The sequence below is a fragment of the Longimicrobium sp. genome (genome assembly GCF_036399935.1).
Lineage (GTDB): Bacteria > Gemmatimonadota > Gemmatimonadetes > Longimicrobiales > Longimicrobiaceae > Longimicrobium.
On sequence record NZ_DASWMD010000060.1, the window covers coordinates 1 to 103433 of the forward strand.

Genomic DNA, 103433 nt, shown 5'->3' on the forward strand with positions numbered 1-103433 from the left:
GTGAGTGCGCCCAGGTTGATGAGATCGTTGATCCGGATTCCTTCTCCGAGGCGTACCGTTCCGGTTCGTGCCATGCGGCCTCCCACTAAGGGTTACAGCCGCAATCTAATGCCAGAGTAAACAAAGTGAACGGCATTCCGCCTTCGTGGACTGGCTTGCCCGCGTGCGCTGTTTGGGTGTCGGGCGCGGCCATGCTCGAGAGCTGATCGGGTGCCATCTCCCGCGTGCAGGTGAAGCCCCGAGCGGGACGCGACAGCGGCCCGAGTCGGGGCTTTCCGCTTTCCGAGCGGCGGGTTCACCCGCTCTTGGGGCCCTTGGTCTGCGTTATTGCTGCCCTCGCGCCCCCGAGGCCCCGAGTATGTGACCGCTGCCGCGCCCTGCCTGGGAGGCGGCCGCGGTTAGATCCTTCGCCCCGCGACGATCCGTTCGCGGGCCGGTTCGGTGCGCCTGGGGCTCAGGATGACAGGCTGTTGCGCATCAAGGACTTGGGTGCGCACCCCGGCCTGAAGTGTACCCCCTCGCCCACGCTGTTTGTGGGAGAGGGTGGACGAGCCTAAGCGAGGACGGGTGAGGGCCCCACGGCAGCCGAGGCCTCGGACCTTGCGCGACCGAGCCCCGCATGGGAACCGAAAACCCAAATCGTTGTACCGGATGATGTTGCGCCGCGGCCCGCACGTACGGCCGCGGCTTCTGTTTGGGGAGGCGATGATGACGACGACCAACAACGACTACCTGGTGCGCGCCACCGCGCTGAACGAGCGCGTGCGCGCCTTTGCGCTGAACGCCACCGGCGTGGTGAACGAGCTCCAGCGCCGCCACGACACCTATCCGGCCGTCACCGCCGCCCTCGGCCGCACGGCCATGGGCGCGCTGCTGCTTTCAGCATCGGCGCTCAAGGAAGAGGAGCACGCCCTGACCGTGGACGTGCGCGGCAACGGGCCGGTGCGCCGCATTTTGGTGACGGCCAACGGCCGTGGCGAGGTGCGCGGGTTCGTCGGCAACCCGCACGCGCACGCCGACCACCACGCCAGCGGCAAGCTGAACGTGGCGGGCGTGGTGGGTACCGACGGCTACGTGTCGGTAACGCGCGACCTGGGAATGCGCGAAACCTACCAGGGGATGGTGGAGCTGCTTTCCGGCGAGATCGGCGAAGACCTGGCGTACTACATGTACAAGAGCGAGCAGACGCCGTCGGCTGTGGGCATCGGGGTGTTCGTGAACCCCGACCTGACGGTGGACGCGGCGGGCGGATACATGGTGCAGCTGCTTCCCGGCCTTTCGGACGAGGAGATCGTGGAGATCGAGCAGCGCGCGGCGGCGCTTCCCCATCCCACCACCATGATCCGCGAGGGCACCACCCCCGAGCAGATCCTGGAGATGCTGTTTCCCGAGGGCTACACCTTCGGCGACCGCTATCCCATCTCGTTCAACTGCCCCTGCTCGCGGCAGCGGTTCGAGGGCGCCATCGTCAGCCTGGGCAGCGACGAGATCCAGCGCATCATCGACGAAGAAGACCAGCCCTACACCGAGGTGGTCTGCCACTTCTGCAACGAGGCGTACCACTTTTCGCCGCACGAGATGCAGGGGATCCTCGACCGATCCCGCGACTGATTCGCCGGCTCCGTCAAACGGCGGTTTCACGCAGAGGACGCAGAGAAAAGGGAGAGGACGCAGAGAACTGAACGTTGTTCTCTGCGTCCTCTCTTTTCATCTCTGCGCCCTCTGCGTGAAGCTCTTGTCGGAATTCTCCCCACACGATGGTCGGGGCCGCCATACTTCTGCCGATTGGAGAATCCGCAAAAGTATGGCCGGCGTTCGTCCGTGCGCTGACGGTCTGGGGATGGCTGCACTCGTAGCTTTCTCGGCGTTCACCCGCGGTGTGCGGGTCGCAAACCCGATCGAGAAAGCAAGCAGCCATGAGCGCCCAGAACATCACCGACAAGCCCGCCACCCCTTCGCGGCGCGATTTCCTGCGCGTGGCCTCGCTCGGCATCGCGGTGCCGGTGGCCACGGCGGCGCTGGCCGCGTGCAAGACCGAGGAGGCGCCCAAGGCCGCGGCCGCCGCCGCTCCCGCCGCGGGACCGCACGCCGACAGCAACCACAGCGGCGGCACCACCGCGGCCCATCCGCGCACCCCGGCCCAGATCCGCGCCGCCGCCGACGAGATGGACAAGCACCACGAGGCCGGCATCAAGTCGTTCCCGGCCAAGACCGAGGGCAAGGGCAACCAGGTCCTGCAGCCCCGCGTGGAGAACGGGGTGAAGGTGTTCGAGATCACCGCGAGCAAGCTGCAATGGGAGATCGAGCCCGGAAAGCGCGTGGAGGCCTTCGCCTACAACGGCCAGGTGCCCGGCCCGCAGATCCGCGTCACCGAAGGCGACAGGGTGCGCGTGGTGGTGAAGAACCAGCTGGAGCAGTCCACCGCCGTGCACTTCCACGGGGTGATTACGCCCAACGACCAGGACGGCGTGCCCTTCATCACGCAGCCGCCCATCAAGCCCGGCGACACGTACACGTACGAGTTCACCGCGAAGAACGCCGGCTCGCACATGTACCACTCGCACCACAACGCCGCCGAGCAGGTGGGCAAGGGGCTGCTGGGCGCCTTCCTCATCCTCCCCCGCCGGCCCCGCGCCATCGAGCGCGCCGACGTGGACTACGTGATGGTGATCAACGACGGCAGCCACGGCTACACGCTCAACGGCAAGAGCTTTCCCGCCACGGAGCCCATCGTCTGCAAGCTGGGCCAGCGGGTGCGCGTGCGCTTCATGAACGAGGGGATGATGATTCACCCCATGCACCTGCACGGCATGCACATGACGGTGATCGACAAGGACGGCTACCCGCAGCCGATGCCGTGGAAGTGCGACACGCTGAACGTGGCGCCCGGCGAGCGCTGGGACGTGATGATCGAGGCCGACAACCCCGGCGTGTGGGCATTCCACTGCCACATCCTCCCGCACGCCGAAACGCCCAACGGCATGTTCGGCATGGTGACGGCGCTGATCGTGGAAAAGTAGGAAACGAACCACCGTTTCACGCGGAGGACGCAGAGATGACAGAGAGGACGCAGAGGGCTCGGCCAGCCTCTGCGTCCTCTCCCTTTTCTCTGCGTCCTCTGCGTGATGCTCTTCCGCCAAGCTTCAGCCGCGAGGACGGATGCGCACGGTGACGTCGGCGCTGCGGATGATGGTTTCGCCGGTGCGCGGGTCGGTGCTCACGTTCACCGGCGCGCCGCGCACCTCCACCTGCGCGTCGCCCACGCTGCCCGAGTAGCGCAGGCGCCCGGCCTCGGACCCGCCGGCGCGGGGAGCGCGCCCCGCGTCGGGGCGCCGCAGGGCCGACATGGTGGCCTGGTGCGACTGGCCGCCGCGGGTGTACGTCCACCGTACCTGCTGGCCCGGCTGGATGGCCCCGAACCGCCGCCATCCCGCCTCGCTGGTCAGCGGCACGCCATCCACGTGCGTCAGCCGGTCGCCCCGGCGCATCCCGGCGCGCGCGGCCGGGGTGCCGGGCTCCACGCTCACCACGCTGGGCGTTTCGCGGAAGCGAAAGCTGCGCACGCCGTTGTTCTCGCTGGTCCCGCAGTTGTTGCACCGCATCCCGAACCCGAACCACCCGTCGGGCATGATCTCCGGCGGCGGCGGCGGCGCGGGAGGGGCGGGCGGAGCCGGCGGCGCGGGTGCGTGCGGAGCGTCGGGGGCACGCGGGGCGGCCGGCGCGTGCGGCGGCGGGCCCTCCCCCCGCACGGAGCCGGGACGCGGGGGCGCGGGAGGCCGGGGCGGCGCCCCGGGTGCACGAGGCGCGGGCGGAGCGTGGGCCGCGGGGGGCCGCGGCGGGGCAGGAGGACGGGGAGGCGTCGGCAGCCGCACGCACCGCTGGCCGGCGGTGATCGTCACGTCCTGCACCCGGCCGTCACGGCGAACCGAGAGCCTCACCCGCTCGCCGGGGTCGACCTCGGAAAAGCGTCGGCCGCCCTCGCTCGTCGTGATCAGGTGCCCATCCACGGCGACGAGCACGTCCCCCTCCCGCAGCCGTCCGCCGCCGGGCCCGTCCGCACTCACCCCGCTGATGCGCGGCTCCGAGCCGAAGTCCCAGGCGTCCCTGCCGTTCCGGTGCTCCTGGTTCATGGTGCCGGTGGTGATGCTGAGGTTGTCGAACCCCAGGTGCGTCCTGACGATCCCGCGCCCGTTGTCGCAGCGGCGCTCCTGTCCCTGTCCCGGTGCCGCGCTCAGCACCGCAGCCATCGCGGCCGCGGCCCATCCATATCTCATGCTCATGGGATCATCCCCGTGTGTCGTCGTTTGTCAGAACCAGACCACGCGCTGCTTGTCGCCCGCGGCGGCCTTCGTGGTGTCGGCCTTCTGGAACCCCGCCAGGACGGCGCTGGCCACCGGGTCGTCCGGGGCGATCCGCACCAGCTCGTCCGCCGCCGCGCGAAGCATCCGCACGGCCACCTCGCGCCCCTGTGCCGCGTGCGCGCCGCTGTCCCGGGTCGTCGCCAGCTTCGACAGCGCCTGCACGTACGCCGTCCCCGTCTGCTGCACCAGCATGGCCGTGTTGCGTGAATTCTCCGCCTGGACGGCGCTCACCACCTCGGCCGTGGCGCGCGTGCCCATCCACTGCCCCACGGCGATGCCGCTGGCGAACAGCGCCAGGCTGGCCGCTACCGCCCCGCCCAGCCAAGAGGCGGGAAGGCGGCGGATTCCCCGGCGCGGCGCCGCGGCCTCGATCACCCCGTGCTCGCGCAGGGCGCGCACGGTGCGCTCTTCCAGCAGCCGCCCCGGCTGGCGTTCGCGGGGCAGGTCCTGCAGCGCGCTCCGCAGCTCGGGCGGCAGTTCGTCGTCGTCGTGAAGGTCAGGCGTGCTCATGTCGTTCCTCGTGTACGGGCTCCAGCATGCGCCGGAGCGCCCTGCGTGCATGGGAGAGCTGGCTCTTGGAGGTGCCGGGCGCGATGCCCAGCCGCTCCGCGATCTCGTCGTGCGTAAAGCCCTCGACGTCGTGCAGCACCAGCACGGCCCGCTGTCCCGCGGGGAGCAGGGCAATCGCCCGCTCCAGGTCGATGCGGTCGCCGTCGCTGGCCGGCGGGCGGAAGGGCTCGGGCGTCCCCGGCTCCATCGGCAGCTCCCACCGCCCCTGCTTTCGCAACAGCCCGCGCGCCACGTTCAGCCCGATTCCCGTCAGCCAGGTGCCGAACGCCGCCTCCCAGCGGAAGGTGGGCAGCGCCTCGGTGGCGCGGATCCACGTTTCCTGCACCACGTCCTCGGCATCGTGCTCCGCGCCGCCCACGATGCGCAGCACGAACTGGAACAGCCGCGGCGTGTGGCGGCTGTACAGCTCGCGAAAGGCACGTTCGTCCCCCCGGAGGAGAAGCGCCTGTGCGAGCGCATGGTCGGGTACCGCGGGCGTTTCGGCTCTCATGCGATACTGAGTGGCGCGGCGGGCGGGATTGGTTGCATGAGGGGAAGTGCGGGAGTGCGGGAGTGCGGGAGTGCGGGAGTGCGTGAGTGCGTGAGTGCGTGAGTGGGCGGATGGCGATCAGGCGATGGAACCAGGTCTCCCCCTCCCCTGCGTAGCGGGGGAGGGGGGCCGGGGGGAGGAGGCTCCCGCGGCATGCACCGGCACCCTGTCGAACCCCGGCTGAAGTTCCCCCCTCTCCCGCGCCGTTTGCGTGGGAGGGGCCGGGGGAGGGGGAACCCCGGACGCGTCTCGGGCCTGGGTGCTCGCTACCGCGCCCGGGCTGAAAAGTGGCGCGGGCTATAGATCCTTCGGCGCGCAAAGAATGAGGTACGGGCCGGTCCAGTGCGCCTGCGCCTCAGGATGACACCGCGTTCCCGCCGTCACACTCCCCGCCCCATGCTCGTTCTCTGGCCGGCAAGGAAATCGAACGAACCACCCGCGCCCGAGGAGAGACCTCATGAATGTGCTTCGTCGTACCGCTGCCGCCCTTGCGTCAGTCGTGGCGCTTTCCGCGTGCTCCGGCAACCCCACGCTCGCGGACGAGGAGGCGCGGATGGAAAGGAGCCGGCAGGTGTGGAACGCGCAGGGCCTCGACGACTACCGGATGACCGTCAGGATCACTGGCGGGCTGCTCGGCGGCTCGGCTATCATCGAGGTTCGGGACGGCGTTCCCGTTTCCGTGCAGCCGGCGGAGGGCGGGCCGCAGCACCTTCCCATGTCCGCCTTCGCGCGCTACGACACGGTCGAGGAGCTGTTTGCCGTCCTGGAGCAGGCGTTCGACACCGGCGCCGACGACGTGGACGCGACCTACGACGCCACACTGGGCCTGCCGCTGACCGTCGCCATCGATCCCATGGAGAACGCCATCGACGAAGAGCACGGGTTTCTGGTCGAGGGCTTCACGAAGCTGTAGCAGGCCCAGCCTGGCGCGGCGGGCCAGCGTGTAGGCGACGTCGGTCTCGGCGGATTCCATGCACGCCACGATAGCGCGCCTCGGCTGACCGGGCCAGGGAATTCGTCGGCCTGCGCGCTCGCCGTGGCCCCTCCCCCGGCTGATGGGAAGGGTGCGCTTAGCTGTTCCCGGCCCATGCCCCTTGCGGCCCTCTCTCCCCGGCCCTCTCCCCCGCAAGCGGAGGAAAGGGAGAATTCGATCGCGCTCCGGCAGGTCCGGCGTGCGTGCAGGTGAAGCCCCGAGCGGGACGCGACCAGCGGCCCGAATCGGGGCTTTCCGCTGTTCCAGACGCGGGTTCACCCGCCCCTGGCACCTGGACTCGCAACTCGTTACCCGCCAACGCACAAACCGCGATCCGCCATCCGACAAAAGGCTTGTGCGGTGAACGGAGTGAACACTATCGTGCGTCCACTCCGTTCCGATCCACCGGGCGGCTCACCCTCAACCGGCTACGACGATGTCGACCGCGACTACCCTCATCGACGGCAACGCGCACCAGGGACAGCACTTTGAGGCCGTCGCGTACACGGCTGTCGGCTTCGGTGTGTCTCCCCGGGAGGGCACGACCGCGATCGAGCCCCCATCCGCGCGAGGGGAGGTGCCGGCACTTCGCGACTCGCTGTTCCTGGCGCTGGCGGAAAGCGACTCGATCGGCGTGGCCGTGTGCGACCGCGACTTCCGGTACCTGGTGTGGAACCGGTTCATGGAAGCGACGACGGGCCTCTCCGCCGCACAGGTGCTCGGCCGCAACGCGCTGGACGTGTATCCGGGGCTGCGCGAGGAGGGACTGGAGCGCGTCCTCCGCCGCGTGCTGGCGGGCGAGATGGTGTCGCTGCCGGATAGACGCTACACGGTGCCGGGGGTGCGGTCGGGGTGGATGTGGGCGCAGTACTGGCCGCACCGCGCGGCAGACGGCTCCGTCGTGGGCGTCATCGGCATCGTGCATCCCGTCTACGACCGCGCCATGCACGCCCGCGCACTCTCGCGGCTGCGGCTGGAAAGCGACCTCCGCCGGGCGCTGGACCGCGGCGGGCTGACCGTGCACTACCAGCCCATCGTATCGCTGAAGACGGGGCGGATCTGCGGGATGGAGGCGCTCGCGCGGTGGTGGCATGCCCAGCGGGGATGGGTGGCGCCGCACGAGTTCGTCGCCTCGGCCGAGGAAACGGGGATGATCGTGAGGCTGGGCGGACGCGTGCTGTCGGAGGCCTGCCGCCAGCTCCGCGCGTGGACGGACGCCCTGCCCGCCGCGGCGGAGCTGAGCATGAGCGTCAACCTCTCGGTCCGCCAGTTCGCCCAGCCGGACCTGGCGGAGCAGGTGAGGCGGGCGCTGGAGGAGAGCGGGATCCATCCCTCGCGCCTGCGGCTGGAGGTGACGGAGAGCGTGCTGATCGACAACGCCGAAGCCGCGGCGGCCACGCTGGCCGGCCTGCGGGCGCTGGGGGTGCGCGTGTGGATGGACGACTTCGGCACCGGGTACTCGTCGCTTTCCACCCTCCACCGCCTCCCCATCGACGGGGTGAAGGTGGACCGCTCCTTCGTGGCGGCGGTGGACGGGCGGGCCGCACGCGTGCTGGCGGCGGTGGTGGCCCTGGCGCAGGGGCTGGGCCTGGAGGTGGTGGCCGAGGGCGTGGAGCACGCCGGACAGCTGGGCGAAGTGCGCACCCTGGGCTGCGACGCCGCCCAGGGCTTCCTGTTTTCCCGCCCGCAGGACGCGGACGCCACACTCGCCCTCCTCGCGGCGGACCCGGCGTGGTGAGCCGGCCCCGGAAGGAGACCCTTTACAAAACCCAACGATAGGATTATCGTATGCCAGTGGTACTGCGCATGGACGGTTTCGTGTTCCGGGTGAACACCCACGACCATCCGCCGCCGCACGTTCACGTACGGGTCGCGGGTACGTGGGCGCGCATCGCGGTCGGCCCGCTGAGGGCCGAGCCGTACGTGATGCCCGGATGCACCATGCGCGACAAGGACGTGGCGGGCGCGCTCGAAATCGCGCGTACCTGCCAGGCTCACCTGCTTTCCGAGTGGAGGAACTACCATGGCGGCGATCACTGACCTGAACAGAAACGCGGTGTCCGGCGGGGCCGCGGGGGAAGGCGAGCCCCGCGCCGCGACCGCGTGGTACGACGAACCGGCGCGAGTGGTGATGGTGGAGATGAAGAACGGGTGCCGGTTCGGCTTTCCGCCGGCCCTGGTGCCCGGGCTCCAGGAAGGCACCCCCGCGCAATTGGCGGCGGTGGAGGTGTGGGAAGACGGCGAGGTGCTGCACTGGGAAGCGCTCGACGCCGACGCCGACCTGAACGGGCTGATGCTGCACGCCTTCAACGTCAAGGCGTGGGCGGCGCGGTACCTGGGCTCCGCCACGTCCGAGGCCAAGGCCCGGGCCGCGCGTGAAAACGGAAAAAAGGGCGGACGCCCGCGCGGGAAGGCCGCTCCGGGCTGAGGCGCCCGGGAGCGCGCACGCGGCGCGCAAGATGCAGGCGGGCACGGGCAAGCTGAACAGTCTTGGCCGGGACGCGGGGCCCCGGTATACTGGTTGTCGCCCCCCCGTTCATTTCCGCCGTGGCGCCCTCTCCCGGCGCGCACTCCGGGCCTGCTCTCGGACCCCGCGATGAACACCGCCCTGCCTCCGGGCCTTCACCTGCACGACGGGCTGCGCCGGCTTGCCGAGCTGCACCTGGGCTCGCTCGACGGCCTGGAGCCCGGCTGGCTGCGCTTTCTGGAAGCGGTGGACGCCGAGTTCCGCCGCGCCGAAGAGGCGCGCGGGCTGCTGGCGGGCAGCCCCGCCACCGAAGCGGGCGACCTGCTGGACCGCTACTACCGCCTGCAAAGCGACGTGGCCGCGCTGGACCGCGCCGCCGAGGCGCTGCGCGAAAGCGACCGCCAGTTCCGCGAGCTGGCCGAAACGGTCGCCGCCGCCACCTTCGTCTACCAGGGCACGCGCTTCCGCTACGTGAACGCCGCCGCCGAGGAGCTTACCGGCTACAGCCGGGCCGAGCTGCTGGCGATGACGTTCTGGGACATGGTGCACCCCGACTTCCGCGAGCTGGTGCGCGAGCGCGGGCTGGCACGCCAGCGCGGCGAGGCCGTTCCTCCGCGCTACGAGTTCAAGATCCTTCGCAAGGACGGCGGCGAGCGCTGGCTGGACTTTACGGCCGGCGTGGTGGAGTACGGCGGCGAGGCGGCGGCGCTGGGCACGGCGTTCGACATCACCGCGTACCGGGAGGCCGAGGCCGAGCTCCAGCGGCAGGCCCTGGTGTTCGACAGCCTGTACGACGCGGTGATGTTCACGGACATGAACGGCCGCCTCGCGGGATGGAACCGCGCGTCGGAGCGGGTCTACGGCTGGACGCGCGAGGAGGCGCTGGGGCGCGGGCCCGAGCTGTGGCTGGGCCCCGAGCGGGCCCAGGAGGTGGCCCAGGAGGTGTTCGACGCGCTGGACAGATTGGGACGCTGGCAGGGGCGCATCCCCTTCGTCCGCAAGGACGGCAGCGAGGGCGTATCGGAAACGCTGGTGATGCCGCTGCTGGACGCCACGGGGCGGCGGGTGGGGGCGGTGGGGGTGAACCGCGACGTCACCGACCGCGAACGCGCGCAGGAGGAGCTGCGGCGCAGCGAAGAGCGCTACCGGCTGATGGTGGCCGGGAGCGAGCAGGTGTTCTTCTATTCGCACGACCGCGCCGGCCGCTTCGAATACGTGTCGCCCTCCGTCGCCAGCGTGCTGGGCTACGCGCCCGAGGAGCTGGTGGGGCGCAGCTACCACGAGCTTCACCCCTCGCCCGAGTCCGACGCCCTGGTCGACGAGCAGACGGCGCAGACCGTGGCGTCGGGGGGCACGCCCAACACCTATCCCACTACGGCGAAGCACCGCGACGGGCACATGGTGGCGCTGGAGCTGGTGGAAACGGCCGTCACCCGCGGCAACCGGGTGGTGGGGGTGCACGGGTTCGCGCGCGACGTCACCCCCCGGCGCGCGGCCGAGCGCGCGCTGCGCGAGAGCGAGGGCCGCTACCGCTCGCTCTTCGAGCAGTCGCGCGACGCCATCTACATGACCACGGTGGACGGCAACTTCGTGGACATGAACCCGGCGTGCCTGGAGCTGTTCGCCTACACGCGCGAGCAGATGCTGCGCATGCGCGTGGGCGACCTGTACGCCAACCCGGCCGACCGCCAGCGCTTTCGCGACGAGATCACCCGCGCGGGGTACGTGCGCGACCACGAGGTGCGCCTGCGGCGCGCCGACGGCGAGGCCATCGACGCCCTCCTTTCCGCCTCGCTGCGCACCGCCCCCGACGGCACGGTGCTGGGCTACCAGGGCATCATCCACGACATCACCGAGCGCAAGCGGGCCGAGGAGCAGCTTTCCTACGGCGCCCTGCACGACGCGCTGACGGGCCTTCCCAACCGCCTGCTGTTCGTGGACCGCCTGGAGCACGCCGCCGAGCGGGTGCGCCGGGGCGACCACCTGTCGCTGGCCGTGCTGTTCCTGGACGTCGACCGCTTCAAGGTGGTCAACGACTCGCTGGGCCACGGCGTGGGCGACCAGCTGCTGCGCGAGGCGGCGGAGCGGCTGGAGCAGGCGCTGCGCCCGGGCGACACGCTGGCCCGCTTCGGCGGCGACGAGTTCACCGTGCTGCTGGAGGGCATCCAGGGCCCGCTCGAGGCCACGCACGTGGCCGAGAAGCTGCTTCACGCCGTCGCCGAGCCGTTCACGCTGGAGCGGCACGAGGTGTTCGCCACCGCCAGTGTGGGCATCTCGCTCTCCGCCACGGGGAACGAAAAGCCCGACGAGCTGCTGCGCGACGCAGACGCCGCGCTCAGCCGCGCCAAGATCCTGGGAAAGAACCGCTACGAGGTGTTCGACCGCGCCATGCACGCGCAGGCGCTGTCACGGCTGCGGCTGGAGTCGGACCTGCGCCGCGCGCTGGAGCGGGGGGAGCTTCGCCTGGCCTACCAGCCCATCGTGTCGCTGGCCAGCGGCGGGGTGGAGGGCTTCGAGGCGCTGCTGCGCTGGCGGCACGCCGAGCGGGGCGACATCACCCCCGCCGAGTTCATCCCCCTGGCGGAAGAGACGGGGCTGATCCTGCCCATCGGCCGCTGGGTGATCGAGGAGACCTGCGCCCAGATGAAGCGCTGGCGCGAGCAGCTGGGGCACGGGCGGGTGTCGATGTCGGTGAACCTGTCGCCCCTGCAGTTCGCCCAGCCCGACCTGGCCGACCACCTCGCCGCTACCCTGGCCGGCTGCGGCGTGGAGCCCGCCCGCTTCCGTCTGGAGATCACCGAGACGGTGCTGCTGGACCACGAGGCCAACGCCGTGCTCATGCTGGAGCGGCTGCGCGAGATGGGCGTGGTGCTGTGCATGGACGACTTCGGCACCGGATACTCGTCGCTGGGCTACCTTCACCGCTTTCCGCTGGACGTGGTGAAGATCGACCGCTCCTTCGTCCGGCGGATGGACCGCGACGGCCGCAGCGCGCAGCTGGTGCACGCCATCGTGAACCTGGCGCGCAACCTTCGCGTGGGGGTGGTGGCCGAGGGGGTGGAAACGCGCGAGCAGCTCGCGGCGCTGCGGGGGATGGCCTGCGACGAGGCGCAGGGGTTCCTGTTCGCCGAGCCCATGCCGGCGGAGAAGGCGGCGCTGATGATCTCCGCGAACCCGCACTGGTGAGCGGCTTGCGCCCCCGCGGCGGCGGGCCGAGCACCTGGAACATCTGTGTAAGTCGATGCACCGGGCGCGTTTAGAATTGTAACGATTTGGCACGGGCCATGCATTGCGCCCCCGCTGGCACAAACATGGGGGTGACATGGCACTGCGCAGCTTCACGGATTCCACCGGGCACGAGTGGCGCGTGTGGAACATCGTCCCGCAGTACGGGACGGGGTCGGACGACGATACGTTGACGCCAGGGCTGGAAGGCGGCTGGCTGTGTTTTGAGAACGACGGCGACAAGCGGCGGCTCTGCCCCATTCCCGACGACTGGGAGACGGCGGACCCCGGCCAGCTGGAGCGCTACTGTGGGCAGGCCAAGGCGGTGCAGCGGCGGAGCCTGGTCTGAGGGGAAAGTACCAAGTACCAAGTGCGAAGTACCAAGAACAACGAGGGCGACGGATCATGGTCCGTCGCCCTCGCCTGTCGTATGCCCTGCTACCTGGCACTCGGTACCTGGGTACTTGGTACTTCAGTAGTACGGGTTCGCGCCCGCGTCGTGGTCCGTGAGGTCCACGATGTCGCGCACCTCGGGGATCTCCTCCCGCACCATGCGCTCGATGCCCTGCCGCAGCGTCATGGCCGAGGCGGCGCAGCCCTGGCAGCCGCCCATCATGCGGACGTAGATCACGTCGTCGGCCACGTCCACCAGCTCCACTGAGCCCCCGTGCGAGGCGATGCGCGGGTTCACCTCGTCGTCGAACAGCCGCTGCACCTTTTCCGCGAGCGGGCCCGAGACGCCGGCGGACCCCGTGGCGCTGACCGGGGGGGCGGCGGGGCGCGAGGGACGGGGCGTCTCCACCCGGAACCCGCCCTGCTCGTCGGACCAGTCGATCGTGGCGCCGCTGAGCAGGTTGCTGGTGTCGAGGTTCAGAAAGACGCGGATGCCTTCGAGGTTGATGGCGATCTCCGTCTTCTGCTTGTCCTCCCGCTCCACCAGCGAAATGTCGTACTCGCGGTCTACCAGGCTGGCGCCTTCGCGCAGCGCGATGCGCAGCGCGGGGTCGCGCACCACCTCGGCCTGCACCAGGCCGTTGATCTTGTCGCGCGAGGTATCGGTCAGCTGAATCATCGTCGGGGCTCTGTCGTAACGTATCGTTCCTGATGCGGATACACTCACCCCGCCGCGCGGTTCGCACAAGCCCCAAAACGCAGAAGCGCCGCCCATTGGACGGCGCTCCATCGCACTCCCTCATCTCGTGCCCGGTCAGGGCTTTCCCCCGTTGCCCCGGCCGTTGCCGCGGCCCGGACGCTCGGTGGGGCCGGGAACGGAAGCGGGCGGGCCGCCGCTGCCGCGTCCCCGCCCGTTCGCGCCGTTGCCGCGGGACGGGTTCTGGCCGGGGGGCGCACTGCTGCGGGAGCGCTCGGCGGCAGCCTCGCCAGGGAGCCGGCGCAGCGCCTCGGGGCCGCGCTGCAGGGCGGTCTGCACCCGGGCCAGGGCGCGCTCGGAGCTTTCGCCCTGGCTGACGAGCTGCGTCAGCGCGGCGATGGCCATGGCGCGGCGGTCGGCGGGGGCAGCCGAGGCAAGCTGGCCTAGAACGCCGGGCTGCACCCCCGCCTCCAGCGCGTCTGCGCCCACCGACAGGTCGGCGGCGGTGATCGGTGACGTGCGGGGCGCGCCGGCCATGGCGTCGCGGGCGTTCGAGAGCGACGCCAGCCGGCGCTCCACCACGGCCGCGATGCGGTCCAGGGGCACGCCCTTGGCGCGGCCCTCGGCCACCTTGCTTTCCAGCAGCGACACGGGAATGCCCGCCGTCTGCGCCTGGCGCCGGGCGGCCTCGATCCGCTGCTCCGGGGGCTGCGCCTGCGCCGCGGCGGGAACGCCCGCCAGGGCCAGGAGCAGCACCACGATCCATCGTTGGTTCTTCATGTTTGCAGCCGATGTACCCTCATCCCGCCATTTCGAACCTGTAGACGACGCCACCCGGCCGCGCGTCACGGAACCACCACCACGGCCGAGCGTCCGCCGAATCCATCCTCCACCGATGGTACGCCGGGCGGCAGCATCATCTGCCCGTCCGCAAGACGGTAGGCGAAGTGGTGGGCGCCGGGCGCGGTCCGTACCCGCGCCACCCACCAGTCGCCCTCCGCCGCCATCGGCACCGGCTGCCAGCCGCTGAAGTCGCCGACGACGGATGGCGGCTCGGCGTGGTCCTTCCGCGGCAGCCGGAACACGGCTTCACCGGGAACGACGTCGGGGAGCAGCGGGGGCGGGCGCTGGCGCTGCCGGCCGAGGGCGCGCGAGACCTGCAGGTTCCAGGTGCGGCGCGGGGTGCTCCAGTAGAGCGGATCGAACGGCTCCTGGCGCACGGAGGCCTGCACGCTGGCGCCGGCCATCACCCGCACGCGCACCCCGGCCCCGTACGACGCGGCGGGGCGGGGATGGTCGCCCCCGAGCCATCCGCCGGCGTGGGCCCATGCACCGCCCCAGGCCCGCCGCAGCTCCGCGGTTCCGCCCGCGTACGGCCAGTCGCCGCCGTCGCCGCGAAGCAGCCGCGCGTCTCCGCCCAGCTCGATGCCTTCGGCCAGGGCGAACGCGAGCCGCGCGGCGGAGTCGTGGAAGCCCCGTGTGGTGCTGGAATCGCCCGTCACGTCCGTCGCGGCGGAAACCCCGGAGCTGAGCGAGGCGGACAGCGCGCCGCGCCGCCAGCCGAGCGTCGGCAGCAGCTCCGCCGTGCCCCCGGTTCCACCGGCGTTGGGGCCCGATGCACCGTACGCGTAGCCGTTCACGGAGGCGTTCAGGCCCAGGTCCACCCCCTGGACGGTGGAGAACGGGAGCCATCCGCCCAGTCCCCCGGCGCTCCACCTGGGTCCACTGCCCTGCACCGGCACGCCGGCCGACAGGTACAGCCACCGGCCGGTGCCCTGGTATCCCAGCCCCAGCGAGGCGGAGGTGGTGGCGACACGCGCGGCGACGGGATCGTGAAGGGCACGGCCCGCGGCGGCCTCGGCGCTCCAGCCCTGGGCCGCGGCGGGCGAGGCCAGGAGGAGCGCGGCGGAGCCCAGCGTCAGCCGCACGATCATGCCGAGCCCAGCGGAGGAAGCGAGATGCGGCTGTTGGTGCCGCCGAAGTCGTCGTCCACCTGCTGCGGGGCGTGGGGGTCCGGCACCCACTCGGTGCCGTCGACCACGAAGACGTAGTCGTGCACGCCGGGCTTCAGCGGCACCAGCGCGGTCCACACGCCGGCTTCGGATTCCTGCAGCGGAACGGTGGGCTGCCAGCCGGTGAAGGTGCCGGCGATGGCTACCTGGCGCGCCCGCGTCTCCAGCCGGAACTGCACGTACACCACGGGCTGCGCGGCCGTGGCGGTGACGGGCGCGATGGCCACGCGCGCCGGGGTCCGGTCGCCGTCCAGCGTGGGGATGGCGACGGCGGCGGCGAGCGCGCACAGGCCGCCGGCCAGCGCGTACGCGGGGCGGAAGGTCAGGCGCAGCGGGCGCGGGTTCCACAGCCAGTCGGTGACGGCGCGCCAGCCGCGGCTGGGCACGCGATCCGGGAGTGCGTCCATGACGCGCGCGGCCAGGTCGGGCGCGGGCGTGGAACGCACGTGCGCGGCGGCGCGGTCGAGCAGCGCGCGCAGCTCGTCGGCACGCGCGCGGTCGCCGGGCGCCAGATCGGCGCCGGAGCGGCTGCCGTCGAGGTAGTCGTGTATGTCTTTCATGATGTTCACCATCCAATGCTGCTCCGCCGGTGCGGTGCAGTACGCAGACGATCCGGCACCCCCCACGTCACAAATCGCGCCGGTGTCGAGCCGGTGTGGCGCGTCCCCTCAACCTTGGCGCGCCACACCCTTGTCATCCTGAGGCCAAGCCACACCGCACTCGCCCGCACGCCGTACTCCGCGGGCCGAAGGATCTGGCCTGGGGAACGTAACAGCCCGGGCGCGGCAGCGGTCACGGAGGCGTGGGGCTCGGCCTCGCTCGGGTGCGTGGCGTTTCCATTGGTCCGGCGCAGTCCCCCGGCTGCCCTCACCCCCGGCCCCTCTCCCGCAAGCGGGAGAGGGGAGAATTCGAACGCGCTTCGGCTGGCTATCCGCAGTCGAATTCTCCCTCTCCCCTGCGACGCGGGGGAGAGGGCCGGGGAGACGGGGCTGCCGCGGCATGCACCGGCAGCCAGTCCAACCCGATCGAAGTTCCCCCCTCTCCGCACGTAGTTTGTGCGGGGAGGGGCCGGGGGAGGGGCCTCCTCATCCACTGTACCGCTCCGCGCGCCGGATGTTCATCCGCACCGGGCGCGCTGCTTGCAAACGCCGGCGCACACGAGTGCCTTTTCCCGAATCAGTAGACCATGCCCGCGACGAAAACGTTGGACCTGCCCGTGGAGGAGCTTGCGGCCCGGCTGGGGGCGGACCGCCTGGAGCGCGACGTGCCGCTGGCGCCGCACACCACGTTCAAGATCGGCGGCCCGGCGGACCTGATGTTCCGCGCCCTGACCCCCGACGAGCTGGCGCAGGCGGTGCTGGCCGCGCGGGAGCTGGAGATCCCCTTCTTCCTGCTGGGGCTGGGCGCCAACATCCTGGTGGGCGACGGCGGGTTTCGCGGGCTGGTGATCAAGAACGACGTGCAGACCATCGACTGGCTCGACGACACGCGCGTCAAGGCGGGGTCGGGCGTCAAGATCTACCACGACCTGATCCAGATGACGGTGGCGCGCGGGCTGGGGGGGCTGCAGCACTACGTGGGCATTCCCAGCACGGTGGGCGGGGCGGTGTGGCAGAACCTGCACTTCCTGTCGCCGCCGCCGGAGCGCGAGCGCACCATGTTCATCGAGGAGGTGGTGGAGGGCGCCACCATCCTGTCGGAAGAGGGCGAGGTGCGCGAGGTGGGCCTGGACTACTTCCAGTTCGGGTACGACTACAGCATCCTGCACGACCGCAAGGACGTGGTGCTCGACGTCACTTTTCGCCTGGAAGCCACGGACCGCCAGGTGATGCGCGACACCATCCGCGAAAACCTGATGTGGCGCGACGACCGCCACCCCGACCTGTGGCTGTATCCCAGCGCGGGGAGCATCTTCCAGAAGCTGGAGGGGCTGGGCGCCGGGCGGCTGATCGACCAGTGCGGCCTGAAGGGGCACGTGCTGGGGAACGCGCAGATCTTTCCCAAGCACGCCAACATCATCGTGAACCTGGGCGGCGCCACGAGCGCCGACGTGCGCGCGCTCATCGATCTCGCGCAGAATACCGTGAAGCGTGAGCTCGGGTACGAGCTGAAAACCGAGATCGGGATGGTGGGCGAGTTCTGATCCCGATCGATGCCCCGGCTCGGATAACAGCAATCACGCAGAGGGCGCAGAGGGGAACGGAGAGGACGCAGAGGGCAGCCACGGCCCCTCTGCGTCCTCTCTGTTTTCTCTGCGTCCTCTGCGCGATGCTGCTGTCCGATACTTACCCGATCGCGGCGACGTTCGCGGCCGCGGGGCCCTTTTCACTGGTGACGAGGTCGAACTCGACCTCATCGCCCTCCACGAGCGTGCGGAAGCCCGAGCCCGCGATGGCGGAGTAGTGGACGAAGCAGTCCTTCGCCCCGTCCTTCGGCGTGATGAACCCGAAGCCCTTGGCGTCGTTGAACCACTTCACGGTACCGGTCTGGCGCATTGCAGTACTCCCAATGAGATGTGTCGCGTGGGCTCGATTGCCCCCCACGCCAGGCATACGCCGCCTGTCCACCGATGGACGGCAGGCTTACGGGGCCACGAATTGGCCCCACGATTCATTCGGGGTTGAGCTTCGGTACGTCGCGGAAGGACCAACGGGCTGTCCTGCGGATGGAGCGGGTGCGTGCTACGACCTTTTGTGTCGTGTTGAGGAATGTTCCGGCACAACCTAATCGTCCAGGTGCAAGGCGTCAAGAATACCGGAAGACGACGAAGTCGGCGGACACACTGCGCTTATCGGGCTGTAGTGGACGAAGTGTCCACCGCCGAAGCGTTCATCGATACCGGTCGGCGAGGCGGGCCGGGTCGGCACCCAGCGCGTACGCCAGCCGCAGGCGCCACATCAGCAGGATGGTCCGCGCGATTCCCCGCTCCTCCCACCGCCGGCTGGACGTGGTGACTCGCTCGCGGAGGCACAGCGGCGGACCGAGGCGTTTCAGCGCCGTGGACAGCGCAACATCCTCCATCAGCGGGATCGCCGGGAAGCCGCCCGCGCGCCGGAACCAGTCCGCGCGGACGAAGATCGCCTGGTCGCCCGTGGCGATGCCGGTCACGCGCGAACGCAGGCCGATCATCCGCTCGACGACGCGCAGCCCAGGCGCAGCGCCGCTCAGCCGCACGTCGAAGCGGCCCCAGCCCCGCCCTGTCGTCCTCAGTCCACCCAGCACCAGGTGGTCCGCGTCCGGCGGAAGCAGCGTGTCCGCGTGAAGGAAGAGCAGCACGTCGCCCGTCGCCACGGCGGCGCCCGCGTTCTGCTGCGCCGCCCGCCCGCGTGGGGACGCGATCACCTGGTCCGCCATCGGCCGAGCCACCTCCGGCGTGCCGTCCACGCTTCCGCCATCCACCACCACCACCTCGTGCCCGCGAGCCCGCAACTGCTGCAGCGGGGCGAGCGTGGCCGGGAAAGCGGCGGCCTCGTTCAACGCGGGGATGATGATGGAGATGCGCGGCATGGATGGATGGGCGGGGAACGGACGAGGGCTCCCTTCTGGCGAAAGGAGCCCTTTGCGGCCGGCTGCAACGCCGAGCTTACTGGCGGGTGCCGGCCCGCCCCTGCGACAGCACGCGGCTGCCGACCAGGCGCCCCGCGGCGTCGAGCGTGAACTCGATGACCGCGCCGGTCTGATCGCGCACCTGCCGCACCACCTGGCCTCCCTGGCCGGCGGTCTGGCGCAGCACGGGCAGCGTAAGCAGGCTGCCGACCACGCGCGAGCCCGCCACGCCGCCCGCCGTATCCAGCGTCTGCTCGACGATGTTCCCCGAGGCGTCGAGCGTGCGCGTCACCGTCTGGCCCAGCGTGTTCACCGTCTGCGACAGCAGACCGCCCGGCTGCGTGACGTTGTTCAGCGTCTGCCCCACCGTACCCGCCACGCCGCTGACGGGCCCGCCCGGCTGCAGCGCGGTGTTGGCCACGCCGCCCACCGTGTTGACCGTGTTGTTGACGGTGCCGGTGAGCTGGGTGATGATCTGCGGGTTGGCGTCGATGAAGGCCAGCGCGCGCTCCACCACCTGCACCACGTTGTCCAGGTCCACCAGCAGCAGGGCCTGCGCGCGGATGCCGTCGATCCCCAGGTTCACCTCGGCGATCTGCACGTCGGCGCCGGCGTTCACGCGCACCAGGTTGGCGACGCGGGCATCCAGCGCCACGCGGGCCTGCAGGTTGTTCACGTTCAGCCGCACCCGGTCTACGCACAGGTTGGGGATGTCGAGCACCACGTCGTACTCCGCGGCCCGCCCCGTGGGCCCGGGGGCCTGGCGCGCCGCCGCGGCCCCGGTCGCCTGGCGCCCGGCCGCCGGCCCCGCCTGGCAGCGCACGACGCTGCGGTTGCCCTGCGCGGCCACCTCGGCCACGGACAGCGTCGCGGCGAGCACAGCCGCCCAACCCATCACCTTGCGCATCGCGCCCTCTCCCCCGGGATCGTCCAGTTTACGGCGTCGGATTCCCTCGCGGCTCCAGCAAAATCGGAGCCGTTCCTTCCATCCACCACCGGCACGGAACTTGACTTCCGCCGCCCCGGCGCTGCACGCACCCTGGCCCGGCATTCCGAATGATCTGGACGATCGCCCGCACGCTGGCAGTCACGCTGGTCCTGGCCGCGTTCTCCGCTCCGGCGGGTGCGCAGACCGATGCGTGCGCGGCGGTGGGCGACAGCGCGGCGGCCCAGCCGGCCCGCGCGCCGGACGTGGCGATCTCGGCGTCCGTCACCGCGCGCGAGCTGACCTTCCAGTCGCGCCCGCAGGCGAGCGTCCGGCTGGCCGGGTGCGCCCTGCCGGACACCGTTCGCGTCACCGAGCGCAGGAACCTGCCCGCTCCGGTGCAGCCGGGGGTCGTGTACCGCGACGTGCACGTGGCGGTAGAGGTGCACGCGTGGGTGGATGCCGAGTGCCTGCTTGCGGGGCTGGACGTGCTGAAGCAGCCGTCCTCCGCCGCGGCGCCGGCCGGGGCTCCCGTGCGGGATCCCGCGACGTGCCTGCGGGTGGACGCGGCACCGCGGCCCTCCGCCCCGCCCCGATGAAGATCGTCACGCCGCCCGGACCGTCCGGGCGCGATGGACACGACAGGAGAATGAGCCGATGATGCGCCAGTGGACCACGGTTGCCTCGCTCGCCGCGCTGATGCTTGCGGCGCCCGCCGCCGCGCAGGTGACCACGGACACGGTGCGCGCGCCGCGCACGGTGGGCTCGACGCAGATCCAGGGCACCGCGACGCGCACCGGCCGCACTCCGGCCGCCACCGCGCGAACGGGGCAGTTGGGCACGCCGCACTACGACGTGGTGCTGGAGGTGCCCGAGCTGTCGGTAGACTCCCTGGGCCTGACCGTCGCCGGACTGCAGGCCCACCTGTCGCTGAACGCCAACGCCGCCAGCCTGGTGTCGCTCACCGCCGGGGCGGACGTTTCCATCGACCGGGTGGAGCTGCAGATCATGGGCGTGCTGGCCCAGGTGTACCTGTACATCGACCTCGACAACGTTACGCGCATCGTGGACCGCGTGCTCGCCACGCTGGAGCGCAACCCGCAGCTCTTCACGCAGCTCCTTTCGACGGTCGACAACACGGTGAACACCGTCGGCGGGGTGGCGAACACGGCCCTGCAGCCCGGCGGCGTGGTCGGCCAGATCGGCGGCCAGGCGCAGCCCGCACAGCCGGCGCGTCCGCGTCCCTGATCGACGGGATCGACCGGGGCCGCGGACTCTCCGCGGCCCTGGAAATCCTTCGGTCCCCCGCCAGTCCGATTCGTTCGTCCCATTCTCCACTTCCAATTCCGTAATCCCGCCCCGCATCCCGGCACGCCACTTGCTTTGCATCACAAAGCACTTGACAGACGGCCCGCGCACCCGCATCATCAACACCATGGCGAAGATCCAGCCCATCCGGCCCCTGCCTGAGGCAGACGACCCGTCCCTCGACCTGCGCGAGCGGGCGATGGACAACCTGCGCTTCATCCGCGAGACGATGGAGCGGGCGGGCAGCTTTACGGCCGTCTCCGGCTGGGGGCTGGCGGTCATCGGCGTGGCGGCGGTGCTGGCGGCCTGGCTGGCCTCGCGGCAGCAGTCGCCCGAGCTCTGGCTGGCCACGTGGATGGCGGCGGCGCTGGTGTGCCTGCTGATCGGCCTGCTGACCTCGGCCACCAAGGCCCGGCACGCCAAGGTGAGCCTGCTTACCGGCCCCGGGCGCAAGTTCATCCTCAGCCTGGCGCCTCCCATGGGCGCGGGTGCCGTGCTGACTGCCGTGCTCTTTCGCGCCGGGCTGGTGGGCGTGCTTCCCGGGATGTGGCTGCTGCTGTTCGGCGTGGGCATCATCGCCGCCGGTTCGTTCTCGGTGAGAGCGGTGCCCGTGATGGGCATGTGCTTCATGGCCGTGGGCGTGGCGGCGCTGGCTTCGCCCGGGGCATGGGGCGACGTGTACATGGCCGCGGGGTTCGGCGGGCTTCACATGGTGTTCGGCACCCTGATCGCGCGGAGGCACGGTGGCTGACCCGAAGCCTTCGGAGCCGCTGGCCAGCTCGGTCCTGCGCAGCGTCGCCGGCTCGGCCGACGAGGGATCGGCAGAGCTGGACCGGCTGATCCACGAGCGCGTGCGGCTGGGCATCGTCAGCGCGCTGGCGGTGAACACGTCCATGGCGTTCAACGAGCTCAAGACCATGCTGGCGCTGACGGACGGCAACCTGAGCGTGCACGCCCGCAAGCTCGAGGAGGCCGGCTACGTGGTGTGCACCAAGAGCTTCGAGGGGCGCACCCCCCGCACCGAGTACGCCCTGACCGACGCGGGGCGCACGGCACTGGAGGCGTACCTGAACCACATGGAAGCGCTGATCCACGCCGTTCGCGACCGCTGAACCGTCCCTTTTTTTGTCTGGATACTTTACGATGCAAAGAACTTTCACACTCAACCGGAGCCCGGGGATGCACGTGGCCCTCATCATGGACGGCAACGGGCGATGGGCCGCCGCGCGCGGCTGGCCCCGGCTGGCGGGGCACCGCGAGGGGGCCAAGGCGGTGCGCCGCATCGTGGAGGCGGCGCCGGGGCTGGGCATCGCCACGATGACGCTCTACGCCTTTTCGTCGGACAACTGGGGCCGCCCCCCACGCGAGGTCGCCGGCCTGATGCGCCTGTTCCGCGCCTACCTGGCGGGCGAGGCGCAGCGCTGCGTGGAGAACGGGGTGCGCCTTCGCGTCATCGGGCGGCGCGACCGGCTGCCGGAGGTGCTCCTGCGCCAGATGCGCGCGGCCGAGGAGGCCACGGCGGGCGGCACCCGGCTGACGCTGAGGATCGCGCTGGACTACTCCGCCCGCGACGCGCTGATGCGGGCGGCGGCGCTGGCCGAGGGCGATTCGCGCGAAGACTTCGCCCTGGCGCTGGGGCGCGCCATGGGCGAGGACGAGCCGGCGCCGGACGTGGACCTGCTGGTCCGCACCGGGGGCGAGCAGCGGCTGAGCGACTTCCTGCTCTGGGAGTGCGCCTACGCCGAGCTGTACTTCACCCCCCTCGCCTGGCCGGAGTTCGATCCAACCGCGCTCGGCCGGGCGGTGGAGTGGTTCCAGGGGCGGGAGCGGCGGTTTGGACGGCTGATGAGTGCGTGAGGGGGGGAAGTGCGTGAGTGGGGGAAGTGCGTTAGTGCGTTAGTGCGTGAGTGCGGAAGTGCGGGATCGGAAAGGCGTGGTTGGGAGCTTCGGATACATCTCTTGTGGAGGCGACGATGGATATGGCGATGAACGACCGGTGCGACGCGATGGTGCAGGTGGAAACTGCGGAAAGGATGGGACAGTGATGAACGGAGCAGATGCGGCCCTCGCCTCGCGCGAGGCAGGGGGCATGGCGATCGGCCGGGAGACGCGCACGGGGCTGGGCGTGCTCGGCGCGGCGGTCGCGGTGGGTATCGCGGGCGACCTGCTGCTGCGCAGCGCGCCCTGGGGCATCAACATCACCCTCTTCACCCTGGTGCTCGTGGCCGCCATCGTGGGGCTGCAGCGCTGGGCGGAGACGGACGACGCGGCGGTGGGATGGATTCCGCTGGCCCTGGGTGCCGCGGCGCTGATGGCCTGGCGCGACTCGCCCACGCTCAAGGCGCTCACCCTGTCGGCGCTCGCCCTGGTGGTGGCGCTGGCGATGCTGCGGGCACGCGGCGGCCACGTGCGGCTGGCGGGGCTCGCCAACCTGGCGCTCGGCGCCCTGGCGTCGGTGGCGGACGCGGCGGTGGGCACGGTGTCGCTGCTGACCCGCGACGTGCGCTGGAAGGAGCTGGGTGGCAGCGGGTGGCCGGTCGCCATCGCCGTGCTGCGCGGCACCGCCATCGGCCTGCCCCTGCTGCTGGTGTTCGGCCTGCTTCTTTCGGCGGCGGACGCAGCCTTCGAGCGGCTGCTGGGCAGCGTCTTCGGCTTCGACCTGGCGTCGGGGATGGGGCACGTGCTGATCGCCGCGTTCATCGCCTGGCTGGCGGGCGGCGTGCTGAGGACGATGGTGGTCGGAAGCGACGAGCCTGGCCCGGAGGTCGTGCGTCCCGCCGGGCTCTCGCTGGGGATGGTGGAGGTGGGCACCGCGCTGGGGATGCTGAACGCGCTGTTCCTGGCCTTCGTCCTCGTTCAGCTGCCGTACTTCTTCGGCGGGGCCGCGCGCGTGCAGGCGGCGGGATCGGCCACCTTCTCGGAGTACGCGCGGCGCGGGTTCTTCGAGCTGGTGACGGTCGCCGGCCTGGTGCTGCCCCTGCTGCTGCTGGCCGACTGGATCGTCCGGCGCGAAAAGCCCGGGCACGAGCGCGCGTTCCGGCTGCTCGTCGGCATGCAGGTGGCGCTGCTGTTCGTGATCATGGCCAGCGGCCTTCACCGCATGCGGCTGTACTGGGGCGCCTACGGGCTCACGGAGCTGCGCCTGTACACCACGGCCTTCATGCTGTGGCTGGGCGTGGTCTTCGTGTGGTTCGCCTGGACGGTGCTGCGCGGCCACCGGCAGAAGTTCGCCTGGGGGGCGCTGATGGCGGCCGTGGAGATGATGGTGCTGCTTCACGTCGCCAATCCCGACGCCATGATCGTCCGCGTGAACGCCTCGCGCGCCGACGCGGCCACCCGCTTCGACGCCATCTACGCCGCCCGGCTGAGCGCGGACGCGGTTCCGCCGCTGCTCGCTACGCTCCGCGCCGTGGACGACGGCCCCACCCGCTGCCACGCCGCCGAGCGCCTGCTCGCGCGCTGGGAAGGCGAGGGCGACTGGCGCAGCTGGAGCCTGTCGCGCGGCCGCGCCTCCGCGGCCGTGGCCCGCCATCGCAGCGAACTCCAGTCGATGGCGTGTCCCGCGGCGCCGGCCGCGGCTCGTCCGGTGGTCGTCCGATGAGCACGGCGGATCTGGGCGCCCGGGTGGAGATGCCGGCGCGGGCCACCGCGTCCATGGCCCTGGTTCCGCTCGCGGGCGCACGGCAGCTGGTCCCCGGCGCGACGCGCGCCCCCACGAACGCCATGCTGTGGGTCTTCGTAGTGGGATACGGTGGGTTGGCCACCATCTGCGCCGCGGACCTGCTGGCCCCGTGGATGGGATGGGCCGTCGCCCTGCTGTACGCTCCCGGCGTGCTGTGCACGATGGTGACGGGGGCCATCCTGGGGCTGTACACGGTGTGGAAGCCCACGGAGCGCAAGTTTCGCCAGGCGATGGTGCCGGCCGTGGTATTTGTGGCCACCGTCGCCACCTCTGACCTGCGGACGGAGTTCGGAACCGAGGCATTCGCATCGTCGCGCGTGACGCTGCTTGCGCCGGTGGCTGACGCGGTGCTGCGGAGCGGGCGGATCGAGGTGCTCGGCGTCGGAGGCTCGTGGGCGGAGATCAACGAGTACTGGGGCGACCCACAAACCGAGGTCTACTCGCTGCAGCCGTCCCGCAGCGCACGGATGGAGCCTTCGTCCGGGCGATCGGCGAGCAGTTTCCTGGATGACGTGCTGCGTACCGAAGGGGTCAGCCGCGCGGAGTACGACCGTATCACCGCCGTCATGACGCGCGCCGGAGTCGACAGAGTGCTGGCCAGGCCCGGCCACGTCTCGTTCCGGTTCGGCCAGAACGGCTCCACGTACCTGGTCTACGCGCGCCCCGGCCAGCCGCTGGCCTCCACCACCAGCTACCTGGAACGCACGACGATGCGCCGCACGCCGCTGGGCGATGGCTGGTACCTGTTGCGCAGGTAGCGGCACGCGGCCAGACGGCGAAGGGGGGAGAGCACGACGACCGTGCCCTCCCCCCTTTTCCGTGCAGGCCCCCGCTACGCCCGCGGCAGCACCGGGGCGCGTTCGCCGCGCAGAATCTCCTCGAGCTCGCCCACCATCGTGCCGTCGCCGGGCTCGCTGGTGTCGAACAGGCCATCCTGGCCGCGCGTGGCGTTGCGGGCCGGCGCGTGCAGGTTCAGCCACCGGTCGAACGCCTCGCAGGCGCCCAGCAGCGCGTAGAACGTCCTGCCCCGGCGCGACGGGCTGCCCATCAGGTCGGCGATCAGCGCAATGAAGGAGATGGGGATGACGATGGCGTCCTTCATCCCGTCCAGCACCGTCTTGAACTGGAAGATGAGGAAGTCGCGGATCAGCACGCCCGACGGCGTGCCCTCGTATTCGTTCATGCCAGCCTCCGGAACGGAATCGATGTTCATGGTGGGTGATACGGCGGCGGAGGGGCGGGGGTTTCAGCCGGGGCCGAGTGCGCCGAAGCGGATTGCGGCTCGGGCGCCTACAGCCGCGCCTCGGGAGGGAGCTCGATGGCCACGCCATCCGCCACCCGCCGCATCACGGGAAGGACGGCGGGCACCGGGGCATCCGCCAGCGCGGCGAAGATTTCCCCGACGGTTCCGTAGCCGGCCAGGCGCCGCAGCGTGTGCACGGTGGGCGGCAGCATCTTCAGCGAGCCCAGCTCGAAGTAGTGCACCGCACCGCGGGCGGTCAGCCAGACGCTTTCCGTCAGCTCCTCCTCGTGCGGCGTGCACACGGCCTCGGCGTCCACGCGGGCCAGGAAGAAGCGCGTGTCGTAGCGCCGCGGCTCCGGCTCGGGGGTAATCCAGTGCGCCAGGTACAGCAGCTCGTCGCCCGCCATCCGCAGGTTGCGGGTGATGAAGATCTGCCGCAGGTCTACCACGCTGCTGAGCAGCGCGCGCCTCGCCACGTCGATGTTCGAGAGCGCCCCGCCCGGGTTGGTGGCGTCGTCCGAGACGCGGGCCAGCAGGATCCCCGTTTCCTCGAACGCCTCGCGCACGGCGGCCACCACGTAGGCCAGCGCCTCGGCCGGGTCCGTAAGGCCCAGCCGCTCGGCCCACTGCATGGGCGTGGGCCCGTCCAGGCGCTCCATGACGGCCGGGTCGCGGTCTTCCTCGTCCACCACGCCACCGGGAAACACCCACGCGTCGGCCGCGAAGCCGCTGCGCTTGCTGCGGCGCATCAGCAGCACCTCGGGCCCGTCGTCCGAGTCGCGCGCCAGCAGCACGGTAGCGGCCGGCCGCGTGGGCGCCGGAACCAACCCGCCCGCCTCCACCTTGGCCGCGAAACCCGCCGGAAGATGCTCTTCCGGGATCAGGAACACGTTCGGGTCGCCAGTGGCGCGGCGGGTCGCCGAGGCGGCGGACAGGTGGGAAGACGGCTCGGTCACGGGTGGGGACGCTGGAGTTTCGAATGGCTGAACGGCAACGTACGGCGCAGGATGCGCGCCGCGAAAGAGCCTTGCCCGCGGGTGGACGCGCGGGAGGTCATCCCGCGTCGGCGGTGGCGTCGGCCTGGGCCCCGAATCCGCCACCGCCCGGGGTCTCCAGCACCAGCCGGTCGCCCGCTTCCACCTCCATCCCGTCGACGGACTTCAGCTCCGTTTCCCCGCCCGCGGCGCGCACGACATGCTGGCGCCCGGGCGCGCCGCCCAGGCCGCCCGCCATGCCGTACGGCCCCTCCGCGCGGTGCTGGGTGAGCACGGAGAGCGACATCGGCTGCAGGAAGGTGAGCTCGCGCACGGCCCCGTCTCCGCCGCGCCAGCGCCCGGCGCCGCCGGAGCCCACGCGCACGGCGAAGCGGTCCACGCGCACGGGATAGCGGTGCTCCACCACCTCGGGATCGGTGATGCGCGTGTTGGTCATGTGCGTGTGCACCGCGCTGGCCCCCTGCCATCCCGGCCCCGCGCCCGATCCGCCACAGACCGTCTCGTAGTAGCCGAAGCGGTCGGACCCCCACAGCACGTTGTTCATGGTCCCCTGGCTGCACGCGGCCAGGCCCAGCGCCTTGAGCAGCGTGTCGGTGAGCCGCTGGCTGACCTCGGTGTTGCCGCCCACCACGGCGGGGTCGCTCGCGGCGTCGCCGAAGGGCGGGTTCAGCAGGCCGGGGGGGATGTCGAGCTCCACTGCCCGCATCAGCCCCTCGTTGAGCGGAAGCGGCTCGCGCACGAGCAGCCGCAGCACGTACAGGACGACGCTGCGGACGATGGCGGGAGTTGCGTTCAGGTTGCCGGGATGCACGTCCGCCGAGCCCGCGAAGCTGATCGAGGCGCGGTCGCCCTCGACGACGATGCGGACGCGGAGCGGCGAGCCGTCATCCAGCCGCTCCTCCGCTTCGTAGACGCCGTCCGGAATTCCGCGGAGGGCGGCGCGGATTCCGTCTTCCGCCCGGCGCTTCAGCGCGCCCATGTAGCCGGCCACGGCGCCGCGCCCGTGCTCGCGGGCCAGCGCGCGCAGCATTTCGGCACCGCGGTGGTTGGCGGCAACCGCGGCGGCCAGGTCGGCCAGGTTGTCGTCCACGGCGCGCGAGGGGTGCGGGCCGCCCTCCAGCACCGCGCGGATCTCGGCCCACCGCGCCCGGCCCTCGCTCACCAGGTGCATCGGCGCGATCACCACGCCCTCTTCCGCCAGCGTGCGTGCGGACGGCGGCATGGACCCCGGCCGTGTGCCGCCGATCTCGGCGTGGTGCGCGCGGCTGGCCACGTATCCGATCGCTGTGCCGTCGGTGTCGTGAACGGGCGTGATGACGGTGACGTCCGGCAGGTGCGATCCCCCGAACCCGGGGTGGTTGGTCACCACGACGTCGCCCGGCCGCATGGAAACGGCGTCGCGGACGGCGCGCACGCACAGTCCCATGGCGCCCAGGTGCACGGGAATGTGCGGCGCGTTCACCACCAGCTCGCCGTCGACGTCCAGCAGCGCGCAGGAAAAGTCCAGCCGTTCCTTGACGTTGGTGGAAAGCGCCGTCCGGCGGAGCATTTCGCCCATTTCTCCCACCAGCGCGCGGAACCGGGAGATGAAGAGTTCGGTGCGTACCGCGTCGGGAGGGGTGGGAGTGCGTGAGTGCGTGAGTGCGTTGGTGCGGGAGTGAACGGCACCTGGATCGGGCGCCGTCGCGGCGGCGTGATCGACACGCACTTCCGCACTCACGCACCCCGCACTCACGCACTGCAGTACCAGGTTTTCCGCCGAATCCAGCCGCGCCGTCCACCCCGGGGCGACGAACGTGGCGCTGTGGCGCTCGGCGATGAGCGCGGGGCCGGCCAGGCGCGCGCCGGGGCCCAGCCGCTCGCGTTCGTAGACGGGGACGTCCGCCCACGCGCCGCCCAGCCACGTTTGACGGGTGGCGGCTGGTGTCGCCTCGTGCGGCTGGGGATCGGGAGAGGGCGGCGGATCGGCGACGAGGGTGGATGCGATGGCGCGCAGGCTCTCCACCTCGATCGGGCGCGCGGCGGGTCGGTGGCCGTAGATGGCGGAGTGGCGATCCTCGAACGCCGTGCGGAGGTCGATCGCCGGCTCCCAGTCCACCATCAGCGTGGAGTCCTGGCCCACGTAGCGCAGGCTGGCGATCCGCCGCCGGACGACCATGGACGACGCGCCGACGCCCTCGCGCGCGACGGCATCCGCCGCCTCCCCGGCCAGCGAATCGAAGGTGGATGCGATCTCGCCGCCGATCTCGTCCAGCCGCCGCAGCACCTGCCGCTCCGCGAAGCGCTCCAGCGGCGCGTGGCCGATGCCCAGCGCGCTCAGCAGCCCCGCGTCCGCCGGAACCACCACCGTGCCGATCCCCAGACGCGAGGCGACACCGCATGCGTGCTGCGCGCCCGCCCCGCCGAACGCCACCAGCGCGTACTCGCCGGGATCGTATCCGCGCCGCAGCGAAATGCCGCGGATGGCGTCGGCCATGCGCTCGTCCGCAATGTCGATCAACCCGGAAAGCAGCGCCTCCCCGACGACGTCTTCCCCCGTCTGCGCGCGGACGCGCGCCGCCAAGTCCTCCGCCGCGGCGCGGGCGGGCTCCGCGTGCACGGGAATGGCGAAGCGGGCGGCGTCCAGCCGGCCCAGCAGCAGGTTGCAGTCGGTGACGGTCAGCGGCCCGCCCGCGCCGTAGCACGCCGGCCCGGGCGACGCGCCCGCGCTTTCCGGCCCCACGCGCAGCCCCTGCGCGTCGATGGTGCAGATCGATCCGCCACCCGCGGCCACGCTTTCGATGGCCAGCGCGGGGGCGACGATCCGGGCGCCGCCCACCTCGTGCTCCCACACGTACTCGAAGTCGCCGTCCACCCGCGCCACGTCGGTGCTGGTGCCGCCCATGTCGAAGGCGATCACCCGCGCGAACCCCGATCGCCGCCCGGCCAGCGCGGCACCCACCACGCCACCGGCGGGACCGCTCAGCAGCGAATCCTTGGCGCGGAAGTCCGCCGGCTGCACCAGCCCACCCGCGCTGGTCATCACGTGAAGCCGCCCGCCGCCCAGCGCGGCGCGCACGCCCTCCAGGTAGCGCCCGATCACCGGCCCCAGGTACGCATCCACCGTCGCCGTCTGCGCGCGCGCCAGCAGCCCGATGAACGGCGCCAGGTCGCTGGAAAGCGCCACGTGCTCGAACCCCGCCTCGCGCAGCACGCCCGCCAGCGCCCGCTCGTGCGCCGGGTCGCGGAACGCGTGCATCAGCGCGACGGCCGCGGAGCGGACACCACCCGCCACGGCCCGCTCGGCCGCGGAGCGCGCCGCCTCCAGGTCCAGCGGCACCAGCACCGACCCGTCCGCCGCCAGCCGCTCCACGACCTCGGCGGCGGTGGCGTACAGCGGCTCGGGCGTGCGCACGTCGAGCGCGAACAGGTCGGGCCGCTGCTGCGTGCCGATCCGCAGCAGGTCGCCGAAGCCGCGGGTGATGAACAGCGCCGTGGGCGCGCCCCGCCGCTCCAGCAGCGCGTTGGTGCCGCGCGTGGTCGCCAGCCGCATCGCCAGCGGCGGGAGCGGGGCGTCCGCGGGCGTGCCCGTCACCAGCCGGGCGGTCAGGATCGGCGCCTCCTCGGCGGAGCGAACCTCCACCGCGGCACCCGGCGCCGCGCCGGCCAGCGGCCCGTCCAGCCGCACCGTCCCTGTCGCCGGGTCGTACGAGCGGATGCGGGCCGCCGATCCATCCATCCCCAGCAGCCGCAGCTCCAGCCCGTCCACCACGCCCGGCGCCGCGCCCCACTCCTCGCCGATCGTCAGCACGTCCGGGGCATCCACGGAACGGATCACGCCACGGAGCGCACTGCTGCTGAGCACCTTGGCGCGGCGAAGCGTCCCCGCCGGGTCCAGCGCCAGGCAGTCGGTAAAGGTGCCGCCGGTATCGATCCAGATCTGCCAGGTCATCGAGCGATCAGAAGAAGCGGCGCGCGACGGCCAGCAGCAGGCTGAGCACCACGGAAACCACGATCATCGTGACGATGGGAAAGTAGACGCGCGTGCTGCCGCTCTCGATGCGGATGTCGCCCGGCAGGCGCCCCACCCAGCCGAGCGCGCCCGTCATCACCAGCAGCCCCACGATGACGATCGCGGCGCCGAGCCCCACGATCAGCAGGCCCACGGATCGGTCGTGCATGCAGTTGCGGAGGAAAATGGGCGGACGCGGTTCGGAGAAGCGATGATAAGCGCGCCGGGCAGTGGGGAAAAGACGAGGCCCCGGCAGACTCTCGCCCGCCGGGGCCTCGGTGCGGCGAAACCTGCCCCGTGCTACTTGTCCTTGTCGTTGCCCTCGGTGGGCGTGACGCTGATGTCGGGAGTCACCACGGTCTGGGTGTCGCTCCCCACGTTCACGTTGGCCGGATCGACGTCCACCGACGGCGCCTCGCCGCCCGACACGTCCACGTCCGGCAGCGAGCCCTTGTCTTCGACTTCGGCGGTGCACGCGCCCAGCGCCAGCCCAAAGGTGGCGATGGCCAGCAGTCGCTTGATTTGCATACGAGTTATCTCCCCTGAGACGGATACGGAAAACCTGCCGCTTCGCCAGGGTGCAACGCGCGTGCCCAACCTGCGTTGATCCTGCTGCCGGCGTGCCACTCCGGTCGCACCGGAGAGCGCCGGACCAGTTGTGCAACGCGCAGGCAGGAGCGATCTTGGCGCCCCGAGTAGGGCCTATTGAACCCGGCACCGTCGAATGGACATCGTATGAACAACCGGCACATCCGCCCGGTAGAGATCTATCTGAACACGCCCCCGCCCGATCCCAGCGTGCCCCGGCCGGTGCGCGGGTCGCAGGTGACCTTCGCCGACCTGGCCGAGCCGCAGAGCCAGAACGTGGCGGGAACCCTCTTCGGCGGCGTGCTGCTGGGGTTCATCGACCGCGCGGCGGCGTTCTGCGCCATGAAGCACGCGGGCCGGCCCGTGGTCACCAAGAGCTTCGACGAGGTAGAGTTCAACGAGCCCATCTACATCGGCGAGCTGGTGATTGCGCACGCGTCGGTGAACTTCACGGGCAACACCAGCATGGAGATCGGGGTGAAGGTGATGGCGCAGAACCCCATCACTGGCACGGAGCGGCACACCAACACCTGCTACGCCACCTTCGTTGCGCTGGACGAGAGCGGCCGGCCGGTGCGCGTTCCCCCCGTGCTGCCCGAGACGGACGAGGAAAAGCGCCGCTTCGAAGGCGGCCGGCAGCGCCGCGAAGAGCGCCTGGCCCGCCGCCGCCCGCGCAAACAGGGATAGCGGCGGCGCGCAGTGTGCGGCCGGTGGCGGGAGATGTCCAGACTTGCCGGTTTCGCGTCCGCTTTGTAAGTTTAGGAAGCGCGTTGGATCACCAGACCGATTCCCTCACGCACCCACGGAGGCAAGGATGAAGATCGCACCTTTGGGACGTGAGGCCACGATCGATGACCTCTACAAGGTCGAGGGCAAGGCGGAGCTCGTGGACGGGAGGATCGTCCTCATGAGCCCGACGGGAGGCGCGCACGGCAAGGCGGCCAAGAACATTCTCTTCAGCTTGACGGCGTACGAGCGGAGCGTCGGAGGCGGGATGGCGTTCGGCGACGCTGTGGGTTTCATCTACTCTCCACGGCGGTCGTTTTCCCCGGACGCCGCCTGGTACGTGGGCCCCGAGCCGACCGAGAAGATGCTCGATGGCGCGCCGCTCCTGGCTGTGGAGGTGCGCAGCCCGGAGGACTACGGCCCCGCGGCGGAGCGGCGCATGGCGGCGAAGCGCGCGGCCTACTTCGACTGCGGTACCCAGGTCGTGTGGGACGTCGACGGATTGCGCGCGGAGGTGATCCGCGTCTACCGCGCCACGGACCCGGAAAGCGCCGACGTCTACAAGCGCGGCGAGGTGGCCGACGCCGAGCCGGCGGTGCCCGGATGGCGGTTTCCCGTGGACGAGCTGTTTCTGTAGGACCGCGGGACCCCCGGAGCGAAAAACAGAAAGGCCGAAGCGGCGGGGAGCCGCTCCGGCCTTTCTTCATGCACCAGGACCGCCCGGGGGGACGGCCCTGCACCCGCAGCAAATCAGGCGACGCGCGAAACGTTCTCGGCCGCCGGGCCCTTGGGACCGTCCACGATGTCGAACTCCACCGTCTCGCCTTCGGTCAGCGTCTTGAAGCCTTCCTGCTTGATGGCGGAGAAGTGAACGAACAGGTCCCTGCCGCCCTCGCGCTCGATGAAGCCAAAGCCCTTGGCATCATTGAACCACTTTACCTTCCCGGTCGAACGTTCCATCTCCTACTCCTGCTGCTGCGGTGAGAGCATGTACATGGCGCATGGTGCGCCAGGGTGTCCGCCGCCGGACCGTCCGGCGTGCGGCGATCGCTCCTGGGGGGGAGCGCATTCGGGTGCGGCATGAGCGCCGGCGCGGGCGCGCCGGGGCCTAACTCCGTTTTGTGGGCGTGGGTATTCCTGCGAACCAGGGGCGCGGGAAGAAACCGGGAGTGTACAGCGCTCGCCAGCGGGGCCACGTGCGGAGGATGTGCCGTCGATGAACGCCTAAATAAGCGCGGCCCGTACGTTTGTCAAGAAAAACTTTCTCCGGCGGACGCCAGCGGCCGTTAGGGGACAATGGCCGGAAGGCGGACGTCGAGCCCCGAGCCGCCGGGCGCGCGGGCCGGCCGGCAGCGCACCTCGCCCCCCAGCTGCGCCACCAGCCACGCCACGATCCCCGGCCGCCAGCCGTCCTCGGCCGAGGGGCGCGGGTGCGGCGCGGGCGCCCCCTCGCGCGGCGCTTCGCCGTCGTCGGCCACGGACAGCACGATGCCGGGGCCGTGCGCGTCCAGCCGCAGCTCCACCAGCACCTGCCCCTGCGACCGGCGCGCGGCACCCGCCAGCAGGTGAGCCGCGAGCCGCGCCATGAAGCTTTCGCGGCCGGGAACCATCGTGCCGGTGGGGAGGCCGGACGTCATCCGCACCTCCACGGCGCGGGCGGTGGACAGGAACCGGCGCACGGCGCGCTCCGCGGCGGCGGCGGGGTCGAACACCACCTCGGGCGAGAGCGCCGCGCCCCGCGCCACCTCCACCACGTCGCGCACCATCAGCCGCATGTCGGCGCAGTCCTCGACGGCGCGGTCCAGCTCCCCCGCCGGCGCGCGCCCCGTCCGCGCCTCGCCCGCGGCCAGCCGCGTGCGCTGCTCCAGGGCGAACAGCGCGTCCTGCAGGTCGTGAAGCAGCTCGGCCGACACCTGGCCCATGGCTTCCATGCGGTCGCGCACCGCCACCACGGGGCGGGCGCCTTCGCCCTCCGGACGGGGCGCGCCGGGGCTCACGCGGGCCTCGGTTCGACAACCAGACGCGGCGGAACGCGCAACGCGGCGCCGTCCGCCACGGGCTCGTGCGCCGGCTCCTGGGCCGACGCGGCCTCCCCCGCGCGAAAGCGGCCGGCCAGGCCGCTGAGCGTTCCCGCCGTCTGGGCCGTGCGGGCGCTGGTGGCGGCAAGCTGCTCCATGGCGCCGTGCTGGTGCCCCGCGGCGGCCGCGGCCAGCCTGGCCCGGTCCTGCGCCGCGCCGGCGATCACGCGGATGCGCGACACGTCGCCCCGCAGCGCCTCCATGGCCCCGGCCTGCCGGTCGACGTCGGCGGTGATGCGGTCGATGAACTCCACCGTGCGCTCCAGCCCCTGGATGATGGACCCCAGCGCTTCCGAACCCGCCCCCGCCACCGCGCCCACGCCACCGATGCGCGCGCTCCCCGCGTGAAGCCTGCCGCGCACCTCGGCCAGCGCGGCCGACGTTTCTCCCACCACCCCCGCCACCTCGGCGGCGGAGGCCGCGGACTGGGCCGCCAATTGCCGCACCTCGCCCGCCACGACGGCGAAGCCGCGCCCCTGCTCGCCCGCGCGCGCCGCCTCGATGGCCGCGTTCAGCGCCAGCAGGTTGGTCTGCTCGGCGATTTCCTGGATGGCCTCGACGAAGCCGCTGACCCGCGCCCCCGCCGCCTCCAGCGCGTCCACCGCGCCTTCCAGCCGGCGGTAGTCGTCGCTCAGCTCCACCAGCAGCCCGCCCGCCCGGTCCACCCGCCGCGCGTGCTCCTGGGCCTCGCCGCTCAGCCCGTGCGCGGTGTCGGCGGAGCGCGCCGCCTCGGCCCGCAGCTGGGCGCTGGCGCTGGCGATGGCCGATACCGACTCTTCGCCGCGCGCCACGAGGGCCAGCTGCTGGTCGGCCTCTTCCGCCGCGGCCGACGTCGCCTCGCCGATCACCCGGGCGGCGTCCTGCACCCCGGCGGCGGTGGAGGCCAGCGTGTCGGAAAGGGAGGCGAGCGTGGCGGCGTGCTCCTGGATCTGCCGCACCATGTCGCCCACGGTCTGCGACATGGCGTTGACGGAAACGGAGAGGAAGCCGATGTCGTCCAGGTAGCGGTCGGGAAGGCGGCCGGTGAAGTCGCCCTCCTGCGCGCGCGCCAGCGCCTTGCGCACGCGCTGCAGCCGGCGCGTGTAGGCCAGCGGGCCCTGCATGGCCAGCCAGCTGATGCAGACCAGGAAGAAGGCCTCCACGGCGATCACCGCCCGGGCGGCGGCGGGCTGGTCCGCCATCCCCACCCACCGCGCGACGGGGTAGGCCACCAGCGACTGCAGCAGCAGCACGCGCGCGGCGCCCGGCATTCCCAGCGCGTAGGCGCCGGTGGCGAACACCAGGAAGGGGAGCACCAGGTAGCCGTGGGGACCCAGGAACGCCGCCAGCAGGGCGATCATGAGCGTGTCCGACGCCTGCATCACCCAGAACTGCCAGGGAGCGAACCGGTTGCGCCACGCGGCGAGCACCGCGGCGCCGTTCAGGAGGGCCGAGGCGCCCGCCAGGATGGCGGCTTCCGTAAGGGTGATCTCCAGCGCGCCGGTGAAGTGCCCGACGGCGGCCAGGCCGAACGAGAGGCCCACCATGATCCAGCGTGTGCCGATGGCCTGGCGGTGGCGCTCGCGCAGCACCGTCCAGCGCTCGCGCGCAAAAAGCTCGTCGAAGTTCACGGAGGTCGTGCGCACGGGTACCACGGGGCGGGGTCACTGCGGGGGTGCGCGCCCCCACCGTGGAGGGCGCCGCCGCCCGTCATTGTGCGTGCGGAGCCCTGCCCTGTCAAGAACTTGCCGCTTCAGGGGATGCGGCGTCACGCAGCAGCTTCCACGCATCCCGCACGTGCTCCTCCGTGGTCCCCAGGTTGCCGATGGCGAACCGCAGCACCAGCCGGCCATTCACCCGCGTGTGGCTGAGGTAGGCCCGGCCCGTGGCGTTCACCGCGGCCATGATGCGCTCGTTCAGGGCATCCACCTGCGCGTCATCCATCCCGTGCGGCCGGTGGCGGAACACGACCAGGCTCAGGGGCACGGGGGCCATCACCTCCCACCCCGGCTCCGCGCCGATCCACCCGGCCAGCTCCCGCGCCAGGCGGCAGTGCTCGCGGATGCGCTCCGCCATCCCCTCGGCGCCGAAGTAGCGCAGCACCATCCACAGCTTCAGCGCACGGAACCGCTTGCCCAGCGCGGGCCCGTAGTCCATCAGGTTGGTGACGGTTTCGCCCTCGGGGGTCAGCAGGTACTCGGGGACCACGGAAAAGGCGCGGCGGACGACGTCGGGGCGGCGCGTGTACAGCACGGAGCAGTCTACCGGAACGAACATCCACTTGTGCGGATTCACCACCAGCGAGTCGGCCAGCTCGGCGCCGTCCAGCACGTGCCGCATCTCGGGGACCAGCGCGGCCGATCCGCCGTACGCGGCGTCCACGTGAAGCCACACGTCCAGCCGCCGGCACACCTCGGCGATGCGGCGGACGGGGTCGATGCTGCTGGTGGAGGTGGTTCCCGTGGTGGCGACCACGGCCAGGGGGCGGATTCCGGCCGCGCGGTCCTGCTCGATGGCGGCTTCCAGCGCGGCGGGATCCATCCGGAACTCCCCGTCGGTGTCGATCTTCCGCGTTCCCTGCATCCCGATTCCCAGCGTGACCCCCGCCTTGTCGATGGACGAGTGCACCTCGCGCGAGGCGTACACGCGCAGCCGGGGAAGGTCTCGCCCGCTCAGCCCCTCTTCGCGCACGCCCAGCCCGGCGGCCTCGCGCGCGGCGGCCAGGGCGATGAGGGTGCTGATGGAGGCCGTGTCGTGAATGGTGCCGTGCAGCCCCTCCGGCAACCCCATCATCTGCCGCAGCCAGTCGAGCGTCCTTTCCTCCAGCTCCGTCTGCGCGGGGCCGGTGCGCCAGAGCATGGCGTTGGTGTTCAGCGCCGCCGTCAGCATCTCTCCCAAAATGCCGGGGCCGGAGCCGGTGATGGCGAAGTAGGCGAAGAAGGACGGGTGGTTCCAGTGGGTGACGCCGGGAACGATCACGTCGCGGAAGTCACGCAGGATGTCCTCTACCGCCTCGCCGTGCTGGGGCGCGGAGGGCGGCAGCTTGGCGGCGGTTTCGCCCGGGCGCACCGGCGACAGCACGGGAAGCTCGCCGACGTTGGCCAGGTAGTCGGCCATCCAGTCCACGGCGGCGTGGGCGTGCCTGCGAAACTCCTCGGGCGGCATGTCGGCGCCGCGCGGGCGGGAGTGGCCGGTCATCGGGTGTCTGCGTGGATCGGGAGAGCGCGGGCCGGGGCCCGGGGTTCCACGCACAATCTCGGCTGGGGGGCGCGCCCGCAAGGCGCACGGCCGAAAGGAGGAGACGAAAAAAGCTCTCCCCCTCACTCCGCGGTGGGCGCGGGGCGAGGGGGAGAGACGGGCGCGGGCGTCACGCGGCCTTCGCGAGCGGCCGGACGGGAGCGGCATCTTCCACGCGGCGCGGACCGCGGGGGTTGATGATGTCATCGATGCTGAACGACGTGGCGGCACCGGTGGGCGGCGTGGTGGTCGGCGCGCCGGAGCGGTTGATGATCTGCCAGAGCAGGTGCGAAGCGATCGGGTTCATATCGTTCATCTCCGTTGGAGTCGGGATTCCAGGTGAGGCCGCCGGGAAGTCCACCGGTCCGGCTCACGGAGATGAAGGTAAACGGGCGCACCGGGGTGTGCGTGGGTCAATTCACCTATCGTCCAGCCGCGCCGCGGGAGCATGTCATCCCGACGGAGCGGCCACGCAGAACCTGCCCGTATGCCGTTGATGGCAGCGACCGAGGGATCCGCCACAGACTGATCGAATGGCCTCTAGAGCCGCGGCGTGCCCCCTCCACGGGCAGGTGAGCCTCGACAGCCGCGGCGTGCCTCCACCACGGGCGGGTGAACCCGCGGCTGGAACAGCGGCAAGCCCCGACACAGGGCCGCTGGCGCGTCCCGTTCGGGGCTTCAAAATCACGCGTCCAAACCTGCCGAAGCGCGTTCGAATTCTCCCCTCTCCCGCTTGCGGGAGAGGGGCCGGGGGTGAGGGCAGCCGGGGACTGCGCCGGCCTCTCCAAACCGCACCACACCTCGCCAGGGATCCCGCGGGAACGCCACGCCACGGGGACGGGCCGAGGGCTCGGCTTCGGTGACCGCTGCCGGGGAGAGGGTGGCACGCGTGTCAGCGCGGCCGGGTGAGGGCCTCAGCGGCGGCGGTCCAGGCGGTTGCGGATGCGCGACACCAGCTCGGGCCCCACGATGGGCTTGCTGAGGTAGTCGTCGGCCCCGCCGCAAAGACGCGGTAGATGGTTTCGCGGTCCGCGCGCGCCGTGAGAAAGAGGATGGGCACGTGCCGCCACGCCGGGTCGCTGCGCACCACGCGGCACAGCTCGATGCCGTTCAGGTGCGGCATGTCCACGTCCAGCACCAGCAGGTCGGGCCTGATCCCGCGCAGCTCCGTCCAGAACCGGAGCGGGTCGTTCAGGGTGCAGACGCGAAAGCCCTGCGGCTCCAGCAGCGCGCGCAGCCCTTCGGTGATCGTGGAATCGTCGTCCACCGTGAGGATGGTGTGCGCCTCGGCGCCGGGGGCGGGGAGCACCTGGGCGAACGCGTCGGCGATGGCGCCGCGGGCCAGCGGCGGCTGCAGGATGAACCGCGCGCCCATCTTCAGCGCCCGCACCCGGTCCAGCAGCGTGTCCCGATCGGTATACGCCACCACTGGCACGCCGGGCGCCCGGCGCGTCACGCTGGAGAACGTGTCCCACTCCGCGTCCAGGCTCTCGGCGCGCAGGTCCAGGAACACCGCGTCGGGGCGCACGGCCGGGTCCATGTCACCCTCCGCCAGGGCCACCCCCAGCCCGGCCAGCTCCGCGCGCGCCGTTTCGGCCAGCCCCCAGTCGCGGGCCATCACCCACACCAGCGGCGGATCGTTGCGCACCGGCGGAGCCGCGGCGGGGGCGGCCGGCGCGGAGGTGGGGCGCCGGTCCACCTCGCTCCTCAGCTCCGCGGCGATGCGGGCGAGCCGCGCCCCGTCCGCCGGCGCCGGCGAGGGATTGCCGAGCGCGTCCTCGGCCTCGCGGGCGCGCACGGAGCCCTGGTCCAGGCCAAAGGTGCCCAGCGCGCCCGCCAGCCGGTGCGCCTCGCGCAGCGCCTCTTCGCGCAGCGGCTCGGAAAGCCGTCCCGCCCCCAGCGCCGCCGCGGCGCGCTCGAGCACGGCGATGCGCTCCAGGACGGGGGCACGGGCACGGCGCCACACCTGCGCGAGCGCGTCGCCCAGCCGCTCCGGGGCGCTTTCCGCCGGTCGCGGTGTGGCGACGGCTTCGCCCTCCGTCAGCGGCATGCCCAGCAGGGTGGCGACCGCGCGCAGCAGCTCGGAGCGGTCCACGGGGTGAAACAGGAGCTGGTCCACGTGAAGGTCGCGCACCAGGTGCCGCAGCTGCTCCTCCTTCACCGTCGACGCGTCCAGCTCCATCGTGTAGACCAGGGGCACCGAAGCGGTCTTCGGATCGGCCCGCAGCCGGCGCACCACCGCGTCCGCGGAAGGGTCCTCGAGCGACGCATCCAGCACCACCAGCCGGGCCTCGTCGGCACGCACCGCATCCAGCGCTTCCTGTCCGGAAAACGCCGCCTGCACGACCACGTTGTCCAGGCGCTGGGCCAGCCAGGTGCCCAACTGGCCGGGGAGCCCGGCGATGAGGATTCCAGCCATCTACACTGAGCGCGGGGATGAGAAGCAATACGATACGCGACACTTCTTGTATAACGATTCCGCTCGCTTGGCGAAAGGCAACTGCAATTTCACGCAGAGGACGCAGAGAAAAGGGAGAGGACGCAGAGGCGCTTGCATGCCCTCTGCGTCCTCTCTGTCCTTCTCTGCGTCCTCTGCGTGAGATTGCTTCATGGAGATCAGGACGTGCGCCCGCTGGATTCGGCCGCGCGGCGGATGGCACGCAGGGCTTCCATGCGAATCAGCCCGCTGAACGGCTTGACGATGCGCCAGTAGAACGAGAACGAGCGGCGCGCGTGTTCATCGGTGCAGCGGACGCGCGTTTCCGTCGTCACCCGGCACCCGCCCGCCGTGGGCTGGACGGTGAAGTTCCACGCCGCCATCGCCATCCCGGGCCGGCCGAACGCGCGGAACTCGCCGGGGGTCACGCGGACGATGCCTCCCGCCGGCGTCCAGAAGCGCCCGACGAGGCCCAGGACGATCTCCCGGGGCGCATCCTCCTGCAGCAGCACGAACCCCGAATCCAGCAGCCTGTCCATCGTCGTCCCCAGCGCCCGCTCTCCCCGCTCCGGCCGGCGCGTGAGGAGCGCGGGGAGGGAGCGCAGGGCGAAGAGGCTCCGTACCAGCCACGAACGGCCCAGGTCCAGCTCGCGAACCGCGGCCCAGGCGCGCTCCGCGGGCGCGGCGACGTCCACGGCGTGGAACTCTGAGAACTGCGCCTCCGGCATCCAGGCGTCGATCAGGCTCATTCCGCCGCTCCCGCCCGGCCCGGCTGGTACGCCGCGCCGCCGTCCTTCCACGCCCACCAGCGCAGCAGCTCGGGATCGTGCCGCTCGTTCGAGGCGAAGTATACGGCGCAGCGAAAGGTGTAGAGCACGCACGGGTCCTGGCTCGACTCCGTCAATCGGCAGAGCCGGTCGAACAGATCCACGGGGTCCGCCCCGCGCAGGTCGGCGATGCGCCGCACGCCCAGGCTGCGCAGGTCGCCAGCGATGGAGGGGCCTACGCCGGGAATGCGCTGCAACTCGTCCTTGTGCCTGCTCTTCATGGGCGTTGCAACCTTTCGGGGGGCTGGTGCGTCTTATCCATCGTACGCGGGCGGTTGAAACCTGGCCGCCGACGGCTGCGTACGAAGGACCGTGCGGAACGGATTTCATGTTCTCCTAATCCACACCGCGCAACTTCCGGGGCAGTCGACCGGTACTTACACGCAGGACCGGGCTGGATGGCTTCGAGAATGCCGACGTGACCCCCACCTTCGCCCAGGCGTCCTCCGGGTGGGCACGGCTGAGAACCTGAAGGAACGGAACCCGAGTTCTGGCAGAGCACGAGGGTGTGCGAATTCAACGGAGCCCGCCGGCAGCATCGGCGGGCTCCGTCGCGTTCGCCGGTCAGCCCTCGACGACGGCGCCGGGCCCGTGCTTCAGGTTGCGAAGCGCCAGCCATCCCAGCAGCCCCGCCACCACCGACGCGGCGAAGATGCCGATCTTGGCCTGCTCGTCCAGCTCGGGGTGCGCGGGGAAGGCCAGCGCCGAGATGAACAGCGACATCGTAAAGCCGATGCCGCCCAGCATGGCGACGCCCCCGATCGCCCGCCAGCCGATGCCGTCCGGCAGCACCGCCATCCGCGTCCTTACCGCCAGCCAGGCGAAGAGCGTGATGCCGATGGGCTTGCCGATGACCAGCCCCAGGGTGACGCCCAGCGTCACGGGATGCGTGAACGCCGAGGCCAGGTTGCCGCCCAGGTGCACGCCCGCGTTCGACAGGGCGAACAAGGGGATGATGCCGAACGCCACCCAGTAGTGAAGCTCGTGCTCGATGCGCTGCAGCGGCGCCTGGGCACCCTCGCACAGGTTCTCCATCTCCTGGATGGCCGCCTGCTGCCCCTTGTTGGTGAGCACGCTGGGGCCTTCTTCGCCCGCCACGTCGAAGTGGTCCAGCAGCCGGCGCCCGCCGTCCAGGAACTCGGTCGTGTCGATGCGGGTGCGCGCGGGAATGGTCATCGCCAGCAGCACGCCGGCCACGGTGGCATGCACGCCGCTGAGCAGGAAGGCCACCCACAGCGCCAGGCCCAGCCCCACGTACATCAGCGGGCTGCGCACCCCCAGCCGGTTGGCCAGCACCAGGGCGCCCAGGATCAGCGCGCCCACGCCCAGCGCCGACCAGGCGATGTCGGCGGTGTAGAACAGGGCGATCACCAGCACGGCGCCAAGGTCGTCGACGATGGCCAGCGCGGCCAGGAACACCTTCAGCGCCAGCGGCGTGCGCGGCCCCAGGAGCGCCAGCACGCCCAGCGCGAAGGCGATGTCGGTGGCCATGGGGATGCCCCATCCCCGCTGCCCCTCGCCGCCGACGTTGACGGCGGTGTAGATGAGCGCGGGCACCACCATGCCGCCCAGCGCCGCCGCGATGGGAAGCGCCGCCCGCCGCGCCGACGCCAGCTCGCCCACCAGGAACTCGCGCTTGATCTCCAGCCCCACCAGGAAGAAGAACACGGCCATCAGGCCGTCGTTGATCCAGTGGTGAAGCGAGTAGGTCAGCGCCTGGTTTCCCCAGCGCACCGACAGCTCCGTCTCCCAGAGCTGATGGTAGCTTTCGGCCCACGGCGAGTTGGCCCATACGATGGCGATCACCGCGCAGGCGATCAGCACGATGCCGCCCGCCGATTCCGTCGCCGCGAACCGCGAGAAGGGCGACAGGATCCGCTGGAAGGGGGAGGGCGGCGGGGGTGGAAGAACCTGGTAGTGCGCCATGCTTCGTCTCTGCTGGTCAGCCCCTCGAACGACGGGGGACGCAACCTAACCCTGGCCCGCGTACAATCCAACACTGCTGCTGGATTTGGGCGGGGCTAAAGGATTTCTCGCGATCGGAGAACCCCGTCGGGAGCGGGTGAACCCGCCGCTCGGAAAGCGGAAAGCCCCGACTCGGGCCGCTGTCGCCTCCCGCTCGGGGCTTCACCTGCACGCACGCCGCACCTGCCGTAGAGCGCTCGATGTCATCCTGAAGAAGCGGCCACGGGAAACCTGCCGCCACACCGAAGCGGGCAGCGACTGAGGGATCCGCCACACAATCCGGGTCGCGCCACAACGTCCTCCCCACACGAGAACAGGCCAGCCCCGCGCAGGCGGACTTCGTGTGGTCGTTGCAGCGAATTCATTCGCCCGGGCCCACACCTTGGCCGAGGACGAGTGACGTGCATGCCTTGGCGTGGATCCCTCGATCGCGGCGGTGCGTGATCCCCAACGACGAAGAGCCGCGGCGGGGCCGCGGCTCTCTACGATCAACGAGGCTGGTTCGAGCGAATCAGCGGTCTTCGCGCGACGCCCTGGATCCGCGGGCGGCGCTGCCGGCCAGCAGCGGATACGGATTCACGTTCTCGCTTTCCCACCAGCGTTCCATGCTGGTCAGCCGCCCCACGGAAAAGTGCAGGTGGTAGTTCCCGGGTCCCGCGTTGCCCGTGTCGCCCACGTAGGCGATCACCTCGCCCCGCCGTACGCGCTGGCCCTCGCGGATGCCGGCCGCGTACCGCGCCAGGTGGGCGTAGTAGAAGAGCGTCCGTCCGTCTTCGCCCAGCTGGTAGATGGTGATGCCCCCCAGCCCGCCGGTGCGCAGCCGGTGGATGACCCCGTCGGTCGCGGCCACCACGGGGCTCCCCTGCGGCGCCATGATGTCGATGGCGTTGTGGGTGCGGCCCCCGGAGCGCGCGTCGTTGTACGAGTCGCGGAGCTGCTCCGGGCCGATGCCGCGCACCGGGATGGCCAGCGAGGCGCCCACCGCCGGGGCGCCCTCGTGGGCGCGCCCGCCCTCGTGCGCGCCGAAATGCAGGGTGTCGCGCAGGGCGCGCGAGGGCGTACGTGCCTGGCGTTCCGGCGCGGCGCCGATGGCGATGGTGCAGGCGGACAGCGAAAGCGCGGCGGCCAGTGCCAGCGTGCCCCGGAGGGCGTAGTGCATGCGGCGAGTGGTCATGTCGCGAGGAGGCCTGGGGAAACGGTCGGCGGCCGTTTCTCACGGAAACGGCGGCTGCGCGGGCTGGGTTCTGGGAAAGTACCGCGGACGGATTGCGGTTATATTGCGCCATGCCGCCATGACGCGCAAGACTTTCGTTCCCATGGCGGCGCAACGAAGCGGGCGCGCACCGCCGAAAGGCGTGCGCGCCCGGGCAGAACGGGGTCGCTAGAAGTAGATCTGCAGGGAAAGCCGCGAGGTAAAGGTGGCAACATCCAGCGTCCGCTGATTGCCCCCGCGCGGGCCGGTGTCGGTCTGGACCTCGTCGTCCGACTTGAAGACCCGCACCTGCGCCCCCGTGTGCCCCGCCAGGCTGATCCGGCGCACCGGAAACCACTCCACGCCCACGCCGCCCTGGGCGCTCGCGCCGTACACTTGCGACTCGACGGAAGTAGAGCCCTGCCGGTTCGAGCTGCGCCCGGCGTAGGTGTCGATCCCCGCCGCCAGGAACGGCGTCACGTCGCGGATCGTTCCCACATAGCGCCTCGTGTGCAGGCCCACGCTCAGCGACGACGATTCCTGGTCGTAATCCAAAGCGCTCGTCGAATCGTCGCGGTCGTAGACGTGAATGCCCACGACCAAGCCGAGGTTGGTGCGCTCGCCCACCATCTTCCAGCCCCCGAACGAACCGCTTCCGGCGTTGGCGCCGTACGCCGGAACGTCGAACGACAGCGACCATGCGCCTTTCTGCAGAGAGGTGCGGGGCGTGGTGTCGGCCGCGGCCTCCTGCGCGCGAACGGGTGCGGCGGCGAGCAGTGCGCAGACGGCGGCTGCGGTGACGTAGTGCATCGGTGGGGTCCGTTTCGGGAGAGGAGCAAGATGCCCGGTCGCGGGATCAGAACGAATAGTACACCGTCAGGCCCGTGGTGTAGGTGCTGGCCTGCCACATGTCGACTTCGTCGATCCCCTCGCCCTCCATCCTGCGCTCCGAAGAGGCGAACGACCCCTGCACTCCCGCGTGGCCGCCCACGCGCACGCGTGCCACGGGCGACCACTCCAGCCCTATCCCCGCCGTAGCGCCGAACCCGCCCGACGCGAACTCTCCGAATTCCCCCACGTCCCTCTGGTGTGAATTGAAGAATGCGCCGGCGAAGCCATAGGGCCGCAGATCGCCGCCGCCCGCGCCGTACAGCTTTACCCCGGGCGCCAGGGTGAGCGACACCTGGTTCTGCTCGTTCTCCTGCTCATCCTCTTCCGACCCGATGGTGCCGCCGGCCTCGATCCCGATCTCGAGGCGCGGCGAAACCATGTGCCACAGGCCGATGGTAGGCTGCCCGAAGGGGCGCAGGGAGAGCGAGGTGGACCTTTCCGGCGCGTCCTGGCCGGCTGCGGCGCGGGGCGCGAGGAGCACGGCGGAAAGCACCGCGATACATGCCATTCGATTCATGGGAGATTCCGTTTGGGGATCGGGGATTTCGGACCGCGCCCGCCCGCGCCGGGTTCCGTGCCTTTGCGGGGCTCTGGACGGCGGGGCGCACGCCGGTGTATGCTGCCGCGCAAAGGAAAGTTCCCGCGGCCCGGAGGCGGCCGCGTTTTCCCACACCGGCGAACATCATGGCGAACGTGGCGGGCGGTGCCGAGGCGGCGATCCGGGCCAACTGGGAGCGGTTGAGCGGCAAGCCGGGCGGCAAGGCGCTCTTCAGCATGCTTCTGGGGCGCATGGTGCCGTACTCGGGTTCCATCGGCGCGCGGGTGCAGGAGCTTCGGCCGGGGTTCGCGCGGGTGACGCTGGCGGACCGCCGCAAGGTTCGCAATCACCTGCGGTCCGTCCACGCGGTGGCGCTGATGAACCTGGCCGAGCTTTCCACCGGGCTGGCGCTGAACGTGGGGATGCGGCCGGACGCGCGCTCCATCCTGAAGGGGCTTTCCATCGAGTACCACAAGAAGGCCCGCGGCACCCTGACCGCCGAGGCCAGCGCACCACTGCTGGACAGCAACGAAGAGCGGGACATCGAGGTGACGACGGACGTCCGCGACGAGGCCGGCGACGTGGTCGCCTCGGCGATCGCACGGTGGCGGGTGGGGCCGAGGAAGTGAGAGTGCGTTAGTGCGTTAGTGCGTTAGTGCGTTAGTGCGGGAGTGCGGGAGTGCGGGAGTGCGGGAGTCGGGGACGGCCCCCGGGGTAGAGGCGGGCGGGACCAAGGGCCGCCGAGTCAGGGGCGGGCGGGATTGGGTGTGCCTCGAAATGGAGGCGCGGCCAGGGACCAGCGGCGGGTGAACCCGCGGCTGGAAGAGCGGTAACCGCACACGCGCCGCACCTGCCGGAGCGCGATCGAATTCTCCCCTCTCCCGCTTGCGGGAGAGGGGCCGGGGGTGAGGGCAGCCGGGGACTGCGCCGGCCTCTCCGAACCGCACCACACCTCGCCAGGGATCTCCCGCCCGACCGCCGAGCCGCACCAAAGCACTACCGCACTAACGCACTCCCGCACTAACGCACTAACGCACTAACGCACTTCCCCTCTCAGTACCGCGTCTCGATCCCGTGCACCACGCGGTACGTGTCGCGGGCGATCAGCAGCTCCTCGTCCGTGGGGATCACCCACACCTCCGTGCGCGCGCCCTCGGGGCTGATGCGCCCTTCGCGGCCCACGTGCGCGGCATTGGCCGACGCGTCCACCTGGATGCCGGCGAACTCCAGCCCCTCGCAGATCATCGCGCGCACGGCTGGCGCGTTCTCGCCGATGCCCCCCGCGAAGCAGAGGGCGTCCGCGCCGCCCATCGCCGCCAGGTACGAGCCGATGTACTTGCGCGCCCGGTAGCAGAAGATCTCGATCGCCAGCCGCGCCCGGCGGTCGTCGTGCTCGCGCGCCTCGGCCAGCAGCTCGCGCATGTCGTTGGTCAGGCCCGAGATGCCCAGCAGCCCAGACTGCTTGTTCAGCAGCATCTCCACCTCCGCCAGCGACAATCCCTCCTTTTGGGCGATGTAGTCCAGCACCGCGGGGTCCACGTCGCCGGAGCGCGTTCCCATCACCAGCCCCTCCAGCGGGGTGAACCCCATCGACGTGTCCAGCGACTCGCCGCCCGCGATGGCGCACGCCGAGCAGCCGTTGCCCAGGTGAAGGGTGATGATGCGCTGCGCCTCGCGCGTGGTGCCCGTCAGCTGCCGCCACCGGTAGCTCACGTAGCGGTGCGACGTGCCGTGAAAGCCGTAGCGGCGGACGCGGTGCCGGCGGTACAGCGAGTACGGGATGGCGTACAGGAAGGCGCGCTCGGGAAGCGTGTGGTGGAACGCGGTGTCGAACACGGCCACCTGCGGCACCGCCGCGCCCAGCACCGCGCGCACGGCGTGGATGCCCTTGAGGTTCGCGGGATTGTGCAGCGGCGCCAGCTCGATGGTCTCCTCAATGCCGCGCAGCACCTGCTCGTCGATGCCGACCGACCGTACGAAGCGCTCGCCGCCGTGCACCACGCGGTGCCCCACCGCGCCGATCTCCGCCAGGCTCCCCAGCGCGCCGCCCTCGGGCCCCACAAGCCACTGCAGCAGGAACTCCACCGCCGCGCGATGGTCCCGCAGCGGCGCGGTGCCCTTCACAGACTCCCCGTCGCCCGCGCGAAAGCTCCAGACCGCCTCCCCGCCGATGCGCTCCACCTGCCCGCGCGCCACCCGCCGGTCGGTGTTGTCTGCAAAACACTGCTCGTCGGTATCGATCACCTGCCACTTGAGCGACGACGACCCGACGTTGAGGACCAGGATGTTCACGGGAGGCGGGGCGAGGATTCGTGCATCTAACGGGGTACTGCCACAATAATGAAGCCGCCGCACGTAGACCAGCGTGCGGCGGCGTCACCGACATCCCGGCCTTGCTCGGGTCAATTCACCGCGATGGTGCCTCGTACCTGTCCTCGGTTACGTGGAACTTAACCCCGAGTTGCGCAAGGAGGCTTCCGCTGTCGCGAGATTGGTAGTCCCGGCCGAACGTCGCCGTCAGCCATAGATCCTCACGTACCTGGTACTCGAGAACACCGGCAACTCGGTAGAGATTTTTCCCCGCCTCATCTTCCATGGGCAACCGGAACACCGTTTCGAGGGAGGCCGAGTAGGTAGGTGACGAGAGCACAAACCGTCCGCCCGCGTCCACGACGCTCGAAGCAGAGTCGCCCCGCTCGGCGAGCAAGCGGATGACGGCCATCGGTGTAAAGGTTGTTTGGCCGCTGATCGGAGTTCCTTCGTAGCTGAGGGTTGTCCAGAGCCCTACTCGCCGGAGTTCCCCCGTAGCCCAAGCTGCGTTAGCGTACCCCCAAGACGCCCCCCCAGCAACGCCCCAAAACAGGCCCTCCCGGCGCGGAGTGGCTTCCTGCATCTCTTCGACTACGTTCTCGCGCACGAATCGCCGGTACGCCGAATCTTGCTGGGCAGTCAGACGGAGAGCATCCACGCGAGAGGTGAGCTCTGCGGACAGGAGGCGTACCGTCTGAGTATCACCACGGGTTGCGGCATCCGCGATCCTCGTTCCGTACTCTGCCTGCAGGGTGACGGTCTGGGCCGCTCCCAGTGCGCTTTCCAGGCTATCACGCCGGGCTAAATACACCTCGATCTGTCGGAAACGTTGCTGAGCTGCAGTGGACATTCGGCCCGACAGCAAGTAGGCGGACCCGCCGATCGCGAGGCCTGTAACCGGAGCTGATTCTGTTCCGATGTCCGCCGTGGCGAGCGAAACCGTTGCCGTGCGCGCGAACGACTCGCCAGGTGTACGAGTGGTGTCGCTCCGCCAGCCGACGAGCGGGCGGGGGAACAGCCAGTAGGGCGCGAACTCAGCGGCGTAGTTCTGGGGCAGTGCCGAAAAGGACTGCGATTGATTCACGAACGAGAACGCGATGTCAGATGGCGTCTGGGGGCGCTCGATCGCACTCGGCGCAACGCCCAGCAAGATGAACGCAGGGGCGGACGCCGGCTTCAGCGAGTTCAACTCGGGCAACCCCGTGGCGTCCTGAGCTGACGCCGGAAAACTCCGCAACATGCACATTAGAAGAACCAGCAAACATCTTGTGCCGGCCGGTGCACAACAGCGGTGAATGATTCGTACCATGTTTCGTACCGGGGTCCAAGGTTAGTGTGTGACGCGCGGAGTGCATCAGACGAACACGAAGTTGATCGAGTAGTCCGCGATCGCTCCATCGGCTGGGACGGTCAGTTCGTAGTAGTACTCACGCGTCTCGGGACCGCCGCTCAGCTTGTACGTGACGCACGTGTGGTTCGTCGTCGGATTTTCATCCTTCACACTGGACCGGCAGAAGAGGATGGCACCCCGGAGCGGCGTGCGCGAGTACGACTTCGACGACCCGGGGACAACCTTTTCTACGACACCCTGCCATGTCGTAACCGTCGACCCAGGGTCGGCATCTCCGTAGGTTACCTCGAGGGTGACGGACGTGGCCTGACCAACCGGGTACGTCTTCGTATCGCTGACCATGGATCTCCTCGCACGTTTGCAGGTGAATTCGACCCGACCGCCCACTAACGGCGTGTTCGATCGTTCGAGTGACGCCACGGCCGTTATGGATGGACGCGGGAGCGGCTTTTCTCCCCTTCTCCTCGCCGGGCCTGTCTGGCCGAGCCAGAGCGCCCGTTACGCGCACGCTTTCTGCTTTGCGTTTCCAAACTACCTGCGACACACGCAAACCCGACCCGCGGACGACCACGATGGGCATTTCGCTGCGCCCCGAGCACCTGAAGCGGTACCGCGACATGGCGCGCCTGGCCATGAAGTACGGGCGCAGCGACCTGGTGCGGCAGGCCGGGCTGGAAGACGCGCTCGAGGGCACCGACCAGGTGCTGCAGAGCACCGACGCTCCCGGCCTGGCCGACGAGCTGGCCGACGACCTGGAGCGGATGGGGCCCACGTACGTAAAGCTCGGCCAGCTCCTTTCCACCCGCCCGGACCTCGTTCCGCCCGCCTACATCGACGCGCTCACCCGCCTGCAGGACCGGCTGGAGCCGTTCCCCGCCGAGGACGCGGAGCGCATCGTGGCCGAGGAGCTGGGCGTGCGCGTGTCCAAGGCGTTCCTGGAGTTCGAGAGCGAACCGCTGGCCGCCGCCTCGCTAGGGCAGGTGCACCGCGCCAGGCTTCGCGACGGGCGCACGGTGGCGGTGAAGGTGCAGCGCCCCGGCGTGCGCGAGCAGCTGGTGCGCGACATGGACGCCATCGAGGACGTGGTGGAATTCATGGACCGGCACACCAAGGCGGGGCGCCAGTACGAGTTCGGCCGCACCTTCGAGGAGCTGCGCAAGAGCCTGATGGCCGAGCTGGACTACCGCCGCGAGGCCCGCAACGCATCCACGCTCGACGAGAACCTGGCGGAGTTCCAGCGCATCATCGTTCCGCGCCCGGTGGAAGACTACACCACCTCGCGCGTGCTGACCATGGAATTCATCCGCGGGCGCAAGATCACCTCGATCAGCCCGCTGGCCCGGTTGGAGCTGGACGGCGACGTGCTGGCCGAGGAGCTGTTCCGCGCCTACCTCAAGCAGATCCTGGTCGACGGCTTCTTCCACGCCGATCCGCACCCCGGCAACGTCTTCCTGACCGACGACCGGCGGGTCGCGCTCCTGGACGTGGGGATGGTGGGGCGCATCGGCCCGGACCTGCAGCAGCACCTGCTGCGGATGCTGCTGGCCATCGCCGACGGGCAGGGGGCCGAGGCCGCGCGCGCCACCATCCAGGCCGGCGACGTTCGCTCCGGCTACCGGGAGGACATCTTCACGGCCGACGTAAAGACGCTGGTGGCCGACTTCGCCACGGCGCGCAACGCCGAGAACATCCAGGTGGGGCGGGTGATGCTGGAGGTGACGCGCAGCGCGGCCGAGAACGGCATCCGCCTGCCGGTGGAGCTGACGATGCTGGGACGCGCGCTGCTGGCGCTGGACCAGGTGGGCCGCACGCTCGACCCGCAGTTCGATCCCAACGCCGCCATCCAGCGCAACGCGTCGGACCTGATGCGGCGGCGGATGATGAAGAACGTTTCGCCCAGCCGCATGTTCAGCAACATGCTGGAGATGAACGAGCTGGTGCAGAAGCTGCCCGGCCGCGTGAACCGCGCGCTGGAGGCCATCACCGAGGACGGGATCGAGGTGCGCGTCCGCGTTCCCGAGGAGAAGTGGCTGCTGCAGGGGATGCAGAAGATCTCCAACCGCATCGCCGTGAGCCTGGTGGCGTCGGCGCTGATCGTGTCGGCGGCCATGATGATGCGGGTGGAGACGCGCTACCAGATCCTGGGGTATCCCGGCGTGGCGATGATCCTGTTCATGGGTGCCGCGGCGCTGGGGCTGCTGCTGGTGTTCGACATCCTGGTCAGCGATGTGCGCCAGCGCCGCCGCGGCGACGAAAAGTAGCGCCACTGCCGGCTGCCCACTTCCCTTCCAAGAGAGAAAGGACCGAAATGCCGAACCGAGTCGTTCCTCGCGCTGTCCTGGCCGCCTGCCTTGCGCTGCCCGTGGCCCTGGCCGGGTGCATGGGCGCGGGAATGCAGGACCCGGGCGCGGCCGCGAGCGCCATGGGGATGGGCAACGAGCACGTCTTCGAGACGGTGATGGCTGCCAACCGCAGCGAAATCGCCCTGAGCCAGCAGGCGGAGCAGCGCGCGGCCGGCGCAGAGGTGCGCGCGTTCGCCGCACGGATGGTCGCCGAGCACACGCGCGCCGGGGCGGACATGGCGGCCTTCGGGCAGCGGCTGGGGCTGTCGCCGCGTGAAAGCGAGACCAGCCGCAACCTCGACGAATTTACGCGCCAGACGACGGTGTCGATGGAATCGCGCAGCGGGGCGGTGTTCGACCGCGAGTACATGCGCCTGCAGGTGCAGCAGCACGGGTGGCTGGTGGAGGCGCTGGACAAGAACCTGATCCCCGCCGCGCAGGACGAGCGGCTGCGCGCGGAGCTCCAGCGCATGCGCCCCATGGTCGCGGCCCACCTGCGCGACGCCCAGCGCATCCACCGCACCCTCGGCGGGTCGTAGCGAGCCCTCACCCCGAGGCGGGGGTGGGCAGGTCCGGTGCTCGGGCCGGCGCCCCCCATCCCCAACCCTTCCCCCGCAAACAGCCGCGGGGAAGGGAGCCAGTCGAGTGCGCACGGCCAGCCGGAACGCGATCGAATTCTCCTCTCCCCCATGGGGTTTATGGGGGAGAGGCCGGGAGAGGGGGGCGGCCGCGGGATGCGCCAACATCAGCCCGATCCAAGCAGTTCTCCGCGAGCGTCGACCCCCTAGCCCTCCACGCGGTCACCCGCGACCTCCACCTCCAGGCCGAAGGTGTCGGTGAACAGGCCAGCCTTGCGGCGCAGGGCCCAGCGCTCCAGCAGCAGGTCCCCCTCTCCTTCCAGTTCCAGCGTCAGCTTGCTCTTTCCCGCCGTGGCCGTCACCCCCGTGACGGCCTGCACGTGCTCGCGGTCCAGCGCGTCGGCAATGCGCAGCAGCGACGCCAGCTTCACCACCCGCTCGCGGTCGTCGGAGGGCAGCCGGTTGAAATCCTCGTGGTGCGCCGCCGGCGTGCCCTTGCGGTGGTAGCGCGCCACGTTGGCCACGATGTCCATCTCGCGCGCCGTGAGCTCCGGCACCTCGGACTGGCCGATGATGTACAGCGAATGCTTGTGGTGCTTCTTGTGGCCGATGAAGATGCCGATGTCGTGAAGGATGGCGGCCGCGCGCAGCAGCCGCCGCTCGGCCGCGTCCATCCGGTGCACCTTGTCCAGCTGGTCGAAGAGCGAGCCCGCCAGCCATGCCACGTGCCGGGCGTGCTTCTCGTCGAACAGGTAGCGCAGGCCCAGCGCCACCGCGCCCTCCACCGCCGCCCGCTCCTTGCGGTCTTCGTGCGCCTGGTGGGTGGTCAGGTCGTCCACCAGGTCCACCAGCACGCCGTCCTTCAGCCCCACCGCCGGAACGATGATCTCCGCCGCCCCCGCCAGCGACGCGACGCGCTCGTACACCATGGCCGCCGGGACGATGACGTCCGCCCGGTCCTCGCGCATCCCCAGCTGGTCCACGCGCTGCCGGTACGAGAGGCGCGACAGCATGGCCACGGCGCCACGCAGGTCGTTCATCTGGATGGCCGCCATGCGCCCACGCCCCGGCTCGGCGCCCAGCAGCTTGGCGAGCGCCTCGATGTTGCCGCCGGTGGCGATCAGCCCGGCCGGCTTCCACTGCTTGGCGATCAGGGGAATGCGCAGCGACGCCATGTACTCTTCCAGCAGCCGCTGGAACCGGCCCGGGTCTTCGCTGGAACCAGACAATTCCTCCAGCAGCCGCACCGACCCCAGCGTGTGCGACTCGCTCCACAGGATACCCGTGGCGTCCACCAGCGACACCTCCACGCTGCCGCCGCCCAGGTCCACCAGCATCCACTTCTTCTTTCCGAACGGCACCTGGGCGCGGATGGCCTCGTAGACCAGGCGCGCCTCCTCCGTGCCGGTGATCACCTCCAGGTCGATCCCCGCCTCGCGCCGCACGCGGGCCACGAACTCGTCGCCGTTGCGGCTTTCGCGCGTGGCGCTGGTGGCCACGGCGCGGTAGTGGACGATTCCCAGGTCTTCCATCCGCTTGCGGAAGCCGGTGATGGCCTCTACACCGGCCTGCATGGCCGCGCGGTCCAGCCGGCCCGACAGGAACACCTCGTGACCCAGCCGCACCGGCGCGCGCGTCTCGGCCAGCACGCGGTACGCGGTGGGCGAGGTGAACTCGGCCGCCAGAAAGCGGATGGCGTTGGAGCCCACGTCCACGGCGGCCACCCGCAGCGGAAACTGCGGCGGCGCGTCGGGAGCGGCGTCCAGGGGGCGGTTGAGCAGCGGCGTCATTCTGCGTATCCGGAGTAGGAGACGCCGCAGGGCGGGGCAAAGGCCGGACCGTGAGGGCAAGGGAAGTGCGTGAGTGCGTTGGTGCGTGAGTGCGGGAGTGGAACCGGCGATCGTGCGCCGTCCATCACCCGCGCCGTCCCGAGCTACCCCGGCCCAGCCATGCGAGCACCAGACCAGACCATCCACATCGGCCTGAACGCGCCGCCAGACGGCAGCGTCGAGGCCGAGGCCATCCGCGAGAGCCTTTCATCCGCCGTCCGCGTGGGCCGGCACCTGTTCCTGGGCTGCGACGAAACCGCCACCCTGGAGCGCGTCACCGACCTGGGCGGCGGCCGCTTCGGCGAGCACCGCACCTACAAGCTGGCCGAGCTGCTGGACCTGCCCGGCAAGGACGACGACGAGGTGGACGTCGAGGGGCTGGCGTGGGAGCCGCCGTACCTGTGGCTGGTGGGCTCGCACAGCCGCAAGCAGGGCAAGGCCAAGCGGGGGATGGACTTCAAGGAAGCCGCCAAGGCCCTCGCGGACGTGGACGTCGACGACAACCGCTACCTGATCGCCCGCATTCCGCTGGAAGACGACGCGGAAGCCGGCGGCTTGGTCCCGTGCAAGTCGTGCCCGGATCCGCGCGACCCGGAGCGCACGCTCACCGCGGCGCGGCTGCGTGGCCGCGGCCGCAACAGCGAGCTGATCCGCGAGTTGAGCGCCGACCCGCACCTGCGCCGGTTCATCAAGATCCCCGGCAAGGACAACGGGCTGGACGTGGAGGGGGTGCAGGTGGACGACGGGCGCGTGTTCCTGGGGCTGCGCGGCCCCGTGCTGCGCGGCTGGGCGGTGATCGTGCAGGTGGAGCCGGTGGATGCCAAGGGCGGCGGGCGGATGAAGCTGCGGGAGATCGAAGCCGGCGGGCGCCGCTACCGCAAGCACTTCCTGGACCTGGACGGGCTGGGGATCCGCGACCTGGCCCGCGACGGCGACGACCTGCTGATCCTGGCCGGCCCCACGATGGACGTGAGCGCGCCGGCGGGCGTGTTCCGCTGGCGCGGCGGAATGCGCGTGCAGGAAGAGTCGCTGGTGCCGGCGGACGCGCTGGAGCGGGTAACCATGCTGCCGCACGACGTGGAGGGCGGGTCCGACCATCCCGAGGGAATGTGCCGCTTCGACGAGGGCGACGGGCCGCGCACCCTGCTGGTGGTGTACGACGCCGCCAGCGCCAGCCGCCGCGACGCGCACGGCGTCACCGCCGACGTGTTCGCGCTTCCGTCCCCCGGGGTGCTGGGCACCGTCGTGGAAACGGTGACCTCGTTTGTCGCTCGCGACGGCGAGGGCTGACGATGGCCGACATCTACCACGTGATGATCAAGGCCGGTGACGCGATGGCGGAGGTGGACCGCGCGCTCGAGGCGCTGAAGGGGCGCGGGGTGTCGCGTGTGGAAGCCGGGTTCCACAAGTACATGTTCGTCACCCAGGCCAGGCAGACCGTGCTGATGCTCACCTCGCGCGAGTCGCCCCTGGCCGCCGACCTCCGCGGCCGCGGCTGGATGGAGCCTGGCGACAAGCCGCTCGGGACGTGAGAGTGCGTGAGTGCGTGAGTGCGTGAGTGCGTGAGTGCGTGAGTGCGTGAGTGCGTGAGTGCGTGAGTGCGTGAGTGCGTCAGAGGTTCATCCCCCGCGTCCCGCGCAAGTTCCCGGTTCCTTGGTTGCGCGCGGGGGGCGGACTAATTATCTTAGTACTATGCTAATCGATCGCGTCTCGCACACGGCCCGTTGTTGTCGCATGTGCTCCCACCGGGAGTGCAGGCGGCCCGCACGCGTGTGAAGACCTCGACGGCATAAGCGCTGGACGGTCTTCTCCGGAAGACCCTCCGGACAGGCACAGTGACAAGGACGCCGCGACTCCCCACCAGGAGGCGCGGTTTTGCTTTCTATCCACCGGAAGAACCCGGAGACAGGCACCATGCCCATCCGTTCCCAGCGGCCGATCGCCATCTTCTACGAGCACCCGGACTGGTTCCGGCCGCTGTTCGCGGAGCTGGACCGCCGCGGCACGCCGTACCTGAAGCTGCACGCCGACGAGCACGTGTTCGATCCCGCCGAGGATCCGCCGTACTCGCTGGTCTTCAACCGCATGAGCCCTTCGGCGTACCTGCGCGGCCGCGGCGACGCCATCTTCTACACCCTGTCGTGGCTGTCGGCCCTGGAGCGCCGTGGCGTGCGCGTGGTCAACGGCTACCAGGCCTTCGAAAACGAGATCAGCAAGGCCGGGCAGCTGGCCCTGCTCGACGTGCTGGGCCTCCCCTACCCTAAGGCGCGCGTCATCCACCGCGCCGGGCAGGCGCCCGCCGCCGCCGAGGGGCTGCGCTGGCCCATCGCCGTAAAGCCCAACATCGGCGGCAGCGGCGCGGGCGTGCGCCGCTTCGACTCGCCCGAGGAGCTGCGCGCCGCCGTCGGCACGCTGGACCTGGGGATCGACGGCACCGCGCTGGTGCAGGAGTTCATCCCGCAGGAGGAAAGCCGCATCACCCGCGTGGAGGTGCTGGGCGGCAAGTACCTGTACGGCATCCGCATCTACACCCCGGGCAACTCGTTCGACCTGTGCCCCGCCGACGTCTGCCAGCGGGTGGACGGCGCCGCGCTCGACGCGCAGGTGTGCGCCGTGGACGCGCCCAGCCGCGGGCTGCGCGTGGAGGGCTACGAGCCGCCGCGTCCGGTGATCGAGGCGGTGGAGCGCATCATGGCCGAGGCGCGCATCGAGGTGGGGGGCATCGAGTACATGGTCGATGCGCGCGACGGGCAGCTGTACTACTACGACATCAACGCGCTCTCGAACTTCGTGGCCGACGCGCCCAACGTCATCGGCTTCGACCCGTTCGCGCGCCTGGCCGACTGGCTGGAGCGCGAAGCCGAGGCGGCCGAGGCGGCCCGTGCGCGGAAGGAGGCGGCTTGATGCGATTCGGATACTGGCTTCCCGTCTTCGGCGGCTGGCTGCGCAACGTCGACGACGAGCGGATGGAGGCAAGCTGGAGCTACGCCAGGCGGCTGGCGCAGCGCAGCGAGCAGATCGGCTTCGACCTGACGCTGGTCGCCGAGCTGAACCTGAACGACATCAAGGGGATGGACGCGCCGTCGCTGGACGCGTGGAGCACGGCGGCGGCGCTGGCGGCGGTGACGGAGCGGCTGGAGATCATGGTGGCGGTCCGCCCCACCTTTCACCTGCCCAGCCTCCTCGCCAAGCAGGCGGCCAACATCGACCGTATCAGCGGCGGGCGCCTGTCGCTGAACGTGGTGAGCTCGTGGTGGGCCACGGAGGCCAGGAAATACGGCGTGCAGTTCGACGAGCACGACGACCGCTACGCCCGCACCAGCGAGTGGCTGGACGTGGTGGATGGGATGTGGAAGCAGCCGCGCTTCAGCTATCAGGGCAAGTACTACTCGGTGGACGACGCCATCCTGGAGCCCAAGCCGGTGCAGCGCCCCCGGCCCACCCTTTACGCCGGCGGCGAGAGCCCCGCGGCCAAGGCGCTGATCTCGGCCAAGTGCGACGCGTGGCTCACCCACGGCGACGAGCCGGCGACCATCGCCCGGAAGGTGGCCGACCTGCGCTCGCGCCGCGAGGCGCTGGGGCTGCCGCCCATGTCGTTCGGGGCGGCGGGGTACGTGGTGGTCCGGTCGACGGAAGAAGAGGCCAGGCGGGAGGTGCGGCGCATCACCGACGTGCAGCAGAGCGCCCGCGGCTACGCCAACTACCAGGACTGGATCGGCAACACGCAGCTGGAGCAGCGCGTGAGCCTGGAAGACTACTCGGTGTCCAACCGCGGCCTGAAGTCGGGGCTGGTGGGCACGCCCGAGCAGGTGGCCGAGCGCGTGCTGGAGTTCGAGCGCGCGGGACTGGACCTGCTGCTGCTGCAGTTCTCGCCGCAGCACGAGGAGATGGAGCGCTTCGCCGAAGAGGTGATTCCCCTGGTGCGCGGTGCCGGCGGCGGGCAGAGCCTGCAGGCCGTCGCCTGAACGGAGCGCCGGCCCATCGCACACCTTGCAGCGGCACGGGACCCGACGGGTTCCGTGCCGTTCCGCTTCTGCCTGCCTACCAGGCCCCGTCGCCGTAGCCGCCGCCCGCGCCCCGGTTGCCCCAGCGGTCGTCACGCCCGGCAGAGTGCCCGCCGCGCGGGGGATCGCCGTAGCCGCCCACGCGCGGGCGGTTGTCGATGCGATTGCCGATGTTGTCGTCGTCCTCCGCACCCGCGCCCAGGCCGTCGCCCTCCGGCGCGTTCAGGCGCACCAGGTTCTGCGCCTTGAGGCCCTTGGGCTCTTCCAGGATGTCGAACTCCACGGGCTCGCCCTGCTCCAGCGTCTTGAAGCCACGCCCGGTGATGCCGCTGTGATGGACGAACACGTCGGTTCCGTCGTCGCGGGTCACGAAGCCGAAACCCTTTTCCTGGGAGAACCACTTCACTGTGCCTGATGCGTGTTCCATGGGACCGGTGGCTGGGGTGGGAACTGCCGCGAGCGGGGCCGGTCCGTTCGCATGGATCGTTCCCCCCGCAATCCAACCGGGCACCCCGTTGGCGACACGGTTGCGCAGGCACTCACCCGTGGGGCATTTACAGGTTTGTAACAGGTTGGGGATCGCTCCTGACGCGCCACAGCCGTGCTGTCGCGTTCGGTCCATGGCGCGAGCCGAAGAGGCGCGCGTGCCCCGAAGTGTGGATGGCACGCCCCGCTGGCCGGGGCGGCGTGCACGCGGTACACTGCCCCGCCCACGCCGGTGGAGCGTGGCTCGGCCTTCTTCCGGAACGAACGACTGCGGATGGATTTTCCGATCCTCTTCTGGCTGGCGGCCGCCACGGTCGCCCTGTACGTGGGCATCTTCTTCGAGCTGGCGTGGAACGGGCGCAAGCTCACCCAGCTCCACCTGGTCGAACCGCTTCCGGCGGACGCCATGCCGCCGGTATCCATCGTCATCGCCGCGCGCAACGAGGAGCGTGCCATCGAGCATGCCCTGCGCTCGGTGCTGGCGCTGGAGGGTGAGCGGGTGGAGGTGATCGTCATCGACGACCGCTCGAACGATTCCACCGGCGCCATCCTGGACCGCATGGCCGCCGCGGCGCCGCGGCTGCGCGTGGTGCACGTCACCGAGCTGCCGCCGGGATGGCTGGGAAAGAACCACGCGCTCTGGATGGGCGCGGCGGCGGCCACGGGCGAGCTCCTGCTGTTCACCGACGCCGACGTGGTGATGGCGCCCGACACCCTGCGGCGCGCCACGGCGTACGTGGTGCGCGAAAAGCTCGACCACCTGACCGTGGCCCCCCACGTGGACATGCCCGGAGCCCTGCTGCGTGCCTTCGGCGTGGTGTTCACCCTTTTCTTTACCCTCTTCACGCGGCCGTGGAAGGCGCGCGATCCGCGCTCCAGCCATCACATCGGCATCGGCGCGTTCAACATGGTGCGGGCAGACGCGTACCGGCGGATGGGGACGCACCGGGCCATCGCCATGCGCCCGGACGACGACATCAAGCTGGGAAAGCTGGTGAAGAAGAACGGGCTGGTGCAGGACTTCGCCATCGGGGCGGAGCTGATTTCGGTGGAGTGGTACAGCAGCGTGCGCGAGGCGGTGTACGGGCTGCGGAAGAACGGCTTCGCCGGGGTGGATTACCGGCTGTGGATGGTGGTGGGTGCATCCCTGGTGCAGCTGGTGTTCTTCATCTGGCCGTTCGTGGCGGTGCTGGTGACGGGCGGATGGACGCAGGGGCTGTACGCGATCGGAGTCGCCATCCTGCTGATGATCTACGCGGGGTCGGCGGTGGCACAGAAGGCGTCGCCCTGGTACGGCATCCTGTTTCCGCTGGCGTCGGTGATGTTCGTGGTGGTGCTGTGGAATGCCACGCTGTACGCGCTGTGGAACGATGGAATTGAGTGGCGTGGCACGCACTACCCGCTGGATGAGCTGCGGGCGAACAAGGTGTAACGGGGGGAAGTCGAGCGCATGAGGCAGGCCCGGTGCTCGGGCCGGCGCCCCCCATCCCCAACCCTTCCCCCGCAAGCCGCGCGGGGGAAGGGAGCCAGTGTGGCACATCACACATAACTCCTTGCGGCCCCACAGCTTGTCATCCTGAGGCCCAGGCGCACCGCATTCGCCCGCAGCACACCCCACGCGGGCCGAAGGATCTAGCCCCGGCAACGTACAACTCAGGGCGCGGCAGCGGTCACTGAGGCCGAGGCCTCGGCTGCCGTGGGGCCCTCACCCGGCCGCGCTGACACGCGTGCCACCCTCTCCCACAAACAGCGTGGGAGAGGGGGTACACTTCAGGCTTTGGTGCGACGAGGCAGGCCCGGTGCTCGGGCCGGCGCCCCCCATCCCCAACCCTTCCCCCGCAAACCGCGCGGGGGAAGGGGGCCAGTGTGGCACATCACACATAACTCCTTGCGGCCTCACAGCCTGTCATCCTGAGGCCCGGGCGCACCGCATTCGCCCGCAGTACATCCCTCGCGGGCCGAAGGATCTAGCCGCGGAAACGTACAACTCAGGGCGCGGCAGCGGGTACTGAAGCCGAGGCCGCGGCTGCCGTGGACACTCTCCGGCCGCGCTGACACGCGCCCCATTCCCTATTCCGCATTCCCTCCGCACATTCCCCGCATGACCCGCGGACGCTTTGCCCCCAGCCCCACCGGCGCGCTGCACGTCGGCAATGCGCGTACGGCGCTGATCGCGTGGCTTCACGCACGCGCCACCGCCGGCGCCTTCGTCATGCGCGTGGAAGACCTGGATTTCGGGCGGGTGCGGCCGGGGTTCATGGAGCGGCAGCTGGACGAGCTGCGCTGGCTGGGGCTGGACTGGGACGAAGGTCCCGACGTCGGCGGGCCTCACGCGCCGTACATCCAGTCGCAGCGGCAGGAGCGCTACGAGGGCGCGCTCCGCCGCTTGGCCGAGTTGGGGCTGCTGTTCGAGTGCTCCTGCTCGCGGCGCGACATTGCGGCGGCGGCCAGCGCGCCGCACGTGGGCGAAGAGGGCCCGCGCTACTCCGGGGCCTGCCGGCCTCGCCTCGTGGATCCCACCGTCCCGTCGCTGACCACGCACGGCCGCTCGCTGTTCGCCCTGCGGATGCGCGCCGACCCCGGAGTGGTGGAGTTCCACGACCTGCTGATGGGGCGCTGCGCCTTCGATCCCGCCGCGGAGGGCGATTTCGTGGTGCGGCGAAAGGATGGCGTGGCGGGCTACCAGGTGGCCGTCGTGGTGGACGATGGGGCGATGGGCATCACCCACGTCGTGCGCGGAGCGGACCTGCTGTCGTCCACGGCACGGCAGATCCTGCTGTACGGAGCGCTCGATCTCCCGGTACCGGACTTCCTGCACGTTCCGCTGGTGCTGGGGGAAGACGGCGAGCGCCTGGCCAAGCGGCACGGCGCCGTGTCGCTGGGCGAGCTGCGCGATGCGGGGGTGCCTCCCGACGCGGTCATCGGCTGGCTCGCTTCCACCTGCGCCCTCGCGGCCCCGGGCGAGCACATCTCCGCCCGCGAACTGGTTCCGCGCTTCGAGCTCGCCCGGCTCCCACGCGAGCCGACGATCGTGACCGCGGCGGATCTGGAGCGGCTGCGACCGGGGTGAGCAGCTGACCGTCGGCAGGAAATTCGATCAGGGGGAGAATTCGTGCGCTTTGGCGGGCTCGGCGCACTCGACGGGAAGCGCGGGCGAGGAACGGTGCGCTTCGGGGAATCCCGCGCATGCCCCTGGCCGCCCTCTCTCCCCGGCCCTTTCCCCCGCAAGCGGGGGAGAGGGAGAATTCGATCGCGCTCCGGCCGGCCTCGCGCACACCACTGCGGATGCAGTCCGCGAAGGCGGACTTTGGGCCTTTGTTGCCGCGACTTCAGTCGCCCCAGCACGGCTGAGGCCCCGTGTCGGTCCTCGCTGTCGCACCTCATCCCGAAGTGTACCCCCTCTCCCACGCCGTTTGTGGGAGAGGGTGGCACGCGTGTCAGCGCGGCCGGGTGAGGGCCCCCGCGGAGCCGAGGTCCACGCTTTCGTGACCGCTGCCGCGCCCCGGCTGGTACGTGTCCCCGTCTAGATCCTTCGGCCCGCGTAGGGTGTGCTGCGGGTGAGTGCGGCGCGCCTGGGCCTCAGGATGACAAGCTGTGGGGCCGCAAGGAGTTATGTGTGATGCGCCAGACTGGCCCCTTCCCCCGCGCAATTCGCGGGGAACGGCTCGGGATGGGGGGCGCCCGCCGCCGCACCCGAGTCTGCACGACGCACCCGATCGTGACGTTTCTCCCTTCTCCCCGCGCACGTGGCCGGGTGAGGGGGCCCCAGGAAAAGGCGCGTCCGCGTCCCAATCGGCGCGCTACTATTCCGCAACACGTGGGCTCGCACTATTTTGGGCGTAATCACCCGAAACTTCCCCCTCCGAAGAAGCCTTCCATCCCATTCTTCGGGACCCTCCAGGAGGAAAACCGATGAGATTCGGTGTGCTCGCCCTCGCCGGCCTGCTCGCGCTCCCCGCGGCAGCCGGCGCCCAGACCGGCGGCTTCGAAGCCCAGCCGCCCACCAACCTGGTGCCCGTCACCAGGTTCGCCGTTACCCCGTGGGTCGGCTTCCGCATTCCGTACGGCACGGGCGGCGGCCACGTCTTCGCCGCCACGGCCGAAGAGCAGTTCCAGGTCGCCGAGGCGCGCGGCGGCGGTTGGGCGCTCGGCATTACCGGCGAGGCCCAGGTCCAGGGCCCGTTGAGCGTCGTGGCCTCGTTGGGCTACAGCGCCGCGAGCGAGGACGAAGTTCGCTTCACCGGCCGGGACAGCTCCACCTTCGGCTACCAGATCGACGGGCCGGAGATCACGTTTCTCAAGGCCGGAGTGCAGTACCGCCTTCCCGACCCCGTGCCCGACGAGCGCCGCTTTCACCCCGCGGCGTTCGTTACCGTGGCGCCCGCCCTGGTGTGGATGAACTACCCGGACTTCACGGGCGATTTCGACAACGACGTATCCGGGACCAGCAGGCAGTTCGCGCTGAACCTGGGGCTAGACGCCGTTACGATGCTCAACTCGCGGGGCCTGGCGCTGTCCTTCGGGGTGGAGGACTATCTCACGTTCTTCGACGCCGACCACGCGCGCCGCCGGGACCAGCTGTTCATTGGTACGTACCTCGAGGACGACGTCGAGGTCGACTACGACTACACGTACGGCAACGTGCTGCTGTTCCGCGCCGGCGTCTCCTGGCGCTTCTGATCGCTGCGGGTCCACTCGCATCGGGCGACTGGAAGCATGAAGCCCCGACTCGCGTCCCGAGTCGGGGCTTATTTCACTCTTCCCTAGTCCCTGTCCGGCGAGGCCACCGCGCCGGCCAGGATTCCCCCGTCCAGGTGCAGCTCCGAGCCGGTCATGTACCCGGAGTCGTCGGACGCCAGGTACACCACCGCCGCGGCCACCTCCTCCACCGTGCCGAAGCGCCTCAAGGGCGTGTCGCGCACCAGGGCGGCCATGCGGGCCTCGCGGTCGGGGCCGTCGCCCAGCATGGGCTCCCACATGGGTGTCAGGATGGCGGCCGGGTGAATGGAGTTGCAGCGGATCGCCAGCCCCTGCTGCGCGCAGTAGAGCGCCACGGTCTTGGTGTGGTTTCGCACCGCCGCCTTGCTGGCCGCGTACGCCCCCGCCGCCGGGATCCCCACGATTCCCGACCGGGACGACACGTTGATGATGGAACCGCGCGCGGCCGGCCGCATGGCCTGGATGCCGTGCTTGCAGCCCAGGAACACGCCATCGGTGTTGGTGCGGTGCACCGCCCGCCAATCCTCGAGCGATGCGTGCTCGGGATCGTGAGGGGCCGGGCCATTCTCGAATCCCGTCACGCCCGCGTTGTTCACCAGCACGTCCAGCCGCCCCCACCTGGCCAGCACGTCCTCCATCGCCGCGGCCCAATCCGCCTCCACGCGCACGTCCAGCCGGCGGTACACCGCGCCCTCGATCGCGTCCGCCACGGCCGCACCCTCCGCGTCGCGAAGGTCCGTCACCAGCACGCGCGCACCCTCAGCCGCCAGCGCCCGCGCCGCCCCCGCGCCGATCCCCCGCGCCGCGCCCGTCACCAGCGCCACCCGTCCATCCAGTTTCATGTAGCCTCCGTTCTGAGTTTCGCCTGCAAGCATACACGGTGACGGCGCACATTCGCATTGGTCATCTGCCCTATTCCCCGCGGCGGCTCGGTGGGATGACGAGGGCCGGCATCCGTGTGGGTGCCGGCCCTCGTTGCGATCGCGACGCCTCCGCCTAGCTCCTGGCGCGGACGGGGAACGCGCGGGCGTGCCAAGCCGTCTGCATCTCCGTTTCCCATCGCCCGCTGCGAACGTCGCCGACGGTGAGGACGGTGTTGTCGAACACGAGCGTCTCCGGACCGACGCCTCCGGACAGCGCGCGCTGGCGGAACACGGGGCGCGGCTCGGAAGCCACCGCGCCGTCCTGATCGCGAAAGAACACGAGCGACGCATCGCGCAGATCCACCCCAAGCTCGCGCTCCAGATCGCCGAGCGTGCGGAACAGGGTGTCGGTGGAGCATCCGGAGACGCCGGTCGCGCGCTCGTCGGCGCCCACCAGCAGAAAGCGTCCGTGCCGCACATCGCGCCCCCCGACCACGGGCGACCCGTGCGCGGCCCACTGGCGCAGGAAGCCATCCGTATGCGCGAGCAGCCGCTGCTGTTCGTCATCGGTCAGCGGGCGTGCGGCGGCGAACACCCACAGGCGCGCGTCGTCGGGAAGCTGGTCGAAGGGTACCGCGGGCATCGTTCTCCTGCCGTCAGAGGTTGGCGCTGAATCTACCACGCCGCGTATCCCGTTCTCAACCGTGGGACGAAGGCAGACGGTGTGGGAGGGGGGGCACACTTCGGGCTGGGATGCGAGAAAGGTAGAGAGTGAGCAGTCCCGGCCCTGCCTGGGGCGACTGAAGTCGCGGCAACGACGGCCCAAAGTCCGCCTTCGCGGACTGCACGCGCAGCCAAGCGCACCAGGACAGCCGAAGGGCGGTTCAGGTCTCCCCCTCCCCTGCGAAGCGGGGGAAGGGGGCCGGGGGGAGGGGGCTCTCGCGGCATGCGAGGCAGCCAGTCGTCCCCGCGTGAAGTTCTCCCTCTCTCCCGCGCAGTTTGCGGGGGAGGGGGCCAGGGGGAGGGGGAACCAGCTATCGCGAGCGCGGGAAACGAGTTAGGATACGGGATGCACAACATTCACGGAAAACGCCCCGCGCGGGCGACCACGCTCTCCGTGCGCATCGGCGCCGGGCTGGCCGCCGCCGGATGGGGGCTGCTGATCTGGATGTTCTGGCAGACGCTGCTGGTGGGCTTCACCTTTCAGATCGACCCGCGCCTGGCGATGGCGTGGACGGCCCTGGTGACGCTGATCTTCCTGCGCGTCTACGCCTGGGGCCCGCGCGCGCGAAGGATGCGGGCCCGGCTGCGTGTGCGCGGTCCCGGCCGCACGTGGAAGTGGCTGCTGGCGACGGTGCCCGCCATGATGGTGCTACCGCACGCGCTGTGGGTGGCGCTGCTCTCGTTCGGGCTGGCGCGCGAGGCGCCCCTCCCGGACATGATCACCAAGTTCGCGGAACGGCCGTACGGCGAGCTGGCCTTCTGGATCCTGGCGCTCGCTGCCCTTCCGCTGGTGGAGGAGTTCGCGTTCCGCGGATGGATCCAGCGGCCGCTGGAACGCGTGATGGGGAGCGACGCCGCCATCGCCGCGTCGGCCCTGCTGTTTTCGCTGATGCACATGCAGGCCGACGCGTTCCCCGTGCGGCTGGCGGGCGGCCTGGTGCTGGGGTACGCCGTGTTCGCCAGCCGGTCGCTCTGGGCCGGGCTGGTGCTTCACGCGGCGTGGAACGCGGGCGTGCTCGCCATCACCCTGCTGGAGTGGCCGCCCGACCCCACCGGCAAGGGATGGGCGTGGGGCGGCCCGGCGGCGGCCATCACCCTGGTGGCGATGGTGTGGTGCGCCTGGGGCGTCAAGAAGATGCAGGACGACGCGGGGCGGCCGCCTCAGGATCGGCGGGCCGCGAGCGGCAGCCCCGTCGCGTCGTCGTGAGCGTCAGGCCAGGTGCTCGGGCCCGTACTCCTGCCGCAGCTCGTTGACCCACCCCGGTTGCGACAGCCCGCGGTCGACGAAGCCCCGGCCCACGCAGTCCAGCACGCACGCGGCGGTCTGCCCGCGCGACGCCTGCGGCAGGTCGTGAACGAGCACCGAGAGCGCCGCCGAGGCCACGTGCCGCTCTACCACGTGGTCCAGCTTGGCCGCGTACTGCACGTACCAGTTGCGCAGCCGCCGCACCGTGGGCGAGTACGGGGCGGTGCCCTGCAGGAACTTCTTGAGCCCGGTGGGGCTCATCCCGATCTCCCTCGCCACGCTGCGCAGCGAGGTGTTCTCCACGCGCCCCGCGGCCGTCTCCCGCAGGTGCTTGATCGTGGCGCTTCGGGGATCACTGTTCGTCTGGTCCTTCATGTTCGACATTCCCTATCCTGGGTGGAACCACGAGTGCTGTCGGCGCCGTTCCTACCACCTATTCTAATACCGAACATTTCCCGAAGCAAGGGCCAGCAGGTGCCGTAAAGGTGCACACGGTGCACACTTAGAGCACATTCACAGATCCGGGCCCCACCCCCGCCACACCCTAAATACCCCCCGTACAATTGGTTCGGGCGATGGCGGGTGCAGTGTGGACGGGCGTGAACTCCGATTTGTGGTCAGCTGTCTACTTTTGACCACGCGTGGCCGTTTATGTGCGTCGTTGCGGGCGCGAAAATCCGGATTCCCGTGTTCGGCATCCGCCGGCGGGACCGCGTGGACCGGGGATTCTACGCTGGAAACGTTCGTGCCGCATCCCTTTTCGTCGCGCCGCGCCGGATGCGTCCATTTGTAACGATCCTTAGCGACGGGGCGCGAAGCCGCACTCCCCGGCACGGAACCGGCGCCCATCGCCGGGGAGATGAACCCAAGTAGCCGGCCGCGGCCTCCGCGGCCCTCGTGACACCGACCGAACCCATGCGCGCCGAAGAAACGCCCGCGGCCCCGGCCGCCACCTCAGACCCGACCCCTCCCGGCTGGCGGCCCGCCCTGCGCGCCGTCGGCCCGGGCGAGCACGACGCCGCCGCGCCCGGGGCACCCCCCCGCGCCGTGAAGCCGCAGCCGGTTCCCCCGGGTGCGGAGCTGGAGCACCCCTCGCTCTACTTCAACCGCGAGCTGGGGCTGCTGGACTTCAACTGGCGCGTACTGCACCAGGCGCGCGACGAGCGCACGCCCCTGCTGGAGCGCGTGAGGTTACTGGCCATCACCAGCGGCAACATCGACGAGTTCTTCCAGAAGCGGGTGGGCGGGCTCAAGCGGCAGCTGATCGCCGGCGTGCAGACGCTGTCGCTGGACGGCCGCACCCCCGGCGAGCAGCTGGCCCTGGTGGCCGAGGCGGCCGCCGAGATGTACGCGGCGCTCGCCACCGCGTGGGACCACGAGCTGCGCCCGCGGCTGCGCGCCGAGGCCGACGTGGCCGTCTCCGACTGGGCCGAGCTGACCGAGGAGCAGCGCGCCGGGCTCACGCGGTACTTCCGCGACAACATCTACCCCGTGCTCACGCCGCTGGCGGTGGACCCCGGCCACCCCTTTCCCTTCATCTCCAACCTCAGCCTTTCGCTGGCGGTGCTGATGCGCCACGCGGCGCGCAACACCATGCACTTCGCGCGCATCAAGGTGCCCACCACCCAGGGGCGCTGGGTGCCCGTGCCCAACTCGGAGTACAAGCACCACTTCGTCCCTGTCGAGCAGGTGGTGCAGGCCAACGTGGGCGCGCTCTTTCCGGGGATGGAGGTCGTCGCGGCCAGCGCGTTTCGCGTCACGCGCAACGCCGACGTCGACCGCGACGACGACGAGGCCGAAGACCTGCTGGCGCTGATCTCCGAGGAGCTGCGCGAGCGGCGGTTCGCGCCCGTGGTGCGGCTGGAGGTGGAGCGGGGGATGCCCGACGAGGTGCGCGAGCTGCTGATCCGCGAGCTGGAGCTGGAACCGTCGGACGTGTACGAGGCCGCCGACATGCTGGACCACGCCGAGTGCATGCCGCTGGCCGACCTGGACCTGCCGCAGTTCCGCTACGAGCCGTGGGAGCCCGTGGTGCCGGAGCCGCTGCAGCACGAGGGCGAGACGGAAGACGAGGCCAACGTCTTCTCGATCCTGCGACGCGGCGACGTGCTGGTGCACCACCCGTACGAGTCGTTCAACGCCAGCGTGCAGCGGCTGGTGGAAGAGGCGGCCGACGACCCGCACGTGCTGGCCATCAAGATGACGCTGTACCGCACCGGCGTGAAGTCGCCCGTGGTGCAGGCGCTGCTGCGCGCGGCCGAGCGCGGGAAGCAGGTGGCGGTGCTGGTGGAGGTGACGGCGCGCTTCGACGAGGCCAACAACATCGTGGGCGCGCAGATGATGGAAGACGTGGGCGTGCACGTCACCTACGGGCTGGTCGGGCTGAAGACGCACTCCAAGGTGACGCTGGTGGTGCGGCTGGAAGAGGGGCGGCCGCGCACGTACTGCCACGTGGGAACGGGCAACTACCACGCGAAGACCACCCGCGCCTACACCGATTTCGGGCTGCTGACGGCGAACCCGGAAATCGGCCGCGACCTGGTGAACTTCTTCCACTTTCTCACCGGCTACGCCCCCGACCAGCAGTACGACCGCCTGGTGGTGGCCCCGCGCGACATGCGGCGGGTGTTCGAGGAGCGCATCGACCGCGAGATCCGGGTGCAGGAGTCGGGGGGCACCGGGCGCATCATCGCCAAGCTCAACGCCCTGGACGACTTCGGGATGATCCGGGCGCTGTACCGCGCCTCGCAGGCGGGGGTGAGCATCGACCTGATCGTCCGCGGCCATTCGCGGCTGCGCCCCGGGCTGCCGGGCTACAGCGACAACATCCGGGTGGTGAGCATCCTGGGACGTTTCCTGGAGCACGACCGCATCTACTACTTCGAGAACGGCGGCGACCCCGAGCTGTTCCTGGGCAGCGCCGACTGGCGGGGGCGCAACCTGAACGAGCGGGTGGAGACGATGGTGCCCGTGCTGGATCCGGCGCTGCGCGAGCGGATGGTGGAGGTGCTGCAGCTGGCGCTGCGCGACAACCGCCTGGCGTGGGACCTGGATTCCGAAGGCCAGTACGTGCAGCGCCGCCCCGCCCCGGGTGCGGATGAGGTCAACTACCAGGAGCTGCTGATGCGCGACGCCGAAGCCCGCAGCCGCGCCGCGGGTGGGCGGCCGTGGGAGCTTTCGGTCTGAGGGAGTGGCGTGAGTGCGTTAGTGCGTTAGTGCGTTAGTGCGTGAGTGCGTGAGTGAGGGCGTACGAAGCACGCGGAGGCCCCGCGATGTCATCCCGATGGAGGGGCCAAGGGGCACCTGCCCATGCGCCGAACGTCGCGGCGACTGAGGGATCCGCCACACACGTCGCGTGATGCGCCGTCGCAGCCGCTGGGCCGGGCCCGGAAGAGCAGATGAATTTGCCGCAACAGCCGCGGAAAGCCTCTCAAACGGCCGGGAGGCTTCACCTGCACGCGCCCTTCATCTGCCGACGCGCGATCGAATTCTCCCTCTCCCCTGCGAAGCGGGGGAGAGGGCCGGGGGAGAGGGGGCTGCCGAGGCGTGCACCGGCAGCCGCTCGAAGGGCGCCCAACCCACGCTGGCCAAGGTGTTTCCGCGAGGACGACGCGTCATTCGGACTGTGTGGCGGATCCCTCAGTCGCTGCGATCCGTGGTGTACGGGCAGGTATTCCGGGGCCGCTCCATCGGGATGACATCGGGTGGCTTCTGCGGGTACGATGAGCGTGCAGGTGAAGCCCCGGGCGGGACGCGACAGCGGCCCGAGCCGGGGCTTTCCGCTGTTCCAGACGCGGGTTCACCCGCCCCTGGACGGGCGGAGCCTGATCCGGTGGTTCGCAGGCTCTGAGCGGCGTCCACGCTGTGTGGCGGATCCCTCAGTCGCTGCGATCCCTGGTGTACGGGCAGGTTTTCCGGGGCCGCTCCATCGGGATGACATCGGGTGGCTTCGGCAGGTGCGATGCGCGCACCGCCGGACGGACTTGCGCCGCGGGCGCGTGGGCCTGAGCTTGCTCGCGGCTTGATCCTCGCTGTTTGCCGGCGAGCCTGAACGCGGGTGCAACCGAACGCACTCACGCACTGACGCACTCACGCACTTCGTTCCGATGGCAGAAGATACATTCGACCTCATCGTCCTCGGCGGCGGGCCCGGCGGGTACGTGGCCGCCATCCGCGCCGCGCAGCTCGGGCTGAAGACCGCCTGCGTCGAAAAGGAAGACGCACTCGGCGGCACCTGCGTGCGCGTGGGGTGCATTCCCAGCAAGGCGCTGCTCGACAGCACCGAGCTGTTCGACCAGATCCGCCACAAGTCGGAGCTCCACGGCATCACCGTCGGCGAGCCGGCGATGGACGTCGGCAGGATGCTGGCGCGCAAGGACGCCGTGGTGAAGAGCAACACCGACGGCGTGGCCTTTCTCTTCAAGAAGAACAAGATCGAACGGGTGCGCGGCTTCGGCCGGCTCACCTCGCCCGAGACGATCGAGGTGGAGGCGGAGGGTGGCGCCCGCACGCTGCGCGCGAAGACCATCATCCTGGCCTCCGGCTCGGTGCCCATCGAGCTTCCGTTCCTGAAGTTCGACCACGAGCGCATCATCGACAGCACCGGCGCGCTGGCCTTGCCGGAGATCCCCGGGCACCTCGTGGTCGTGGGCGGTGGCGTGATCGGGCTGGAGCTGGGGAGCGTGTGGCGGCGCCTGGGTGCCAAGGTCACGGTGCTGGAGATGGCGCCCACCATCTTTCCGGGGATGGATGCCGAGATCGTGCGCCAGTCCGACCGCATCTTCCGCAAGCAGGGCTTCGACATCCGCACCGGCACGCGCGTCACCGGGGCCGAGCGGAAGGGCGACAAGGTTTCCGTCACCATCGACGGGCAGGAGCCCATCGAGGCGGATTACGTGCTGGTGGCGGTGGGGCGGCGGGCGTACACCGAGGGGATGGGCTTCGAGGAGGCCGGCGTGCGGCTGAACCGCGGCGTCATCCAGGTGGACGAGCGGTTCCACACCGGCGTGGGCAACGTGTACGCGATCGGGGATGCCATCGGCGGGCGGATGCTGGCGCACAAGGCCGAGGAAGAGGGCGTGGCCGCGGTGGAGTTCTCCGTCGGCAAGCACGGCCACGTGAACTACGACGCCGTGGCGAACGTCGTCTACACCTGGCCCGAGATCGCCTCGGTGGGGATGACGGAGGAAGAAGCGAAGGCCGCCGGGCGCGAATACCGCGTGGGCAAGTTCCCCTTCCAGGCGAACGGCCGCGCGCGGGCGATGGCGGAAACGGACGGCCTGGTGAAGGTGATCGCGGATGCGAAGACCGACCGGCTGGTCGGCCTGCACATCCTGGGGCCGCGTGCCTCGGACATGATCGCCGAGGCGGCGCTGGCGATGGAGTTCCAGTCCAGCGCCGAGGACATCGCGATGACGGTGCACGCGCACCCCACGCTCCCCGAGGCCGTCAAGGAAGCCGCCCTCGCCGTGCTGGGCCGGGCCATCCACATCTGACGGCCGGCGAGCCGGAACCGCGAGCGCCGCATCCTCACGGGTGCGGCGCTCTGTTTTCGCGCGGACCGGCCGGAAGGGGTCAGCCGTCCGAAACCCGGTGGACCGGCGTGGCCCGCTCGCACAGGCGGGCGAGGTCGTCGCTGGAGAGGGTTTCCCAGCCGGCGGGGATGGGGGCGAGGCGGCGGCGCTCGTGCGGGGCCTGGAACACCAGCCATCCCGCCGCGAACGCCGCCGAAACGGTTCCGGCGGCCCCGCGGCGGTCCGCGGCCTTGCGGCGATCCGCACCCCGGAACAGGAACACCGGGTCGGGGCTGCGGCGGTCCCGTCCCCGGCGGCGTTCGCCGTCCTTGCGCGTTCCCGGGATCACGCTCCACACCTGCCAGAGCACGCCTGCCTGCTGGAACCCACGAAGCGCCATCGCGGATCAGTGCTGGACGGGCGCGGGACTGGCCCGGGAGCACAGGTCCGCCAGTTCATCTTCCGTCACCGCGTCCCAGTTGGGCGGCGGCGGAATCAGGCGGCGCTTTTCTTCGGCGCACTCGAAGCACACCCAGCCGCGCTCCAGCCCGGGTGCGGCGGTTCGTCGGCGCCGCTCACGATTCTGTCGGCGCTCCGGTGTGTAGCCTGCCGTCTGGCGTACCCGGCGCTCACCTTTGGAGCGCAACTCCGTGAAGACGCGCCAGGGCGGAACGTCCCACGCCTTCCAGGCCACCCCCCTCGCATCGACGAATTCGCGCAGCGCCATAAGCTGACTCCGTAGCAGGTTACCCAAGGGCGCGGCAACCCGGGCAAATCCCGTACCTGCATCGACTTAGAACGCGCTGCCACGTCTGGCGGTTTCAGCCGGACGCCCACGATCCGGACAGCTCCACCTCGCACAGTTGGGACGGGAGGCGCGGATCGTCACGGTCGATGACGACCAGCACCGTGCCCGGCCGCGAACCCGGCGCGATGCCCTCGACCTTGCCGTCGAAGCGCCCGCCGCTCGCATCATCGATCACAGCCCAGCGTGCGCCCGTCCCGTCGATGACGCCCAGCGCCGAGCCCGCCACCGGGCCATCGTCGTAGGCGTTGGGCGACGCTTCCGCCGCGGCGGCAAAGAGCAGCGCGTCGCCAATCACCGAAGCGTCGGTGAACGTGAGCCGCCAGCCGTCGATCCCTCCCAATTCATAGCGGGTGATGCGCTCCGGCGCGGGCGGCGGCGCGTCCGCGTCCAGCAGGTGCGCACGCAGCCGGGTCCAGTCGACCTCACAGGTCGCATCCACCGGATCGCGTCCCTCCATCGCCGTGCCGTTGCCGCGGTTGAACAGCAGCAGGCGGCCGTGGCGCCAGGCCGCGCCCTCTACGTTCATCTCGCTCCCCGAGAACTCGTGCGCGCCACGCAGCAGCGCGTAGAACGCGGACGCATCGCGCACCTCTACCGAGGGCGCCTGGGGGATGCCGCGAACCAGCACGATCCGCTCGCGCATCGGCGTGCTGCCGGACCCGAACGCGACCAGCATCTCGCCGCCGGGACCGGGAAGCGTGACGCATGCCTCCAGGTCCAGCTTGAACTGCTTGTTTCCGCGATCCGTCCCGAACAGGCGCACACCGCCTTCCCCCGGCGGCAGGGTGAGCGAGCGGGCGGCGTAGCACTCGGGATCGACGAGGGCGATGAAGTTGGAATCGTCCTGCACGACGGCGAGCATGCCGCCGATCCGCGCGACGCCGGAACCCGCGCGTACGTGTGCGGGCCGGTCGAGCGCGGGATCGGCCCCGTTGGTGTAGAGCAGGGGGATGGAACGCACCACGCGGGCGCGGAGTGCGGGATCCTGGTAGCCGCGGACGATCGTCATGCCCTCCGCCATCACGCAACTCCAAAACCAAACAGCATCACGCAGAGGACGCAGAGAAAACGGAGAGGACGCAGAGGGGCCGTGGCTGCCCTCTGCGTCCTCTCTTTTCCCTCTGCGACCTCGGCGTGAAACTGCAGTTCAAATCTGCCCGAGCAGCCCAAGCGGACGGGTCGGGAAGAAAGATTCGGGTGACCTTTTCGGTCTCTTCATCACCAACGATGTGCTCTTGATCAAAACACTCCTTTATTCACTTTCCGGCGGATCGCGCAGGCTCTCCCAACCGCTCTCCTTCGGCCAGCCACGATAGACATTTCAAGATCGTTCCTACGTGTTTGCGGACGTGTGGATGCGTTACGAGCGTGTGCTCACGGCGCAACAGGTGAACAAGGGAACGCGCTTACCGATGCGTCATCTCCGAAACCATTTCTACACGACCCTTGACATCTGATGCGTCGTTCTGCATCAGTACACCTCCAGCTGGCGTGCCCACCCGGCGGCGCGCAGTCGTCTGGATCGGACATTCTTTGCTTCAGTTCCCTCGATGATGGATCCGGTTTCCGCACCGGTTGGGCGCCCCTCTCCCTCGCCCTGATCATCCTGTGTCGCCGTGGACGTGACCGTGCTCAATGCGACATTTGAAAACGTAGTTGCGCTCGTGGTGAATGGCCGCGACGTAACGGGTGGGAACGGCCTCGCCGCGATGTCTTCCGCCACGGACGCGATGCGGACGGGCATGTCCGGAGTGACGGTGCAGGGGTTCACCTTCGGCACCGAGATCGAAATCCGCTTCGCGGACGGCTCTGGCTGGAACCAGTACATCAACGACTACGGGGGGAGCGCCGCTCCTCCATTGCTGAACCTCTTCTGCTTCGCCAACGGGTACGTCCTTTCACTGCCGGACGGCACCATCCAGTCGATCTTCTACCAGCGTTCGTAGTACCCGCCGGCGACGATCCCGCCGCAGGCGAATTTTCCCGCCCACACCGAAGGAGCGACACGATGGCGACGACCACGAACGTCTACCTGTTCAACGGGGCAGAGTCGGGTGCGTACCAGCTGATGATCAACGGCGGCAACAAGGTGACGGTGCCCGCCACCGCCGGGGATTCCGTGAACTGGGTGCCGGGCACTTCCACGAGCCCGGCCACGCTGCTCACCGACGGGACCACCGCCGAAGGCCAGTTCAACTTCAACGCGAATCAGGTGCAGGTTCAGCATCCGAATTCCACCACCATCTCCTCCATCTCGATCAACATCCCCGATACGCCGGGGGTCAACATCGACGCCTGCCAGCTGTACGTGTTCTTCACCAACTACGTGAATCCGCCCACCTGGCTGTTTCTCGTGAACGGATTCGTCGTTGCCGGGACCGCATCGGCCTGAGCGGGCCTGATCGGGAACCTCGTGGGCGCGGCGGCCGGTGAACGGCACCGGCACCGCCCACGAGGCGTGTTCACCAGGGGAGGAGGCACCGTGCAACCCGCAACCGGCGAGATCATGGCGACCGACGACGCCATCACGGCCCCGGTGTACCTGTTCAACTGCGCCAACGGGGTGCCCTATACGGTCACCATCAACGGCGGCCCGGCGGTGGTGGTGCCCGCCACGTCGGCGTCGAACTACTGGTACCCGGGAACCCCGGAGAATCCCGCCTACCTCCTGCTGGCCGGAACCACGTCGGCCGGCTGCTTCAACTTCGGCGACAACCAGCTCGTGATTCAGACCGCCACCGTTCCCGACATGCTGTCGGTGACGGTGAACGTGCCCGACCTGCCGATGGTGCAGATCGATGCCGGGCAGCTGTACCTGGTCTTCCAGAGCTACACCCTCCCCCCACGTTGGGCATTCCTGGTGAACGGCACCCTGGTGGCCGGCAACGCGCACGTGGTGCCGCCGGTGCGGAAGGGGTCCGCGTGAGCAGCCCCGGCCCCGCCTTCACCTCCGTCGCGACCGGGCTGTTCCGGGTGGGCGACCCGTCGGCCATCCAGCCCGCGTACCTGTATTTTCTGCAGGCCGCCGCGGGCCCCGGGCCCGTTTCGTTCGAAGACTCGTGGAGCGGGAACTTTCCCGGGTGGTACATCTTCCTCCCCGAGGTCCTTTCCACGGCGGATGCCGCGGGATTCGCGGGGCAGGCGCTCCACACCCTTCCCGCGCCGGGCCAGCCGCGGCAGGAGGGCGGCGGCACCACCCCCGCCGCCCCCGCGACCGCCGGGCCCACCCCCCGCTCGCTGGTGTGGCTGCGCAGCCACAAGGCCTCCCCGTGGGATTATGCGCTGCTGGCGCTGGGCCGGAACCCGCCCATGCACAGCACGCGGCCGGTTTCGGGGCAGACCGTCTTCGACTTCCCGCCGCTGCAGCTGCTCGTGGGCCAGCCGAACCAGCTGACCCTGGCGGTGGACGTGGACCTTGCCGGCGAGGCGTTCACCCTGACCTCGGCGGCGGGAAGCGACCTGACGTTCGTGCAGCTGGTGTGGATGCAGTCGTCGCTCCCCACCTACGGGTACTACGCCGACCACTGGAGCCTGGCGGTTCCGTTCACGGGCGGCTTCGCGGGGAGCATCCCGTTCGACCTGGGGCTGAACCCCGGCTCGCTGGCCGAGCACCTGGTGGGCGGCTTCTGCTACGCCTACCCCGCGGGCCAGGAGACCGGGGTGCTCCGCTACCCCCTGTTCGCGCCGCCCTGGGCCGCCTCGCCGCCGCCGGAAGGAACCACCCAGTACCTGGGGTTCCACGTGCGCCTGCACCCGCTGCATCCCACCGACCCGGCGGTTTCGCGGCTGACCTTCGACCAGACGAGCCAGAAGGTGGGGCCGGCCGGGTGGTGGAACCTGGGCACCGACCTGCAGTCGAGCTTCTTCTTCCTGACCACCGGCGAGCCGACCGCCGTACGGCCCTCCCTGCCCGAGGCCAGCCCTCCCGACGCCGACGCGCCCGGCTTCGTCCTCGCCGTGAACGGGGCCGACGCCCTGGGCTCGCCCCTTCACTACCTGGCGCCCGCGGGGCCGTTCGAGTTCGTGGGCGCGTCGCCCGAGGCGCCGCTTCCGGTGATGCCCGCCTTTTCGGCGCAGGAGTACTTGCTGGTGCACCCCGGCGACCGCTTCGAGCTGGTGCCGGGGCAGCCCGCCTATGCGCCCGGCTTTTCGCCCGGCGGCACCGGGCAGGCCGCGGCCGGCGCGGCGCTGACGGACACATGCACCACTTCGTGGATGAGCTATGGCGCCCCCCTGGCGCAGGCGGGGCGCGCCTTCTTCGGCCAGCCCGCGAAGTCGACCTACTTCGCGCCCGCCGCGGCCACGCGGTTCCCGGTGGCGGTGGAGTCGTTCCTTTCCGGGCTCGAGACCCCGGCGGTCTTCCCGCTGGTTCCCTACGGCGGCGTGTTCGGGACGTCGCAGGGGCAGGGCGGCAGCGCCGGCTTCACCGCGTTCGAGCTGGCCGTACTGACCCCCTCGCGCCACGCTGCGCTCACTGCGGGCGGGGCGGGGCCGTCGTTCCGCGTTCCCGGCTACGCGGCCGCGCCACGCGCGCCCGGGCCGGGTGCCATGCCCGCCGGGACGGCTCCGGCGGACGCCGCGGCCCCGGCCACGGCCACCACGCCCCAGGGGCTGCTGGTGGAGCTGAACCCCGACGGAAGCTGGCACCGCCTGCTGCTGGCGCGGGGGCCGGTGGACCCCTCGCAGCTGCTGGCGTTCGGCCCCGCGGCCGGAAGCCCGGAAGGGGTGCTGGACGACCGCCTGACGAACGCCCTGTCGCAGAACGGGCTGTTCCTGGTGATCTCCTCCCCCGCGCACGTGGGCGACTTCGGCGTGGCCGACCAGGTCGACATCGGCGGGTTCAACCTGCTCCTGGACCTGGACGAGGGCGCGATCCTGGTCTTCAAGTTCAACCCCTGCAGCTCGCTGGCCGACCTGGTGGCCAACGCCAGCCTGTGGACGGCCACCGACGACTTCGTGGGCACCCCGGCCGCGGTGGCCGCGGTGCAGGCGCAGCTGCAGGAAAGCCTGCGCGTCGCCGGGGTGGGCGGCGGGGCACCCGCCTCGCCCGACACGGGCGACACGGGCGGGCCGTTCGCGTACTTCCGGCAGATCGCCGTTGACCCGGCCTGGACGGGCGTCCTCTGCTTCGACGGCGTGGTGGACGGGCACGGGATGCCCCCCGACTTCCAGATGCTGCTGGGCGGGGTGCAGGGACCGCTGCGGGCGCACCACCTGGGGATCGAGGTGAACCACGTGGGCGGGGGCTCGCCGGGCGCGGGCGAGCTGACCAACAGCTCGCTCTTCGGGGTGATCCACTACCAGGCGCCCCCGCCGGGCGGCTCGCCGGCCGCCGCGTCGCCCGCCGGCGACGGAGACTTCGCCTACGCGGTCGAGTACCTGACGGTGGTGTTCGGCAACTCGGTGATCACGCAGTTCAACGCCGAGGTGGGGCTTACGGTGCGCCGCCTGTTCGGCCGCGAGGTGGCGCTGCAGGGCGTGCCGCCCAGCTCGCCCCCGGTGCCCGCGAACACGCTCACCATCAAGGGACAGTACCAGAAGGCGGGCGCAAGCAGCGGGTCGGCGGGCGTGGGCACGGTGAGCTTCGTGGCCGACCAGCCGTTCGTGTACGCCGCCGTCACGCCGCCGGGCGGGAGCCGGGTGATCGAGAAGGTGGTCTTTACCGGGGCCACGCTGGCCCCGGTCAGCGGCGGCGGCGGCAGCCCCGACGCGCCCGTGCGGGCGGCGTTCACGCTGAGCGGGGAGATCTGGTTCGCCGCCGCGCCCTTTCCCGGCGCCCCGGAGCTGGACCTGTTCTCGTACGGAAACCCCGCGGCCGCGGGGCGCGGCCCCGGCTCGCCGGGGGGGGCCGGGCTGGCGTTCTCGGGGCTCACCGTCCTGATCTCGTTCCTGATGGACGCCGAGGGGAGCATGCTGCCGGGCTCCGAGACGGTCGCGGGCGACCTTTCCGGGCTGGTGATCGCGCCCACCGCCCAGGCGATCCGCGACGAGAGCCTGCTGGGCAGCCTGCCGCTGAAGCCCAACGCGCTGCGATACGCGCCCGCGGGGCTCACGGCCGCGGCGCTCAACGCGGCGCCGGTGCACGTGGCGCAGCTGGAAGGATCGGGGACGCAGCCGGCCGGTTCGCCCGCGGGCACCGGCAATCCGGCGCCGTCGCCCTACACCACCAGCAGCCCGCAGTACGCGCTGGTGTACGACTTTCCCCTGGGCACCCTGGGGGCGATGGCGGGGCCGCACGCGGGGCTCAACGCCTCGCTGTACCTGGCGTGGGGTCCGTCGAGCGTGGTGCGCGACAACGACGCCGCGGCCATCCTGGTACAGCTCCCGTCGCTCTCGGCCGGCTACAGCGGGTTCAACCTGCAGGGGATGATCAAGACCGTGTTCGGCGACGCCAACCTGTTCCGGGTGGATACCCACGCGGGCGCGGTCTACGGCATCCTCTTCAACAACGTGGCGCTCAGCCTGCTGGGCTACGACTTCCCCCCCGGCGTGGTGGTGGATTTCGTGGTGTTCGCCGGCACCCCCGAAGAGGGGGCCCCGCGCAACGCCAGCAACCTGGCCTGGTACCTGGCGGCCACCGCCCCCGCCTCGTCGTCGCCCTGACCCCCGGACCGCAATGGCATCTCCCGTCACCGTCGCCGACCTGGTGAGCTGGCTCGGAACCCGGCTCCAGACCTGGGTGCCGTCGCTGTCCGACCTGCGGCCATGGCCCTTCCTGGTGCGGCTCTGGGAGTTCGTGGTCCCCGGCGGCTACCCCCTGGGCGACCCGCCGTGGGAAATCGAAGTCGACGGCGAGGTGGAGGTGCTCGGGGGCTTCGAGCTGCAGAACATCAAGGTCGTCGTGCAGTCGCGAACCCCGCCCGGGGTCGTGCGGTAGTCCCACTCCAGCTAAAAAAGGAACCGCCCATGTCCAGCCCTCCCGCCACCGGCACCGACATCGCCCTCAGCGGAACGTTCACCCTGAACGGCGTGCAGGTGCCCGTCAGCAGCGGCAGCCTGACGGACCTGAAGAAGGGGATCATCGACTTCACGCTCGCCCAGCCCGTGGTGCTGGGCACGCTCGACGAGCTGATCACCTGGTTCAACGGCCCCCCGCTGAGCCTGAGCATCCCCAGCACCACCGACATCGGCAGCGACCTGCCGACGACGCCGATCGACCTCCGGTCGCGCTTCGAGGAGGCCACCGGCGGCGTGCTTTCGATCACGGTGCTGTCGATCCACCGTCCCGCCACGGGGCCGGCGTCGTACCAGCTGGCCATCAACTACTCCCTGGACGCGAACCCGCTGGAGATCATCCCGGGCTTCGTGGAGCTCGACAGCATCGGGCTCAGCATCTCCAGCGGACCCGTCACCACCACCTCGCCCTGACGCCCTGAAGCCCTCGCCACCCGCCGCCGCATCATGCCCCGGATCGAGCTCAGCCTGGATGGAAAGGTCGCCGACGTCGGCGCCCGCCTGGTCATGCGCCTGGCGGGCGGCCCGTTCTCGCTGCAGCTCGCGATGGACGAGCCGGTGTCGCTGGAGACGATCTACGACCGGATGCGCGACGGGCTGGAGTCGTGGATCGGGGTGGAGCTGCCGTCGCTGGACAGCGGCTGGATGAAGCTGATCAGCATCAAGGGGAAGGGCGCGCTCCCGTCGCTGTGGATCGCGCCCGGCTCCGGCACCGAGGCGTTCTACGCGGAGGTCGCCTTCGTCTCCGAGACGCCGCCCTACGCCGCGGACCCCATTCAGATCGGCGGCGGGGTGGCGAACCAGTACATCTCGGTGACCATCGAGCCCGACATCAAGCTGTACGCGCTCTACCTGGTGTACGACAAGGCGGCCGGCGGGCTCGACCTGCGGGCGCGCATCGAGATGCCCACCACCACGCAGAGCGGCGCGGGCACGCCCAGCACCCAGATCGTCACCTACCCCTTTCCGGTTCCGCCGCAGGGGTCGCTCACGGCCTTCCAGCTCCACTACATCGGGCTGGGGCAGCGGGTGGGCCCCGACCCGGTGGGGCCCAACGTCGACGACCCCCTCGAAACGATCTTCGGGCAGCTGGAGCGGGAGCTGAGCGCCAACGACCCGCAGACGGTGGTCACCGAGCTGGCGCAGACCTTCTACCATCCCGACCGCGACTGGTTCTTCGGGCTGCACGTGAGCATGCGCGGGTGGGACCTGAAGGCCCTCTTCAACGACCCCGACATGTACGGGCTGCGGGTGGCGGCCAACCAGCCCGGCACCCCGTGGTACGGCTTCCTCTTCGAGATCTTCTACCAGAAGGTGGGCCCGGGGCTGGGCGTGTACTACGGGGCGCTCACCCTGCCGATGTTCCTGCGCCGCATCGAGATCGACGGCGTGATCCTGGTGCTTCCCGGGTTCGCGGTGTGGATCTACACCAACGGCGACTTCCGCGTGAACGTGGGGTGGCCGCTGGGGCCCAGCTCCATCGGGATCATCGTGGGGCCGCTCACCGGGCAGGCGGGCTTCTACTTCGCCAGGCTGCGCAGCGCCGACAACCCCGGCTACCAGCCCGGCCAGGTGGACTACAACCCCATCCTGGAGTTCGGGATCGCGCTTTCCATCTCGGCCGGCGTCTCGTACAACGCGTCGATCTTCTCCGCCTCGCTCAGCGCATCGGTCACGGCCACGCTGCAGGGGCTGCTGGCGTGGAACGCTCCCGCGGAGGGCGACTCCAGCCCGCTCGCCCGCCAGCCGGACCTGTACTGGTTCGCGGGCACGGCCCAGCTGGTGGTGGTGATCCAGGGAACGGTGGACTTCGCCATCCTCAAGGCCTCGGTGTCCATCTACCTGGAAGCCGGCGTGGGGTTCGCCTTCCAGACCGGGTACCAGACGCAGCTGGCCGTGTCGGCCGAGGTGCGCGTGGAGGTGAGCGTGAAGATCCTCTTCGTCACCATCCACCTGCACTTCGGCGCGCAGGTAAGCCACACCTTCTACATCGGCGCGGCCGGCAAGGGGGTGGCCAGCATCGACGGGCCGCAGGGGGTGTGGGGCGCCGCGCTCCCGCAGGCCCTGGTGGCCAGCGTGCGTACGGCGGCGGCGCAGGTGCTCGGCAGCCAGGCACGGTCCCTCGCCTCGCTTCGCCCGGCGGTGCCGGCCGCCTTCGCTCCGGGGGGCGCGGGCGGGGTGGTGCCCGCCTCGGCGGGGGCCGCGCACGCGTTCGCCTCCGCGGGGGCCTTCGCCGCCGCGCCCCGCGCGGCCTTCTTCGCGGCGGGCTCGCCGCCCGGGCCGGCCCCCATCGAGCTCTGCTTCGCGCTGCACCCCACCGCCGTGTACACCGGCTCGCCGGGCCCCCGCATCGCGCTGGTGGCCACCCTGCTCATCGAGGCGCCGGCGCCGGGCGCGGCCGGCCCCGGAGCGGGCGCGCCGCAGACCGCGTTCGAGCAGCTGGTGCGGGCGATGGTGGAATGGCTGGTGTCGTTCACCTCGGCGGGGGATTCGTGGAGCAACCGCTTCGCCGAGCTGGTGGAGTGGCTGGGCCAGGGATCGGCGGCGCCCGACGGGCCGCATTTCGGCGGATACGCCGGCTTCGCCACCCTGCTGGGCACCTGGCTGGGCTCGCTCACCTTCCGGGTGACGGCCCTCAGCAACGCGTCGCCGGCCACGATGGAGACCGCCGCGGTCCTCCCCATGCTTCCGCAGCTGGAGCTGGACTACGGCGCGGGCGAGGTGGTGGACTTCGCCGACTTCACGGTGTACGGCACCCCCCTGCCCAATTATCCCGACGCCATCAACGCCTTCTTCGGCGAGCTGAGCCTGGGCGGCGCCGCGAGCGCCACGGGCACGACGGGGACGGCGGCGGCGGGTTCGCCCGTCAGCGGGGGCGTGGCCGAGAGCGTGTTCGTGGACTACGTGCTGATGCTGGCGCGCAAGGCCTGCGGCGACCTGCAGGCCGCGGCGGCGGCCGCGGAAGGCGAGCACGAGGCAGGGCTCGACACGCAGGTGCAGGCCCTGGAGCCCGCGGACGGGGGCGGCGCCCTGGACGGGATGCTGCACCGCGCGCTGTCGCACGTGCTGGCGCACGTGCAGGCGGTGAGCGGCCCCGACACCCTGGACTCCCTGCTGGACGGGCTGGACTACGCCGGGCTGGCCGGGCTGGGGTCGCGCTTCCTGATGCACGGCCTGCAGCTGCCGATTCCGCTGCACACGCCGGTGGATCCCACGCCGCAGAACATGCGCGACGTTCCCGCGGCGGCCGCCTTTCTCCTCACCGGCCAGCAGTTCGACGCGGCTCCGGCCGCCGGGCAGACCGCCGCCACCCTGCGCCTGGACCCGGCCGCCGGGATGCCCGCGGGGTGGATGGCGTTCGACGGCGGCGACGGCAGCACCTGCACGGTGGAGCTGCCGGCGGCCCCGCCGCCGGCGCCCAGCCCCGCGTGGTCGGGCCCGGGCTCGCCGGGGCCCGCCGGCGGCGACGCCGGCGCCGTGGCGGTGCTGGCGCTGCCGCCCCTTTCCCCGTCGTCGCTCACCGTGTCGCTCAAGGCGCGGATGGCATGGGACGCGCCCGACGGCAGCCACGCGATCCTTCCCCTTCCCCTTCCCGTGCTGCAGCAGGCGTGGGAGGGGCAGGGAATCCAGCTCGCGCTCTCGTACCTTTCCGGCGGCGGCTCACCCCCGCCCGCGCCGGCGGCGCATGCCGCCCTGGTGATTCCCGTCACCCTCAGCCGGGTGGCGGCGCAGAGCAGCGTCGACCTCGTCCCGGGGCCGGGCTCGCCCGGCTCGTCCGCGGGCGGCATGGACGCGGCGTACGTGCCCTCGCTCTACACGCTGGGCCCCACCGACGAGCAGACGCGCGACCTGATCGGCGCCGCGCTCGGCATGGACCTTTCCGGGGCCACGCTTTCACTGCTCCACACCTCGGCCGGCTCGCCCGGCGGCGGCGCGCTGGTGTCGGAGCCCATGGGCGACGACACCCTGCTGGTGAAGGCCAGCTTCTCCACCACCAGCCGGGCGGGGCAGACCAGCCCCCACTTCGCCGCGATGCTGCCGGCCGCCCCCTCGCAGGGGCCGCTGAGCGCGCGGCTGGCGGACGTGAAGGACTTCCTGACGCTGGTGTGGGAGTGCAGCGTGGTGAACGGCGACGGGTACTACCTGTACTACCGCACCGCCGACGGCCACGGGCTTCCCGACGGCCTCTTCGCCGCCGCGGGGACCATCCAGTTCGACATCGTGGTGGAGCTGGGCGGAAGCGCCGTCGCCGGCAACCCGGTGGCGGTTCCTCCCATCGCCACGGCCATCGTGGTTCCCGGCGACGGCCCCGCCTCGCCGGTGCAGGCGCAGGTGCTGGACCGCGACAGCGGAGTGCCGGTGCCGGTGTACAGGCCCAGCTATCCGCCCGGAACGGTGGGGTACGGGATCACCTGGCAGCGCCCCGCGCCGGCCAGCCCGGAAGATCCGCTCCCGGTGGACGACCTGTACCAGCTCTTCCAGCTGCGCATCGAGGGGAACGGCGACTTCAGCGAGTCGGTGTGGGGGCTGCCGGTGGGGCCCACCGACCAGGGCGCCGCCCAGCAGCTGTTCGCCGTGGCCGAGGCCGTGCACGGGGTGGTGGCGAACGATTCCACTCCCTGGCGCTACACCGGCGTGGTACCCGTCTCGCGCTTCCTGGCCGCCGGGTCGCCCGTGAGCGACAACCCGTACCTGAGCGTGGGGCGTACGGCGGAGCTGTCCTTCCGGATGGCCGACCTGTTCGGCAACGCGCTCCCCGACGTGCACGCCTTCTCCTTCCCGCTGCGGTACAACGATCCCATCGTGGCCCTGGGCGAGTGGCCGGGGCTGCACGTGGCGTACGACTTCCAGAAGGGCGGCGGGTCCGCGGCGGCCACGCTGCGCATCCTCCTGCACTTCGATCCCGGGAGCGTGGCGCCCCCCGACGGGTCGCCCTCGCCCTCCGGGAGCGGGGTGGACCCGGCGGTGGCGTGGACGAGCGCGCTTGGGCGCTACACCACCGTGGCCCAGCAGCTGGGCGACCCCAACCTGGCGGTGGCGGTGCGCACCTCGCTGGTGGCCGCCGGCGGCGGCGCCGTGGACGCGGGCGGCGTGCTGGAGCAGCTCCAGGCGTTCGTGGCCGCGGTGGGCGCCGAGATCGCCGCCTCGCTGGCGGGGGGGAACGGACCCTCGGTGTACCCGCAGAGCCAGACGCTTGCGCTGGTGCTGGCGGTTCCGTTCGCCGAGGTGTCGGCCCTGCCCGCCGACGTGCTGCCGCTGACGGTGCAGGTGGAGCTTTCGCGCGGGGGCGCCAGCCCCGACGACGACGCGGAGCTGCTTCCCTCGGTGCGCCGGGTGTGCACGGTGGTGGCCGCGAACTACCAGCACGACACGAACGGGTCCGGCGGATCGCCGGCGGAGGCGCTGGTGTCGCTGCGCGCATTCGCCGCCAGCTTCGAAGAGGCCTTCCGGGGCTTCGACGGGGGCACGGGAATCCTCAAGCTGGCGCAGCGCACCGGCGCGCAGGACCAGGCCGGCGTGGTGGCGGGCACGCCCTTCTGGGTGGTGCGGATGAGCCCCGTGGCGGGGATCGAGGTATCGTTCCCCCCCGGCAGCCCCGCGGCCGAGCCGGTCTACCTCGCCCTGCGCCCGCTCGCGGTGCAGCCGGTCACCCGCGTGGTGGGCGGGGTGGCGTACCACGGCGTGGACCTCGACGCCTGGGCGGCCGGCTTCCTGGCCGACGTCGAAGCGCTGCTTTCGCCGGTGGGCGCCGCCGCCCTCTCCATCCTGGACGACCGGCAGGGCACCGGGCTGTACCTGGAGCTGGTGCTGATCAAGGAATCGCTCGCCGCCCGGATCCCGCGCGCGCTGGCGCACGTCTTCACCGAGCAGGCGCTGGCCGGGGCGGGCGACCTGCAGGGGGGCGCCAGCCAGCTGGAGCAGCAGCTTCTCGACCATCTCTCGGCCGCGCCGGCCCTGTCGGTGCTGGTGCAGGCGCGCGCCCAGGTGTCGGCCGTGGGCCAGGTGGAGGCGGGCTCGCCCGGCGTGGCCCCGCGGCTGTCGGGAAGCGCGAGCGCCTTCCGCACGTCGTCCCCCCCGCTGCCCACGGGGTCTCCCGGGGGGCCGCGCCAGTACGCCTTCTCCAATCCCACGCTCCCGCTGTCGCCCGGGGAGCAGTGGCTGAACGTGTTCGTGAACGTGGCGCACCCGGCCGAGCAGGCCGAGCTGGTGGTGCCGCTGTACTACCACGTCACCCAGCTGCAGCACCACTTCGAGACCGGCGAAGAGCACTTCGGCTACGTCCCTTCGTCGTGGCTCAGCTTCGTCATTTCCGACAGCGACGAGCTGAACCTGGCGGTCACCGGGGGCGATGCGGTGCAGGTGCCGATCCCGCTGGAGGCCGAGCCCACCGTGCCGGTGCTGGTGAGCCAGGTGGCGATGGACGCCCCGTTCCCCGCCACCAGCCCCGCGCCCACCGCCGCGCAGGAGATCGAGGAAGCACTGGAGTGGAGCTACCAGGTTCGCGTGCAGCACGAGTGGGCCGCGCAGGACCAGATGCGCTTCACGGTCACCTACAACCCCCCCCCCGCCGCCCAGGGCAGCCCGGAAGAGCCCGGGCCGGCGTCGGCCGAAAGCCTGTTCGACGCGCTGGCCGCCTACCGGGCCGCCGTCCCCGACGTGGCCCCGCTGGCGCGGCGCATCGCCGCCGAGCTTTCCGCCGCCGCGCCGGGGGCCGAATCCCCCGCGGCGCTCGCCGCCGAGGTCCAGGCGTTCCTGGACGTGGCCCAGCCCGTGGCCGACGCCTGGCCGTCGTACGACGACGGCGAGAGCGCGGCGCTGGTGGACGACACGCCGCCGGAACTTTCCGTCCACGCGTTCGTGCTGGGCGAGGTGGCCGGGTCGGGGCTGAAGGAGGTGGCGGTGTGGGGCTGCGTTTCGGCGGGCACCCCCCTGGTGTGGCCGGCCATCGCGGATCGCGGCGGGCACGAGGCCACGCCCGGGCCGGTGGGAAGCCCGTCGGAGTCGCCGCCGCCCGGGGTTGCGGCCGGCGGCGAGTGGGAGCAGCGGATCTACACCTTCGGCCAGCCGGCCGACCTGGGAGAGATCACCTTCACCTGGACGCCGCTCCCCGTGTTCACGTACCAGACGGGGTACTTCAGCGCGGGGATCGTGCGCAACGCCGAGCTGGTGCCCGGCCGCACCACCTCGGAGCTGTTCATCTACCAGACCCAGACGGTGGGCTTTCACAACCCGGTGATCCCGCTGATCGACCGCCCGCTGCTCACGCCGCTGGCGCCCGGCGCCAGCCTGGCCGGACAGCTGGCACAGATCCTGGAGCCCCTGGCCGGGGTGGGCGCGGGGCTCGAAACCCAGCTGCGCATCGGCGCCTGGTATTCGCACCTGCTGGTGGCCGACACCGCCTCGCCGGGCGGGGGGCTGACCGCCACTACCCAGATCCTCCTGGCCACCGTTCCCACCCCGGCCAGCGCCAGCCCGGCGGCGGACGAGCTGGCCACGCAGCTGGCCGAAGAGATCGCCCTGTGGCGCGCGGCGGCGAACCCCGTGCCGGGCGGACAGGTGCACCTGTCGCTGACCCTGTTCGGCACCGTGAACGGAACCCAGCTCCCGCTGGTGCGGCTTCACGACATTCCCATCGAGACCGCCGACGGCGACGGGTGGTGGAACGGGCCGGCGGCGTTCGCGGTCGCCGTCTGACCGGTGTGGAAATGACCGATCCCACGCCCCCCGTGGCGGAGGTGGCGCCGCCCGCCACCTTCGAGGAGTACCGCGGCCGCCATCGCGGGCAGGCCGTGCTGGTCTGCGGCTGCGGCAGCTCGCTGAACCGCCTGCCCTCGCCCGACGGCCTGGTGACGATCGGCGTGAACGACGTGGGCCGGAAGTTCGATCCCACGTACCTGGTGGTGCTGAACCCGCTGGGGAGCTTTCCCCGCGAGCGGCGCGCCGCCGTGGAGCAGAGCCGCGCGCGGGCGGTGTTCTCGCACCTGGCCCTCGCCCTTCCGCACGCCCCCACCGTGCGCTTCCGGCTGGGCCGCAAGGGAAGCACGGAGCTCGCCGCCTCGTCGCCCACCCTGCCCTTCAGCAACAACTCGCCGTACGTGGCGGTTTGCCTGGCCCGCTTCATGGGCGCCGCGCGCATCGGGCTGCTGGGCGTGGACTTCACCGACCACCACTTCTTCGGCGCCACCGGGCGCCACAACCTGGCGGGAACCCTTCCGCTGATCGAGCGCGACTACCGCGCCCTGGCCGCGGCGTGCGAGGCCGAGGGGGTGGAGCTGTTCAACCTGAGCGAAGAAAGCCGGCTCACCGCGCTCCCCCGGATGCCGCTGGAGCGGTTCATGGAGTTGGCGCGGGAGGGCGGGGGGGCGGTGCCCGCCCCCGGGCCCCGCCCGCTGCGCGTGGTCTCGTACGCCACCACCCCCGTGGCCGGCGTGCCGGCGATCCTGGCGCGCTGCATCGCCGCGCGCACGCCGCACGCCGCACGCTGCGTGTGGGCCGACCGCTCCTACGGCAACGGGGTGGAGTTCCAGGGAGACCTGGAGTGGAAGCGCGCGCCCCGCGAAGCCGAGGAGGTGCTGCGCGAGGCCGACGTGGTGGTGGTGCACAACGGCAGGGTAGACCCGCGCCACCAGCGGGTGCTGGACGGCCGGCCGGTGGTGGTGATGGCCCACAACTACATGTGGAACGTGGGCACCCGCCTGGTGGACCGCGGCTTTCCGGGGGTCGTGGTGGGGCAGTACCAGGCGGCGCTCCCCGAGTTCGCCGGGTGGGGGGTGGTACCCAACCCGCTCCCCGCCTGGGAAGCCGGCTTCCAGCCCGGCCCCAAGCCGGCGGTTCCCACCCTCTGCTACACCCCGTCGGGGCGGCATGAGCGGTACCCGGCCGGGCACCGGCTGTACTGGCACGCCAAGGGCTACCACACCACGGTGCGCGTGCTCGACCGGCTGGCCGCGCGCCTGGGCGTGCGCCTGGAGGTGGTGCGCGGCGGGCAGGTGGACCACGCCCGGGCCATGCGGATGAAGCGCGAGGCGCACGTGGTGATCGACGAGTGCGTAACGGGGAGCTACCACCGCAACAGCCTGGAAGGGCTCGCGGCCGGGTGCGTGGTGGTGAACGGCCTGGGGCTGGTGGAGGGGATCGCCGGCGCCTTCCGGCAGTGCGCCCCCGGTGCGCGCAACCCGTTCGTGTGCAGCGGCCTGGACGGGCTGGAGGAAACCCTCGTGCGGCTGGTGGAGCGCGGCGCCGGCGCACTGGCCGACGAGGGCCGGGCGAACCGCGTCTGGGTGGACGAGCACTGGGACTTCGGCCGGCAGTGGGAGCGCTTCTGGCAGCCGGCGGTCGACGCCGCCCTGGAGCGCGCCGCGCGGATCTCGCGGCCGCCGGCGGCGCAGCCCCCGGCCGCAGCGCAGCCGGTGCACGCCGGGCCGCCCGTCCCCGCGCCGGTGCCGGTGGCAGCCGCGCCGCCGCCGCCGCCGCTGGTGAGCGTGGTGGTGCCGCACATGGGCAGCGACCGCCTGCCGCACCTGCGCGCCACGCTGGCCGCGCTGCGGGGCTGCCGGGGGGTCGGCGAGGTGGTGGTGTGCGAGCTGGGCGCCGCGCCGGTGGCCGGCGAGGCCGCCGCGCACGGGGCCGGCCGCCACGTGTTCGTGCGGCACCACGGCCCGTTCGAGCGCGCCCGGGCGCTCAACGTGGGAATCGGGGTGACCGGGTGCGAGCTGGTGCTGTGGATGGACAACGACGTGCTGCTCCCGGCGGACTTCGTCGCGCGGGCCGTGCGGGAGCTGGAGGACCGCCGGCTCGACTACCTCGTTCCCTTCAGCTGCATCCGCTACCTCTCGCAGGACGACACCCCCACGGTGATGGAGGGGGCGCGCGCCGCGGCGGAATGCACGCCCGTGCGGCTGCTCCACACGGGGGGCCGCGGAAAGCACCCCGCCGGCGGCACCATCGGGCTGGCGCGGCGCGCCTTTCTGCAGCAGCACGGCGGCTTCATCGAGGGCTTCCGCGGCTGGGGGGGAGAAGACAACGCGTGGAACTGGAAGGCCCGGCTGCTGGGGCGGACGGGGGTCACGGCGCACGCCGACCAGCACGTCCATCACCTGTACCACCCCGGCTCGGGCGGCTACACCGACGGCCGGCCGGCGGAGCAGAACCCGGACTACGCCCAGAACGTGGCGCTGATGCGGCGGGTGTTCGCCGTTCGCGACGCGCGCCGGTTCCGCGCCCAGTTCCCGCCGCCGGCACACTGGCCGTGCCCCTGGCCGCCGGAGCGGCGCATCGTGTTCGCGCACGACGGGTCCGGCGCGTGGCCGGCGTTCGCGGGGGCGCTGGCCGGGGCGATGCGGGCCTCGCATGGGATCGTGGTGGAGCAGGCGGCGGTGCCCCCGGAGAACGGCGCCCGCGAACGCTGCGCTGCGGCGGATGCGTTGGTCGCCCTCGGGCCCGGGGCGGCCCGTTCGCTGCTGGACGGCGGCCTGCCCGACGCCGCCCATGCCGCGCGCAGGGTGGTGGTGGTGGTGGGCGAGGCCGACGAGCCCGACTCGCTCCCCGAGCCGCTTCGCGGCGCCCCGCGGCTCAGCCTTCCCCTGGCCGGGGGCGACGCCGGGCGCGTGGCCGCGCGCCTGATCGGGCCGCTGTCGCTGGTCCTCGCCGGGCCCGGAGGCGACCCCGAGCCCCACCCGCGGCCGGCGGCCGAGGACGAGCCGGCCGAAGCGCCGCTCCCGGCGTGGCTGTACTGGGAGGGCGATTGTCCGGAGTGGATCCGGGCCTGCCACGAAACCATCGCGGCGCACGTGCCCGGCGTGCGGCTGCTGACGCCGGCGGCGTTCGATGCGCTTCGCGACCGCGACCGCGACATCGACCTGCGGCGGCTGGGTGTGCCCCACCGCGCGGACTTCGTGCGCGCCTTCCTGCTGGCGCGCTACGGGGGGCTGTGGATCGACTCCGACTGCCTCGTGATGCGGCCGCTGGGCCCCGTGCTGGAGCTGGCGCGCGAGCACGGCTTCGTGGGCCACCGCGAGCGCTCGGGGCTGGTGTCGAACGGCTTCATGGCGGCGCGGCCGGGCAGCCGCATCGCCCAGGCGCTGTACCATCGCGTCTGCGGCGTCCTTCGCGCGCGCCGTCCGCTCGGGTGGACCTCGCTGGGAAGCGAACCGCTCACCGCCATCGCCGATTCGGGCGCGGAGCCCTGGCACGAGCTCCCCTGTCAGGCGGTGCAGCCGGTGTGCTGGAGCAACCCCGGGGCTTTCTTCGCCCTGGACAGCGCGGCGGGGCACGCGCCGTCGGTGGACCCCGGCGCGTTCTGCTACATGCTGTCGAACACCGAGGTCAGCCGGTTCGCGCGGACGGCGCCGCACCCTCTGCAGCACCCGGACTCCTTCTTCAGCTACCTGCTGGGCCGCTCCCTCGCCGCGGCGCCGGCACGCGCGGCGGAAGCGGGCGAGGCCGCCCCCGCGGCGCCGCCCGTCCCGCAGCCGGCGCCGGTGGCGTACGAGCCCCTCTTCCGCGCGATGGGCGACGTGTACCGCCGCTACCGCGACGAGTCGGTTTCCGGCCCCGGCTCGTCGCTCGACAGCACGCGCGAGATCAGGGCGCGCCTCCCCGCGCTTCTCGGCGAACTGGGCGTGAGTTCGCTGCTCGATGCGGGGTGCGGCGACTTCAACTGGATGAAGGAGGTGGCGCTCGGCGGCGTGGAGTACACCGGCGTGGACGTGCAGAGCGACCTGGTCGACGACGTCCGGCGGCGCCACGGCGGCCCGGGCCGCGCTTTCCAGCGGCTCGACATGCTGGCTGGCGACCTTCCCCGTGCCGACCTCATCCTCTGCCGGGACTGCCTGGTGTTCCTTTCCTTTCACGAGGTCTTCCGGGCGCTCCACGCCTTCAGGCAAAGCGGCGCCCGCTACCTGCTGACGACCACGTTCACCCGGCGGGCGGCCAACCACGACACCGGGCTCGCCCGGTGGCGCACCCTGGACTTCGGGAAGGCCCCGTTCCGCTTTCCCGCGCCGCTGCGGCTCATCGACGAGAAGTGCTCCGAAAACCGCGGCGCCTACGCCGACAAGAGCCTCGGCCTCTGGCGCCTGGAAGACCTGCCGCTCTGAACAGCCAAACGGCATCACGCAGAGGGCGCAGAGAAGACGGAGAGGACGCAGAGGGGCCGTGGCTGCCCTCTGCGTCCTCTCTTTTCCCTCTGCGACCTCTGCGTGAAACCGCGGTTCAAATCTGCCCGAGCAGCGCCGCGATCTGGGTACGGACGGAGGCGGGTGACGTGCCCCCCTCGCTGGCGCGCGCCTCGATGGACGCCCTGGCGCTGAACAGCGAATCCAGGTCTGCGCCAGCGAACTCGCGGCTCACCTCCACGAACACCTCGCGGGGAAGCGCGCTCAACGGGCATCCCAGCGCCTCGGCCGCGCGCACCAGCCGGCCGACCGCGCCATGGGCCTCGCGAAAGGGCACGCCCTCGCGCACCAGGAAGTCGGCCAGGTCCGTCGCCAGCATGGCCGAGTCGACGGCGCCCGCGCACCGCGCCGCGTCGATCGTCATCGACCGGATGGTTCCCGCCACGGCCGGCAGCACGTCCGTCAGTGCGTCGAAGGCGGAAAAGAGCGCCGGCTTGTCTTCCTGCAGGTCCTTGTTGTAGCCCGACGGCAGCCCCTTCAGCAGCGCGAGCATGCCGGTGAGGTCGCCGATCAGCCGCCCCGCCTTGCCGCGCGCCAGCTCCAGCGCGTCGGGATTGCGCTTCTGCGGCATCAGCGACGAACCCGTGCTGAACCGGTCGCTCAGCCGCACGAAGCCGAACTCCGACGACGCGAACAGAACCAGGTCTTCGGCCAGGCGCGACAGGTGCACGCCGGCCATCGCCGCGACGAACAGCAGCTCCGCCACCCAGTCGCGGTCCGCCACCGCATCCACCGAATTGGGCGACACGGCCCGGAAGCCCAGCGACTCCTTCAGCAGCACGCGATCCACCGGAAACGGGCACCCCGCGATGGCGCCCGAACCCAGCGGCAGCACGGAAACCCGATCCCCCGCGTCCGCCAGCCGCTCGCGGTCGCGCGCCAGCGGCCACGCGTGCGACAGCAGCCAGTGCGCGGCCGACACCGGCTGCGCGCGCTGCATGTGCGTGTACGAGGGCATCACCGTCGCCACGTGCTGCTGAGCCTGCTCGACCAGCGCCAACTGCACGTCGCGCAGGGCCGCGTCCAGCGTCTTGACCGCCTCCAGCGCCCAGAGGCGGAAGTCGGTGGCCACCTGGTCGTTGCGCGAGCGCCCCGTGTGCAGCTTGCCGGCGGTGGGCCCGATCTCGTCCCCCAGCAGCCGCTCGACCAGGGTGTGCACGTCCTCGTCCTCGGCCGCCGCCCAGTCGGCCTCGGACCACGACTCCAGGCGCGCCGCCACCGCGTCGAGCCCCGCGCGCAGGTCGGCGGCCTCGGCGGGGTCGATCACCCCCGCGGCGCCCAGCGCGGCGGCCCACGCGCGGCTGCCGGCCACGTCGTGGCGCCACAGGCGGCGGTCCACCGGCAGCGAGCGGTTCAGCCGGTCCATCTCGGGCGCGGGCCCGGCCGAAAAGCGTCCGCCCCACATGCGGGCGCCGGGTACGGCCGGGGCGTTCTGCGCCGGCGCGGTGGGAGTGCAGGCCATGTTCAGTCCGCGGCGGCAAGGGTGGGCGCCAGCGTGGCCTCCTGCTCCTTGAGCGCGGCCACGCGGCTGGAAAGGCCGAACAGGCGGATGAACCCCGCCGCGTCGGACTGCTCGTACACGTCGTCCTCGCCGAACGTCACGAAGCGCTCGTCGTACAGCGAGTTGGCGGACCAGCGGCCGGCGATGGCCACGCTGCCGCGGTACAGCTTCAGCCGCACCGAACCCGTCACGCGACGCTGCGTGGTGTTCACCAGCGCGTCCATCGCCTCGCGCTCCGTGGTCCACCAGCGGCCCTCGTACACCAGGTCGGCGTAGCGCGGGGCAACCATGTCCTTGAGGCTCAGCGTGCGCCGGTCCAGCGTCAGCTGCTCCAGCTCGGAGTGCGCGGCGTACAGCAGGGTGCCGCCGGGCGTCTCGTAGATGCCGCGCGACTTCATCCCCACCAGCCGGTCTTCCACCAGGTCGATGCGCCCGATGCCGTGCGCCCCGCCGATGGCGTTGAGCGCGGCGATCAGCTCCACGGGGCCCAGCTCCTGCCCGTTGACGGACACGGGGTATCCCTCGTGGAAGCCGATGGTGACGTATTCCGGGCGCGCCGACGCCTCCTCGGGCGACTTCGTCAGCAGGAACAGGTCGCTCCCGGGCTCGTGCGCGGGGTCTTCCAGCGGGCCGCCCTCGTGGCTGACGTGCCACAGGTTGGCGTCGCGCGAGTAGATCTTCTCCCGCGTCGCGACGACGGGCACCTGGTGCTGCGCCGCGTAGGCCAGGGCGTCTTCGCGCGAGCGGATGTTCCACTCCCGCCACGGCGCGATCACCGGCAGGTCCGGCGCGAGCGCGGCGTAGGTGAGCTCGAAGCGAACCTGGTCGTTGCCCTTGCCCGTGCAGCCGTGGGCCAGGTGCGTGGCGCCCACCTGCCGGGCGATCTCCACCTGCGCCTTCGCGATGATGGGCCGCGCCATCGACGTCCCCAGCAGGTACTTGCGGCCGTACACGGCACCGGCGCGCAGCGTGGGCCACACGTACTCGGTGACGAAGGCTTCGCGCAGGTCCTGCACGTAGCAGGCGGCGGCGCCGGAGGCGAGGGCCTTGGCCTCGAGGCCACTGAGCTCTTCGCCCTGGCCCACGTCGGCGGCCACGCAGATCACTTCGGCGCCGTAGTTTTCACGAAGCCAGGGCACGATGATGGAGGTATCCAGTCCGCCCGAGTAGGCGAGGACGACGCGGGGGGTCGGCATATGTGTGCTCCCTTGCGGTGGTAGTTCGTTTGGTTTACCGCGTTCCCGCGGTGTGGAGCAAAGTGCGTGAGTGCGTTAGTTCGTGAGTGCGTCAGTGTGCATTCCGCCGCGCGAAAGCTTCAGACGGGCTGCAGTTGCTCCCGCACTAACGCACTCACGCACTAACGCACTTCCTTGTAGACCGCGATCTCGTCGCAGGCGTGCAGCTTGGAGCAGTTCCGGCAGTCGGCCCACACCTTGGCCGGGAACATCTCCTTGTTCACGGTGCGAAAGCCCAGGCGGTGGAAGAAGCCGTCGCGCAGCGTCAGCGCGAAGACGGTGGTGATGCCCAGCGTCTCGGCGTCTTCCACCAGCCGCTCCACGATGCGCCCGCCCAGCCCCAGCCCCTGCGCCGCCGGGCTCACGGCCAGGGAGATGATTTCCGCCAGCTCGGGCGAAAAGATGCGCAGGCCGCCGCACCCTAGCAGGCGCCCGTTCTCGTCCGTCGCCACCACGAACTCGCGGAACAGGCGGACCAGCTGCTCCGGCGTCTTGGGCAGCATCAGGTTCTGCGCGGCGAAGTGGTTGATCAGCGGCTCCACCGCCAGCATGTCGGCGATGCGCGCGGGGCGCACCGTCACCGGCGCCCCGGCGCCTACCGGGGTGACGTCGATGCCGCCCGCCGAGGCGGGGGGCGCAATCTGGATCAGCATTCCATCGCTCCTTCCAGGATCGCGATGCCCTGGCGCAGTTCGTCGTCCCCGATCACAAGCGGCGGAAGCAGCCGCACCACGTCCGGGCCGGCGGTGCACAGCAGCAGCCCGGCCTCCAGCGCGCGGCCCACGATCCCGGCCGCGTCGTCCATCTCGATCCCCCACATCAGCCCCGCGCCGCGCACCTGGCGGATGCCGGGGCGGCGGAGCGCCAGCGCGCCCAGCAGGTCGGCCAGCAGCTCGCTCTTGCGGCGGACCTCGGCCATGAACGGCTCCGCGCCGATCTTGCGGCACGTCGCCAGCGCGGCCGACGCCACGAGCGTCCCCCCGCCGAAGGTGCTGCCGTGGTCGCCCGGCTTCAGCGCCGCCGCCACGGCTTCCGTCACCAGCACGGCACCCATCGGCAGGCCGCCGGCGAGCGGCTTGGCCAGCGTCATCACGTCCGGCGTGATCCCCGCCGCCTCGTGCGCCCACAGCGTTCCCGTGCGGCCCAGCCCCGTCTGCACCTCGTCCAGCATCAGCAGCGCGCCGTGCTCGGTGCACAGGGCGCGGAGTGCCTGCAGGAACCCGGGCGCCACCAAGCGCACGCCGCCCTCGGCCTGGATGGGCTCGATGATGACGGCCGCCACGCGCCCGGTCTGCAGCAGGGCCTTCACCCCGTCCACGTCGCCCACCTCGGCGAAGTGCACGCCCGGCATCAGCGGGCGGAACGGCTCCTGGTAGGCGGGGCGGTCGGTCAGGGCCAGCGCGCCCATCGTCCGGCCGTGGAAGCCGCCACGGAACGCGATGATCTCGTCCCGGTCGCCCGCCCAGCGCCGCGCGAACTTGATGGCGCCCTCGTTGGCCTCCGCGCCGCTGTTGCAGAAGAACACGCGGTCGGCGAAGGAATGCGCGGCCAGCCACGCCGCCAGCTCGCCCGCGGGCGCGGTGCGGAACAGGTTCGACGTGTGGAGGATGCCGGCGTCCAGCGCGCCGCGGATGGCGGCCGCCACGTTGGGGTCGCCGTAGCCCAGGGCGTTCACCGCGATGCCGCTGGTCAAGTCCAGGTAGCGGCGCCCGTCGTCGCCCGTCAGCCAGCATCCCTCACCCGCCACGAAGGACGGGCCGGCCGGCTTGTAGACGCCCAGCAGGGCGGATTGCGTGTCAGCAGCCAGCATCGGCCATCTCCCGTACAGGTTCGATCCGCGTTCCCGCGGCCAGGTCCGTCAGCATCCCCACGTCCCCGATCCTCACCCCCGCCACCCCGGCCGCCGCCGCGGTGAACGCCGCGCGCAGCTTGGGGAGCATTCCCCCCGACGCCTCGCCCGAGGCGGCCAGCGCCTCGGCTTCGGCCCCGCCCAGCGCCGCCAGCCACTCGCCCGCGCGGCGCACGCCGGGCACGTCGGAAACGAAGAGCAGCTCCGCCGCACCCAAAGTGGCGGCAATGGCGGCGGCGGCATCGTCGGCGTTCACGTTCAACCCGCCACCGTCCGTGCAGCGCGACACGGGGGAGATCACCAGCGTCAGCCGCTGCTCCATCCACGCGTGCAGCAGCTCCGTCCGCACCGACACCAGCTCCCCCGCCCGCCCCAGCGCGCCGCCGCGGATCGTCCGGCCGACCAGCAGCCCGCCGTCCTCACCCGACACCCCCACCGCGTCGACCCCGGCATCCAGCAGCGCGGCCACCCAGCGCTTGTTGACGACGCCGCTCAGCACCATCCGCACGGCGTCGAGCGCGATGGGCGTGGTCACCCGCAGTCCGTCCACCCACGCCGGCTCCTCGCCCAGCGCGCGCTGCAGCTGGCTGACTTCCTTGCCGCCCCCGTGAACGAGGAGGGTGGGGACGGAGGACGCGGCGACGGCATCCGCCACGGAGCACATCCACCCGGCGTCCTCGGCCAGGTTGCCGCCCACCTTGACGACCCTCACGCCAGCGCCTCCGTCTCGGGCCATCCGAACATCAGGTTGAGGTTCTGCACGGCCTGCCCGGCCGCGCCCTTCACCAGGTTGTCGATGGCCGCCACCACGATCAGCATCGGCGCCGCCACATCGCGGACGGCGGTGACGCCGATGGCCACGCGGTTGGACCCCACCGCATCCGCCAGCGACGGCATGCGTCCGCTCGTCACCCGTACGAAGGGTTCCGATGCATAATCATCCATCCACATTCCGATCGGCTCTCCGAGCAGCGGCTCGTTCAGCGGCACGTAGATCGTCTCCAGGATGCCGCGCCGCACCGGCAGCAGGTGCGGGGTGAACACCAGCTCCGGGGCCCGCCCCCCCACCAGCCCGGCGGCCTGCGACCGCATCTCCGCCAGGTGCCGGTGCACGTTGCCGACGGCGTAGGCGCTGAACCCCTCGGCCACCTCGGCGAACAGCAGCTCGCGCCTGGGCGAGCGCCCCGCGCCCGTGACCCCCGACGCCGCGTTGACGATCACCGGGCCGGCCGCCAGGCCGCGCCGCAGCAGGGGTGCCAGGGCCAGGATGGCGGCGGTGGGATAGCATCCCGGGTTGGCGACCAGCTGCGCACCGGCGATCCGCTCGCGGTGCAGCTCGGGAAGCCCGTACACCGCCTCGCGCGCCCACTCCGGCGTGCCGGCCCCCGGCACGCGCAGGTCCGCCGACAGGTCGATGGCCCTCACCCCCGCCGCGCGCGCCCGTTCCATCCAGCGCGCGCTCTCGCCGTGCGGCAGGCACGACACCACGCAGTCGCACTCGTCCAGCGCCGCGTCTTCCGCCTTCACCAGCGCCGGTCCGCGCGCGCCGGGAACGAGATCGTCCAGCGCCGTTCCCGCCTCGGACTCCGACGTCGCCCACGCGATCCGCGCCCGCGGGTGGCGAGCGAGAAGCCTTACCAGCTCCCGCCCCGCGTATCCGCCAGCCCCCAGGATTCCGATTCGTGCGCTAGTATAATTATTCATGGGCTCGCAAACCTATACCGAAATCCCCATAGCGTCAATGGTTTCGATGCGGGGGCGGGTATCTCAACAGCTTTCACGCAGAGGACGCAGAGAAGAACGAGAGGACGCAGAGGGGCCGTGGCTGCCCTCTGCGTCCTCTCTTTTCCCTCTGCGACCTCTGCGTGAAACGTTTTTTTTTCAGTGCTGGACGTCGATCACGAGCCGGCTTGGGTTCGCCAGCTCGAGCACCCGGTAGCGGTTGGGCGATGCCACGCCGAGGACGATCTGCACCTCGGCCTCGAAGTCGCACGTGAACTCGTATTCGCGCAGCACGGGAAGCGACAGCGCCCGCTCACGCTGCTGGATGGTGGCGCGGCCCTGGTCGTCGTGGGCGCGCGCGGCGGAAAGGGTGATGGAGAGCCACCCGTCGCCCGCGATCTTCGTGGCCTCGCCCGAACCGCACTGGCGCACCGGCCGGTCGACGTACTCGATGCGGTACCCCGGGATGGCATCGGCCCCCAGTGCCACGACGAACCGGTCGAACCCCGCGTTCGGCGCGGTGCGCACCTGGCGCAGCGTCGCCACCCCGCCCGGCCGCCGGCGGACCTGCGTGCGCCCCGACGTCCAGTCCGCCTGCGGCGCAGGGGACGGCGCCGCGGCGGAGTCGGCGCCGGGCGCTGGAGTCGCGGCGGCACTGTCGGCTGAGCGGCCGGCGGGAGTGGAGTCCGCCAGCACGAAAGCCGGCAGGCGCGCGGGTACGCGGGGCACGGAATCCGCCACCGCCGAGTCGTCCCGCGCCTCGGTCGCGCGCCGCCGCTCCGTCGCCTCGCGCAGCTCGTTGCCCTGCTCGCCGCATCCCGCCAGTGCGGCGGCGATCATCATCGTTCCGAGTGCCCGTCCCGTCATCCGCCCACCTTTTCGCGAACACGGGAAGCGATGCGCTCGCCTCCCGTGTAGATGTTGAATCCCGGCTCGCGGACGAACCCCGCGAGCGTCATCCCCGCCTGCTCCGCCAGCTCCACCGCCAGGCTGCTGGGCGCCGAAACGCCCGCCAGCACCGCGGCGCCCGCCCGGGCGGCCTTCTGCACCAGCTCGAAGCTCAACCGCCCGCTCACCAGCACCACGTGATCCGCCAGCGGCAGCTCGCCCGCGAGCAGCGCGGAGCCGACCAGCTTGTCCATCGCGTTGTGGCGGCCCACGTCTTCCCTCACCCGCACCAGCTCGCCGTCAGCCGTGAACTGCGCCGCGGCGTGAAGCCCGCCGGTGCGCTCGAAGACGGCCTGCGCCTGCCGCAGCCGCGCGGGAAGCCCGACGAGCGTATCCGCATCCACCGTGACACCACCCGCCACCCGCGCGCACGCCGGGCCCATCACCGCTTCGATGGACGCCTTGCCGCACACGCCGCAGCTGGACGTCGTGTAGAAGTTGCGCGCCAGGTTCGCCGCGTCGAACGGCACGCCCGGCGCCAGCACCACGTTCACCACGTTGTACAGCTGCTCGGCCTCGGTGCAGTAGCGGATGGCGCGCACCGCCTCCGGCCCGCCGATCAGCCCTTCGCCGTACAGGAAGCCCGCCGCCAGCTCGAAGTCCGCCCCGGGCGTCCGCATGGTCACCGCCACGCGGTGCGACACGCCGTCGCCCACGACGACGCGGATCTCCAGCGGCTCCTCCGTCGCCAGCACGTCCTCGCGCACGCGGCGCAGCGCACCCTCCGGCGCGAGGGCGACGCGCTCGATGCGGCGGCGGACGGTGCTGCCCCGGCGCGTGGCCCTCGGCGGCGTGGAATCGTTCTGCATCAGGGCCGGACCGCTGGAGAGTGGCGCAAACGCTTGCCCTGAAAGGTGCTTGGGGTGTGTGGCCGCCGCAAGGGCGATCCGGCGGAGCGCCCGGGCCGGGGTTGCGGCGGGCGCCGTCGCGGGTGAGCTTTTGCGCGCCGCGACACACGTCGGACGAGCGCCATCCCACACCCGTCAGCATCCGCATGCCGCCAGCCCAGCCCGAGAAGCTTCCCTGGGGCGCACCGCCGCTTCCCACGGAGATCCACCCCGACACCCCGTGGACGTGGCCCAACCTGATCACGGCCGTGCGGCTGGTGGCGGGGATGGTGCTGTTCACCTTGGCGGCGCTGCACGGCGACGAGCGGCTGAACCTGTGGGGGCTGGGCGTCTACTGGTCGCTCGACATCCTGGACGGCGCCGTCGCCCGCTGGCTGAACCAGGAAACCCTGTTCGGAGGCCAGTTCGACATCCTGGCCGACCGCCTGCTCGTGGCCTTCTTCTACCTCAACGAGCTGTACCTGTACCCGGCGCTGGCGGTTCCCGTGGTGCTGTTCCTCATCCAGTTCATGGGCGTGGACCACTACCTGAGCAACCAGTACCTGCGCTACCCGCGCATGATCTCGCCCAACTACTACTACCTCGTCAACAAGCGGGTGTGGGAGCTCAACTGGTCTCCGCTGGGCAAGGTGTTCAACACGGGGCTGGTGACGGCGCTGCTGGTGCTCACCCGCTCGCCCGTGCTGGTGACCGCCGTGGTCGTCGGCATCCTCGTGGTCAAGTTCTACTCGGTGGCGCTGGTGTTCCGCACCCCCGCCCCGGCCGCGTGACGCGGCGTCATCCCGCGCCGAAGAAGAGCGACACCGTGTAGATCAGCAGCCCCACCAGGCCGCCCACCAGCGTGCCGTTGATGCGGATGTACTGCAGGTCGCGGCCGATCTGCAGCTCGATCTTGCGGGTGGTGTCTTCCGGGTCCCACGCCTGCACGGTGGTTTCGATCAGGTCGGCCACCTCGTGCCGGTACTGCTCGATCACGTACAGCACCGCCTGCTCCACCCAGCCGTTGGCCTTGGCCAGCAGCTCCTCGTCTTCCAGCAGCGATCCGCCGAACCGGGTGACGGCGCTCCCCACGCGGCGGCGGAACTCGCTTTCCGGGTCCGCGCTGTGGAGCAGGACCGACGCCTTGATGTCGGCCCACAGCCCCGCCGAGTAGGCCCGCACGGCGGGGTGGCCCAGCACCTCTTCCTTGAGCGCCTCGCCCCGCGCGATCATCTCGGGCGAGCTCTTCAAGCGCTCCACGAACTCGGCGACGGCCTCGTTGAACCGCCCCCGCAGCGGGTGGGCGGGGTCGTGCGCCACCTCCACCAGCGTCTTTTCGATCCCCCGCGCGATCCGCTTGTAGATCTCTTCGTTCACCGCCGTGGGCATCCACCAAGGCGTTTCCTGGGTGATCTTGGCGCGCAGGACCTCGCGGTTTTCCTCGAACAGCCGGTCGAACAGGCGGATGGCGGAATCCAGCAGCTCCTGGTGGCGGTTTTCGGCCGTGACCAGCGTCAGCACGCTTCCCATCAGCGGCGCCACCTGCGTGGTGCGCACGCGCCCCATCACGCTTTGCTCGATGATCTCCTGCACCTCTTCGTCGCGCAGCACCTGGACGAGGCCCGTGACGGCGGCGGCGGCGTGCTTGCCCACCGTGTCGCCGTGGTCCGGGTTGGCCAGCCACTGCGCCAGCCTGAGCGCCACGTTGGCCTCGCGCAGCTTGGCGGAGATCACGGGCGGCGACAGGAAGTTGTTCTGGACGAAGTTGCCCAGGCTCTTGCCGATGCGGTCCTTGCGGTTGGGGATGATGGCCGTGTGCGGGATCTTCACGCCCATGGGATAGCGGAACAGCGCCGTCACCGCGAACCAGTCGGCGACGGCGCCCACCATGGCGGCCTCGGCGGTGGCGCGGATGAAGCCGAGCCACGGGTAGCGTGCCTCGAAGATGCGCGCGACGACGAAGATGAGGGTCGCCACGCCCAGCAGGCCGGTGGCGACGCGCTTCATCTTTTCCAGCCGCACGCGCTTTTCTTCCTCGTCCCGCAGCGGGGGCAGGGTCAGCCGGCCGATTTCCATCCCGATCCGATTGGTTCTCGTTCGTGGGTCATGCTGCATCCGATCCGCGTACGTGGAGGATGCGTGCCAGCACTACGCGCGGGGGATGCGGCGGGATTCGGAGGGGCCCTCACCCGGACGCGCGGAACCCGGAAGGGCGGACACGCAGCCATCGACACGCCAGCCGCGGATTGCAACCTAGCTTGTCATCCTGAGGCGCAGGCGCACTGAACCTGCCCACGCCAGATACGCCGCGCGCCGAAGGATCTAGCCTGAACCAGCACGATGACTGGGCGCGACAGCGGCGCCAATTGCCGGCCCGCCTGCCCTTTCGTTAGCTTACAAGCGTGATTCCCTGAGCCGTCATAACCGCAGTGTTCGCCTCTGGGCCAGCGGAAGTAATGCCAGGGTTGGAAAGGTCACCCGCTCGATGTGGGTGGCCTTTCTTGTTTGAAGCGATGGACTCTATCCGTGCTCGATCCTCCCGGCTGCCTCGTCCCAGCGCCATGGTACATCACGGCCCTGCAGGTGCACGCCGCCCAGCCAGCGGTCGATCCCGATCGCCGCGACGCGGTCCGCACGGCCGGCCAGGACGTCGCGGCCCAGGTCCGTCAGGGCGACCGGGCGGCGGTGGACATCGTCTGCCTCGCCGATGGTGACCAGCGGGCCCAGGTCTTCGAGGTAGGAAAAGAAGGTGGAGTCGCCCAGCCAGATGGGATCTTCGCGATCGTGGTGTGACGCCCGGTACAGCTTGCCCGCCGTGCGCGGACCATCCGCGAGCACCTCCAGCGCCTGGCGCTCGCTGCGCGACAGGCCGTCTCGCGTCGACGGAAACTGCTGAAGGTGGCGGCGCAGGGCGGACGACAGGTGCGGGAGTGCCGCCAGCTCCGCTCCCGGGATCGTCTCCATCCCCCGGGGGTCGGGCGCGCGGAACGCCTCCCACGCGGCGCGGGCGGCGGAGAGGTGCGCATGGGTGACGGGCATGCGCAGCGCGAACAGCGCGCGAAGCTGGTCGGGCGTGGAGGGACCCAGGTACTGCGCGGGGTTGATCAGCGTCAGCCCCGGGCGCGGGTGCTCGGCGAACCAGTCCAGCACCTGGATCAGCTGGAGCTGGTCGTACAGGTCGTGCTCGAACCAGAGCACCACCTCGTCCTCGTCCGCCGACGCGGCCAGCGCGGCGTCCCGCTCCTCGAACCCGCGGCGCACCTCGTCCACCGCGCCCCAGCCGCGGGACGCGATGAACCCGGCGCGGACGAGGCTCAGCTCGCGGAGCGGGAGGCCGGCGGGCACCGGCCCGTCGTGCAGCACGTCGCGCCAGGGAAGGATCTCCCCCGGAATGCCAGCTGCGCGGATGGCGTCCGCCGCGGCGTCGCCGTTGGTGAGGTGCAGCATCCGCGCGCCGGTGCTACGAAGTAGCCAAAGTGGTCAACGGCGTCGCCCGTACCCGCCCCGGCGCCTGTGCAGGGCGTGCAGCAGAAAGAGCAGCACCACCGCGCCCACGAACGCGGTGAAGATGGTTCCCGCCAGGCCGCTGAACGGCGTGGTCACGCCGAGCTGGCGGAAGAGCCATCCGCCGACGAACGCGCCCACGATCCCCACGATGATGTCGCCCACCAGCCCCACGCCGCCCACGACCAGCCCAGCGAGCACGCCGGCGACCAGTCCCACGATAATCCACGTCAGCAGATCCATCGTTCATCTCCCGTTGTTGTGTGTCCGTACCATCAGGGCAAGCGACGTACCCAGGCTGCTCTTGGCGACGGGCTCACCCGCTCAGGACGAGCCTCCAGCGATCGTGAGCGCTGCCTCGCCCCGGCTGAGTAGTGGCCGCGACAAGATCCTTCGGCCCGCGAAGTCTGGAGTACGGGCCGGTTTCGCGCGCCTGGGCCTCAGAGGGTGTTGAGAAACGTCAACTTGGCCGAAGCCGACGGAGCATGAGACCCGACATCGCAAGATGGATCCATGCTTCGCTACTCTCCGGCAGGCCCTCGTAGTCCTTGCTCAAACGGCGGCAGCGCC

At 71.0% G+C, this 103433-nt stretch carries 88 protein-coding genes and 2 pseudogenes; 40 read left to right on the plus strand and 50 right to left on the minus strand.

From position 1 onward, the window contains the following. Nucleotides 1-705 precede the first annotated feature (705 nt). Both hslO and VGB24_RS18220 read left to right on the plus strand, forming a co-directional pair. Nucleotides 706-1611, plus strand: coding sequence for an Hsp33 family molecular chaperone HslO (gene hslO, locus VGB24_RS18215; RefSeq protein ID WP_331074374.1), 906 nt, complete (start codon nt 706-708; stop codon nt 1609-1611). A 305-nt stretch (nt 1612-1916) separates the two neighbouring features. Next, entirely contained in the window at nt 1917-3020 is a 1104-nt protein-coding gene (locus tag VGB24_RS18220; RefSeq protein WP_331074375.1) for a copper oxidase, read from the plus strand. Between the two features lie 123 nt (nt 3021-3143). Here the strand turns inward: VGB24_RS18220 and VGB24_RS18225 are convergent, their stop codons facing one another. From VGB24_RS18225 to VGB24_RS18235, 3 genes are read right to left on the minus strand one after another with little or no spacing between them, the layout of a single operon-like run. After that, a complete protein-coding gene (locus VGB24_RS18225; RefSeq protein ID WP_331074376.1) occupies nt 3144-4280 on the minus strand; it encodes a PDZ domain-containing protein in 1137 nt (378 codons plus the stop codon). Between the two features lie 27 nt (nt 4281-4307). After that, nucleotides 4308-4871, minus strand: a complete 564-nt coding sequence (locus VGB24_RS18230; RefSeq protein ID WP_331074377.1) for a hypothetical protein — start codon at nt 4869-4871, stop codon at nt 4308-4310. Further along, complete coding sequence (locus VGB24_RS18235) at nt 4858-5421, minus strand: RNA polymerase sigma factor (protein WP_331074378.1); 564 nt, start codon at nt 5419-5421, stop codon at nt 4858-4860. The genes VGB24_RS18230 and VGB24_RS18235 overlap by 14 nt, the downstream gene beginning before the upstream one ends. A gap of 496 nt (nt 5422-5917) precedes the next feature. Between VGB24_RS18235 and VGB24_RS18240 the strand changes: the two genes are divergently transcribed. The 6 genes from VGB24_RS18240 (at nt 5918) to VGB24_RS18265 (ending at nt 12474) form a co-directional block, all read left to right on the plus strand. Then, nucleotides 5918-6373, plus strand: coding sequence for a DUF6174 domain-containing protein (locus tag VGB24_RS18240; protein WP_331074379.1), 456 nt, complete (start codon nt 5918-5920; stop codon nt 6371-6373). 496 nt (nt 6374-6869) lie between these two features. Next, the gene (locus VGB24_RS18245; RefSeq protein WP_331074380.1) at nt 6870-8171 is read left to right on the plus strand and encodes a sensor domain-containing protein; all 1302 of its coding nucleotides are present in this window, start codon (nt 6870-6872) and stop codon (nt 8169-8171) included. A 50-nt stretch (nt 8172-8221) separates the two neighbouring features. Further along, nucleotides 8222-8473 (plus strand): DUF4160 domain-containing protein, encoded by a 252-nt coding sequence (locus VGB24_RS18250; RefSeq protein WP_331074381.1) that lies wholly within the window; start codon nt 8222-8224, stop codon nt 8471-8473. Then, nucleotides 8457-8861: a DUF2442 domain-containing protein gene (locus VGB24_RS18255; RefSeq protein ID WP_331074382.1), complete on the plus strand. Its 405-nt coding sequence runs from the start codon at nt 8457-8459 to the stop codon at nt 8859-8861. The genes VGB24_RS18250 and VGB24_RS18255 overlap by 17 nt, the downstream gene beginning before the upstream one ends. A 168-nt stretch (nt 8862-9029) precedes the next feature. Continuing rightward, entirely contained in the window at nt 9030-12086 is a 3057-nt protein-coding gene (locus VGB24_RS18260; RefSeq protein WP_331074383.1) for a PAS domain S-box protein, read from the plus strand. Nucleotides 12087-12222: 136 nt separating this feature from the next. Next, on the plus strand, nt 12223-12474 hold the full coding sequence (locus VGB24_RS18265) for a hypothetical protein (protein ID WP_331074384.1): 252 nt from the start codon (nt 12223-12225) through the stop codon (nt 12472-12474). 123 nt (nt 12475-12597) lie between these two features. On the opposite strand, the gene VGB24_RS18270 is transcribed toward VGB24_RS18265, so the two are convergent. The 4 genes from VGB24_RS18270 to VGB24_RS18285 all read right to left on the minus strand — a co-directional run bounded on the left by VGB24_RS18270 (nt 12598) and on the right by VGB24_RS18285 (nt 15787). After that, nucleotides 12598-13197: a NifU family protein gene (locus VGB24_RS18270; RefSeq protein WP_331074385.1), complete on the minus strand. Its 600-nt coding sequence runs from the start codon at nt 13195-13197 to the stop codon at nt 12598-12600. 135 nt (nt 13198-13332) lie between these two features. Beyond that, nucleotides 13333-13995 carry a hypothetical protein gene (locus tag VGB24_RS18275; protein WP_331074386.1) on the minus strand — a complete coding sequence of 221 codons (663 nt, stop codon included), beginning with the start codon at nt 13993-13995 and terminating at the stop codon, nt 13333-13335. A 65-nt stretch (nt 13996-14060) separates the two neighbouring features. Further along, the gene (locus VGB24_RS18280; protein ID WP_331074387.1) at nt 14061-15149 is read right to left on the minus strand and encodes a glycogen-binding domain-containing protein; all 1089 of its coding nucleotides are present in this window, start codon (nt 15147-15149) and stop codon (nt 14061-14063) included. Continuing rightward, nucleotides 15146-15787, minus strand: coding sequence for a glycogen-binding domain-containing protein (locus VGB24_RS18285; protein ID WP_331074388.1), 642 nt, complete (start codon nt 15785-15787; stop codon nt 15146-15148). The genes VGB24_RS18280 and VGB24_RS18285 overlap by 4 nt, the downstream gene beginning before the upstream one ends. 626 nt (nt 15788-16413) lie before the next feature. Here VGB24_RS18285 and murB point away from each other — a divergent pair. Further along, entirely contained in the window at nt 16414-17370 is a 957-nt protein-coding gene (murB, locus tag VGB24_RS18290) for a UDP-N-acetylmuramate dehydrogenase (protein WP_331074389.1), read from the plus strand. A 142-nt stretch (nt 17371-17512) separates the two neighbouring features. Here the strand turns inward: murB and VGB24_RS18295 are convergent, their stop codons facing one another. The 3 genes from VGB24_RS18295 to VGB24_RS18305 all read right to left on the minus strand — a co-directional run bounded on the left by VGB24_RS18295 (nt 17513) and on the right by VGB24_RS18305 (nt 19680). Beyond that, on the minus strand, nt 17513-17722 hold the full coding sequence (locus VGB24_RS18295; RefSeq protein ID WP_331074390.1) for a cold-shock protein: 210 nt from the start codon (nt 17720-17722) through the stop codon (nt 17513-17515). Nucleotides 17723-18056: 334 nt separating this feature from the next. Next, on the minus strand, nt 18057-18734 hold the full coding sequence (locus VGB24_RS18300) for a TIGR04283 family arsenosugar biosynthesis glycosyltransferase (protein ID WP_331074391.1): 678 nt from the start codon (nt 18732-18734) through the stop codon (nt 18057-18059). Nucleotides 18735-18810: 76 nt separating this feature from the next. After that, nucleotides 18811-19680: a hypothetical protein gene (locus VGB24_RS18305; protein WP_331074392.1), complete on the minus strand. Its 870-nt coding sequence runs from the start codon at nt 19678-19680 to the stop codon at nt 18811-18813. A gap of 149 nt (nt 19681-19829) precedes the next feature. Between VGB24_RS18305 and VGB24_RS18310 the strand changes: the two genes are divergently transcribed. From VGB24_RS18310 to VGB24_RS18340, 7 genes are all read left to right on the plus strand, one after another. Next, nucleotides 19830-20297, plus strand: coding sequence for a hypothetical protein (locus tag VGB24_RS18310; RefSeq protein ID WP_331074393.1), 468 nt, complete (start codon nt 19830-19832; stop codon nt 20295-20297). Nucleotides 20298-20355: 58 nt separating this feature from the next. After that, complete coding sequence (locus VGB24_RS18315) at nt 20356-20946, plus strand: hypothetical protein (RefSeq protein ID WP_331074394.1); 591 nt, start codon at nt 20356-20358, stop codon at nt 20944-20946. A 151-nt stretch (nt 20947-21097) separates the two neighbouring features. Continuing rightward, a complete protein-coding gene (locus VGB24_RS18320; RefSeq protein ID WP_331074395.1) occupies nt 21098-21757 on the plus strand; it encodes a hypothetical protein in 660 nt (219 codons plus the stop codon). Further along, a complete protein-coding gene (locus VGB24_RS18325; protein WP_331022307.1) occupies nt 21750-22118 on the plus strand; it encodes a transcriptional regulator in 369 nt (122 codons plus the stop codon). Before VGB24_RS18320 ends, VGB24_RS18325 begins: the two co-directional genes overlap by 8 nt. Before the next feature lie 67 nt (nt 22119-22185). Continuing rightward, nucleotides 22186-22863 (plus strand): polyprenyl diphosphate synthase, encoded by a 678-nt coding sequence (uppS, locus tag VGB24_RS18330; RefSeq protein ID WP_331074396.1) that lies wholly within the window; start codon nt 22186-22188, stop codon nt 22861-22863. A 187-nt stretch (nt 22864-23050) separates the two neighbouring features. After that, nucleotides 23051-24607, plus strand: a complete 1557-nt coding sequence (locus tag VGB24_RS18335) for a DUF4173 domain-containing protein (RefSeq protein ID WP_331074397.1) — start codon at nt 23051-23053, stop codon at nt 24605-24607. After that, a complete protein-coding gene (locus VGB24_RS18340; protein WP_331074398.1) occupies nt 24604-25446 on the plus strand; it encodes a hypothetical protein in 843 nt (280 codons plus the stop codon). The genes VGB24_RS18335 and VGB24_RS18340 overlap by 4 nt, the downstream gene beginning before the upstream one ends. A gap of 74 nt (nt 25447-25520) precedes the next feature. Here VGB24_RS18340 and VGB24_RS18345 read toward each other — a convergent pair whose 3' ends face one another. The 5 genes from VGB24_RS18345 to VGB24_RS18365 form a co-directional block, all read right to left on the minus strand. Then, nucleotides 25521-25871 carry a hypothetical protein gene (locus VGB24_RS18345; protein ID WP_331074399.1) on the minus strand — a complete coding sequence of 117 codons (351 nt, stop codon included), beginning with the start codon at nt 25869-25871 and terminating at the stop codon, nt 25521-25523. Between the two features lie 107 nt (nt 25872-25978). Next, nucleotides 25979-26887: an NUDIX hydrolase gene (locus VGB24_RS18350; RefSeq protein WP_331074400.1), complete on the minus strand. Its 909-nt coding sequence runs from the start codon at nt 26885-26887 to the stop codon at nt 25979-25981. A 97-nt stretch (nt 26888-26984) separates the two neighbouring features. Then, nucleotides 26985-30857, minus strand: coding sequence for a hydantoinase B/oxoprolinase family protein (locus tag VGB24_RS18355; RefSeq protein WP_331074401.1), 3873 nt, complete (start codon nt 30855-30857; stop codon nt 26985-26987). A gap of 7 nt (nt 30858-30864) precedes the next feature. Continuing rightward, on the minus strand, nt 30865-31086 hold the full coding sequence (locus tag VGB24_RS18360) for a DUF2905 domain-containing protein (RefSeq protein WP_331074402.1): 222 nt from the start codon (nt 31084-31086) through the stop codon (nt 30865-30867). A gap of 131 nt (nt 31087-31217) precedes the next feature. Then, a complete protein-coding gene (locus VGB24_RS18365) occupies nt 31218-31445 on the minus strand; it encodes a hypothetical protein (protein ID WP_331074403.1) in 228 nt (75 codons plus the stop codon). Nucleotides 31446-31652: 207 nt separating this feature from the next. Here VGB24_RS18365 and VGB24_RS18370 point away from each other — a divergent pair, with 207 nt between their 5' ends. Together VGB24_RS18370 and VGB24_RS18375 are read left to right on the plus strand one after the other, a co-directional pair. Then, nucleotides 31653-32192 (plus strand): acyl-CoA thioesterase, encoded by a 540-nt coding sequence (locus VGB24_RS18370; protein WP_331074404.1) that lies wholly within the window; start codon nt 31653-31655, stop codon nt 32190-32192. A 127-nt stretch (nt 32193-32319) separates the two neighbouring features. Further along, on the plus strand, nt 32320-32868 hold the full coding sequence (locus VGB24_RS18375) for a Uma2 family endonuclease (protein WP_331074405.1): 549 nt from the start codon (nt 32320-32322) through the stop codon (nt 32866-32868). Between the two features lie 113 nt (nt 32869-32981). On the opposite strand, the gene VGB24_RS18380 is transcribed toward VGB24_RS18375, so the two are convergent. From VGB24_RS18380 to VGB24_RS18435, 12 genes are all read right to left on the minus strand, one after another. After that, entirely contained in the window at nt 32982-33191 is a 210-nt protein-coding gene (locus VGB24_RS18380) for a cold shock domain-containing protein (protein WP_331024124.1), read from the minus strand. 326 nt (nt 33192-33517) lie between these two features. Then, nucleotides 33518-34228, minus strand: a complete 711-nt coding sequence (locus tag VGB24_RS18385; RefSeq protein ID WP_331074406.1) for a hypothetical protein — start codon at nt 34226-34228, stop codon at nt 33518-33520. Then, nucleotides 34225-35934 carry a methyl-accepting chemotaxis protein gene (locus VGB24_RS18390; RefSeq protein ID WP_331074407.1) on the minus strand — a complete coding sequence of 570 codons (1710 nt, stop codon included), beginning with the start codon at nt 35932-35934 and terminating at the stop codon, nt 34225-34227. The genes VGB24_RS18385 and VGB24_RS18390 overlap by 4 nt, the downstream gene beginning before the upstream one ends. Nucleotides 35935-36025: 91 nt before the next feature. Further along, complete coding sequence (locus tag VGB24_RS18395; protein WP_331074408.1) at nt 36026-37486, minus strand: pyridoxal phosphate-dependent decarboxylase family protein; 1461 nt, start codon at nt 37484-37486, stop codon at nt 36026-36028. Between the two features lie 169 nt (nt 37487-37655). Then, on the minus strand, nt 37656-37832 hold the full coding sequence (locus VGB24_RS18400) for a hypothetical protein (protein ID WP_331074409.1): 177 nt from the start codon (nt 37830-37832) through the stop codon (nt 37656-37658). A gap of 585 nt (nt 37833-38417) precedes the next feature. Then, a complete protein-coding gene (locus VGB24_RS18405; protein ID WP_331074410.1) occupies nt 38418-39944 on the minus strand; it encodes a response regulator in 1527 nt (508 codons plus the stop codon). Between the two features lie 197 nt (nt 39945-40141). Then, entirely contained in the window at nt 40142-40711 is a 570-nt protein-coding gene (locus VGB24_RS18410) for a hypothetical protein (protein ID WP_331074411.1), read from the minus strand. Next, on the minus strand, nt 40708-41010 hold the full coding sequence (locus VGB24_RS18415; RefSeq protein ID WP_331074412.1) for a helix-hairpin-helix domain-containing protein: 303 nt from the start codon (nt 41008-41010) through the stop codon (nt 40708-40710). Before VGB24_RS18415 ends, VGB24_RS18410 begins: the two co-directional genes overlap by 4 nt. Nucleotides 41011-41353: 343 nt before the next feature. Then, nucleotides 41354-42715, minus strand: a complete 1362-nt coding sequence (gene nhaA / locus VGB24_RS18420) for a Na+/H+ antiporter NhaA (RefSeq protein WP_331074413.1) — start codon at nt 42713-42715, stop codon at nt 41354-41356. Nucleotides 42716-43265: 550 nt separating this feature from the next. Then, the gene (locus VGB24_RS18425) at nt 43266-43928 is read right to left on the minus strand and encodes a M23 family metallopeptidase (protein WP_331074414.1); all 663 of its coding nucleotides are present in this window, start codon (nt 43926-43928) and stop codon (nt 43266-43268) included. A gap of 207 nt (nt 43929-44135) precedes the next feature. Next, nucleotides 44136-44756: a hypothetical protein gene (locus tag VGB24_RS18430; protein ID WP_331074415.1), complete on the minus strand. Its 621-nt coding sequence runs from the start codon at nt 44754-44756 to the stop codon at nt 44136-44138. Nucleotides 44757-44802: 46 nt separating this feature from the next. After that, the gene (locus VGB24_RS18435) at nt 44803-45354 is read right to left on the minus strand and encodes a hypothetical protein (RefSeq protein WP_331074416.1); all 552 of its coding nucleotides are present in this window, start codon (nt 45352-45354) and stop codon (nt 44803-44805) included. A gap of 167 nt (nt 45355-45521) precedes the next feature. Between VGB24_RS18435 and VGB24_RS18440 the strand changes: the two genes are divergently transcribed. Beyond that, on the plus strand, nt 45522-46004 hold the full coding sequence (locus VGB24_RS18440; RefSeq protein ID WP_331074417.1) for a hotdog fold domain-containing protein: 483 nt from the start codon (nt 45522-45524) through the stop codon (nt 46002-46004). A gap of 424 nt (nt 46005-46428) precedes the next feature. On the opposite strand, the gene VGB24_RS18445 is transcribed toward VGB24_RS18440, so the two are convergent. The 3 genes from VGB24_RS18445 to VGB24_RS18455 form a co-directional block, all read right to left on the minus strand. Then, nucleotides 46429-47667 carry an acetate kinase gene (locus tag VGB24_RS18445; RefSeq protein ID WP_331074418.1) on the minus strand — a complete coding sequence of 413 codons (1239 nt, stop codon included), beginning with the start codon at nt 47665-47667 and terminating at the stop codon, nt 46429-46431. Nucleotides 47668-47782: 115 nt separating this feature from the next. Beyond that, nucleotides 47783-48994: a hypothetical protein gene (locus tag VGB24_RS18450; protein WP_331074419.1), complete on the minus strand. Its 1212-nt coding sequence runs from the start codon at nt 48992-48994 to the stop codon at nt 47783-47785. Nucleotides 48995-49039: 45 nt separating this feature from the next. Continuing rightward, nucleotides 49040-49378, minus strand: a complete 339-nt coding sequence (locus VGB24_RS18455) for a hypothetical protein (RefSeq protein ID WP_331074420.1) — start codon at nt 49376-49378, stop codon at nt 49040-49042. 230 nt (nt 49379-49608) lie between these two features. On the opposite strand from VGB24_RS18455, the gene VGB24_RS18460 reads away from it, so the two are divergent. After that, nucleotides 49609-51297: an AarF/ABC1/UbiB kinase family protein gene (locus VGB24_RS18460; protein ID WP_331074421.1), complete on the plus strand. Its 1689-nt coding sequence runs from the start codon at nt 49609-49611 to the stop codon at nt 51295-51297. A 47-nt stretch (nt 51298-51344) separates the two neighbouring features. Continuing rightward, nucleotides 51345-51917, plus strand: a complete 573-nt coding sequence (locus tag VGB24_RS18465; RefSeq protein ID WP_331074422.1) for a DUF4142 domain-containing protein — start codon at nt 51345-51347, stop codon at nt 51915-51917. A 245-nt stretch (nt 51918-52162) separates the two neighbouring features. Here VGB24_RS18465 and VGB24_RS18470 read toward each other — a convergent pair whose 3' ends face one another. After that, nucleotides 52163-53746, minus strand: coding sequence for a Ppx/GppA phosphatase family protein (locus VGB24_RS18470; protein ID WP_331074423.1), 1584 nt, complete (start codon nt 53744-53746; stop codon nt 52163-52165). A 159-nt stretch (nt 53747-53905) separates the two neighbouring features. Here VGB24_RS18470 and VGB24_RS18475 point away from each other — a divergent pair, with 159 nt between their 5' ends. The 4 genes from VGB24_RS18475 to VGB24_RS18490 all read left to right on the plus strand — a co-directional run bounded on the left by VGB24_RS18475 (nt 53906) and on the right by VGB24_RS18490 (nt 57750). Next, nucleotides 53906-55075 carry a DUF3616 domain-containing protein gene (locus tag VGB24_RS18475; protein ID WP_331074424.1) on the plus strand — a complete coding sequence of 390 codons (1170 nt, stop codon included), beginning with the start codon at nt 53906-53908 and terminating at the stop codon, nt 55073-55075. Between the two features lie 2 nt (nt 55076-55077). Next, nucleotides 55078-55317 carry a hypothetical protein gene (locus VGB24_RS18480; protein ID WP_331074425.1) on the plus strand — a complete coding sequence of 80 codons (240 nt, stop codon included), beginning with the start codon at nt 55078-55080 and terminating at the stop codon, nt 55315-55317. Between the two features lie 382 nt (nt 55318-55699). Beyond that, on the plus strand, nt 55700-56689 hold the full coding sequence (locus tag VGB24_RS18485) for a hypothetical protein (protein ID WP_331074426.1): 990 nt from the start codon (nt 55700-55702) through the stop codon (nt 56687-56689). Further along, nucleotides 56689-57750: an LLM class flavin-dependent oxidoreductase gene (locus VGB24_RS18490; protein ID WP_331074427.1), complete on the plus strand. Its 1062-nt coding sequence runs from the start codon at nt 56689-56691 to the stop codon at nt 57748-57750. Before VGB24_RS18485 ends, VGB24_RS18490 begins: the two co-directional genes overlap by 1 nt. A gap of 265 nt (nt 57751-58015) precedes the next feature. On the opposite strand, the pseudogene VGB24_RS18495 reads toward VGB24_RS18490, so the two are convergent. Then, nucleotides 58016-58216 (minus strand): annotated as a pseudogene (locus VGB24_RS18495) (cold-shock protein); the annotation flags it as partial. Nucleotides 58217-58549: 333 nt separating this feature from the next. On the opposite strand from VGB24_RS18495, the gene VGB24_RS18500 reads away from it, so the two are divergent. The 3 genes from VGB24_RS18500 (at nt 58550) to VGB24_RS18510 (ending at nt 62955) form a co-directional block, all read left to right on the plus strand. Further along, complete coding sequence (locus VGB24_RS18500; protein WP_331074428.1) at nt 58550-59707, plus strand: glycosyltransferase family 2 protein; 1158 nt, start codon at nt 58550-58552, stop codon at nt 59705-59707. 669 nt (nt 59708-60376) lie between these two features. Next, on the plus strand, nt 60377-61345 hold the full coding sequence (gluQRS, locus tag VGB24_RS18505; RefSeq protein ID WP_331074429.1) for a tRNA glutamyl-Q(34) synthetase GluQRS: 969 nt from the start codon (nt 60377-60379) through the stop codon (nt 61343-61345). An 842-nt stretch (nt 61346-62187) separates the two neighbouring features. Continuing rightward, complete coding sequence (locus VGB24_RS18510) at nt 62188-62955, plus strand: hypothetical protein (RefSeq protein WP_331074430.1); 768 nt, start codon at nt 62188-62190, stop codon at nt 62953-62955. 83 nt (nt 62956-63038) lie between these two features. On the opposite strand, the gene VGB24_RS18515 is transcribed toward VGB24_RS18510, so the two are convergent. Both VGB24_RS18515 and VGB24_RS18520 read right to left on the minus strand, forming a co-directional pair. Next, complete coding sequence (locus VGB24_RS18515) at nt 63039-63836, minus strand: glucose 1-dehydrogenase (RefSeq protein WP_331074431.1); 798 nt, start codon at nt 63834-63836, stop codon at nt 63039-63041. A gap of 154 nt (nt 63837-63990) precedes the next feature. Further along, nucleotides 63991-64500 carry a hypothetical protein gene (locus VGB24_RS18520; protein ID WP_331074432.1) on the minus strand — a complete coding sequence of 170 codons (510 nt, stop codon included), beginning with the start codon at nt 64498-64500 and terminating at the stop codon, nt 63991-63993. Nucleotides 64501-64926: 426 nt separating this feature from the next. Between VGB24_RS18520 and VGB24_RS18525 the strand changes: the two genes are divergently transcribed. Next, nucleotides 64927-65787, plus strand: coding sequence for a type II CAAX endopeptidase family protein (locus tag VGB24_RS18525; protein ID WP_331074433.1), 861 nt, complete (start codon nt 64927-64929; stop codon nt 65785-65787). A gap of 3 nt (nt 65788-65790) precedes the next feature. On the opposite strand, the gene VGB24_RS18530 is transcribed toward VGB24_RS18525, so the two are convergent. Beyond that, complete coding sequence (locus tag VGB24_RS18530) at nt 65791-66210, minus strand: hypothetical protein (protein WP_331025547.1); 420 nt, start codon at nt 66208-66210, stop codon at nt 65791-65793. A gap of 531 nt (nt 66211-66741) precedes the next feature. Between VGB24_RS18530 and ppk1 the strand changes: the two genes are divergently transcribed. Continuing rightward, a complete protein-coding gene (gene ppk1 / locus VGB24_RS18535) occupies nt 66742-69012 on the plus strand; it encodes a polyphosphate kinase 1 (protein ID WP_331074434.1) in 2271 nt (756 codons plus the stop codon). Nucleotides 69013-69932: 920 nt separating this feature from the next. Beyond that, the gene (lpdA, locus tag VGB24_RS18540; protein WP_331074435.1) at nt 69933-71321 is read left to right on the plus strand and encodes a dihydrolipoyl dehydrogenase; all 1389 of its coding nucleotides are present in this window, start codon (nt 69933-69935) and stop codon (nt 71319-71321) included. 79 nt (nt 71322-71400) lie between these two features. On the opposite strand, the gene VGB24_RS18545 is transcribed toward lpdA, so the two are convergent. The 3 genes from VGB24_RS18545 to VGB24_RS18555 form a co-directional block, all read right to left on the minus strand. Then, on the minus strand, nt 71401-71739 hold the full coding sequence (locus VGB24_RS18545) for a hypothetical protein (RefSeq protein ID WP_331074436.1): 339 nt from the start codon (nt 71737-71739) through the stop codon (nt 71401-71403). 6 nt (nt 71740-71745) lie between these two features. Then, nucleotides 71746-72066, minus strand: coding sequence for a hypothetical protein (locus VGB24_RS18550; RefSeq protein WP_331074437.1), 321 nt, complete (start codon nt 72064-72066; stop codon nt 71746-71748). Nucleotides 72067-72160: 94 nt separating this feature from the next. Beyond that, nucleotides 72161-73168: a DUF6929 family protein gene (locus VGB24_RS18555; RefSeq protein ID WP_331074438.1), complete on the minus strand. Its 1008-nt coding sequence runs from the start codon at nt 73166-73168 to the stop codon at nt 72161-72163. Nucleotides 73169-73763: 595 nt separating this feature from the next. Here VGB24_RS18555 and VGB24_RS18560 point away from each other — a divergent pair. From VGB24_RS18560 to VGB24_RS18595, 8 genes are all read left to right on the plus strand, one after another. Next, a complete protein-coding gene (locus VGB24_RS18560) occupies nt 73764-74093 on the plus strand; it encodes a hypothetical protein (protein WP_331074439.1) in 330 nt (109 codons plus the stop codon). A 62-nt stretch (nt 74094-74155) separates the two neighbouring features. Next, complete coding sequence (locus VGB24_RS18565) at nt 74156-74539, plus strand: hypothetical protein (RefSeq protein WP_331074440.1); 384 nt, start codon at nt 74156-74158, stop codon at nt 74537-74539. Nucleotides 74540-74629: 90 nt separating this feature from the next. Further along, a complete protein-coding gene (locus tag VGB24_RS18570; protein WP_331074441.1) occupies nt 74630-75073 on the plus strand; it encodes a hypothetical protein in 444 nt (147 codons plus the stop codon). Beyond that, the gene (locus tag VGB24_RS18575) at nt 75070-78750 is read left to right on the plus strand and encodes a hypothetical protein (RefSeq protein WP_331074442.1); all 3681 of its coding nucleotides are present in this window, start codon (nt 75070-75072) and stop codon (nt 78748-78750) included. Before VGB24_RS18570 ends, VGB24_RS18575 begins: the two co-directional genes overlap by 4 nt. 13 nt (nt 78751-78763) lie before the next feature. Next, nucleotides 78764-79024, plus strand: coding sequence for a hypothetical protein (locus VGB24_RS18580; RefSeq protein WP_331074443.1), 261 nt, complete (start codon nt 78764-78766; stop codon nt 79022-79024). 29 nt (nt 79025-79053) lie between these two features. Further along, on the plus strand, nt 79054-79515 hold the full coding sequence (locus tag VGB24_RS18585) for a hypothetical protein (protein WP_331074444.1): 462 nt from the start codon (nt 79054-79056) through the stop codon (nt 79513-79515). A gap of 33 nt (nt 79516-79548) precedes the next feature. Next, nucleotides 79549-86796 (plus strand): hypothetical protein, encoded by a 7248-nt coding sequence (locus VGB24_RS18590; RefSeq protein WP_331074445.1) that lies wholly within the window; start codon nt 79549-79551, stop codon nt 86794-86796. A gap of 11 nt (nt 86797-86807) precedes the next feature. Further along, entirely contained in the window at nt 86808-91199 is a 4392-nt protein-coding gene (locus tag VGB24_RS18595) for a hypothetical protein (protein WP_331074446.1), read from the plus strand. A gap of 115 nt (nt 91200-91314) precedes the next feature. Here VGB24_RS18595 and argH read toward each other — a convergent pair whose 3' ends face one another. The 8 genes from argH to fdhD form a co-directional block, all read right to left on the minus strand. Further along, nucleotides 91315-92739 (minus strand): argininosuccinate lyase, encoded by a 1425-nt coding sequence (gene argH, locus VGB24_RS18600; RefSeq protein ID WP_331074447.1) that lies wholly within the window; start codon nt 92737-92739, stop codon nt 91315-91317. Between the two features lie 2 nt (nt 92740-92741). Beyond that, a complete protein-coding gene (locus tag VGB24_RS18605; protein ID WP_331074448.1) occupies nt 92742-93974 on the minus strand; it encodes an argininosuccinate synthase in 1233 nt (410 codons plus the stop codon). A gap of 161 nt (nt 93975-94135) precedes the next feature. Continuing rightward, nucleotides 94136-94666: an N-acetyltransferase gene (locus VGB24_RS18610; RefSeq protein ID WP_331074449.1), complete on the minus strand. Its 531-nt coding sequence runs from the start codon at nt 94664-94666 to the stop codon at nt 94136-94138. Then, nucleotides 94660-95823, minus strand: coding sequence for an acetylornithine/succinylornithine family transaminase (locus tag VGB24_RS18615; protein WP_331074450.1), 1164 nt, complete (start codon nt 95821-95823; stop codon nt 94660-94662). Before VGB24_RS18615 ends, VGB24_RS18610 begins: the two co-directional genes overlap by 7 nt. Continuing rightward, nucleotides 95810-96574, minus strand: a complete 765-nt coding sequence (gene argB / locus VGB24_RS18620) for an acetylglutamate kinase (RefSeq protein WP_331074451.1) — start codon at nt 96572-96574, stop codon at nt 95810-95812. The genes VGB24_RS18615 and argB overlap by 14 nt, the downstream gene beginning before the upstream one ends. Beyond that, nucleotides 96571-97566: an N-acetyl-gamma-glutamyl-phosphate reductase gene (gene argC, locus VGB24_RS18625; protein ID WP_331074452.1), complete on the minus strand. Its 996-nt coding sequence runs from the start codon at nt 97564-97566 to the stop codon at nt 96571-96573. Before argC ends, argB begins: the two co-directional genes overlap by 4 nt. A 177-nt stretch (nt 97567-97743) precedes the next feature. Then, the gene (locus VGB24_RS18630) at nt 97744-98427 is read right to left on the minus strand and encodes an AMIN-like domain-containing (lipo)protein (RefSeq protein WP_331074453.1); all 684 of its coding nucleotides are present in this window, start codon (nt 98425-98427) and stop codon (nt 97744-97746) included. Nucleotides 98428-98447: 20 nt separating this feature from the next. Then, nucleotides 98448-99341 carry a formate dehydrogenase accessory sulfurtransferase FdhD gene (gene fdhD / locus VGB24_RS18635; protein ID WP_331074454.1) on the minus strand — a complete coding sequence of 298 codons (894 nt, stop codon included), beginning with the start codon at nt 99339-99341 and terminating at the stop codon, nt 98448-98450. Between the two features lie 185 nt (nt 99342-99526). Between fdhD and VGB24_RS18640 the strand changes: the two genes are divergently transcribed. Next, complete coding sequence (locus tag VGB24_RS18640) at nt 99527-100150, plus strand: CDP-alcohol phosphatidyltransferase family protein (protein ID WP_331074455.1); 624 nt, start codon at nt 99527-99529, stop codon at nt 100148-100150. 7 nt (nt 100151-100157) lie between these two features. On the opposite strand, the gene VGB24_RS18645 is transcribed toward VGB24_RS18640, so the two are convergent. The 4 genes and pseudogenes from VGB24_RS18645 to VGB24_RS18660 form a co-directional block, all read right to left on the minus strand. Further along, nucleotides 100158-101435 (minus strand): DUF445 domain-containing protein, encoded by a 1278-nt coding sequence (locus tag VGB24_RS18645; RefSeq protein WP_331074456.1) that lies wholly within the window; start codon nt 101433-101435, stop codon nt 100158-100160. 444 nt (nt 101436-101879) lie between these two features. Then, nucleotides 101880-102806, minus strand: coding sequence for a hypothetical protein (locus VGB24_RS18650; protein WP_331074457.1), 927 nt, complete (start codon nt 102804-102806; stop codon nt 101880-101882). Nucleotides 102807-102839: 33 nt separating this feature from the next. After that, nucleotides 102840-103106, minus strand: a complete 267-nt coding sequence (locus VGB24_RS18655) for a GlsB/YeaQ/YmgE family stress response membrane protein (protein WP_331074458.1) — start codon at nt 103104-103106, stop codon at nt 102840-102842. 217 nt (nt 103107-103323) lie between these two features. Beyond that, nucleotides 103324-103433 (minus strand): annotated as a pseudogene (locus tag VGB24_RS18660) (IS5/IS1182 family transposase); the annotation flags it as partial.

Excerpts from the sequence above, each read along its gene's own strand:
- hslO (WP_331074374.1), top strand. The coding sequence starts at position 706 with ATGATGACGACGACCAACAACGACTACCTGGTGCGCGCCACCGCGCTG.
- VGB24_RS18220 (WP_331074375.1), top strand. The coding sequence starts at position 1,917 with ATGAGCGCCCAGAACATCACCGACAAGCCCGCCACCCCTTCGCGGCGC.
- VGB24_RS18225 (WP_331074376.1), bottom strand. The coding sequence starts at position 4,280 with ATGAGCATGAGATATGGATGGGCCGCGGCCGCGATGGCTGCGGTGCTG.
- VGB24_RS18230 (WP_331074377.1), bottom strand. The coding sequence starts at position 4,871 with ATGAGCACGCCTGACCTTCACGACGACGACGAACTGCCGCCCGAGCTG.
- VGB24_RS18235 (WP_331074378.1), bottom strand. The coding sequence starts at position 5,421 with ATGAGAGCCGAAACGCCCGCGGTACCCGACCATGCGCTCGCACAGGCG.
- VGB24_RS18240 (WP_331074379.1), top strand. The coding sequence starts at position 5,918 with ATGAATGTGCTTCGTCGTACCGCTGCCGCCCTTGCGTCAGTCGTGGCG.
- VGB24_RS18245 (WP_331074380.1), top strand. The coding sequence starts at position 6,870 with ATGTCGACCGCGACTACCCTCATCGACGGCAACGCGCACCAGGGACAG.
- VGB24_RS18250 (WP_331074381.1), top strand. The coding sequence starts at position 8,222 with ATGCCAGTGGTACTGCGCATGGACGGTTTCGTGTTCCGGGTGAACACC.
- VGB24_RS18255 (WP_331074382.1), top strand. The coding sequence starts at position 8,457 with ATGGCGGCGATCACTGACCTGAACAGAAACGCGGTGTCCGGCGGGGCC.
- VGB24_RS18260 (WP_331074383.1), top strand. The coding sequence starts at position 9,030 with ATGAACACCGCCCTGCCTCCGGGCCTTCACCTGCACGACGGGCTGCGC.
- VGB24_RS18265 (WP_331074384.1), top strand. The coding sequence starts at position 12,223 with ATGGCACTGCGCAGCTTCACGGATTCCACCGGGCACGAGTGGCGCGTG.
- VGB24_RS18270 (WP_331074385.1), bottom strand. The coding sequence starts at position 13,197 with ATGATTCAGCTGACCGATACCTCGCGCGACAAGATCAACGGCCTGGTG.
- VGB24_RS18275 (WP_331074386.1), bottom strand. The coding sequence starts at position 13,995 with ATGAAGAACCAACGATGGATCGTGGTGCTGCTCCTGGCCCTGGCGGGC.
- VGB24_RS18280 (WP_331074387.1), bottom strand. The coding sequence starts at position 15,149 with ATGATCGTGCGGCTGACGCTGGGCTCCGCCGCGCTCCTCCTGGCCTCG.
- VGB24_RS18285 (WP_331074388.1), bottom strand. The coding sequence starts at position 15,787 with ATGAAAGACATACACGACTACCTCGACGGCAGCCGCTCCGGCGCCGAT.
- murB (WP_331074389.1), top strand. The coding sequence starts at position 16,414 with ATGCCCGCGACGAAAACGTTGGACCTGCCCGTGGAGGAGCTTGCGGCC.
- VGB24_RS18295 (WP_331074390.1), bottom strand. The coding sequence starts at position 17,722 with ATGCGCCAGACCGGTACCGTGAAGTGGTTCAACGACGCCAAGGGCTTC.
- VGB24_RS18300 (WP_331074391.1), bottom strand. The coding sequence starts at position 18,734 with ATGCCGCGCATCTCCATCATCATCCCCGCGTTGAACGAGGCCGCCGCT.
- VGB24_RS18305 (WP_331074392.1), bottom strand. The coding sequence starts at position 19,680 with ATGCGCAAGGTGATGGGTTGGGCGGCTGTGCTCGCCGCGACGCTGTCC.
- VGB24_RS18310 (WP_331074393.1), top strand. The coding sequence starts at position 19,830 with ATGATCTGGACGATCGCCCGCACGCTGGCAGTCACGCTGGTCCTGGCC.
- VGB24_RS18315 (WP_331074394.1), top strand. The coding sequence starts at position 20,356 with ATGATGCGCCAGTGGACCACGGTTGCCTCGCTCGCCGCGCTGATGCTT.
- uppS (WP_331074396.1), top strand. The coding sequence starts at position 22,186 with ATGCACGTGGCCCTCATCATGGACGGCAACGGGCGATGGGCCGCCGCG.
- VGB24_RS18335 (WP_331074397.1), top strand. The coding sequence starts at position 23,051 with ATGAACGGAGCAGATGCGGCCCTCGCCTCGCGCGAGGCAGGGGGCATG.
- VGB24_RS18340 (WP_331074398.1), top strand. The coding sequence starts at position 24,604 with ATGAGCACGGCGGATCTGGGCGCCCGGGTGGAGATGCCGGCGCGGGCC.
- VGB24_RS18345 (WP_331074399.1), bottom strand. The coding sequence starts at position 25,871 with ATGAACGAATACGAGGGCACGCCGTCGGGCGTGCTGATCCGCGACTTC.
- VGB24_RS18355 (WP_331074401.1), bottom strand. The coding sequence starts at position 30,857 with ATGACCTGGCAGATCTGGATCGATACCGGCGGCACCTTTACCGACTGC.
- VGB24_RS18360 (WP_331074402.1), bottom strand. The coding sequence starts at position 31,086 with ATGCACGACCGATCCGTGGGCCTGCTGATCGTGGGGCTCGGCGCCGCG.
- VGB24_RS18365 (WP_331074403.1), bottom strand. The coding sequence starts at position 31,445 with ATGCAAATCAAGCGACTGCTGGCCATCGCCACCTTTGGGCTGGCGCTG.
- VGB24_RS18370 (WP_331074404.1), top strand. The coding sequence starts at position 31,653 with ATGAACAACCGGCACATCCGCCCGGTAGAGATCTATCTGAACACGCCC.
- VGB24_RS18375 (WP_331074405.1), top strand. The coding sequence starts at position 32,320 with ATGAAGATCGCACCTTTGGGACGTGAGGCCACGATCGATGACCTCTAC.
- VGB24_RS18380 (WP_331024124.1), bottom strand. The coding sequence starts at position 33,191 with ATGGAACGTTCGACCGGGAAGGTAAAGTGGTTCAATGATGCCAAGGGC.
- VGB24_RS18395 (WP_331074408.1), bottom strand. The coding sequence starts at position 37,486 with ATGACCGGCCACTCCCGCCCGCGCGGCGCCGACATGCCGCCCGAGGAG.
- VGB24_RS18400 (WP_331074409.1), bottom strand. The coding sequence starts at position 37,832 with ATGAACCCGATCGCTTCGCACCTGCTCTGGCAGATCATCAACCGCTCC.
- VGB24_RS18405 (WP_331074410.1), bottom strand. The coding sequence starts at position 39,944 with ATGGCTGGAATCCTCATCGCCGGGCTCCCCGGCCAGTTGGGCACCTGG.
- VGB24_RS18410 (WP_331074411.1), bottom strand. The coding sequence starts at position 40,711 with ATGAGCCTGATCGACGCCTGGATGCCGGAGGCGCAGTTCTCAGAGTTC.
- VGB24_RS18415 (WP_331074412.1), bottom strand. The coding sequence starts at position 41,010 with ATGAAGAGCAGGCACAAGGACGAGTTGCAGCGCATTCCCGGCGTAGGC.
- nhaA (WP_331074413.1), bottom strand. The coding sequence starts at position 42,715 with ATGGCGCACTACCAGGTTCTTCCACCCCCGCCGCCCTCCCCCTTCCAG.
- VGB24_RS18425 (WP_331074414.1), bottom strand. The coding sequence starts at position 43,928 with ATGACCACTCGCCGCATGCACTACGCCCTCCGGGGCACGCTGGCACTG.
- VGB24_RS18430 (WP_331074415.1), bottom strand. The coding sequence starts at position 44,756 with ATGCACTACGTCACCGCAGCCGCCGTCTGCGCACTGCTCGCCGCCGCA.
- VGB24_RS18435 (WP_331074416.1), bottom strand. The coding sequence starts at position 45,354 with ATGAATCGAATGGCATGTATCGCGGTGCTTTCCGCCGTGCTCCTCGCG.
- VGB24_RS18440 (WP_331074417.1), top strand. The coding sequence starts at position 45,522 with ATGGCGAACGTGGCGGGCGGTGCCGAGGCGGCGATCCGGGCCAACTGG.
- VGB24_RS18450 (WP_331074419.1), bottom strand. The coding sequence starts at position 48,994 with ATGGTACGAATCATTCACCGCTGTTGTGCACCGGCCGGCACAAGATGT.
- VGB24_RS18455 (WP_331074420.1), bottom strand. The coding sequence starts at position 49,378 with ATGGTCAGCGATACGAAGACGTACCCGGTTGGTCAGGCCACGTCCGTC.
- VGB24_RS18460 (WP_331074421.1), top strand. The coding sequence starts at position 49,609 with ATGGGCATTTCGCTGCGCCCCGAGCACCTGAAGCGGTACCGCGACATG.
- VGB24_RS18465 (WP_331074422.1), top strand. The coding sequence starts at position 51,345 with ATGCCGAACCGAGTCGTTCCTCGCGCTGTCCTGGCCGCCTGCCTTGCG.
- VGB24_RS18470 (WP_331074423.1), bottom strand. The coding sequence starts at position 53,746 with ATGACGCCGCTGCTCAACCGCCCCCTGGACGCCGCTCCCGACGCGCCG.
- VGB24_RS18475 (WP_331074424.1), top strand. The coding sequence starts at position 53,906 with ATGCGAGCACCAGACCAGACCATCCACATCGGCCTGAACGCGCCGCCA.
- VGB24_RS18480 (WP_331074425.1), top strand. The coding sequence starts at position 55,078 with ATGGCCGACATCTACCACGTGATGATCAAGGCCGGTGACGCGATGGCG.
- VGB24_RS18485 (WP_331074426.1), top strand. The coding sequence starts at position 55,700 with ATGCCCATCCGTTCCCAGCGGCCGATCGCCATCTTCTACGAGCACCCG.
- VGB24_RS18490 (WP_331074427.1), top strand. The coding sequence starts at position 56,689 with ATGCGATTCGGATACTGGCTTCCCGTCTTCGGCGGCTGGCTGCGCAAC.
- VGB24_RS18500 (WP_331074428.1), top strand. The coding sequence starts at position 58,550 with ATGGATTTTCCGATCCTCTTCTGGCTGGCGGCCGCCACGGTCGCCCTG.
- gluQRS (WP_331074429.1), top strand. The coding sequence starts at position 60,377 with ATGACCCGCGGACGCTTTGCCCCCAGCCCCACCGGCGCGCTGCACGTC.
- VGB24_RS18510 (WP_331074430.1), top strand. The coding sequence starts at position 62,188 with ATGAGATTCGGTGTGCTCGCCCTCGCCGGCCTGCTCGCGCTCCCCGCG.
- VGB24_RS18515 (WP_331074431.1), bottom strand. The coding sequence starts at position 63,836 with ATGAAACTGGATGGACGGGTGGCGCTGGTGACGGGCGCGGCGCGGGGG.
- VGB24_RS18520 (WP_331074432.1), bottom strand. The coding sequence starts at position 64,500 with ATGCCCGCGGTACCCTTCGACCAGCTTCCCGACGACGCGCGCCTGTGG.
- VGB24_RS18525 (WP_331074433.1), top strand. The coding sequence starts at position 64,927 with ATGCACAACATTCACGGAAAACGCCCCGCGCGGGCGACCACGCTCTCC.
- VGB24_RS18530 (WP_331025547.1), bottom strand. The coding sequence starts at position 66,210 with ATGTCGAACATGAAGGACCAGACGAACAGTGATCCCCGAAGCGCCACG.
- ppk1 (WP_331074434.1), top strand. The coding sequence starts at position 66,742 with ATGCGCGCCGAAGAAACGCCCGCGGCCCCGGCCGCCACCTCAGACCCG.
- lpdA (WP_331074435.1), top strand. The coding sequence starts at position 69,933 with ATGGCAGAAGATACATTCGACCTCATCGTCCTCGGCGGCGGGCCCGGC.
- VGB24_RS18545 (WP_331074436.1), bottom strand. The coding sequence starts at position 71,739 with ATGGCGCTTCGTGGGTTCCAGCAGGCAGGCGTGCTCTGGCAGGTGTGG.
- VGB24_RS18550 (WP_331074437.1), bottom strand. The coding sequence starts at position 72,066 with ATGGCGCTGCGCGAATTCGTCGATGCGAGGGGGGTGGCCTGGAAGGCG.
- VGB24_RS18555 (WP_331074438.1), bottom strand. The coding sequence starts at position 73,168 with ATGGCGGAGGGCATGACGATCGTCCGCGGCTACCAGGATCCCGCACTC.
- VGB24_RS18565 (WP_331074440.1), top strand. The coding sequence starts at position 74,156 with ATGGCGACGACCACGAACGTCTACCTGTTCAACGGGGCAGAGTCGGGT.
- VGB24_RS18580 (WP_331074443.1), top strand. The coding sequence starts at position 78,764 with ATGGCATCTCCCGTCACCGTCGCCGACCTGGTGAGCTGGCTCGGAACC.
- VGB24_RS18585 (WP_331074444.1), top strand. The coding sequence starts at position 79,054 with ATGTCCAGCCCTCCCGCCACCGGCACCGACATCGCCCTCAGCGGAACG.
- VGB24_RS18590 (WP_331074445.1), top strand. The coding sequence starts at position 79,549 with ATGCCCCGGATCGAGCTCAGCCTGGATGGAAAGGTCGCCGACGTCGGC.
- VGB24_RS18595 (WP_331074446.1), top strand. The coding sequence starts at position 86,808 with ATGACCGATCCCACGCCCCCCGTGGCGGAGGTGGCGCCGCCCGCCACC.
- argH (WP_331074447.1), bottom strand. The coding sequence starts at position 92,739 with ATGGCCTGCACTCCCACCGCGCCGGCGCAGAACGCCCCGGCCGTACCC.
- VGB24_RS18605 (WP_331074448.1), bottom strand. The coding sequence starts at position 93,974 with ATGCCGACCCCCCGCGTCGTCCTCGCCTACTCGGGCGGACTGGATACC.
- VGB24_RS18610 (WP_331074449.1), bottom strand. The coding sequence starts at position 94,666 with ATGCTGATCCAGATTGCGCCCCCCGCCTCGGCGGGCGGCATCGACGTC.
- VGB24_RS18615 (WP_331074450.1), bottom strand. The coding sequence starts at position 95,823 with ATGCTGGCTGCTGACACGCAATCCGCCCTGCTGGGCGTCTACAAGCCG.
- argC (WP_331074452.1), bottom strand. The coding sequence starts at position 97,566 with ATGAATAATTATACTAGCGCACGAATCGGAATCCTGGGGGCTGGCGGA.
- VGB24_RS18630 (WP_331074453.1), bottom strand. The coding sequence starts at position 98,427 with ATGATGATCGCCGCCGCACTGGCGGGATGCGGCGAGCAGGGCAACGAG.
- fdhD (WP_331074454.1), bottom strand. The coding sequence starts at position 99,341 with ATGCAGAACGATTCCACGCCGCCGAGGGCCACGCGCCGGGGCAGCACC.
- VGB24_RS18640 (WP_331074455.1), top strand. The coding sequence starts at position 99,527 with ATGCCGCCAGCCCAGCCCGAGAAGCTTCCCTGGGGCGCACCGCCGCTT.
- VGB24_RS18645 (WP_331074456.1), bottom strand. The coding sequence starts at position 101,435 with ATGGAAATCGGCCGGCTGACCCTGCCCCCGCTGCGGGACGAGGAAGAA.
- VGB24_RS18650 (WP_331074457.1), bottom strand. The coding sequence starts at position 102,806 with ATGCTGCACCTCACCAACGGCGACGCCGCGGCGGACGCCATCCGCGCA.
- VGB24_RS18655 (WP_331074458.1), bottom strand. The coding sequence starts at position 103,106 with ATGGATCTGCTGACGTGGATTATCGTGGGACTGGTCGCCGGCGTGCTC.